A 115,343-nucleotide genomic window follows, 5' to 3' on the forward strand; every position below is an offset into this window, starting at 1 on the left:
GATCCCGGGACCTCCATCTTACCAAGATGGCGCTCTACCACTGAGCTATCGGGGCGTAGCGGTGGACGGGCTCGATCCGTCGACCTCACGATTATGAGTCGTGCGCTCTAACCAGCTGAGCTACACCGCCACATCATTAATACGTGCTCTTGCATGAATTAATGAGAGAGCCCCGACCGGGAATCGATCCCGGGACCTCCATCTTACCAAGATGGCGCTCTACCACTGAGCTATCGGGGCAACAGGTAAAACTATACAGGTCTTCAAGAATGCTCGCAAGCAGAGAAGCTATGGCATGCACCACATTTGATGTTTTCCTGTTCTCCGCACTGCCGCATGAGAGCCCAGCTTTGACCAGGAGCCCCAACGACTACCAGGCACCATCGCAACAGCTGATGCAAACACATATCAACACACAAATATATAAAGACCGGCAGGAGAGCTCATCGCTCCCCTGCCGGTCTTTGACTCATATGCGGATGACAAGGCTGCTAGCCGATAGCCTCAGCAAGCCTCTCCTACCGCAGATCCAGGCTTAGCCGGAATCTTAGTAGCGCTTGCCGCGGCCGCCGAAGTCACGGCCACCGTCGCGGTTACCGCGATAGCCGCCATCGCGGCGGTTATCACGGCCGCCGAAATCGCGACCGCCAAAGTCACGGCCACCCTCACGGCGGTTATCACGGCCGCCAAAGTCGCGACCACCGAAGTCACGGTCATTGCGCTTGCCCCCGAAATCGCGGCCGCCACGCTTGAAGTTGCGGTCACCGCCGAAGTCACGGTCACCGTCACGGTTGCCGCGGTAGCCGCCTTCACGACGGCCACCACCGAAGCTGCGGCCACCGCCGCCGCCCTTGGGACCGTTGTCCTTGCGGATGTTGATGAACTCGCCAGCAATCTTGGTGTCGCGCAGGCGATCGAAGAAGTCGCGGGGCAGGTCCTCGGGCAGGCCAACAATGGTGAAGTGCTGGCGAATGTCGATGGAGCCAATCTGGGAGCCCTTAATGCCACCCTCGTTAGCCAGTGCACCCACAATAGCGCCTGCAGTCACGCGGGAGGAACGGCCAACGTTCAGCTTGTAGTTGACCATACCCTCGTCGTTGTGCGCGCGCTTTGCCTTGCGGCCGCCGCGATCCGACTCCTCGTCAGAGAAGGGGCGGGACTTGCGGGCGATATCTTCGCTCTCATCGAGGAAGAAGGGTCGACCCTGCTGGGCGATAACAGCCAGTGCAGCTGCAATGTCCTCAGCGGTGGTGTCGTGCTCGTTCTCGTAGTCCTCGATAATCTCGCGGAAGAAGCTCAGGTCCTCAGACTCGATGGTCTCGGTAATCTGCTGTGCGAAGCGCTGCTTACGGGTCTCGTTCACTGCCTCTGCGGTGGGCATGTGCATCGGCTCGACCTTCTGGCGGGTTGCCTTCTCAATCTGACGCAGCATGTACTTCTCACGCGGGGTGACAAAGAGGATTGCGGCACCTTCACGACCTGCACGGCCGGTACGACCGATGCGGTGCACGTAGGACTCGGTGTCGTGGGGGATGTCGTAGTTGACAACCAGGGAAATGCGCTCAACGTCCAGACCGCGTGCCGCCACGTCGGTTGCCACGAGGATATCGATGCGGCCGTCACGCAGCGCGTCGACGGTGCGCTCACGCAGCTGCTGGGGGATGTCACCGTTAATCGCTGCTGCCGCGAAACCGCGCGCCTTCAGCTTGTCGGCAACTTCCTCGGTTTCCTTCTTGGTGCGCACGAAAACGATGATGCCGTCGTAGTTTTCGACCTCGAGTACGCGGGTCATTGCGTCCAGCTTGTGGGAGTGCATGACCTGCATGTAGCGCTGGGAGATGTTTGCGCTGGTGGTGGTCTTAGCCTTGACGCGAACTTCGGTGGGGTCGTTCAGGTACTGCTGAGCAATCTTACGGATCGAGTTGGGCATGGTTGCAGAGAAGAGCGCAACCTGCTTGCTGTCGGGGGTACCTGCGAGAATCTTTTCCACGTCTTCGGCGAAGCCCATGCGCAGCATTTCGTCTGCCTCGTCCAATACCAGGTACTGCAGGTTGGACAAATCCAGGGAGCCCTTCTCCAGGTGGTCGATCACACGGCCGGGGGTACCGACGACGACCTGCGCACCGCGGCGCAGACCAGCCAGCTGCGGGCCGTAGGGGGAGCCACCGTAGATGGGCAGGACGGTGAAGTCCTCCATGTGGGTTGCATAGGAGGAGAAGGCTTCTGCAACCTGCAGAGCCAGCTCGCGGGTGGGTGCCAGGACCAGAACCTGGGTGTCGCGGGAGATGCCATTGATGTCGGCGAGTTCAGCCATGCGGGACAGCGCCGGCAGTGCGAATGCTGCGGTCTTACCGGTACCGGTCTGTGCCAGACCGACTACGTCATGGCCGTCAAGCAGCAGGGGGATGGTCTGTTCCTGAATGGGGGACGGCTTCTCGTAACCGACCTCTTCCAGGGCTGCCAGGACGCGGGCGTCCAGGCCCAGGTCGGTGAAGCGTACGCCCTCTTCTTCTGCAGTGGTTTCTGCAGTAGCTTCTGCGGTGATTTCTTCTGCTTCTACAGCAGGGCTCTCAACGATGTTCTCGGTGATGTTCTCAGTGGTCATAACGGTCTCTGCCTCGGCGTTCAGTTCGGCCGGGGTAGCAGTATTCTCAGTCAATTTTTCCTCTATACGGTAGGGGTGGAAGCGCACGCTTTTCGGCGCTTACCGGGTGTCCCCTTCACGGCCCAGCCACACATCATCCCCTGGGGAGTAGAACGTCCAGGGGTCCTCCATTACCGGCGCATTCTGCAGAGGTGTTCTGCGGATGCTGCGGGTAGCGGCTTTTGCTGGGGGTGGTCTTGAATTTCTCGGCACATTATCCAAACGCCTGTTCGTACTCTACGCTTGGCGCACAGTAGTCCCTGTGGATCAGGGGGTGTACAGGGTGGGTAATGCTCACATGCAATGTCACGTATTTCTGGTGGTTCGCCTTCCCGCTTACACAGCGGTGGTGTGTCTGTTACAGCAGACGCAGCAAAGACGCTGGACCAGAGATCGTCAAAAGAAGCCCGCGTGTACGGTGTAAACCGCAAGTTTATGGGGCGTATCAATCGGTGATGGTGAGTACGGCGCACCTACAATTCCAGCACCACCTTGGGTGCCGGGTGCGCACAAGACCTTCATCGGGGGTTCCCGTGTTCTACCTAGTCTACCTTAGCGGCACCCTTTTAACCCCAAAAGGTGCTTAAAACCTCATCCCTTAACAGCGAGCGCCCACCCTCACAGCCGGAGGGCGGGCGCTTTTCAGGCACGTATCGTGCCTATGTAGTCCTCGGATTAATCTACGCGACGCACAATATCAATCGTGCCAACGGTCGCGTACTTAGCGTAGGAGCGGCCGTAACGGTCAGCTGCGTACTGCGCGGCGTTGGTCGGAGGGTTGCCGCCCCAGGAGTTGCTCATGCGGTCGATGACCACGTAATCGGGTGCGGGCTTGCCGGTGTGTCCAATCCAGTAGACGGTACGACCGGGAATTAGCTGGGTCAGAATCGACAGGTCAGATGCGACCGATGCCCCTTCGGGTACCTTCTGCAAGGCCTCCTGCTTCATCTGGTCAGTCGTAGTCAGCGCGGAGGCGGTGAACTGCGCATTACCCAGGGATGCGAGGGGCTGCTGGGGGCCGGGCACAAAAATCACGGACGTGACAAGGAAGAGCGCCGCGGCGGGTAGAGCCCATACGGGCATGCGGCGTGCCATGGCGGTGAGGCGGCCAGGCTCAGCCGCTGTATCGGTCTCCTGCACGGAGGCGCTATCGGCTACTCGCGCATCCAAACGCACCGGAATCGTGGCGGGAACCACGCCGTAACGTATCCGCATGACGGCGTCGAGCAGGGCGAGGAAGACGACGGGCATGAGCACGAGCGAGTAGTGCCATGTGCTTGCCCAGTAGGATTCCATGGTGGAGAGCAGACGCCATGCAAGGGTCGGCAGGGCAATTGCCGCGAGCGGAGAAATCACCCAGAGGACTGCTCCGGTAATGAGCAGCAGGCCGAGGGTTGCCAGCTTGGTGTTGTTGCTGAGCATCTGCAGTGCTGAGCCGAAGGGGTCGCCCAGGGCCGCGGAGAAGTTCACCTTGTCAGCGTAGTCGAAGTTTCCGCCGCTATTGAAGTAGGGCAGGATCACGTAGACGGCAACAACCGACCAGAACACACCCCACATCATGACCATGGTGGATTCAGCGACGGCGGGGGTGCGCGCCCAGGAAGAGTAGAGCTGATGCACGCGGACTCGCATGGCGGCGGGGGTGCCAGCGGAGAGGCGCGGCATCAGAATGTCTACGGCGGTGCTCAGCCAGCCGGTGCGGATAAAGATGATGAGGCCGATGGCTGCAACAGTAATACCCATATCTTCTTTGACGAAGGCAATGGGTAAAGCCCACCAGCAGGCGTAGGCGAGGTAGCGTGCGCGTTCGGTACCGCTCACTCGCGAGGCAAGCACCAGGTAGCCGAGGCTCATGGCGAGCAGCGGCACGGCGAAGGCTACTTCGTGGAATTGGGCGGCGATAGCTTGCTGAACGCCGAAGCTGAGGGCGAATCCGGCGCCGAGTAGCAGACCGGTGAGGGTCGGGATGACACTCTGCGCAGGTTCGTTCTTCTGCGCGTCCTCAGTTTTCTGTGCACCCTCAGTCTTCTGGGCGAGCGCGAAGGTACGCTGAGTGAAGCGCACAATGGCGAAGCTTGCGAAGGCGACCAGGGCGTTCTGCACGACCAGTAGCGTGGTCGGCGAGGGCAATAGCGCGTAGACGGGTCCCAGGAGCACCAGAATCGGGTGGAAATGGTCACCCCAGAGGTTAAAGTCGGGCCCCTTAATGGGCACGATGGGCACGGAGAAGTGCGAGTACGCCTGCGCCATCTGGGTGAAAATCGCCAGGTCCCAGGAGGGCGTAATCCAGTGCTTCACCTGCTGCAGCGAGTAGTAGGTGTACAACGCCATGACGGCGGCGGCAAGCAGCAAACCGGGTAGTAGTTCGAGGGGGCGGATACTCTTGACGCGCTCGGTGAGGGACTGACGCGGCTGTTTCTTGGAGTGCTGAGTACGGCCCGCACTGGCGGCGGCGCTGTTCTTCTGTTCAGGTGCGTCAGTATTCGAGGATGCTTCTTGTGCTTCCGCTGCCATAGGCGTCCTTCTCTCAGGGTGTGTCCGGGCTACATGCGCCCTTGTGAACGAGCGGAACGCATAGCCTGTGTTGTGCCGGTGGCGGAGTTTACGTTCGTTCTCGCTCTACCCTTTAGGGTATCGCATTAGTGGCGTGCCTGCCCTTCCTGCACTTTTTGTATCTTGGTCCGCAATTATCTGCCCCGGATACTACTGCCCGGTTCGGGCGCATAGACTGGTGTGGTGAGTACGTTTCCTTCCTCAACCCCCGGTGGTACGACCCCCAATGGTACGATCCCCGGTAGCCTCCCGGTAGCGGGTGTACGGCGCATCCGGCACCCTTTGGCGGCAGCTGGTGTACCCTATGCGCCGGCGCTTGCGGATGTTCTTCACGAACCGCGCGTTCAGGTTCGTACTCTCTCCCCCGCCGCTTCTCACCTTCCCGGTGCCCTGGCTCCCGAGGCGTGCGAGGTTGTGATTGAGCCGCATGTTCCGGTGCAGCTGGCACAGACTTTGGGGTCGTTGCGCCGCGGCGCTCAGGATCTTTCGTATCGTGCGCTGAACCGCGCGGATGGTGCCGAGAGAATCTGGTTGACGGCTCATACGCCGTTTCACGAGTTCCCGGTGGTGCTGTACGCCGAACGTTTGGCCCAGCCAGCCGAGCTTCCCGAGGCTCTCCCCTGCCTGCATCGCCTGCTGATGCGCCCGGTGCGTATTCGCATCTGGGTTTCTTATAGTGCCGCAGATCAGCAGATGCAGGCTCGAGCCGATCTTCAGGCACTGGCACAGGAAATGACATATTGGCTGGGTTTGCACGACCCCGCAGAGCAGTTCGGCGCTCTGCCTTCTTTTGAGTCTCTTCCGCCGCGTGTTCAGCAGGCGTGGCGACAGAATCCGGGGCTCCGTCTCAGCGCCTCGGGGCAGCTGGACCGGCAGATGCTCAACGCCATTGTGGAGCAGCGCATCACCCAGACCGAAGCGTTCAGAACCCTGGGCTGGGTTCTGCGAAAGTACGGCTCCCCCGCCCCATCGACCGGGTTGGGGCACCAGCCCGAAGGCATGCGCGTCTACCCAAGCGCCCGGACCCTGACGACGATTCCTACCTGGGATTGGCATCGGGCGGGCGTTGATAAAAGCCGCTACGATGCCGTGTACGCTTACGCTCGTTCCGCCGAGTCTCTGAAAAACATTGCAGCAGAAGGCGACGTGGCGCTACTGGCGCGGAGCCTACACACTGTGCGCGGCGTGGGCCCGTGGAGTATTTCCGAGGCACTGCAACGCGTGTGCGGGCACCCGGACGCCATCAGCGTGGGCGACTACCATCTGGCGCACGCAGTCGGTGAGCTGTTCACTGGTCAGCGCACCGATGATGTGGGAATGCTCGCCCTGCTGGCACCTTACAGCCCCCATCGGCAGCGCCTGGTGCGGCTCATGCACGCTTCAGGCTTTTCGAAGCAGCGCTACGGGACGCGCATGACCATTGAGGATCACCGCGGCCGCTAACGCTCCCTCACGAGGTTAAAAAGGAACGGGGCGCCCCAGCCGGTTGTACCGGCAGGTGCGCCCCGTTCAAGCTCTTTGGTGGTGGTGAGCTTACTTCTTCTCTGCAGAGCCCTCTGCTGCTGCGATTTCTGCACGGACCTTATCCATGTCAAGCTCGCGGATCGAACCGATCACGGTCTCCAGCTGGTCTTCGCGCAGTGCGCCAGCCTGCTGGTAAACCAGGATACCGCCACGGAAGCCCATGATGGTGGGGATGGAGGTGATGCCAGCTGCCTGAGCGAGCTGGCCCTGGTCCTCGGTGTCAACCTTGCCGAAAACGATGTCGCCGTGCTTCTCCGAAGCCGCCTCGTAGACGGGGGAGAACTGCTTGCAGGGACCGCACCAATCTGCCCAGAAGTCCAGGAAGACAATGTCATTGCTCTCGACGGTAGCAGTCAGGTTCTGCTGAGTAATTTCAATAGTAGCCATGAGATAAAGCTACACCCTCAAGACCCCAATCGCTAATTGTTCGCCCTGGGATTCAAACATTGTGAAAGATATGACAAATTGTGGTCATAGTAAATACTGTTTGCGGCTTTTTCAGCCGGTTCACGGGCGTGTCGCGAATACTCGGGCGAACACCCCTGCATCTGATTCTGGAGGCGCCCGACCCGGCAGGCGAAAGCCCCCGCATGGAGCTCTCCCTTCCCTCCCGCAGGAAAGCCCCTCGCGAGCATCAGGAAAATACGGGTGCAACCACGGAAGACCGCTGCGGGAGCCACCCTGAAACTGGTTTTAGATACACAAAAGCCCGGTTACTTTCGTAACCGGGCTATTTGTGGCAGGTGAGGGATTCGAACCCCCGTAGGCAGTGCCAGCTGATTTACAGTCAGCCCCCTTTGGCCGCTCGGGTAACCTGCCGCCTAGCTAGGTGCCAGTTGCTCGCTCAAGCGAACAGAGACTACTCTACAGCACTTTTAGGGACTTGTACACTTCACATAGGGTTTTGTGATGAAGGTTATATATCTGGTTATATTTATCGTCTTTTCGTCACATCAGAGCGTCGATGCACGCTCACCGCGCATCCATATCTATCGCGCATATCTATCGCAGCGCCCGCGCCCTCATCCTAATTGAATAAAACCCTCATGAATAAAGCCGTGAATAAAGCGAACGCCTGCAGCAGCCTTAGAAGGAGCGGGACGGAATGTCGCCATCCTGCTCAAGCAGAAGAACAATCTCCAGGTGCTCCAGATAGCGGCGCGCTTGCTCCACAGTACACATGTCACCGGCAATCTCACGCTCCAGGTCACGGCGAACGCCATGGAAACGTGCCACCAGCGAAGGCTCAGTCAGAGTAATACCAATGCCTTCAAAAGAAGAATGCATAGACTCTTCCGCATTCAGGTCAAGATAAATATCGTGGTGGTCAGACTCGTTGAGGCGCTCAGCCTCAGGAATACCTTCGGGCTCAGCCCCCAGAGAGGTATGCAAGTCAATGAAGAGCATGGTTTGCAGGTCGCGAGCTTCCTCGCTCGTGCGTGCATCCGTTGCAGACAGGTTATGAATAGTCATATCTCTATTGTCCTCTTTTTAGGTTAGTAACACCTGTAAAACAGGCCTGTATTTCTGTTAGTTAGCTGTGAACAAGAGCCCCAACCCGGTAGGCTAGTACTAACCGGTGCCAGTAGCACCTCATTCACGAAAGGAAAGCCCATGGCTAGCGAATCGTCATTCGACATTGTGTCCAAGGTGGACAAGCAGGAAGTTTCCAACGCACTGCACCAGGCGCAGAAGGAAATCTCCCAGCGTTACGACTTCCGCGGCGTTGGCGCAGAAATCGACTACTCCGGCGATAAGATCCTCATCAAGGCAAACGCCGAAGAGCGCGCACTGGCAGTGCTCGACGTTTTCCAGTCCAAGCTGGTCAAGCGCGGCATCTCCCTGAAGTCCCTGGACTCCGGCAAGCCCTACGCATCCGGCAAGGAAACCCGCATCGAGTGTTCCATCAAGGAAGGCATCGCGCAGGATCAGGCAAAGAAGATCTCCAAGATGATCCGCGAAGAGGGTCCCAAGGGCGTAAAGGCGAACATCCAGGGCGACGAGCTGCGCGTCTCCTCCAAGTCCCGCGATGACCTGCAGGAAGTCATTGCAATGCTCAAGTCCGCTGACCTTGAGATTGACCTGCAGTTCGTCAACTACCGCTAAGCCCATGCACCCCCACCCCTGATGGGCGAGGGGAGGCGACTATAAGCCGAAATGTAAAAATCCTCTACACAAAAATCCTCGGGGTTGGCTACTTCCACAGTAGCCACCCCGAGGATTTTTGTCTGCCAACCCGTCATCGCGGGTCACAATCGTCACGTCTGGTCATATTCGTACATCGTCATATTCGTACAGCGTCACATGCATACAGCGACACACTCGCGCTCGGATGATTCAGCGAAGAAAAAGACTTAGTACTGCCCCATCTCACGAGCCTGCTGCTGCAGACGCGCAATACGCTGATCCATCGGCGGGTGAGTAGAGAGCATGTTCTTCAGCGAGCCGAAGGGGTTCGCAATCATCATGGCGCTCGCCGCCTCCGTGTTGCGGTTATTCGGGTCCATCGGGTACATGGATACGCCGCTCTCCAGCTTGTGCAGTGCCGAAGCCAGAGCCAGCGGGTCGCCGGTCAGACGTGCACCATCCTCGTCGGCATCAAATTCACGGGTGCGGCTAATGGCCATCTGAATGACCTGCGTAGCAATGGGAGCCAGCATGGCAACCACAAACATGGCAAGGGGGTTGGAACGTTCACCATCGCGGTTGGAACCACCGAACATCGCACCAAACGAGAGGAACTGAGCGACAGTACCGATAATGGAGGCGATACCCGCCGCCACCGAAGAGGTGAGGATATCGCGGTTGTACACGTGCATCAGTTCGTGACCGAGCACGCCGCGCATCTCGCGCTCATCCAGCAACTGCAAAATACCCTCAGTACAGCACACCGCCGCATTCTGCGGGTTACGACCGGTCGCAAACGCGTTCGGAGTCATGGTCGGTGCCACGTAAAGGGCAGGCATGGGCTGACCCGCACGGAAGGAAAGCTCCTCCACGATGTCATAAAGCACCGGAACCTCTTCACGGCTGACCGGGTAGGCATTCATGGAGCGCAGGGCGAGCTTATCTGAGTTCCAGTAGGTGTACGCAACCGAAGCCAAACCGAACAAACCCATAATCCAGATGAAGATGGAGGAGCGGAAGCTCACCGAGAGCAGACCACCAATGAGCAACATCATGCCCACCATGGAGCCCATCAGCAGGGCAGTTTTAAATCCATTGTTATGACTGTGCATGGGTATCCTCCTAGACAAATAGGTCAGCGTGTACTTGACTCTATAGAATACGGGCAAGCACCCGCCAGCGCACCATATGGCGCTCGGATTCACCCAGAGCGTCACCGGCGCACTGAACTATGCGGGAGGGGTTAGGGAATAGCACCAGGGATATTCACTAGGGGCACTTGCTCCATCACCTGCGCCGTAGCAGTCGGGAAAATACCGAGTAGCAGAATCGTGCCATAAGCGCCCAGGAAAAGGGTGAAGAGCAGACCAAGCATCAACTGCCCCTCCAGATCAAAACCGGTGGTAGTACTGCGGTATTGACCGTAAATCACCGGAGTCACAATGGGTACGCCAAAGAGCAGAACCATCAGCAGAATGTAGATGGGGTTTGTAAAGTCGTACACCATGACCCTATCCTCCTTGATGGTGATCGCCGGTGCGGGTTACTCTAGGTTCTTTGATTGTACGGCATCTTTTCAGGCCCTCAGCAGGGGTGAGGAGAAGCGCCACAGAGTGGATGAAAAGGACGCTCCATCGGCTTATTATGAGTTTTTCATAAAATAATTATGAATTTCTCATAATAAGGTGTAGACTTATACCTATGACCGACGCAAAAACAACCCAAGAAGCAAAGACAACGCAGCTCCACGAGCATCAAAATAACAGCCCCGGATGCGCCCACACCATCGGCCTGCCCATGCTCTCCGCAATGAGTCCCGAACAGCTCGAAGAAGCATGGACCACCGGTCTGCGCACCAAGGGCCGCCGTGTCACCAAGCAGCGCCTCGCAGTACTCCACTCAGTGCAGGAGCACCCGCACTCCACCGCCGAGACCATCGTGCAGGCAGTCCGCGAGCGCATCCCCGCCATTACGGTTCAGTCGGTCTACGTCATCCTCACCGATCTGACCGATATCGACCTGCTACGCAAGTTTGAGCCGCCGGGAACCCCCGCACTCTACGAAACCCGCACGGGCGACAATCACCACCACGCCTTCTGCGTACGCTGCGGCAAGGTCGAAGACGTGGACTGCGCGGTCGGCTCCGCGCCCTGCCTCACCCCCAGCGATTTTCACGGCATGGCGCTCTTCAGCGCAGACGTGCTCTACCAGGGCGTGTGCGTAGACTGTCAAACTGAGGCAGAAGCAGAACTGGCGAACAGCCAGGTGCAAGCCGCAGCGAGCGTTCAGCACTAACGAACCACATTCCCACACCTTACTCCGGGCGTGAAACAGCGCCTTGGTGTTCGTTAGCTGCACCCTAAAACAGGAAGAATGCTCGTCGAAAACCACATAGCATCACCAAAAACACAAGGAGAAGCAAATATGTATCAGACCCCGCAGAACCCCATTCATCCCGGTTCTTACACCACCACGAGCACTGGCACGCCGGTAGCTTCAGATGATCATTCGCTCACCGTGGGCGCCGATGGTCCCATCGTTCTGCACGATGCTTACACTGTTGAAAAGCTCGCTCAGTTCAACCGTGAGCGTGTGCCCGAGCGTGTGGTGCACGCAAAGGGAACCGGCGCATACGGCTACTTTGAAACCACCGAAGATGTTTCGCAGTACACCCGTGCGGCGCTCTTTCAGCCGGGCGTTAAAACCGAGCTACTGATTCGTTTCTCGACCGTGGCTGGCGAATCCGGTTCCCCCGATACTTGGCGTGACCCGCGCGGTTTCGCGGTGAAATTTTACACCACCGAAGGCAACTACGACTTGGTAGGTAATAACACTCCTATCTTCTTCATTCGCGATGCCATCAAGTTCCCCGACTTTATCCACTCGCAGAAGCGTATGCCCGGTTCGGGTCTGCGCGATAACGACATGCAGTGGGATTTCTGGAGCCTCAATCCGGCATCGGCGCATCAGGTAACCTGGCTGATGGGCGACCGCGGCCTGCCCCGAACCCTGCGCCATATGGATGGCTTCGGCTCGCACACCTACCAGTGGATTAACTCCGAAGGCGAGCGCTTCTGGGTTAAATACCACTTCAAGACCGAGCAGGGCAACGAGTTCTTCACCCCGGCTCAGGCCGATGAAATGGCGGGCAAGGATGCTGACTTCCACCGCCGCGACTTGCGCGAGGCTATCGAGCGTGGCGACTACCCCGCCTGGACGCTCTACGTGCAGATTATGCCCTACGAGGACGCGAAGACCTACCGTATTAACCCCTTCGATCTGACGAAGATTTGGCCGCACTCGGATTACCCGCTGATCAAGGTGGGCCGCATGGTGCTGGATCGCAACCCGCAGAACTTCTTCGCCGAGATCGAGCAGGCGGCCTTCTCCCCCTCGAACTTTGTGCCCGGTATCGCGGCTTCACCCGATAAGATGCTGCTCGGTCGTATCTTCTCCTACCCGGATGCGCATCGCTACCGCATCGGCACCAACTTCGCGCAGCTGCCGGTGAACGCACCCCACGCGGCGCCGGTGAACAACTATTCACATGACGGTTCGATGCGCTACAACTTCAACGACCCCTCCGTTCCCACTTACGCACCAAACAGCCTGGGCGGTCCGCATGCGGATGCGGAGCGCGCTGGCGAAGGCAGCTGGGAGTCTGATGGCGAGTTGGTACGCACCGCCTACACCCTGCGTCCGGATGACGATGATTTCTCGCAGGCACGCACCCTCTACGAGGTAACCATGAACGACGAAGAACGTGAACGCCTGATCAGCAACATCTCCGGTCACGTAGGTGCTGTTCGTTCCGACGAGATTCGTGAACGCGCGTTCCAATACTGGGATAGCGTTCACCCTGAGCTCGGTTCTCGCGTTCGCGAGGCCGTAGCAGCCGCCGCATCTGGTTCGTAAGATACGGCAGCGTCTGTTCCCCTGTAGATTCAAGAACATGACGCACGGCTGCAGCATGGGGCCGGTGACTTTCAGTAAGGTGGAGTCACCGACCCCATATTTTTAACCCGTTTGCAGGATTACAACCCTCTCCAAACACAAAATCGCCCGGAAGAGATAACACCGTATGGGTGTTTCTTCCGGGCGATTTTAGCGTGACAGATTTTATGAACTATGCGGGTGCACTAGCACCAGCGGGAGAAGCGCCGAAGACCGCTTCCTGTTCACGCACAATCTCCAGCAGCTCACGAATCTGCGCCGCGCTCAGCACGGCGGAGGGGTTAATCGCGTTCACCTTCACGCTCGGTGCACCAATATCCAGGGCGTAACGCAGAATATCCAGGGCGTTCGCCAAACGCACCTCAATATGCGGGTCCAGTGCCGCAATTTCAATGGCGGAGGTGAACACCAGCAGGCTCTGCGGGTTGCCGTTCTCATCCGGGTCAAACACGAAGGAGGTACCGGACGGGTCGGCGGGGTCAACGCCCACCAGCAGCACGGACGCCGGGGACACCAGCGAGCCGAGCAGCATCTGCATGTTGTCCTGCACCAGCGCCATTTTCGCGCCATCATTGCGGGGAGAAGTGACAATCCACTGCACCTGAGCACGCTCAATGTAGCACTCGTGATCGGTGCCGGGGTCAACCACAATCAGGTCCAGCGCCTCATTGTTGAGGAAATCAATGAAGACTTTCATCGCCGGTTCGCGCAGAATCAGCTCGTCGCCCTCGGATTCCTGACGGACGTAGCTCTTACCAATGTGCTCGGAGGAGGAGAATACGCACAACGCCTGCATGCCGGTCTCAGGCATGCGAATGACCTGGTGGGCCAGCACGGATTCGGGGCCTATTGCATCCGTCTCGGAAGGAATCAGCAGGGAGCCGGTCGCATCGAGCAGAACGTCACCACCGAGCATCGTGCGGACCACGTTAATGAGGGTTCGCTCCTGCACATCGTTACGGAAGGTCTCCAAGGCAACAACCAGGTACGGGTTCGGAATCTCGTGCTCGCTCGAAGACAGTGACTCTGCGGCAGTATGGCGTGCACGGCCCTCCATACGCTCACGAGCCCACTGAGGTATACGTGAAGCATCGCGAGGGAACTCAGCCAGGTGCTCACGCACGTCAGTTGCGGTCAGGGTGCCTTCATTCTTCCAGCTGGCGGGCTGATCGTCACGGTTGTAGGAGGCACCCACGCTGAACTGCGGGTTGGGCCATCCAGTTGCCGCCACCACGATGGAGGCGGTAAACCAGGTGCCGCGGTTACCGTCGTAAGCGGCACGCTGCAACTTGCGGACCTCAGCAATGATGGGTGAACCGTCCTTGAGTGGGCCGATAGTGCCAATGAACTCTTCACCGTCACGGAATTCACGCACACGCACAAAAATCTGACCTGCCAAAGGCTTGACGTCCAGCACCATTTCGCTCCAGCCGGGGTCAACACTAACGACGTCCAGCAACCAGCTTCCAATGTTGTTCAACGCATCCTGGATGCGCGCGGCACGGCTACTAGTCTCGGCGAGGCGGGGTTCAGTCATAGTTCATACATCCTTGAGTGTGAATACGGCGCGGCTGGAAGCATCCGTGTTCGGTCGTAGTGTCGGCTTACAGGGTGCCGGAAGAAGCCGTCCCTTCGATTCTAACGAACACGGGCACTCCACGCAGATAGTTTACGCCGAAAGATATATGCTCCATCTCTCTTTCCAAGCTCTTGGACACAGCTCAATCAGGCACCTTAAAGCCCAATACGTCTAAAGCGCACGCTAAAACCGGGTATACACGGCATAGTGAACGCTAAAAGGTTGATAATCTTGAAGCATGACGAATTCTCTGCAGGACCTTATCGACGCATCAATCTTTATCTCCACCGAGTACCAGGCTCGACTCGCCGAGCTCGTGGGTACCTCCGAGTGGAACGTGGATTTCACCTCCCAGTCTCTGGATTTTGAGACCACTCCCCCGCTCTCGCTCAAGCCGCACCTGCTGGGCACCGAATCCGAGAACCGCGGTACTTGGATTTGGTCTTGGCAGCAGCTGGGCTACTTCCCCGACTCTGTTGTTTCTGCCGCTATTCAGGCGCGTGAAACCGGTGAGCGTGACGGCCTGGTTGAGCTGACCACCGACGAACTGCCCCTCTCCGAGTCTCTGGCACGCCGCCTGACCCTGGCAACCAAGACCATCAGCGGCCTGTACGCACACTACCCGTTGCCCGCAGGCGCTGGCGTGCGCGCATGGACCCTGTTGGAGGGTGCCGCACTAACCCTCGAGGCACCGACTTACAAGGGTATTGGCCGCGTCATTGCTAAGACCCTGCAGAGCGAAGAGGTACACAACCAGGTTCTGGCAGTGGACTCCTACGCTCAGCAGCGTGGCTTCCACATTGCCTGGGACACCGAGGCAACCGCCGTGCTGACCGCAACCGACGGTGCCCTGCGCCTGTGGTTCGACGAGGGCCGCATCAGCGGCATCGAGCAGGCTGAACCTCAGGTTGGCCCGGAGGTTCTGGAGCAGTGCGCAGCCGCGGCCGCACAGCGTCGCGAATCCCTCGCCGCACTGCGCACCGAGATTGAGCGCGTGGCAGCCGCAGAGGCAGCCGCTCAGAACGCACAGCGCGAGCAGGAGGCAGCAGAACGCGCCGCCGCACGCGCCGAGGCTGAGGCTGAGCGCGCCGCACAGCCCGAAGAGGCTCTGGCAGCTCAGGAGGCACCCGTTGAGGTTGCCGGCGTTGAGAGCACCGAGGACCTCTACCCCGCCGACGAGGCTCCCTTCGGTCAGGATCCGGCAGAGCACACAGAGCCCGGCCTGGTCACCGTGGATACCCTGCCCCGCGAGTACGAGGCAGAAGAGACCGATCAGGTTCGCGTCTACACCGACGACTCCATCGGTGCCGAGCAGCCCGAGTACGAGACCGTTGAGGCTTCCGCAGAATACGCTGAGGAGCCGGTCACCGCTGAGACTGCAGCTGAGCAGCCCGTCGAGGTTGAGCAGAAAGCAGCAGAGCAGGAAGTAGCAGAGCAGGAAGTAGCAGAGCAGGAAGCAGCAGAGCAGGAAGCAGCAGAGTACGAGGAGCAGCATGTGGAGCCCATCCGCAACGCTGGCGCAGCTCCCGACCTGCAGGCAGAGCACGAAGAGGCAGCCCGCCGCGAGCAGGAAGAAACTGCACGCCGCGAGGCAGAGCAGCCCAAGAAGAAGGGCTTCTTCTCCCGCTTCTTCGGCCTCTAAACCGAATACGCAAAATTCCTCAGGCGCGGTATCCTCGTGGTACCGCGCCTGAGGCGTGCCCGGCAGGTAGAGTCCTCGGTGCGCATCAATGCCCCTGCTGGCACATCCGGACGACTAGCATTAGAAGAACTTAACCGAAGAACTTAGCTCAGAAGAAGAAACTATGGCAGAAACACAGAAGCACACCACCCGCAACGGGTTTATCACCATCATCGGCACCTACATTATTTGGGGTCTGCTCCCCCTGTATTTTGTGGTGATGGCACCGGCAGGTTCTATTGAGATTGTCGTGGCGCGTGTGGTCTTCTCCCTCATCTTCTGCGCCCTGCTGCTGCCGATTTTGAGGGTGACTGCGGACTTCCGCCGCACGCTACGGGACCGCCGCATCATGCTGGTGCTAACGGCGGCATCATTCCTTATCTGCGCGAACTGGCTCATCTACGTGATGGCAACGACCAGCGGCCACACCATTGACGTGTCCCTGGGATATTTCATTAACCCGTTGGTCTCCGTGGTGCTGGGCGTCATCTTCCTGCAGGAGCGCCTACGCCCGGCGCAGTGGGTATCCGTGGCGATTTCCTGTATCGCGGTGCTGATGATGAGCCTCATCTACGGTCAGGTACCGTGGACGGGTCTGGGTGTAGCGTTCTCCTTCGGCATCTACGGTCTGCTGAAGGCACGCGTCGCCCACGATGTCAGCCCTATTATTTCGCTGTCTCTAGAGACTTTCATCCTGGCGCCTCTGGGCATAGCAGCGTTGCTTGTGCTGAACGCGCAGGGGCAGATGACTCTCTTCAGTGAGGGTCCCGGACATTTCTGGCTCCTCGCCTCCACCGGCGTGGTCACCGTTGTGCCGCTCATACTCTTTGCCGCGGCAACCAAGCTTCTTCCGCTATCCGTCATCGGCATGGTGCAGTACCTGGGTCCGACTATCCAATTTGTTCTGGCGCTGACCATTCTGCACGAGCAGATGAGCGCCGATAAGGTGCTGGGTCTGAGCCTCATCTGGGTCGCGCTCATCATTTTCACTGTGGATGCGGTGCGTTCCTCCCGCGCCTACCACGCCTCCGCGCTGTCCGACCCGGAAACCGGCATGATCCCGCTCGTGCAGGCTGAAGACGTACAGAGCAAGTAGCTCTCCACAACCCGGATAAAACACAGCCCCGCACAAAACAAAGTGATGCTCCGCAGACGTTAGCCTGCGGAGCATCACTTTATATCGCGTTCACACTCTAAAGCTCAGACCCCTGAGCTTCAGCAGCAGCATCGAGAGCATCCAGATCCGGATGACGGTGCAGGTTCAGCAGGGCCAAACCCAGGCCACCCCAAATGATCAGGATTGCCACAATGAGCATCACAATTGCGGAGATAGACATAAGGGCTCCTAACGGGTAATGGTCGAATCAACGTGGCCGTGCTCCACCTGACCGGCAATCACCGGAGGTGCCGGAGGCTCTTCAGCCGCACGAGACTTCTTCGACCAGGGCAGAAGAGAAACAATAATCGCACCAACCAGAAGCAGTGCGCTCATGCCCCAACCGAAAATAGCCAACATATCTGCCGGGTAACCCTCATAAGGGGTTGCCACAAGCTTAATGACGCTCTGAATCAGGGAGTAGCCCAGAACCAGCGGGGTCACAACAGCCAGCAGAATCATCCAAATCTTACCAGCCTTGATGGAGGAGTAACGGTTCAGGTGCTCAGCCAGAGCGGGCAGTGCACGCACCACGTAGGAGACCACGATGATAGCGCACAGACCAGCAGCCAGAATGCCGAAGAGGTTCACGAAGTTATCGAGAATATCCAGCACGTACAGACCGGTGGTGGTGGGCATCAGCAGCAGCGAAATCAGCGCCATGGGCACAACCACCAGGATGGTGGAGAAGACACGGGAAGTCGCGAACTTATCCTGAATACCGGCAATAATCACCTCAAGAATCGAAATGAGGGAGGTGAAACCAGCAAAGAGCAGGGAGCCGAAGAAGAGGATACCAATCAGCACGCCACCGGGAGCCTGAGAAATAATGGTCGGGAACGCGATGAACGCCAGACCAATACCGCTGGTCGCAACCTCGCTGACCTGGGTGCCAGCTACGTGAGCCATAAAGCCCAGAGCCGAGAAGACACCAATACCAGCAAGAAGCTCAAAACCGGAGTTCGCAAAACCAACCACAGCACCGGAACCGGTCAGGTCAGTCTTAGGCTTCAGGTAGGAGGAGTAGGTAATCATAATACCGAAGCCAATGGACAGGGAGTAGAAAATCTGACCGTAGGCCGCAACCCACACATTCGGGTTAGCCAGGGAGTCCCAGCTGGGGGTGAACAGAGCATTCAGGCCGTCCACAGCACCGGGCAGGGTCAGGGAGTAAATCACCAGACCAACGAACATGATGAGCAGAATCGGCATGAAGACAACGTTGGCGGCGCCCACACCCTTCTGAACACCCAGAGCCATCACAGCGAGCAGCACACCCCAGATTAGCACCATGGGGACCAGAACATCCATGTTGAAGTCCAGTGAGACACCGGGGGTCTCTGCAACCTTCAGGAACTCACCCTGGAAGAACGCCTTCGGGTTATCGCCCCACGCATTGGTGAAGGAGAAAACCATGTAACGCAGCGACCACGCCACAATAGCGGCGTAGTAAATAGCGATGACGAAGTTAATACCCATGTGCCACCAGCCGATGAACTCAGTCTTACGGTTCAGACGGCGGAAAGCCAGCGGGGACGACGCACGCGCACGGTGACCGATAGCGTAGTCAAAGAAGAGGAAGGTCAGACCGGCGGTCAGCAGGGCGACAATGTAGGGAATCATGAAGGCGCCGCCACCGTTATCAAATGCGATGTAGGGGAAACGCCAAATATTGCCCAGACCGACAGCAGAACCGATGGCGGCAAAGATAAAGACGCGACGGCTAGAGAAGCCTTCGCGCTTCGTGGGCGCCTTAGGGGTAGATGCTCCCATAGTTGTAAACCTCAAATGTGTGGGGACGCGGATGGTTGGTGCGAGAATAACCCGTCGGGGTGGTGGGCTCTGCTCGCGTCCAAAAATAGTAAACGGCTCTCCAACACGGGGTGAGTGTGGGAGCCGGCAAGCGTCGAAGGAGTGGATATACACCTCGACACGCCTATAAGGATTACCTTAAAGGTAGGGGCCGGTCAAGAAGACCCCAGCATGCGGAAGCTTTCGGAGGGTGAGGGCAACCCCAACCCACCCCAAAAACCGGCACTGACTAGCCATAATGCATAAAATCCCCGCCGAATCAAGGTAGATTCAGCGGGGGTTTTTGAAGTATGAGACACCCGGAAGTAGTTAGACTCGGGCACACGCTACACGGCGGGTTTTAGCCTTCGCGGTGAACCACAGCGTGAGCGAAGGACTCCAGCGCAGCCTTCGCGGTGGACTCGGGCAGCGGAGCAATCACGGCGATTGCGCGGTCCGCCCAGTCGTAGGCGATCTGCCATGCTTCCTGGGTGACCGGGTGGGCGGCGAGCGCCTCCACAGCGGTTTCCAGTGCCTCATCGGAGCTCAGGTCGGTATCCAGCAGGGCGCGAACAGCAATAGCGGATTCGTCGCCGGCGACTACCGCACGGTCCAGCAGGATGGTCGGCAGGGTCGGCACGCCCTCGCGCAGGTCGGTGCCGCGGGTCTTACCGCTCGTCTTACCATCGCTCACAATGTCAATCACGTCGTCAGCCAGCTGGAACGCCACGCCCACCAGCTCGCCGTACGCCTTGACCATGGAGATAACATCTTCAGAAGCGCCCGAAAGCAGAGAGCCGTACTCGCCAGCCGCTGCAATCAGGGAGCCGGTCTTGCCCTCAATGACGGCAATGTAGTGGTCGAGCAGATCCTGGCCCTCACGGGGGCCGGTGGTCTCAAAGAGCTGACCGAGCACCAGACGTTCGAAGGTCTGGGACTGAATCTTCATGGGGCGGGTACCCAGCTCAGAGACCAGCAGGGATGCGCGGGAGAAGATCAAGTCGCCGGTCAGAATTGCGACGGAGTTACCCCAAATCATCTGGGCGCTGTCCACGCCGCGGCGCTTGGGGGCGTCGTCCATCACATCGTCGTGGTAGAGGGTTGCCAGATGAGTCAGCTCAACGACCACGGCGGCTTCGATGACGTCATCGTTGATTTCGCCGTCTACAGCTGCGCAGAGCAGCGCCAGCAGGGGGCGCACGCGCTTGCCGCCCGCGGAGAGCAGGTGGCGGGATGCGACATCCGCCAGGTGGTCGGTCTGTGCGATGGCTTCTGCCAGACGCTCCTCAATACGTGCGAGGGAGGAGAGAATCTGCGGACCCAGCTTGGGGTCTGCGGCGATGAGTTCGAAGCCTGCGGGAAGCTTCAGGTCGAGGTCTCCCAGCAGGTCGGTTACGGCAATGGGCTGCTCTGCGTTGCTCACGGTGTCTTCTATCTTCTTGGTGTTGGTGTTTTCAGTCGTGTGTGAACGCGGTGTTTAGGCGTTGTGCGCTTCGGGCTTGAAACCGCGGTGGATCGCGACGATACCGCCGGTGAGGTTGCGGTACTGTACGGAGGTGAAGCCCGCCTCCTTGAACTTCTGCGCCAGTTCCTGCTGGTTGGGCCAGGTGATGATGGATTCGGCGAGGTATTCGTAGGATTCGGGGTTGGAGGAGATTGCGCGGGCAATCGGCGGGATTGCCTTCATGATGTAGTTCTTGTAAACCGCACCGAAGGGGGCGAAGGTCGGGGTGGAGAACTCGAGGATGACGATGCATCCGCCGGGCTTGAGTACGCGGTAGATTTCGCTCAGTGCCTTGGGATAGTTGGCAACGTTGCGCAGACCGTAGGACATGGTCACTGCGTCGAAGGTTTCGTCGTCGAAGGGTAGGGCGGTGACATCTGCCTGCACGAAGGTCATGTCGGGGCGACGGCGGCGGCCCACGTCGAGCATGCCTTCGGAGAGGTCCGCTGCGATGACATCCACGCCGGCGTCGGCGAAGGGTTCGGAGGAGACGCCGGTGCCTGCGGCTACGTCCAGCACTTTCTGGCCGGGGCGTGCGTCTACGGCGGCAACTGCCTGCTTACGCCAGTAGATATGCTGGCCGAGGGAGAGGATGCCGTTCATGAGGTCGTAGCGTTCGGCTACGGTATCGAACATGGCGGCGATGTCGCCGGTTTTCTTGTCTAGGGTTGCGCGGGTTGCGCGGGTGTTCTTCTCTGCGTTCACGCTCTCAATTGTGGCATGGAGGTTACTAGATTCGATAGTTGGGTAAACCGTAGTAGCGTCGCACGGTGCGTTAGGGTGCGTTCTGGAGTGGTTTTCGAGTTGCTAATTCGGGGTTTTATTCAGTTTTTAGGGGTATGAATTATGAATATTCAGCAAAAATTTATGAATATTTATGTATGTACTTGAATTTTTTAACATAGGCGCGCACAATAGACCGTAGATTTCATAGAGCACACCCTACACAGGAGCATCCCAATGAACACCGCATCCCTCAAGAAGGCATCCTTCAAGCCCCTCGCACTACTGGCAGTACTACCCCTGGCCCTGACCGGCTGCGTCTCCACCGCCAACGAGAACTCCGACGCCAACGGCAAGGTCAGCCTCGTCAAGTCCGGCACCCTCAGCGTCTGCACCAACACCCCCTACAAGCCCTTCGAATACGAAGAAAACGGCACCATCGTCGGCCTGGACGCAGACATCGCCAACGCTATCGCCTCCGACCTGGGTGTGAAGGCTCAGCTGACCTCCATCAGCTTCGAGGGCCTGGACTCCGGTACCGGCCTGGCCACCGGTCAGTGCGATATCGCCCTTGCCGGTATCGGCGTGACCAATGAACGTAAGAGCAAGATGGAATTCACCACCGTCTACTTCGACGACAACCTGGCAATCCTGGTTCCCAAGGGCTCCTCCATCACCTCCGCCGCAGATTTGAAGGGTGTCAGCGTTGGTGCGCAGCAGGCAACCAGCGGTGAAACCTACGCTAAGGAAAACGGTGCAGAGGTCATCCAGTACGAAGACACCTCCCTCATGTTCTCCGCCCTGAAGACTGGTCAGGTCAAGGCAATCGCGGCGAACCTCTCCGTGGTTTCCGAGGCGCTCACCAACGACCCGGACTCCTTCAAGATCGCATACCAGGATTCCGAGAACACCGAGCAGATTGCCGCAGCAGTTTCCTCCAACAACAAGGCGCTACTGGCCAAGGCAAACGCTACCATCGCCAAGCTCAAGGAAAACGGCGAGCTCGACAAGATGAAGGCCAAGTGGGTTGGTGCCGCTTCCTCCACCTCCGCGAGCGCCTCTTCCTCCGCTTCCTAAGCATCTAGCCGGTTAGCCTCTCCCCCAATTCAGGAGTACCCTTATTACTTTTGGGTTGGGGGATTCTCCGGCCTTTTACCCCTTGTGAGCGTGTAGAACGCTCTTGACCGAACAGCACCTGGATAAGAAAGCGCATGTCCTCTAAACTCTCACCCCGTCAGAAGCAGAAGCTCTTTCGCTACGCACAGTACGCCCTTCTGGCAGTTATCGCCCTGGCAGCCATTCTTTTGGCTGACTGGAAGACCCTCAGCCAGCAGGTATTCAACCTGGACGTTGCGGCTCAGCAGTTCCCCGACGTCATCACCGTGGCGTTGAAGAACACCCTGCTGTACACCACCTTGGGCTTCATCGTGGGCCTCTCCGGCGGTCTGTTGCTGGCACTCATGCGTATTTCCTCTATCGCCCCCTACCGTTGGATTGCGACCCTGTACGTGGAGCTTTTCCGCGGCATCCCGGCACTGTTGGTCTTCTTCGCGTTCGGTTACGGTATTCCTCTGGCGTTCAAGATTCGCTTCGTGGATAACCTGATTCCGGTGACCCTGTCCCTGGGTATGGTTTCGGCAGCTTACATTAGTGAGGTTCTGCGTGCGGGCCTGCAGGCGATCCCGAAGGGCCAGATGGAGGCGGCACGTTCCCTGGGCATGTCCCACACTCGCGCGATGATTTCAATCATTATTCCTCAGGCGTTCCGGGTGGTTCTGCCCCCGCTGACCAACGAGGTTATCCTGCTGACCAAGGACTCCTCCCTCGTGTACCTGCTGGGCATGACGGTTTCTCAGTACGAGCTGGCGAAGTTCGGTCGTGAGGGCCTGACCGCCGCTAACGCAGGCCTGACTCCCCTGGTGGTTGCGGGTTTGTGCTACCTGATTATCACTGTTCCGCTGGGCCAGCTCTCCACATACTTTGAGCGCCGCACCCAGCTTGCGGGCCGCAAGTAAGCGCAACGACAGATACGGATTACGGAAGATACTATGACTGCTTCAATTTCATCCATGGCCGCCTCCTCGGTGCGCATTTCTAACCTGCACAAGTCCTACGGCAAGGTTCAGGTTCTCAAGGGCATTGACATGCAGGTCGAGCCGGGCGAGGTCGTGTGCCTCATCGGCCCTTCGGGTTCCGGTAAGTCCACCTTGCTGCGTTGCGTGAACCTACTGGAGGAGCCGAACGACGGCACCATCATGGTGGGCGATACCGAGGTCACAGACCCGGACGTAGACATTAACCGCGTGCGTACCCACATGGGTATGGTGTTCCAGCAGTTCAACCTGTTCGGTCATCTGAACATTCTTGATAACTGCACGATTGCTCAGATTAAGGTTCTGGGCCGTTCCAAGGCTGAGGCGGAAGCGGTTGCCCTCGAGCAGCTCGCCAAGGTTGGTCTGGAAGGCAAGGAAGACCGCTTCCCGGCTCAGCTGTCCGGTGGTCAGCAGCAGCGTGTGGCTATTGCGCGTGCGCTGTCCATGAACCCAGACCTGATGCTCTTCGATGAGCCGACCAGTGCGCTCGACCCGGAGATGGTCGGCGAGGTTCTGAGCATTATGCGCAATCTTGCTGACGAGGGCATGACCATGATTGTGGTGACCCACGAGATGGCGTTCGCCCGCGAGGTCGCCGATAAGGTCGTCTTCATGGCCGACGGCGTGGTCGTGGAGGAGGGTCCCGCCGATCAGGTGATTGGCAACCCCCAGCACGAACGTACTCAGGCTTTCTTGGCGCGCGTGCTTGATCCGACCCACGCCGTAGTAGACTAGTACTAGCTCTTGAAAAACATAGCGGGTGGTGCTGTACGAAACATTCTGTTTCGCGCAGCACCACCCGCTTTTTAATGCTCTAGTTCGCCGCTATTTCGGTTCTAGAAGATACGGCGTGCCACCTTGTCAAAGAGACGGTCCGGCAGCACGGTATGCAGGAACACGGAGGGCTTAGCACCGAAACCTACCAGGTAGCGGGTCTTGGGGCGGCGCGCCTCCAGGGCTCGCAGAATAGCGTTAGAGATAATCTTGGGCTCTGAGAGGTTGGAGGACGGCGAGTAGAGCTTACGCATATTGGCCGCAACCCGCTGCGCCTGAGCCGCGTAGACACCGTTTCGGGAGGATTCCTCCAGGTGGTCTGCCGCGATGAGTCCCCAGGGGGTTTTGATGCCGCCGGGCTCGATAATGACCACGTCAATACCGAACTCTTCAACTTCCATGCGCAGTGCATCGCTGAACGCCTCGAGGGCGTACTTGGTGGCGTGGTACCAGGCGCCCAGGGGCGAGGTAATACGCCCCGCCATTGAGGAGATATTCAGGATGCGCCCGCTACCCCGTGCACGCATATGCGGTAGCACCAGCTGGGTGAGGCGCGCGAGGCCGAAGAGGTTCACCTGGAACTGGCGGCGCACCTCGTCGATGGGGACGTCTTCAATGGCGCCGTAGGATCCGTAGCCTGCATTGTTGATGAGCACGTCAATGCGGCCTTCTGCGTCAATAATCTGCTGTATGGCAGCTTCCATGGATGCTTCATCGGTAACGTCCAGGCTGAGCGCTTTCACGCCCTCGGAGGCGAGCTCTTCAATCTTCTCAACGCGGCGGGCGGCACCGTAGACGGTGTAGCCGTAGCGCACCAGTAGCGGCGCCACATCGTAGCCGATACCGGAGCTGGCGCCGGTGAGAAGAACGACGGGGCGTTGCAGTGACTTAGGCATTGCGTATCCTTTCGGGTTGCTCCCTGGAGTTGGAGTATTAGCGGGCGTGTACTTCTCAGGGTACGCTCGCGATGGGTCAACCGGCGCACCAAAAGCTCAGGGCGTAGCGTGAGGGCATTCTCGCCGGCATATGTGAGGGCAGGCAGACATGCAAAAGCTCGCCGCGGCATCCTGTACAGATGCGGCGGCGAGCTTTTTGTTTTAGGGTTAGGGGTTTTGGGGTCGGGGTTTAGACCTCTTCGACGTCAATATTGACCTTGGGTTCGGGGTGCGATTCGCCGGTCAGCATGGTCACCAGCAGGGTGGAGTCCTTCACGGCGCGCAGGGAGTGCAGCAGCTTAGCGGTCACGTGAATCGGCTTGCCGGGCACCAGGGTAATATCGCGGTCCTTCACGTGGAAAATCACCTCGCCCTTGAGCACCTGCACAAAGATGGGGTGCACGCTGTGGTGCTCGTGCCAGGACTGGCCTGCAGCCAGTTCCATGAGGGTCAGGTTGCCACCGTCGGCATCAACAATCTTGCGGGCCTGGGGCTTATCTTCAAAGGGGGTCAGCGCTTCGGTGAGCTGGGGGAATACGAGGACGCGGCCTTCATGGGTACCTGCCATGGTACGCACCTTTCTCTTTAGAGGTGAGTGAAAGGGGGCGCGCACCCCCTCCCTAATATTGGTATTAAAAATACTAAATTATTTATATTGTATTCCCCTCCCCGCAACAGGACAAGGCCTCAGCTCACACCGAGCCAATGCACCCCGAGCAGGGAGGGGAACAACATCTACTGATAACTCCACACCTTCGAATAGGCGGAGCGATTGCTATTACGCGGACGCAACAGGTTCACCATCAACGCCGTCGTACCAAAGCTCACCGCAATAATCATGCAGGTCGCCGCGGTAAACGCACCACCGGGAATCGGCGCAAAAATCGCAATCAGATACAGGATGACCGCGCAGAACGACAGGAACAACGTCGCAATCGTCATCAACGGCACCAACACCAAACCACCACGCGCCGGCACCGCAAAATCTGCCGGACGCACATAACGCAACACGCCCATACCCACAACCGTCCAGATGGCGGTGACCAGAATAGCGGTCACCACATCCGCCGGGCGGTGCCAACCGTTAATAATCGTGGAGGCACCCGTCAGGCAGGTCGCCAATGCCGCGCAGAGAGCTACCGTGGGCCGCAAGAAACGAGGCGCCGCCAGGAAGAGCGCCGCACCAGCCGCCGCCGCGAAGGTCGTGTGGCCACTGGGCGCCGAGTTGCTCAGCGCCTCCTGAACACCCAGGTCGGGCTTCATGATCAGATAGTGCTTAAGCAGATACGTACTCGTCACCGCTGCCGCCGCGGCCAGCACACCAATTAGCGAAGGCAGGAACCGGTGCTTCCAAATCAGCACCGCAACCATACCCAGCACGGCAATCACGCCGACAACCGCAGGAAGAGAATCCAGCGCCGTCAGGGTCGGACCGCGGTAACTCTTAAACTGGTTCGCGTACTCGGTGTACGCCTGCTCATCAACCTGCTGGCCGGTCGTCGTGTAAATGAAGAACACAAACGCACCGTAGAGAGACAGACCCAAGAACAGCAATGCCATCACGTGACGCATCAAAATACCGGTACTCGGAAGATGATGCCCCTGCTCTTCGCCGGGACGATTCACCGGGCGACCCGAAGCATCCACGGGAACCTGACCGGTCTGAACATAGGCACCGTTCGGGTAGGCAACGGCAGGATACGCCTCGGGAGGATAAGCCACCGGCTGCGGAGGTGCCTGCGGAGGCATCGCACACGTGAGAAGAGGCTGCTGCGCGCCCATCTGAGGCGCACCCATTGGGGAGGCACCCATCTGATTGTTCAGCGGGAAACCGCTCACCGGAGGCTTCGGCGGATCCAGACGGCGCGTAGCTTGCATCGGTTCATCCGCACTGTAGTTCCCCTGCGAGGCGCGCTCCTGCGGCAAGGGAATCGTCTCAGAAATCTTAATGGGGGCACGGTAAGCGCGAGGCAAAGGACGGGTCGCACCAATAACCTCTGAAAGTTCGGGATACGAAGAAATAACTTCGGTGTTCGCCGATTCAGCGTTCGCGGAACCTGGATTCGCGGGACCTACAGGCGCAGCTTCATGAGCGGGCGATGAACCGTAATCCGTCAAAACTTTCGTACGGTCATCACTGTGCGCAGCGGCATGGGTAGCCGTCTGGTAGGAGGCGAGCACCTGGGTAGCGTCCTGATAATCAGAGAGCACCGCAGTCTCATCAAAGGAAAACACCGTAGTGGGCGCGTTGTCAGCAGCGGCTGCATGCACATCAGCGGGGTGAAGCACACTGGTAGCATCGAGGTTTTCGGAGCTCTCCCAACCGGAGTTTCCCGAACCCGATGTATTTGCCGGTGTTTTCTTCTTCATAACCCTTCGTACCTTCTTGCCCTCATGCCTGTTGGCCATACCCGAGCCCGCCGATGCCAGCCCCTCAAAACGGTAGCCCCCAAGCTGCCGTTTTATGCGCAGCACCGTCCGAGTTCTCGGGCGAATAACTACCTACTATCCCAGGTTAAGCTATGAAAAACTAAAGTTTTTCCGACCACAACCTGAGAATTTCCAGAGAATGCGTGACAGGGTGCGAGCGCACCCGCCCGCCCCCAGAATGTTATGGTGAGCTCATAGCGCATCGAAGAAGGGCAGATACCTTGAACACCAGTATGAGCGTGCCGCCTCTCGGCTACGGTTTTCACCTCACGAACACTCCCCTGCCGCCCCTGCAGGAGGTTCTGGAGAACCTGTTCACGGTCGAAATTCCGATGACGGTCACCTTCCGCGGGGTCAATAGCCGCCAGAGCGCGCTGATTCGCGGCCCGCACGGCTGGGGCGAGTTCGCGCCCTTTCTCGAGTACGGCGCGCAGGAGTCTGCCGCGTGGCTTGCCTGCGCGCTGGAAGCGGCGTGGCTACCCACCCCGGAGCCGGTGCGTACGCGCATCCCGCTGAACGCGACCCTGCCCGCGGTACCGGCAGATCGTGTGCCGGAGGTACTCGCCAAGTACGAGGGTGAGATTCAGGAACTCAAAATCAAGGTGGCTGAGAAGGGGCAGAGTCTCACCGACGATATTGCCCGCGTGGCGGCTGCACGAGATGCCCTCCCGCATGCACGCCTGAAGGTGGACGCGAACATGGGCTACACCCTCGCCGGTGCCCTTGATGCGCTGCGCAAGCTCTGCGAGTACGGCATTATCTACGCCGAACAGCCCGTGGCATCCATTGAGGATATGGCTGCACTCCGCTTCGCCGTTGCCAAGGAGGGACTGCCCGCCCGCATTGCCGCAGACGAGTCGATTCGTAAAGCGGAAGACCCGCTGAAGGTGGCGCGCGCGAACGCCGCGGACCTCATGGTTATTAAGGCGGCGCCGCTGGGCGGTGTACGCCGTGCGCTCACACTGGTGGATCAGGCGCAGCTTCCGGCGGTGGTGTCTTCTGCGCTGGAGTCTTCGGTGGGCATTGCCACCGGTGCCTCTCTGGCGGCCTCCCTACCGACCCTAAAGTACGGGTGCGGTCTGGGCACGGTCTCCCTCATGGCTGAGGACGTCACCGACGAGCCGCTCATCGCCCGCGACGGGTTCATGGACCTGCGCACGATCACCCCCAGCCCGCAGCGCCTGGAGCGTCTTGCCTCCGATGAGCAGACCCGTCAGTGGTGGGTGGAGCGCGTCACCGCCTGCTACCGGGTCCTGGAACGCACCTGCGGATTGTGAAGACTGTAGTTATCAAGGTCGCGTCTGTGAAAGGGTAACCATAACTGAATGAAAAACCTTACGGCATTAGAATGGTACGGTGACTGAAAACCGCTCAACCCCCGCCATGCTCACCGCAGTATCCGTGCTCGATTCTCTGATTCGTGCCGGTATGCGGCATGTTGTCGTGTCTCCGGGATCCCGTAGCGCACCTCTTGCGTACGCTATTGCCGCCGCCGCTGAAGCCGGTGCCCTCATTGCGCACGTGCGCGTGGACGAGCGAAGTGCAGCCTTTACCGCCCTGGGTATTGCCAAGGCGTCCGGTCAGCCCGTGGGTCTGGTGTGTACCTCCGGTACGGCACTGGGCGAGTACATGCCCGCGGTCATGGAGGCGTACCACGCCGGCGTACCCCTGGCGGTGCTGAGCGCGGACCGCCCGGAGCCTCTGCGCGGTAGCGGTGTGAATCAGACGACCCGTCAGGCGAGTTTCTTCAATCATTTTGTGCGCGCTGAAGCCGATCTGACCTCCTACCCCGAGCAGGTGGAGGGCGAGCAGACTCAGGCCTTTGCTGCCTGCCTGAATGCGCTAACCGGTCGTAGCGCCGAACACTGGCGCAAACACTCTGCGGAGCCGATTGGCCCGGTGCACCTGAACATTTGTTTCGATACGCCGCTGACCCCCTCTGGCCGTTTTGCGCAGATGCTGCCGCAGTGGGCGCAGAGCCTGCTAGAGGATTACGACCCGCAGGCTGAGGGTCGCGCCCGCGCCGCTCGCGCTGAGGGTTCCGGGCTCTCCAGCGCCGAGCAGCGTTGGCTTCTGGATTCTTTGGAGGCGCAGGCGGACCTGGCGGAGTTCACTCCTGCGCACCGCACCGTGGTGGTTGCTGCTGACGGTGCCGGCGAGTTTGCGGCGGAGTTCGCGCGCGTGCTGAACCTGCCGCTGTTTGCGGAGCCTTCCTCCGAGGCGCGCCACGGCGCAACCTCCATTCCTCACTACCCGCAGCTGCTCGCTGATGATTCGTTCGCCCCCGCCGCCCAGATTGAGCGTGTGGTGCTCTTCGGCCACCCGACGCTCTCGCGCCCGATTACGGCGCTGCTGGAACGCGAAGATACTCAGTGCGCGTTCTATGCCCCGCGCCACGCCAGCTGGTATGAGCCGGGCGCCCGCTCCTTCGTGGAGCTGTCGACCCCGCACGAGCTCGCTGAGTTTGCGTGCGCATCCTCTGCTGCCGCTGATGAGCTGGTGGATGAGCTGAACTGGCTAGAACAGTGGGTTGATCCCGCCCGCAAGCGGCAGGATGAGTGCCTGCGCGCCATTGCCGTCTACGAACACCCCGGTGCTGAGAGCTCGGTTGACTACACCGATTACCGCAACCGCACCGCAGGCCGCTCCTACGCCCGCCGCGTCTGGCAGGATGCGGTGGCTCAGCGCCGCCTCATGATGCTGGGATCCTCAAACCTGGTGCGTGATTTGGATGCGGCAGCCCCCGCCCTGGGGGAGCCCGCCCCCGCGCGCGTGTTTGCTAATCGCGGTCTTGCCGGTATTGACGGCACGATTGCGACTGCTATTGGCGTGTCTCTGTCGGGCTACTACCCTGCCGGTGTGGATGAAAACTCCCGCCCAATCATTGGTGGTGCCGCTCTGCCGGTGACCCTGCTGTGTGGTGACTTGACCTTCCAGCACGATGTGTCGTCGCTGAACCTGCCGAATACTGAGCTTCTGCCCGAACTGCGCGTTGAGGTTTTTGATGATGCCGGCGGCGGTATTTTCACGACCCTTGAACACGGTGATATGGCTCGTCAGGAGCAGTTCACTGCCGCTGTGGATCGTTTCTTCACAGTGGCTGCCGCCCCGAACACTGATTTGGCGCGCATGGCTGCCGGTTTTGGGACCGAATCGGGTGTTGAGGTGCGCATTCACACACCCTAAAGCCGTTTTTAAAGGCTGCTGGCTAAGCCCCGTGCGCAGGGTTGAACGATATACTGAGAATTACCTGTGCCGTAGCCTTCCGTGGCTGAAAGCTAGCCGATCGTAGCGGTTTCATTCGCCGCTGCATTCGCGTTTTTCTGCGCGCCTGCTAACGCAAAGCGCCCTATCTATCATTTATTGACATTCACGCTCTCGCCGCCAATGCACACCGCCCGCGACCCGAGGTTTTACCCCGGCGAGCCCGGTACATGCGGCGGACGTCGCTCCCAAGGATTCTCATGAGCTCACTCGATATTATTGTTGCTGTCCCCTCCGGAGCCGGTTGGGTTCCCTTGCACGCCATGGCAGAGCTTCTCGCCCGCTACACCGGCGGTACCGTACACACCGTGGATGTGGGCGCATCCCTCAGCAAGGAAACGAAGCTTCTGGCGCGTCTGCCCCGCCTCAAGGGCGGCTCCAAGCGTTGCCTGGTGATTGCTTCTGATCCCGGTCAGCTTTACGCCATTTCGCAGCGTTCCTTCGCGTTCCGCCGCTACGGCGCAATCTACGGCTGGGTAATTGATAGCTTCTGGGATGACCGTATTCCCGCGGTAGCTAAGTCCTCCACCTACGACCGTATTTTTGTTGCGGACGTTGACGACGTTCAGCCTTGGACTGCCGCGGGCGTGAAGGCCCCCGGGGTTCTGCCCTGGGGTGCGGATGTTTGGGGTGCTTTCTCTGACCATCTGGATGCGCTGGGCTCGAAGAGCACCGACCTGCTGCGTGTGGGCCGTCAGCCCGCCGCCTACGAAGATGATGAGGCGACTGCCGTTCTCGCTGGCGAGCTGGGTCTGAGCTTTGAGGGCCGTCCGCCCTTCGGCGCAAGTGACCGTGAGTCGGCTCAGCACCTGCAGGATTCTCTGAACCGCGCGAAGTTCCTGCTGGCGTTTTCCACTTCGGTCAGCCCAGCACCGTACACTCACCCGACTAAGGAGTACATTACCGGCCGTTGGACTGATGCTCTAGCTTCGGGTGTGACCGTGGTCGGCAAGGTTCCAAATACCACCACCGTACGTGAAATCCTTTGGGACGGCGCGACCATCGACATTGATCACGCGGATGCACGCGCGGGCCTCGCGCAGGTTGCCGATGCGGTCTCCCGCTGGACCCCCGCACAGGGGGAGCAGCAGCTTCGTCAGGCACTGCAGCACCTGGATTGGCGTCACCGTTTCGTGAAGCTTTGCGAGGCAATGGGTGAAGTCCCGGCTTCTTTGACGGCTGATTGCGAGACTATGCGCGCCCAGTACGTTCAGCACTAAATACGTGCCCTAAGGTTATGGGTATATAAAAGGTGAGGGCTGGTTTCTAATCCTAGAAACCAGCCCTCACCTCTATTTATGCCCCATGAGGCATATTGCATACGGGTTTTTAGTACGAAGCCTGACCCAGAGTAATCGGACCCGTGAAACCACTGGTATCCGGGTGATCCGCTTCGAGATACGCCGCTACCGGCGCACCTTCAAGCTGAGCCAAACGATCCAGCAGGAAGCGAGTAGCACCCGGCGCATACGGTAGCTTATACATTGCCGCGGTCGTCGCCTCGTCATCACGATTTAAAGTGGAGGAACGAATCGACTCAATAGCGGTCACCATGGTGTTACGCTCACGCTCCACGAAGGTGCGGTCTACCGGCTCACCGTTACCGGGCACAAACACGCGGTAGCGATCAAATTCGAGCACGGCACCGAGAGTATCAATCCAACGGTCGGGAAAAGAATCCTCAAAGTAGGGGTCGGTACCCTCTTCAATCAGACCGCCCATGAACAGCACGTCCTCAACACCGACCATAATGTCACCGTCGGTGTGGCCGGGCCCCATGTACATGAGGGTTGCGCTACGCTCACCCAGGTCGATGGGGGTGAAAGTGATACCGTCGCCCCTATTGGCGACCAGGCGGTTGGGAACAACAATATTAGTGGCGGCACCCTGATTGTGTGCCATTTCCGGTTCCAGCGTCTCGACGTAGGGACGCTGCGCCTCACCGTATTTACGAATTGCGCGTGCGGCACGAGGATGCGCCCAGAATTCTTCGGCACCCATTGCCGCGAAAACATCGTTACCGAAGAAACGCTCATAGTGTCCATGAGTGTTTACAACGGTAATAGGAAGGCGCGTGAGACGGCGAACCTCATCGTAGATTTCGGTTGCCTGACGGGGACCTGCGCCGGTATCTACGACAAGTGCACGCTCCAGTCCGAGGACCAGCCCGGTGTTCAGTCGGTAGTTGTCGGTCGCAATGCGGTACACGCCGTCTGCGAGTTCAATAGTACGAGCCATAGATACAACCCTACTGTAATTTTTGGTACTTGCGGGGCTATTCGGGCTTCTGGAGAACATATTTTTGCACTATTGCACATCACTAAGGGCATAAAAGTGCATCATTCCACATAATTACGCCTCTACGGGTAGGTGGGCGTGAGGCTTGACAACCTCTGCAGATTGATAAGCCGGGTAGCACGTTCTCCCAGCTAGTTCAGCTCTGATTAGGGTCTGAGCAAGAACCAGAAATCGCGCCCTATAGGATAGGAGTATGACTTCTTCCCCAACCTCGTCTTCCATTCCTTCGAACATGTCTTTTCCCAGCGGCACCGGACGCTACGCCCCCTCTCCCTCGGGGGACTTGCATCTGGGTAATTTGCGTACCGCTATTTTGGCGTGGGCGATGGCTCGCCGCGGCGCGAAGCCCTTCTATCTGCGCGTGGAGGATTTGGATCGCGTACGCCCGGGTGCTGCGGAGCGTCAGATTGCCGATTTGGCGGCACTGGGTCTGGATTGGGATGTAAGCCCCGGCGCCCCGACAGAGCGTGTTGAGGGTAGCGAAAGCGCCGAAGGCAAGGAAGCAGGTGTGCTGTACCAGAGCACACGCCTTGACGCCTATGAGCAGGCGGTTGCGCAGCTGCGCGAGGCAAACCTCGTCTATGAGTGCTTCTGTACCCGCCGCGAAATTCAGGAGGCGTCAAGCGCCCCGCACGGTGCGCCGGGCGCATACCCGGGGACATGCCGTGAACTGAGCAAGGCGCAGCTGGAGGAGCGCCGTGCTCAGCGTCCACCGGCTCTGCGTCTGCGCGCCGAGTACACGAGCTACACGGTGCAGGATGATTTTTACGGCACCTACACCGGCCTGGCGGATGATTTTGTGCTGGTGCGCAATGATGGCACATACGCCTATAACCTGTCCTCGGTGGTGGACGATGCATTTGTGGGGGTTGAGCAGATTGTGCGCGGTGATGATCTGCTCCCTTCGGCGCCCCGCCAGTCGTATTTGGCGCAGCTTTTGGGTTTGACGCAGCCGCGTTACGCTCACGTGCCGCTGGCACTAAATGAGGAAGGTAAGCGTCTGGCGAAGCGTGACGGGGCGGTAACCCTGCCGCAGCTGCGTGAGGCGGGTGTCGAGATTCCGACGATTTTGGGTTGGATTGCCGCGTCTATTCCGGTGTATAACGCTGATGGTTCTGCCCATTCATCGGATGTTCCGGTGCCCAATGCAGCGGCGATTTTGGAGCGTTTTGATCCGGCTCGTATGGCTTCTGAGCCGTGGGTCGTGAGGGATCTCTAAGTCTCTGTGACATTGTTTTGTAACAGTTCAACACTCCGAACGGCTTTTAAATTTTTCGTTTAATTCGTTTTAGATGCATATGCCGTTGAGCGTTTGTGTTGCTTTTCAGCTACATATCTTTCACTCAAGTGCCCGAAACCTTGAAATCCAGAGATTTTTCGGGCACTTTTTCGCACACGCCCCCACAGCACCCCACTTGTACGACCACAAAATTTACACAGCAAATACATATTTATTCCACAGCTTCTCATCCCTAGACGTCAAATAGACTTTATTTTCAGCCCCTCAAAGCCTAGACTGTATCCTATGCCACTCATAAAGTTATGGGGTAGCGCATAAATACACACAACTGCACACTATCACCAGGAGAGAAGGAACATTATGGCCGCAAATACATACCAGGTCATCGCGCTGGCGATTTATTTTGTTGCTATGATCGCGATTGGCCTATGGGCAAATAGCAAAAACAACAGCCTCGACGACTACGTGCTGGGCGGGCGACAGCTCTCCCCCACCGTCGCCGCCCTCTCAGCGGGCGCCTCCGACATGTCCGGTTGGCTCCTCATGGGTCTGCCCGGCGCCGTCTACCTCAGCGGTCTCTCCCAGGCATGGCTCGCCGTCGGTCTGACCATCGGCGCATGGTGCAACTGGAAGTTCGTGGCACCTCGACTGCGTAGCTACACCGAAGTAGCAGGCGACGCCGTGACTGTCCCCGTCTTCCTGAGCAACCGCCTCCATGACACCAAGCGCGTGCTGCGCATCGTCTCCGGCGTCGTGATTCTGGTGTTCTTCACCTTCTATGTCTCCTCTGGCATGGTGTCCGGCGGTCTGTTCTTCAAGTCCTCCTTCGGACAGGAATACCACACCGGTATGCTCCTGCTGGCAGGCATCACCGTGTTCTATACCTTCTTCGGTGGCTTCATGGGCGCATCCTACACCGACATGGTTCAGGGCCTGCTCATGCTCGCAGCACTCATTGCCGTTCCCGTCGTCACCATTATTGACCTCGGCGGCGTGGGCCCCGTGGTTGAGTCCATCAGCCAGGTACGTCCCGACGCGCTGAGCATCTTCGCAGGCACCACCTTCGCCGGTATCGTTTCGTCCCTCGCGTGGGGTCTGGGCTACTTCGGCCAGCCGCACATTATCGTACGATTCATGGCGATGCGCACCCCCGCGGACGCTAAGTCCGGCCGCCGCATCGGCATCAGCTGGATGGTCCTGACCGTGTTCGGCGCACTGAGCGGCGCGTTCATGGGTATCGCATACTTTGCACGCCACCCCGAGGCCTCCCTCACCAACCCCGAAACCGCTGAGTCGGTCTTCCTGGACCTCTCCCAGATTCTGTTCCACCCCCTCGTTGCGGGCCTGATTCTGGCTGCAGTTCTGGCGGCAATTATGTCCACCCTCTCCTCGCAGCTGATCGTGTGCTCCTCCGCTCTGGTTGAGGACCTCTACGGCATCTTCTCCTCGAAGAAGCTCAGCGCATCCAAGTCCCTGTGGCTCGGCCGTGCAGGCGTGGCAATCGTGGCGCTGGTTGCAGGTGCCCTGGCGTGGAATCCCAACAGCTCCATTCTGCAGCTGGTCGCATTCGCTTGGGCTGGCTTCGGTTCGGCATTCGGCCCGACCGTTCTGCTCTCCCTCTACTGGCGTAAGCTAACCACCCAGGGTGCACTCGCCTCCATGATTACCGGTGCCGTTGTGGCATTCGCATGGGGCCAGAGCCCAATGAAGTCCGTGCTCTACGAAATGGTTCCCGGCTTCGCTTCGGCAATGCTGGTCGCAATCATCATCTCCCTGGTCACCTACAAGAAGAACCAGGTCATTGACGAAGAGTTCGACCGCGCGGTAGAGCTCGCAAAGGTCAAGTAACCCCTAGGTAACCAAGACTGGGTAAGCTTCCTTACCCAACTTCTAAGGCCCGGGCCGTACACACGCGGTCCGGGCCTTCTTATATGCTCGGCAACCTGGTTCACAGCCTTCACGTAGCGCCCGGGCAACGTAGAATAGGGTCTATGACTGCACAACTTCCCGAAAAGGTCTCGGACATCTTCAACCCCGCCGACTGGCGCGTCGTTGAAGGCTTCGAAGACTTCACCGACATCACCTACCACCGCCAGGTTAAGCGCAACGAAAACGGCGAAATCCTACGCGATCTGCCCACCGTACGCATCGCATTCGACCGCCCCGAGGTCCGCAACGCATTCCGCCCGCACACCGTGGACGAACTCTACCGCGCCCTCGACCACGCCCGCATGAGCTCCAACGTAGGCACCGTACTGCTCACCGGCAACGGCCCCTCCGCCAAGGACGGCGGCTGGGCATTCTGTTCCGGCGGCGACCAGCGTATCCGCGGCCGCGACGGCTACCACTACGCCAGCGGCGACACCGCAGAAAGCATCGACCCGGCACGCGCAGGCCGACTGCACATCCTGGAAGTGCAGCGCCTCATCCGCACCATGCCCAAGGTCGTTATCGCCCTCGTCTCCGGCTGGGCTGCAGGCGGCGGCCACTCACTGCACGTAGTAGCCGACCTGACCATCGCCTCCGAAGAATACGGCAAGTTCAAGCAGACCGACGCAACCGTCGGCTCCTTCGACGCAGGCTACGGTTCGGCGCTACTCGCACGCCAGGTGGGTCAGAAGTTCGCCCGCGAAATCTTCTTCCTCGCCAAGGAATACGACGCACAGCGCATGTACGAAATGGGCGCAGTCAACGACGTCGTCCCCCACGCAGAGCTCGAAAACAAGGGCCTGGAATACGCGGCGCACATTGCCCGCCAGTCCCCGCAGGCAATCCGCATGCTCAAGTACGCCTTCAACCTGCCCGACGACGGCATGCTCGGCCAGCAGGTCTTCGCCGGTGAGGCAACCCGCATGGCATACATGACCGACGAGGCGGTGGAGGGTCGCGACGCGTTCTTGCAGAAGCGTGACCCGGACTGGTCCAACTACCCCTACTACTTCTAAGAGATACTACTTCTAAGAGACGGCCCCTTCTACAGAAGTAGTTTCAGATGCATAGGCTCGGAGCCGGATTCAACCCTGATAACCTCAGCTAAGAATCCGGCTCCAGCGCATTTGATGCTGCCCCAGCATATGACACCGGCGCATAACAGCACGCAGCCGCTACAAACAGCTGCTAAGGATTTAGCCATGGTAAACACCCCCGTACCCGGGCTCATGCCCTCCCCCGCCCCGCAGGAGGCTGCCCTGCACCCGCAGGCGGTACAGGTTCGCGCCGATCAGCCCGCAGACCCTCACGCCATGTTGGGCGTCTTTGAGCAGCTGCTGGGCGGATACGCGGCGGGTGCCAATGCGGGTGCTGATGCGGCTGCGGAACCTATAGCCCTGGTGGTGAGCACCTCCGGATCCACCGGAACTCCCAAACGCACCGCACTGACCGTGCGAGCTCTTGCCGCCAGTGCGGCAGCCACCGAGCGATTCTTCGGCTCAAACTCCGATGCCGCCTCGCAGTGGCTCCTGGCTCTTCCTGCGCACTATATTGCCGGCGCGCAGGTACTCGCCCGCTCCGTGCTCGCAGGCACCGACCCGGTCATTGCCCGCTCCGTCATTGAACCCGTGCGCTTTAGCCCCGAAGTTTTCCTGCAGGCGGTTGAGCACATGAGCTCGGCACGCCAGTTTGTCTCCCTGGTGCCCACCCAGCTCCATAAGCTGCTCGAAAGCGCGGACACCGATCCGTACCTTGGCGCTGAAATTCACGAAGCGCTCGGCTCCTTCACCGGCATCCTGCTCGGAGGCGCCCCCGCCAGCGCCGACCTGCTCGCCGCCGCCACCGCCCTGGGGCTGAACACGGTGACCACCTACGGTAGCGCCGAAACCGCCGGCGGATGCGTCTACTCCGGCTCCATACTGCCCGGCGTGCGGGTAGAGCTCGTCCCCGAAGAAGGTATGCCCGCCGTACCGGATACCGGTGGGAAGCCCGCGCAGGTGGGCCGTATTTGGATCAGCGGCGCGCACCTCGCCAACGGCTACATTGGCGACACCGCCCGCACCGCCGAGCACTTCTTCACCGCCGCCGACGGCACCCGCTGGTACCGCACCGACGACTACGGGCTGCTGAGTCCTGCAGCAACTCCCAACAGCAACAAGAACTCTAGCGAGCAGCGCCTGCAGGTGCTCGGCCGTAGCGACGACGTACTCATCAGCGGAGGCGTAAAAATCTCCGCCCGTGCCGTGGCGACCGTCCTCGAAGAGCACCCCGCCGTACGCGAAGCCTGCGTAGTCGGCCTACCCGATGCCCGCTGGGGCACAGCCATTGCCGCTGCGGTCACGCTCGTACCTTCTGCCGGTGCCGCGGCTGCACTGGTACCTTCTGCCGGTGCCGCAGCTGCACCTACCGAGAATCGCCCCGCCCTGAACGAAGAACTCTGCGCCCTGCTGCGTGCCCGCTGCGCCGAAAAGCTCGGCGCCCCCGCCGCACCCAAGCAGCTGAGCATCCTGCCGGATTTCCCGCTCACCAGCACCGGCAAGCCGGACCGCGCAGAAATATACAGTATCCTGGACAGAGACTATCGTCAGGGCTAAAGCAGGCTTATCCGCGGGTTTTTCGCCCCGCACAAGCAGCCGCCCGCACGCCCTGACCGTCCCGCACAAAACCCACACATCATATGCATTTAGACCCGGAAGGAACCCCCGTGGCAACTGCCGCCCAATGGATTGAAGGCGCTCGCCTGCGCACCCTGCCGCTCGCCGTCGCCCCCATTATTGCCGGCTCAGCTGCCGCCTACGAGGTCAACGAATTCAAGCCGCTCTACGCGTTCTTGGCGTTCCTCGTCGCGTTCTTCCTGCAGGTCGGCGTGAACTACGCCAACGACTACTCCGACGGCATCAAGGGCACCGACGAAGACCGCGTGGGTCCGCTACGCCTCGTTGGTTCCGGCGTGGCAAGCCCCCGCTCCGTCAAGTACGCCGCCTTCGCCTGCTTCGGTCTTGCGATGCTTGCCGGTCTTGCCCTGGTGGCTCTGGCGAACCAGTGGTGGTTCCTGGCGATTGGCGCCTCCAGCGTCTTCGCGGCGTGGGGCTACACCGGTGGCAAGCACCCCTACGGCTACATGGGCCTGGGAGACGTATTCGTCTTCGTCTACTTTGGTCTGGTTGCGACCCTGGGCACCCTCTACACGCAGGCGCACACCCTGACCCTGCTCGGCTGGGTTGGTGCTATCGGCATTGGTCTGATTTCCTGTGCGCTGCTCATGGCGAATAACGTGCGTGACATTCCCACCGACATTGAGGCTGGCAAGCTGACCATGGCGGTCCGCCTGGGCGAACGCTGGTCGCGCATCACCTACATCGTGGAGATGGCGCTGGCACTGGGTCTGGGCGTACTCCTGCTCGATGAGAACCCCTGGTTCCTGCTGATCTTCCTGCTGGTCGGCCCGACCATCCACTCCTGCGTGACCGTGTGGACGCGCGGCGGCCGCGACCTGATACCCGTGCTCAAGCAGGCAGGTATTGTGGCGCTCGTGTACTCCGTGATTCTTGCCCTCGCCGTGTGGCTGGGCTCGTTGGACATTATTAGCCACGAGGTTCAGGTGTTCACCGGTTACTAAGACCGAATGCTAAGACTGGCTACTAAGCCCCCGTACAAATCTGTGCCGGATTGCCGCGCCATTACGCCGCTAGCGGGCACCCGGTTCATAGTTCCGCAATAACGCGGCGGTATGTCATAGTAGTGCTTATGATTCGAGCCATGCTGATTATTGGCGGCGCGCCCTCATCGTGGGGCTGACCCTCTACACCCTCTTGGACGCCGTCCGCACCCCCGCACACGAGGCGCGAACCCTGCCCAAGTGGCTGTGGGTTCTCGTCACCCTGCTCTTCCCCGTGGTGGGCCCGCTCATGTGGCTTATCTTGGGCCGTCCCAAGGCACAGCCTGCAGCAGGTGCTCCTCGTCGCGGCTTCGGGCAGCGACGCAACACCCCGGCACCCTCGGTGTCCTCCCCCGACGATGATGAAGAGTACCTGCGCTGGCTCAAAGCAAAAGCAGAACGCGAACGCCGCAGCCGCGAAGCAGAATCGACCAACAAGCAGGATTCCGAACGTAAGGATCCCGAGCTTAAGGACCCCGAGGAGGGCACTCCGGATCAGGGTAACGGGCAGAACTAGTCAGGACAGCTAGGTTGGCAGCTCGTGCGCCCCTCAAGGTTTACAGAAAGAGGCTGTGAGCGCATCCGTAACGGATGGGCTCACAGCCTCTTCTCTATGCTCAAAAACAGCTTCAGGAACTAGCTACCGGATGTTTTAGCTACCGGGCAGCTGAATCACGCCACCGTACAGCGGTGCAGCAGGCTCCGAATACCCCACAAAATGCGGCATCTCATGCTTAAAATCAGTGGTGCTAAATGCCAGAGTCGTAATCGACGCCAGGTTGCACTCACGGGCACGCGGGTCATGCTGCAACATGCGGCCCTCAACGCCCAGGCGAGTAATCCAAATCGGCAGCTGGTGCGACACAATAATCGCCTCCGCACCCTCGCCGCCGCGCTCGTAGGCGGTACGCGCCGCATCCTGAACAGCCGCAGCCATACGGCAAATCTGATTCAGGTACGACTCACCCCAGGAGGGGCGCGCCGGGTTGTACAGCTTAGTCCAGTGACGCGGATTCCTCAGCAGCTCCTGGGCGTTCACGTGCAGACCCTCAAAGTAGTTATCCGCCTCAATGACGCGCTCATCCGGCTGCGCGGTCAGACCCAGCAGCTCCTCAACCGGGGCGGCAGACTCACGGGTACGTTGCAGCGGCGAACAGACCAGATGCACGAAACGGGCACCTCGCTCAGCACGAGCCGCGAACTCCTCAGCGCTCAGACGCACCATCTGCTGGCCCTTATCGGACAGACGGTAGCCGGGCAGACGGCCGTACACGATACGCTCGGGGTTGTACACCTCGCCGTGACGCATGAGGTGAACTTTAATGGTGGAAGTTTCAGTCATGATCCCAGTCTCTCAGATAGCGTGCCGCACCCCAAACAGGTGACCCGCACATACCCTCTACAAAATACAAAACCCGGCCCGCAAAAACTGTAGGGACGCAAAAACCCCGCCTCTCCATACGGAGGGCGGGGCGAAAGAAGTCTATTTACTTCTTGTTGCGGCGCTGGTGGCGGGTCTTACGAAGCAGCTTGCGGTGCTTCTTCTTGGACATACGCTTGCGGCGCTTCTTGATAACGGAACCCATAGGATTTCCTCACTTTACTCGTACCCGGCCGAGCCATTCGACTCGGTAGCTACCCGGGGATATTCATACCGGTATAACCGATCCAAAACGCATTTTTGGGCACAGAAATACCCTTGCGTTTTAGAGCGCTACCTACCTAGAGTACTAGGTTTACCCCTATTTTCACCATTCGAGAGCGGCTTTTCAGGAGTTTTTCGCTGAATTTCCGCTTTTCTCACGGGTATATCGAGGATATCTCGGGGCGAAAACGGGGATTCGGTAGCCCTAACGGCGCTTCTTCTTCGACTTCTTCGAGCCCTTAGCGCGGCCATGAGACAGCACCGAACCAGAAGAAGCTACAGCAGCATCATGCGTGCTCTCCTCAGCCGAGGAGGCGGTCTCCACCGATTCCTCAGCCGATTCCTGCGCGGGATCAGAAGCCTCAGCGGGTTCTTCAAACGGCTCTTCTACCGAAACCTCTTCAACGGCGTTTTCCTCAGCCGCCTCTTCCTCAGCTATCTCTTCTTCAGCCGCCGTGTGCAACCCCTTCAGACGCTCAGCACGCTCAGCCTCGGCACGAGCCAGTGCCTCCTCAACAATGACGGGCTGGGGCTCAGGCTGGGATTCGGGCTTCGTTTCAGCCTTCAGAGCCTGCTCCTTCACAGCCTGATCCTTCTCAGGGCTCTCCTGCGCTTCGTCATGCTCAGGTTCGTACACATCCACACCGAAGAAACGCTTCATCTTCGAGAAGATGCCGCGGCGTTCCTGCACCGGCTCCTCATGCGGAAGCTTCTCGTAGGTATCGTGAATGGTCGCAGCCGCTTCAAGACGGGTAGGCTCAGCAGGTTCAGTAGCGGGCGCCTCCTGGCGTGCAGGGGCACGCAGAACCTTCTCAGCCGGCTCAGGCTCCGCAGGCGCCGCGGCAATCACAACAGTCGCAGGACGGGCGGTAGCGGCAGGCGTAGTCAGCACCTTACTGCGATCCACCGGCTTAATGATGGTCGCACGCACCGGAGAAATAATCTGACCGCTACGACGACGCGGAGCCGCCGTGGAGGCGCGCAGAACCTTCGCGGGGCCCTCAGCTTCTTCCTGCGTGTACGCGGCAGGAACGCTCTGTAGCTGACCGCTGGGAGTCTGGGAACTAAGCGTCTGGGAATTGAGGGCCTGAGAGCTGAGAGTCTGGGATGCTGACGACTGGACAGCAGATACCGGAGCCGCAGAAGCAGCGGGGGTTGCCTGCGCTACCGGGGTGCTGCGGCGCGGGGTGGCGAAGCTCAGCGGCACATCCGGGCTCACCGAATGAGCGGCAGGCTGAGCGGCAGCTACGGAAGCCGCAGTAGGTGCGGGCTGAGACGCAGCGGGAATGGAACGTTCCATCTTGTCAGAAGCAGAAACATTCGCACCAGTTGTAGTCTCAGCAGAGGTATCAGCCAGCTCGGAGGGAATATCAGACGCCGTCTCCTCAACGGGGGCAGCCTCAACGGGGGCAGCCTCGGATTCAGGCTGCTCATACTCCACGTCAGCAGACTGCGCAGGAACCGGAGCAGGCTCAGCAGGTGCCGCAACAGGAGCATCCGCGGCAGGAAGTGCCCCCACATCAGCGAAGGACAGGTCATCCTGCATCAAATCGTCAAAGTCATCAGCTTCAAAGTCATCAGCTTCAAAGTCATCAGCGGCAAACTCATCCACATCAACCGGCGCAAACTCAGAAGCAATCGGCTCACCCGGCAGACCATTCGCAGAGGTTGCCGCCTGCTCCAGGTCAATACCGGCATCAGAATACATGCCGCGCAGCTGACCAATCACCATGGCACGCGCAGTCGCGGCGTCACCGGCCTTCAGCGCCTCCGCAATAGCGCGACTCTCAGCACGCAGACGCTCCACAGCGCTACTCCACAGCGGCATGCGACTGACCAGCGACAGCATCGACTCAAAGCTAGGCTGACGCACCGATGCAAGCAGACCCACCAGCAGCTCGTTACCACCGCAACGCATCACCTGGTGGTGGAACGTCAACAGAAGCTCCAGGAAGTCACGAATCGACAGATCGAGATCTTCCATCTGCTCCAGGACCTCGTCCATCTCCGCGAAGGAGGCGGTCTTCGGGTCGATACGCGCAATCGCCCAGCTTTCCAGCAGAATACGAGTCTGCACCAGGTCACGAGTCGGATAACGCGAGCTGGACATGTGCAGACGCAGAGCAGTGCTGGCGGCAGCGGCAGGCTCATCGCTCAGGTGCACCAGCATTTCCTTGCCGCGACCGTTGTACAGCTGCACTAGATCCATATCTTCCAGGGTGCGCAGAGCCTCGCGGGTGCGGAAACGGCCCACACCAATAGCGCGCGCAATCTCGCTATCGCTGGGCAGATCCTGACCCAGCTGAATATTGCCTTCGAACAGTTCGTTCTCGAGCCAGCGCAGAATTTTACGATGAATAGCCACGTGAATGCATCTTTCGGTCAAAAAGTGAGTGAGAGTGTGTATTTTATACAGAGTTATGCCGGAGGTTGAACGGCAGAGAGTCAGGGGGGCCTTAGCGGCGGCGGCCACGCAGGAAGCCGAAGAGACCACCACGGTGGGCGTCCTTCGCCTCGGTGCTGGTCATCTCAGGGCTGGGGCGGTACACCGAATCGTAAGCGGGCATGGTCTGATACTCGGTCTCCTCAGAGGAAGTCTCAGACGTACCTTCAGCCTTGTCAGGCTCTTCTACAGCGGCCTTCTCGGGGGCAGATTCTTCAAATGCAGGCTTCTCAGCAACTACGGTTTCTTCACACGGGGGCTTCTCCTCAGCCTTTTCTGCAGGCTGTTCGTTGACAGTCTTCTCAGCCACCGCGAGCTCCTCAGCAGCAGGAGCTTCCGGGGTCACAGCAATAGGCTGGATCGAATCACCCACAACCGCAACCGGGTCAATACCGTAAGACACCGCAGCCGCAGACTGAGCGATTACCACCGGCTTTTCCTCTACGACAGGCTTCGCCTCAGCAGGTACCGCCGGGGTAGCGGGCTGAGCGGGGGTTGCCGACGCCGCGGGGGTCACCCCAGCATCGCAGCCGTACGATGCGGGTGTGAAGGGGCGCATCGGGGTGCTATCCGCTGCCTCTTCCTGCGAGGTGGACTCAACAGCGGTCTTCTCGATAGTCGATTCGGAGGCGGCGCTTTCAGCAGCATGCTCCGCCGGGCGCGAGTAGATGCGTACACTCGGGGTCAGGTACTGGGCGCGTGCGCGCTGAATGCGAGCCTGTTCGATTTCCTCAGCGGAGGGAGCCTCAACGGTAAGAGTCTCAGAGTCGGTCGCCTCGGTCTTTTCAGCGGTTGCACTCTTCTCGGATGCAGCAGGTGCAGTTACAGTCGGAGCCACTGCAGCGGGTGCAAGCTTCTGAGCGGGCTCTTCGACTTCTGGGTTCTGGGCGTTCTTCTCAGAGGTCTTCTCGACCGGCTTCTCCGCAGCCTTCTCGACTACATTCTCAGTTACCATCTTTTCAGCCGTCGCCTTATCCGAGGCAGATGCAGTCACGCCACCGGGCAGTAGTGCCACGGGTACATGCGCCTCATTGGACTGGCGCATAATCTGAACGGTCTCGTTGATCCACTCGGTCACGGTGGCGAATACATCCGGTTTCAGGGAGTAGAGGCGACGCTGCCCCTTCACGGTCACGGAGACCACATCTGCATCACGAAGGACTTTCAGGTGCTTCGAAATGGTTGGCTGGCTCATGCCCAGCTTTTCAACCACAGCACCCACCGTGTGGGTTTGCTCAGCGAGAATACGCACAATTCGGCGGCGAGTCGGATCCGCGATGACAGAAAAAACATCAGAATGCATATAGCGATTATGACATATAAAGTGACCCTTCAAGCTTAGAATGAGGCTGATACGAAAATTACCTTCAAAAATTCTGAAAGAAGCCTGAACACTAACTCAAGATGAAGCATTGAAGGGTATAAAAGCATGAAGTGTCCATCACACATGGCGCGGAGTTTATGTATCTCATCCCTGGCATATGACCACCCTTAACCCTCCTCAATACTTATATAACAAATACAGAATATATAGTTTTCGTGGCTCCACCCACAAAACCAACAATGCTTCTTCTCAAAGCCCACATATTTAGCTCCAAGCCACCGCAACTACAACCCCCTCCGCACACATTAGGCGCGATACACTAGAAGGCGTCAAAATAGGCACATATCCGCCGCCCAAAACACCAACCCAAGACACCCACTGAAGGAGGCGCATGGGACACATCATCCGCCGTACCCGGCGCCGACACCACCACCCCCAGGGCCAGCTCAACCGCCGCTGGGATACCCTCAGCGGTGTCACCTCCGAACCACAAAATCACCAGGTCCACCGTAGCCGACGCGACCGTCTCAAGGCCGAAAACCTGAGCATTCTCACCAGCGTGCCCGGCATTAAGCTCGACCGCATGCCCGCCCTGCGCGACCACACCCACGAGAGCCCTGATGCTCAACACAAACACAATCCGCTAGAGCTCAACCGGAAAACCCTCGAACGCTTCCGCGACTTCATCGACTCCTCCGTTCTGGCGTCACCCTCACGCACCGCAATCAGCGTCTTCATCCTGGTCATCGCTTTCTTCACTATCATGCTGTCCCTGCCGATTTCTTCGGCAGACGGACAGCGAATCGCGCTACACCATGCCGTCTTTACCTCTACCAGCGCGGTGACCGTGACCGGTCTGACCACCGTCTCCACGGCGGGTCAGTGGTCTACGTTTGGTCAGGCGATGATTCTTCTCGCCTGCCAGGTGGGTGGCCTGGGTACGCTGACCATCACCTCACTGTTGGCGCTGGCTATCGGCCGCAAAATGGGTCTGCGCACCAAACTCATTACGCAGGAAGACCTGAACATCAGCAGGCTCGGCGAGGTCGGTGGCATCGTCAAGGCCGTGGCGTACGCGTCCTTCTCGGTTGAAGCGCTCATCGCCCTGCTTCTCACCCCTCGCTTCCTTGCGCTCGGTGAAGCACCGCACGAGGCACTCTGGCACGGCATCTTCTACGCCGTTTCCGCCTTCAACAACGCCGGATTCACCCCTCACTCCGACGGCATCGTACCCTACGGTCACGATCTGTTCATCCTCGGCCCCATCTGCGCCGCCGTGTTCCTGGGCTCACTAGGCTTCCCCGTATTTATTGCGATTCAGCGCAACCCGTTCCACCCCTCCCGCTGGCAGCTGACCGCAAAGCTGACCGTGGTCACCACGACCTTCTTCTTCGGTTTTGGCGCGTTCTTCTGGGGTCTTTTCGAGTGGAATAACCCCGCAACCATCGGTTCCTATTCCTTAGGCGATAAGATTCTGAACGCCATCTTTGCCTCCGTAATGATGCGTTCAGGCGGTTTCAACCTAGTCGACATGGATACCATCACGCCCGTCTCCACCCTCCTCACCGACGGGCTCATGTTCATCGGTGGCGGCTCCGGCTCGACCGCGGGCGGCGTGAAGGTCACCACCATCGCCGTGATTACCCTGTCCATCCTCGCTGAGGCGCGAGGCGACCAGAAGGTCGTCGCGTTCAACCGCACGATCCCCGAGTCGTCCCTACGCATTGCTATCTCGGTGCTTGTTATGAGCGCTACCATGGTGTGTATCGGCGCGGCGACCCTGGTCATGATTAGCGGCGCAGACCTCAAGGAAGTTATGTTCGAGGTCATCTCCGCCTTCGGCACCTGCGGCCTGTCCAGCGGGCTCTCCTCAAGCCTGCCACCTGCAGGCGTGTACGTGCTCAGCGTGCTCATGCTCATCGGCCGTATCGGCACGACCACCGCCGCAACCGGCCTGGCAATGCGTTCACGCCGCCGCCTCTACAAGTTCCCCGAAGAAAGGCCCACCATTGGCTAGTGCACATAACGCCCCCGTCCTTGTGATTGGTTTGGGTCGCTTCGGTGCTGCTGTTGCCGCGCAGCTGCGCGTACAGAACAAAGAGGTTCTCGCCATCGAAAAGGACCCCGAACTGGTGCAGAAGTGGTCCGGCGTGCTGACCCACGTGGTCTCCGCCGATGCGACCGATATCGACACCCTGCACCAGTTGGGTGCGGACGAGTTCGGCTCCGCCGTGGTGGGTGTGGGCACCTCCGTGGAGGCATCCGTGCTGATTACCGCGAACCTCGTAGACATTGGTGTGGAGCGTATCTGGGCGAAGGCTATCACCCCCGCACACGGCAAGATTCTGGAGCGTATTGGCGCGCACCACGTGGTCTACCCGGAGGCGGATGCCGGCCGCCGCGCCGCGCACCTCGTCTCGGGTCGACTGCTGGACTACATTGAGTTTGATGACGACTTCGCGATTGCGAAGATGCGCCCGCCCAAGGAAACCTACGGCTTTACCCTCGCCGAGTCGGATATTCGCTCCAAGTACGGTGTGTCTGTGGTCGGTATTAAGTCCCCCGGTGAGGACTTCACCTACGCGGACGCGACCACCCGCATTCATTCGCGTGACATTCTGATTGTGTCCGGTCAGGTGGACCTGATTGAGCGTTTCGCAGCGCGGCCCTAAGCGCAGTTTTCCTCGCTGCCTTGAGCAACCCGCGCTTGAGTAGCCCGCGATTAGACATAGAAAAACAGCCTCTTCCCGTTCTGCCGGGAGGAGGCTGTTTTTCTGTATTTTTACCTAGTCAGAGGGACGCTACCGGGCGGTATTAGCCCCGCTGATTAGTCCCCGCTGGTTAGTCCTCGTCAGCGGTGTACAGCTGGCTCATTTCCGCCGAACGTGCCGCACAGGCGCGCATCGCGTCCTCGGTCAGCTGGAAGAGGCCACCGTCCACGAAGGTGTTCAGCGCACGCTCGGTGGTGCCGTTCGGGCTGGTCACGGCGCGGCGCAGGGCGGGCGCATCCGGGTTGGTGTCGAGCAGGAAGCCCGCACCGGCAACGGTTGCGCTGGCAAGCTTGAGGGCGGTGTCTGCGTCCAGGCCGAGCTTCTCACCGGCGGTTGCCATCGCCTCCGCAAGCAGGAACGCGTATGCCGGGCCGGAACCGGAGACGGCGGTGACCGCATCCATCTGGTCTTCGCGGACCTCAACAACCAGACCAACGGTGCCCAGGACCTCTTCGACGAGCTTCTTCTGCTCGTCCTTCACGGTGTCGGTAGCGGAGATGGCGAGCACGCCCTTGCCCACGGAGGAGGGGGTGTTCGGCATGCAGCGAACAATGGGCTGACCTGCGGGAAGGCACTCGGCGAGGGTTTCGAGGGTCACGCCAGCAGCAACGGACACCACAACAGCATTAGGCGCGAGGGCGGGTGCGATATCGCGGGCGAGCTCGACGATGCCGTAGGGCTTCACGCCGAGCAGCACGACGTCTGCGTGGGCGGTTGCCTTGTGGTTGCCGTCAGCTTCGCCGCCGGTGGTGATGATTTCTACCTTGTCGCCGAGGCGCTGGGCGAGGGCGGCGCGAGATTCTTCGCTACGCACGGTGGCGCGGATGTGGGCGGGGTCGTGGCCTGCAGCGAGCAGACCTGCGGCGATGGAACCGTTCATGGAGCCGGTGCCGAGAAAAGCAATAGTTGCGGTCATCGTTGATCCTTCCTAATGGGGTGCCTGCGCCGGGTGCCAGCAGGCGTGCCGCCGGTGTGTTCCGGGGGCTACTGTTCGGTGCGCGGCGGGCGCGTGGAGGTGTACCCTTCCAGCATAGCGGGTGTGGCTACGGGCATGTGACCTGGCTCGTGTTTCTCCCGCGTTTTCTGGGCGGCGGCTTCACCTCATGCTCCGCAACCCAATGCGCAGGGCTCCGCTTCTCACGTTCTGGCATGCCAGGGAGGGCGTAATTCTGCGGGCGTAGAATGAAAACAGCTTCACCCGCGGCAGTTTGTGCCGGGCATGAAGCCTCCAACACCGCACAGCACGCAACACACAAACCCCTTTTTCTATGTCTTCTCATACTGGTTCTTCCTCGAATTCTTCCCCGAATAGCCCGCAGAACCCTGCGGGTTTCCGTTCTTTTTCATTTCGCCTCCTGCTGGGGCTGACCCTTGCCGCGCTAGTCACGGGCGTGTTCAGCGGCTTGGGCGCGATTGCTCTGCATTATGTTCTGGATTTTATGCAGGAGCTAACTTTCGGTCAGGCTGAGGGGCACCACCCGATGGTGACTGACGGTGCCGATCCGGTGCGTCGTGCCCTGGTTTTGGCGGCGCTGGGCCCGTTTGTGGCGCTGGTCTGGTATTACCTGCAGTCCGGTGGGCGGCGTGTGGTCGGCGTGAAGTCGCAGATTGCCGGTGCTACCGAGGAGGCCCGTACCCCGTCGCTGTGGCGGCAGATCGCCCATTCGGTGATTCAGATTGTTGCGGTGGGTGCGGGCTCTCCTGTGGGTAAGGAGGTTGCGCCTCGTGAGCTGGGTGCTTTGGCGGCTGGCCGTACCTCGAATCTGCTGGAGCGTCTTGGTTTTGTGGGCGCTGATGGTGCCCCGCTGTTGGGTGTTCGTGAGCGTAGTCTGCTGGTGGCGGCGGGTGCGGCGTCTGGTTTGGCGGCGGTGTATCAGGTGCCAATTGGTGGCGTGGTGTACCTTGTGGAGGTGATGGCTGTTGGTCTGAGCTTGCGGTCGCTGTATGTGGGTGCGGTGACGGTGTGGACGGCGACGGTCACGGCGAATCTGGTGATTGTCAATGAACCGACGTACCCGGTGCCGCAGCTTCCGTTAGATGCGACGACGCTGACGGTGGCAGCGCTGACAGGTATGGTGTTGACTCCGTTGGCGTTGGGTTTTAGGGCGTTGTCGCAGCGTGCGGAGAAGTTGAAGGCGAAGGATCGTTCTCTTCTGTGGCGTATTCCTGTGGCGTTTGCGCTGGTCGCGGTGGTTTCGCTGTGGCTTCCGGAGATTCTGGGTAATGGTCGTCTGCTGACTCAGCACACGTTTAATGTGTCGTTGGATGCGGCGGCGGGCGGTTTGACCGCGGCGGCGGCTGTGTATGTGTTGGCGTTGGCTGTTGCGAAGGCTGCCGTGGTGGTGTTGAGTCTGCGTTTCGGTTCTTATGGCGGTACGTTGACGCCGGGTTTGGCGTTGGGTGCGGCGGCTGCGTTTTGTGTGGCTGCACTGGTGCTGTGGGCGTTCCCTGCTTTGTGCGGGGTGCCTGGTGGCGCGTCTATGGTGTTGTATGCGGCGGCGTTGACGGGTACGGCGGCGTTTTTGGGTGTGTCGATGAATGCTCCGCTGTCTGCGTTGACGTTGTTGATTGGGTTTACGGGTCAGGGTGCAAGTGCGTGGCTGCCGATGGCGGTTGCGGTGGGTACGGCGGTGCTGACCCGCTGGGCGTGGACGCGACTATTCGGCGCCAAGAAGTAGATTTCAGAAATAGGGGCGGCCCCGGATGCGTGTGTGTCCGAGGCTGCCTGCTTTTTAGACCGAGGTTTTCGATAGGTTAGTGCCTTCGCCGCGAGTCTTTAACCCGCAGTGAAGACACTAACCTATCGACGAAAAGGCATAACCCATAACCGGCTCCCGCCCACCTGGCACAGCCGGAGATTCGGTCATGGGTTAAGGATTTCTGTCATAGGTTAGTGTCTTTGGTCGTAGTTAAAAACCATGGTCGAAGACGCTAAACCGTGGCACAAATTCTGGAGGGGTCATAGCCCCCTAGCGAGAAGCCACATGTGTTTCCAGAAGCCACTTATGATGTGGCTGTTCGAAACACATGTGGCTTCTCGCTATTCAGCGAATCACATACTTATGAAATTTAAGAAACCTACAATATCATCAATACTATAAGAATTTCAAAATCATTCAAGGCTAGGGCATTCAAATAATATCAAATCTGATTTGAAAATTTTACAAATAAAGTCAGTCTTTAGCATCAGACCCAGATTCATATTCAGAATATATTTCACCACTATTTTTCACCAGGCAATATATGTATGCAACCAATACATAATCTACACTACCTTCGGGAAAGCTCCCCCCATCACCCCTTATGAGCATTTTCATCTCATTCGAATAATTATCAGAAATGAAGCTTTCAATAGCTAGAGCGAGACTCTTTCGAATCGTGTTATTTACATAATAAGTAATAAGACAAGCAATAATCAAACTAATCACAAAAAACACAAAGATTGCTAATCCACTATGAGATTCCCAGAAGATTTCTTGCCCCTCAATCAACTGAGATATCTCCACGACAAAAGCTTCGATTACATCAATAGATATCTGAGAAACTAGCACCCACACCGTTACACCCTCAAATATCCTAAAAAAGTAAAACCTAAAAAATTCAAAGATTTTTTGCTTACCCTTCCTAATATTAAGTACATTAAACTCATATATCTCCTTAAATAAGTAGGTTGCAGAACTGAGGCCAGCACATACGCAGAGAATGACAAGCAACGTAACAAAAAATATGAATATAAAACCGTGCTCCCTCGGCATAGTTTGCGCAAAGAGAAGCGAAGCCAACCAGGGTACAGTAATCTTTACCCATTCAACACCAGAAAAATAAATCCAAAAGGCGCCTTTGATGTCGAACCCAGTGTAACCCCTATTTCGAGAAACTATACGGTTAAATTCATAGACCGCTTCTCCACCAGACCTGGAAACGTCCAGCTTATTCACACTGACCCCTTGATTTACAAAGCCTAATTCACGCTTGCTACCTACACGTTCTTGATCAATAATTCTATAAGCCAACTCAACAGATGCACCTTGAAGCTCAGAAACATTTTTAACTCTCTGCAAAATTGATGCATACTTTATCAAAATATCATTTTCGTTATACGTTAACATCAAAGAAGATGACAGGGTAAACCATGCAAAAAATATTAATGTCCACAAAGGAATATCAGCATATCTTTCAAGTTTTATATCCGGTGGAACAACTTGCTTTCCCCAACCTGGACCATTAGCCCAATCACCAAAAAATTCAGGCGCGTAAGATACCCCTTGGAAATACCCAGCCAGAAGACCATGCCAAAAAACAATTACAAATACAGCAAAAACAATATAGCCCACAATTCTAGCAAACTGCCTATATGCTGCACGTCGGGCTTCACCATTAATACCGCCCGCACCATCCGCAAACTTCCCAACACTAACAAAAAGGCTCAGAAGCAAACTCGCAATTGATGTAATAATACCAATCCTCAAATCGAAAATATAATATGGGGAATTGAAAAATGCCCGAATTAATGCCCATAAAACACTATCTACCTTTTCCGGCGATTTAATGATAGTAGGAAGATTAACAATAAATGGAGAAAAATATATAATGGAAAATCCCAGAAATACTCGAAATGGAATTCTCAAAACATTCCCCCAGAATATTTTCTTTCGTTTCTCCTCATGGTTTTCTCCCCATATTTTATTTACTTTATCGATATTATAAGAAGCATTAACTTTGTCGATTATTTCTTGCTTTTTCATCGGTGATCGTTCCTTTCCTACATCGTTGTCAGCGGGTTATTTTCGTTATATGTGTTGACCCCGCAGGCCGGTGCCCATTACGCACCAGCCTGCGGGGTTCATCATCATGTTCTACTCACCCAGGAGGGTCTTCGGGTTGACCGGAGTACCCGTACCCTCCGCCAGGTGCTCAATACGCTTCAAGATCAGGCCCTCACGCAGCGCCCACGGGCACACGCGCATCGTCTCAACCCCGAACGCCTCCATCGCCGCCTCCGCAGCGATAGCGCCCGCCAGTATCTGCTCCGCACGCGCCTTCGAAACACCCGGCAAATCGCTACGCTCAGACACCGTCATCGCCTCCATGCGACGAGTCCACAGGCGCAAATCCTGCAAATGCATCTCACGCTTCACATGCGGGCCCGCCGAATACGGTGCCGCACCACAAATACGCGCCAACGAACGGAACGTCTTCGACGTACCCACCGTCATATCCGGCGCACCATAACGCAACAGATTCTCCGCCACCGGGGCAATCTGCTCACGCACATACTTACGCAGACGCTTCACCTGCTTCGGGCTCGGCGGTTGCTCATCAAAAAACTCACGCGTCAAACGGCCCGCACCCAACGGCACGCTCATCGCCGCATCCGGCAACGCATTCGTACCCGTCGAGAACTCAAACGAACCGCCACCAATATCAAAATCAAGGATGCGGCCCGCACCCCAGCCCTGCCAGCGGCGCACCGCAAAGTACGTAATCGCCGCCTCCTGATCACCCGAAATACCGTTCAGGCTCACGCCGGTCTGCTCACGCACCTGATGCAACACCGCCGCACCATTACCCGCCTCACGGATAGCGCTCGTGGAGAACGCCAGCAGGTCCTCCGCCTCATTCTCGATCGCGAAGTCGCGGGCGCTGGTCACGAAGCGGGTCAGCGCGTCTGCGCCCTCCTGCGAGATATTGCCCTCAGCGTCGAGGTACTGCACGAGCTGCAACGGAATCTTGTGCGATGCGTACGGTTCGGGGCGCGCTCCAGGGCGGCCGTCAATCAGTAGCAGGTGGACCGTATTCGACCCGACATCCAGAACTCCCAGGCGCACGATGCGCTCCCCTCCCCCACCGCCCGGCGGGATATCGTCTGCGTGCGGTACCGCAGGTGCGGCGCCTCTTCCAGTCTGTCAGAGGCGCGGCTCACTCCGCAAACAATCCGGGCGGATGCCCAGCATCAGCACAGCGCAAGCCTAAGAAACACAGCGCAAGCCTAAGAAACACAGCGCGGGCACAAAAATGTGCCGGACATGTACTCTTCCGGGTATGCAAAGCCCGAGCACGCAAAAGGCGCAGGAGGCGCCCCACCCCGCTAAGGGGTTCGGGACGCGTCCTGCGCCTTCAGGTAGAAGAGCTACTCGGCGGTCTTCTTCGCCGCGGTCTTACGAGTGGTCGTCTTCTTCGCGGTAGTAGTAGACTTCGCAGTCGTCTTCTTAGCCGTAGTCTTCTTAGCAGTGCTAGTTTTCTTAGCCGTAGTGGTCTTCTTCGCGGCGGTCTTACGCTTGACCGGGCCCTTCGCACGCTTGTCAGCAAGCAGCTGCACCGCACGCTCGTGGGTCAGCGACTCGACCGACTCCGCACGCGGAACCGTAATGTTCGTAATGCCGTCGGTAATGTACGGGCCAAAGCGGCCGTCCTTCACCACAATCTTCTTCTCACTGACCGGGTCCACGCCCAGCTCAGCCAGCGGAGGCTTAGCCGCCGCACGACCGCGCTGCTTCGGCTGGGAGTAAATCTCCAGCGCCTGCTCCAGCATAATCGTGAAAATCTCGTCCTCGCTGCCAATCGAGCGGGAGTCCGTGCCCTTCTTCAGGTACGGGCCAAAGCGGCCGTTCTGCACGGTAATCTCCACGCCCTCAGCGTCGGTACCGAGCACGCGCGGCAGGCTCATCAGCTGCAGCGCCTGTTCCAGGGTCACGGTCGCCAGGTCCATGGACTTGAACAGGGACGCGGTGCGCGGCTTGGCGGGCTTGGGCTTCTTCTTCGGCTTGGGCTTGCCGTTCTTGTAGTATTCGGTCGGCTGCGCGTCCAGGTACGCCTGAATCTGCTCCTCGGTCATCTCTTCGATGACTTCGGTGACGTAGGGGCCGTAGCGGCCGTCGCGTGCCACGATCTGGTTGCCGGAGACCGGGTCCACGCCGAGCACGCGGCCGTCGGATTTACCCTGTTCGAGCAGTTCGCGTGCCTTCGCTTCGGTCAGTTCGTCCGGTGCCAGGTCGGCGGGTACGTTCGCGCGGATCGGTTCGGTCAGTTCGCCGGTTTCGGTGTCAAGGGTGCCTTGGGCTTCCAGGTAGGGGCCGAACTTGCCCACACGCAGCACAATGCCGTCCGCGATCGGGATGGAGTTGATGCTGCGGGCATCAATCTCGCCGAGGTTGTCGACGATGGGCTTCAGACCGCGCTTGGAGCCGCCTCCGAAGTAGAACTCACCCAGCCATTCGACGCGGGATTCTTCGCCGCGTGCGATGCGGTCGAGGTCTTCTTCCATCTGCGCGGTGAACTCGTAGTTCACGTAGGGGCCGAAGCTGGATTCGAGCAGGCGCACCACGGAGAACGCGATCCAGGACGGGATCAACGAACCAGAACGAACGTTCACGTATCCGCGGTCCATGATGGTCGAAATAACCGCCGCGTAGGTGGACGGGCGGCCAATGCCCAGCTCGTCCAGGGTCTTCACTAGGGAGGCCTCGGTGTAGCGCGGAGGCGGCAGGGTCTCGTGGCCGGCGGGTTCAATCGCCTCGGCGGTCAGTGCCTCGCCGGTGGTCAGGTTCGGCAGGCGCTTCTCAGCGTCCTTCGCCTCACGCTCAGCCACGCGGGATGCGTCAACGCCCTCCTCGTAGGCGGCGAGGAAGCCGCGGAAGGTGATGACGGTACCGGATGCAGCGAACTCGGCGTCCTGGCCGTTAGATGCCACGGCGCCCAGGCGCACGGAGGCGGTGGAACCGGTCGCGTCAGCCATCTGGGAGGCGACGGTACGCTTCCAGATTAGCTCGTAGAGGCGGAACTCATCGTTGGACAGGGAGCCGCGCACAGCGTCCGGGGTGCGGAAGGTGTCACCGGCGGGGCGGATTGCTTCGTGGGCTTCCTGCGCGTTCTTGCTCTTGGAGGTGTACACGCGCGGTGCGGAGGGCACGAATTCTGCGCCGTACAGCTCGGATGCCTGGCGGCGTGCGGCGGAGATTGCCTGCTCGCTCAGTGCCACCGAGTCGGTACGCATGTAGGTGATGTAACCGTTTTCGTAGAGGCGCTGCGCCACCTGCATGGTCACGCGGGAGGAGAAACGCAGCTTACGTGCGGCTTCCTGCTGCAGGGTGGAGGTGGTGAACGGCGCTGCGGGGCGGCGCTTGTACGGCTTGGTCTCAACGGAGCGTACGGAGAACGCGGCGGACTGCAGGGCTGCGGCGAGCGCGCGGGCGGCTTCCTCGTTCAGGTGGGTGACCTTGGAGGTGTTGAGGGTGCCGTTGTCGGCGAAGTCCTTGCCGGTGGCGATGCGGTTGCCGTCTACGGCGACCAGCTTGGCGTCGAAGCCTTCGGAGGCTGCGGTCAGGAAGCGTCCGGTCAGGTCCCAGTAGTTGGCGGCGACGAATGCCATGCGTTCGCGTTCGCGTTCGACGACGAGGCGGGTTGCGACGGACTGCACGCGGCCTGCGGAGAGGCCGCGGCCAACCTTGCGCCAGAGTACAGGGGAAATTTCGTAACCGTAGATGCGGTCGAGGATGCGGCGGGTTTCCTGCGCGTCGACCAGGTGCAGGTCGATGTCACGCAGTTCGCCGAAGGCACGCTGAATGGCTTCCCGGGTGATTTCGGGGAAGGTCATGCGGTAGACGGGTACCTTGGGCTTGAGGACTTCCTTCAGGTGCCATGCGATGGCTTCACCTTCGCGGTCACCATCGGTTGCCAGGTAGAGCGCGTCTACTTCTTTGAGCTTGCGCTTGAGTTCGGCGACCTTTTTCTTTTTGTCGGGGTTGACCACGTAGTAGGGGTCGAAGTTCTCTTCAACGTTGACAGCGAACTTGCCGACGGGGCTCTTTTTGAGGTTTTCGGGTAGTTCGGAGGGCTGCGGAAGGTCGCGGATATGGCCCATGGACGAGTCGACAAGGTAGTCCTCGCCGAGGTAGCTGCTAATGGTTTTGACCTTGGAGGGAGACTCCACAATCAGCAGGGCTTTTCCGGTCTTTGCCTGAGCGGGCACGGCACTCCTCTATCTGTATGTTGAAAAGCTACGTATTCAACCATAACCTACGCTGGCGCTTGTGGGCGCCGGCGGGTTGTGGTGTACGTGAGGTGAGGTGATTGGTAGGGGTGTAGTTTATGTTGGGTTGATGTGGTGCGCTCGGTGCGTTTCATGCGGCGAGCACGCGGGGGACCGGCGCGAGGCGAGCTGGCCCGGTTCTGGTTGATGAGGACCGGGTTTGTTGAGCTTGCGTGAGTGCGCAGGGTACTCGGTACATCATACGGTACCGGAGCGGTGGTATGTGTACAGGGGTGTGTGTACAGGGCGGGTGTGCGGAACTCATGCAGGGTATAGCACTGGGATGCACCGCACCCGCTCACCTGCGTTTCTAGCTGGTGAGGGTATCCGAGTTGGGGTGGGTGCCGTCCAGGTATGCGGGTAGCAGCGGGTATTCGCGGCCGTACACGGTCTGCGGCGCGATGCGCACCCACTGCATTTCGTGGGTTTCGGAGTCGGGCAGGTCGAAGGTACGCACGATCTGCGGGGTCATTTCCGGCGGTAGCCAGTGGGCGATACCGACCACGATGACGGAGCGGATGCCATCTTCGAGGGTTTCGTCAATTTCGAAGGCGACGCGGCGGCTGACCACCACGGAGGAGAACTTGTTGCCGCGGGTGGTGCGGATGTAGATTTCCTGCTTGTCGTCTTGGCTGGCGACGGCGTAGAGCACGGGCAGCACATCGACGTGCTGTCCGTCAGTGAGGATGAGGCGGCCGAGAGTGTTTGCGTGCAGACGCTCCCAGCACTTGTCGACGCTGATACTTTCATCGGGGTACAGGTTACTCATGGTTTCAGTGTATGCGATGGGGTGGGCGCTCTTGCGCAGATGACAATTTTGGTCAGTGGGTGGGTCGGAGCTGTGTCATTGCGCTGCCATCTATATGCGGTGGGCGCGCCCGGGCAGATGCGGCGGGTGCGTAGAATGGTGTGCATGACTATTTCTGCCGCCTCTTTCGCTCCCGAGTACGCCGCCGTTGCAGATGCTCCCCGCAGCGATAATTACGCCCGCCTGACCCGCATCCGTGAACGCCTGCTGGCGTTGAACTACAGCTATGACGCTGTGCAGGAGCTGCTCGGTGTTGAGGCAGCTGAGGCGATGGCTCGCGACCAGGTGGTTCCGGGCTTGTGGCGTGTGGAGCATATTCTGTGCGGCGATTACAGCGCGGGTGAGAAAAACCTGGCGCGTCTGCTGGCGTTTTTCCTGCTGGCTCGCCCGCTCACTGAGGCTGAGGCAGCCGAGGTTTTCGGCAATGCCCTGGTTGACTTCGAGGATGCCGCGCTGATTGAGCGCGATGCCGCGGATTCTGCCCGCTGGTCCGCGAGCGTTGATTTGCGCCCGCACGCCGCCGATGACGGCACCGAAATCTTTGTTGCCGCCGACCTGGGCGCGCATCAGCGCCCCGGCGTGCTCCGTAAGGATCACGTGCTCGGCATTGGTCATGCCTCACTGACTCTGGCGCAGATTACCGAACGCACCCCCGTCAAGCGTGCCCTGGATGTGGGCACCGGCTGCGGTATTCAGACCTTCCACCTGCTCGCCCACGCTGAGCACGTGACCGCCACCGATATTTCGGAGCGTGCCCTGGCGTTCACCCGTTTTAACCTGCTGCTGAACGCGCAGGCACTCAATATTGATCCGCAGAACCCGCAGGCGCGCGTGAGCCTGCGTGAGGGTTCCCTGCTGGAGCCGGTTGCCGGTGAGCTTTTTGACCTGGTGGTGTCGAACCCGCCGTTCGTGATTACCCCGCGTGTTGCCGGTGAGAGCGCCGAGGAGCAGTTCACCTACCGCGACGGCGGCCTGCCCGGTGACGAAATTGTGAGCGCGATGGTGCGTCAGCTGCCGTCGGTGCTGGTGCCCGGTGGCCGCGCGCAGATGCTGGGCAACTGGGAAATTATTCGCGATTCTGCAGGCCCGGAAGCACTGAGCCCGTGGGATGAGCGTCCGCGTGCATGGGTTGCCGACGGCGGCGCGGAGGCGTGGTTTATTCAGCGTGAGGCGCTGACCCCCGCCTCCTACGCGGAGACCTGGTTGAAGGATGCGAGTGAGAACCGCGACCGCAGCCACTACGAGCAGACCTACGTGGCGTACCTGAACGACTTCGCTTCCCGGAACGTTCATTCTATTGGTTTCGGCATGATTTGGCTGCGCCGCCCGACAGTGGCGACCGCGGCAGGCATGACTGAACCCCTGCAGCGTTTCGAGGAGATCACCTACCCGATTCAGCATCCCATCGCCCGCGCCCTCACCGAGTCCGTGCGCCGCTATGACCGCCTCGCCGCCATGGACGATGAGGCGCTCCTTACCGCGCATCTGGAGGTCGCCGAGGACGTCACCGAGGAACGCCACGGCCGCCCCGGTGCCGAGCACCCCAGCGTCATTTTGTTGCGTGCAGGTTCGGGTCTGTGCCGCACCCAGTTGCTCTCCACTGAGACGGCGGGCTTTGCCTCGGCGAGCGATGGTGAGCTTGCCGTGGGTCAGATTGTGGCGGCTCTTGCCATGCTACTGTCATGGCCTGAATACGACGAGGCTGCCGCCGCGGCACGCGGTACGCAGGAGCAGCATCCGCGCGACACTCTGCTGCACGCGGTGCGTGAGCTGGTGCTCAAGAGCTTCCTGCACTTTAGCGACGAGCACGCGGGCGCAGAATCGGCTGGCGAAAATGCCGCTGAGGTATATGCGGCAGAAGTGCAGGGCTAGGCGTGCGTATTTGGTCCCTTCACCCCTGTCTGCTCGATCGGCGCGCCCTGGTCGCTTGTTGGCGTGAAACCCTGCTGGCGCAGAAGGTTCTGCGGGGTCTGACTCGCGGGTACACGAACCATCCGCAGCTGATTCGTTTTCGCGCGCATCCCCAGCCGCTAGAGGCGGTTGCCGCCTACCTGTCCGGACTGGCGGATGAGGCGGATGCCCGCGGCTACTCGTTCAACCGCGCACTGATTGGTGCGGGCGAACACGGTGCGGGCGAGAACGGTGCCGACAAGACAGAAAGCCCGTACGCTTCGGTCGCACTGATTCCCGTTCCTTTGGGTCAGTTGGAGTACGAGCTTGCCTTTCTGCAGCACAAGGTGGCGGGGCGCGACCCCGAGTGGGAGCACCGGTTGAACAAGCGCCTGGCGGCGCGCGGCGAGCTGGCGGCGTGTGCGCATCCGCTGTTTGAGGTGGTTCCGGGCGCTATTGAGCCCTGGGAAAAGACGAAGGACTTTTAGACAGAAGGATTTCTAAGAAGGTGAGCATAGTAATGCCCCGGCGGAACCCTTGCGGGTGCCGGCCGGGGCATCGCTGTATGTGTGGCTCAAGCTGTATGGAAACAAGCATCTCAGCGCATTACAGAGCGCTGGAAACAGCTTGGCACGGGGTCTACCTCAGGGTCTTTACCCCAGGACCTTCACCTCAGAGTCTTTACTTGGTGGTCAGCGCGGGCTTAATCTCCTTCACGATTGCGTCAAGCATCTTCAGGTTGAAGTCCACACCCAGCTGCAGTCGACCCGCCGCAATGAGATCGGCCATGGCGGCAAGTTCAGCCATGTAGAGCGGGTTTTCGTAGCGCATATCTGGGTTGCAGCACTGGCTCTTCATCGTCGGGTGACGGGTCAGTCGTCCTCGTCTTCGAGGTCCTCTAGCACTTCGAACGGCGACTCGACGTCGCCGCGCCAGGCCTCCAGGCCTTCGCGCACCGCGAGCACCGCCACGACCAGCGCCGCGACCGAGTCAGCCCACCACCAGCCGAACAGGCTGTCGAGGACGAGGCCGATGAACACTGCACCGGAGAGGTAGATGCACAGGATGAGCTGCTTGGCGTCGGCCATCACGCTCTTGGAGCCCAGCTCCCGCCCGGTGCGGACCTCAATCCACGCCAGCAGAGGCATGACGACCAGGCTCAGCGCGGTGATACCGAGACCCAGCGGGCTGTGGTCGGGGCCCTCCCGACCGACCAGGGCCAGCACCGCGTCGATCGAGACGTAGGCCGCCAGCGTGAAGAACGCGATGCCGATGGCCTTGACGGTGACCGTTTCCCACCGCTCAGGGTCCTTGCGGGTGAACTGCCAGGTGACGGCCGCGGCCGAGAGTACCTCGACAACCGAGTCGAGCCCGAAGCCAATGAGCGCCGCGGACGAGGCGAGGACGCCTGCCCAGACTGCGACGATTGCCTCGATTACGTTGTACGTGATCGTGAAGCCGACGATGAAGCGGACGCGCCGGTGCAGCATCGCGCGGCGTGCGGTGGTCAGGGTCTCGCTCATGCTCCCGCCGCCGTTCCACAGCAGCCCGACACCGAGCATGCCGGGTCGATGCACGGCGCGGCCTCGTCCACCGCGAGCGTGACGTCGATCAGGGACGTCAGTGCCGCAGCGAGGTGCGGGTTGGCGATCTCGTAGCGCGTCTGGCGGCCCTCGGGCTCGGCGACGACGATTCCGCAATCGCGCAGGCAGGTCAGGTGGTTGGACACGTTCGAGCGGGTCAGCTCCAGCTCGCGCGAGAGCACGGCTGGATAGCTCGGGCCGCCGAGGAGGGTCATCAGAATCCGGGAACGTGTCGGGTCGGCCATGGCGCGGCCGAGCCGGTTCATGACATCAAGGCGTGAAGCAATAGTCAGCATACGATAACTATACAGTGATGACTGACCAATCGTCCACTTGTGCGGGCTGCCGCACGCGCTCCGCGCCCTTGCCCTCGGGAGGCGGCAGAGTTCGCGTTCATCAGCAACCACCGCCCATCACGGAAGCGACGGCGGCGAGCTGGCGGCGTGTGCGCATCCGCTTTTTGAGGCGGTTCCGGGCGCTATTGAGCTCTGGGAAAAGACGAAAGATTTTTAGACAGAGGGATTCTAGAACTTCTGCATCTGAAAACACTTGCGCCTGAAAACCTCTGCGAAAGCTTTTAACGCGCGGTAAAGCCCCACTCCCATACTATGGGAGCGGGGCTTTACTGATGTGGCCGAGGGCTGTCTTCTACACCGGGTAGCGCCGTGGTAAGTCGCATAGTGCGCGCGATTTATCCCGGATCCTATCGGCTGAGTTGAAGGTTACGGGACCTGAAAACCATCACGTTTGCGCATGATCTGACAGATCCTGAAGGTGCATAATGAGGCCGGAGCGAGGTTTATTCTTCCTTTAGCTTCCGCATCCCCATTTCATTCAGGGTGTCAACATTCGGGGCACCAAACACCGTCTGCTTGCTTTGATATGCTCCGTGCGGTCACTCTCATCCACCGGGTGCAACCTCTGCAAGCGCGATGTGGATACCGTCATCCGCGTCGCACTCAGTTTACTGTCTACGCCGAACGTCGGCTCCAACAGAATCCCTGTTTTCTTCCTCTCAGCTCCCTAATGTAGAAGATGTCTGCATTAGCACTTACGAATAGTAGAGGTGGCCTGCAGCTCGTTATTCAGCTTAAGGTTCGGCACCTCAGCACCCGAGTAGTTGATGGTAGCCGAGTCTACCTGAGAGGTCAGGGTGAAGCTCTTAAAACCGTATCCCCCGAAAACTTCAATCACACCGGGCAGAATAACGACCTGGGCGTAGTACTTAGTACCGGACTGGGTCAGGGTGTAGTCCTTGCTGGTGGTGTAGGTAATGGTGCCGGTAAAGGTTGCGGTACCGTCGCCGTTATTCTTGATGGTCGGCTTAGAAGCATTCCACGTGCCAGCCACATTCTCGGTGGCCAGGTACGGAGCGGTAGCATTCAAATCTTGCAGGCGGCCGGTGAGAGGCTTAGTCCAGTTCTGATTAGCTCGCGCAAGGGCAATATGTTCGAGAGTATACTTCCAGTTGGAGGTGGTCGGGACAACTACGGTCACCTTGGTGCTAAAGCGTGCGCCTGCCTTCAGAACCGCCTTAGAACCGGGCACGTAACCGGTGCCAGTCTTTACTGCGGTGGTGGGTACGGAGAACCAGAAACCGGTCGAGCTAACATAACCGCCGTTAGCACCGGTACCAGAGTTGGTCACAGGAGTGTAGCTACCCACACCAACCTTCGCCATGCCACCGGTGACGCAACCTTCAGAAGTAACGCTCATAGTCGGGGTGTAGGTACCACCGTTAGCCCAGTATGCCTGGGGGCTGGTGGGGCCATCAAAAGGACCGCTATCACTCTGGGTATAACCGATAAAACCACCATTACAAATGGTGGTCACGAAGAGACCGTATTCACTACCGGCAGTGTTACCGGTGCTGGCTGCGTATGCCGGAACTGCGGCGGATGCAGCAATAACGGGGGTTGCCCAAGCTGCACCGGTGGCCAGCTGGCGGCGGGTCAAACCGGGCTGCTGAGCCTCGGTGGACGACTTTTCAATAGTCATGAGGACTAGTCCTTATCTTATATATTGAACGATAATTCACGATGCGCTACCGAAGATACTCCAAAGGGTTGCATCCGGAAGAAATGCCCACCTAAAAGAACGTCTTGTTCCTTGAGCGAACCACTGGCTTACCCTATCTGCGATGCTTAATCATTATTGGAAAATCTCGGTCAGGGTGTTAAGTATAGTGAGAACCCCAAGATATTGAAAATGCATTATGGTGCATTAAGATGCATTAATAAAAATAGTTTATGATACGCCCCTTGAGTGATTTGTTTTCAACGGAGGAAGACTCGTGGTTTTAATATGTCGTACAATGAATAATACCCTCTGACCAGGAGCTTAAACCCAAGAAGAGCCACAAAAACCATGTCCCAGCGCTCCAAAAACCAACATCAACCTCTAGAGAAAGAAGGAACCCACCCCTACTTCTATGATGTTTATCACATTACCACTTATTGAGGTCACATATCATTTGATAACCCTGTCTTGCCTCACTCAATCACCAAGCCAGAGAACTTTGCAGAGCAAACTTACTCCCCCGTCTTTGAAGGATTCAGGACTACACAAGAACACGCAAGCCGCCCCCGGCAGTACGGCTCCGAGGGCGGCTTTCATTAAGAAAAATTCACTCAGGATACAAATTGTAAATCTGCATCAGACAGCAAATGATATTCCATGCAGCTTATTTCTTTTCATACCATTCTGCACTCGAGTTTACTTACCAGTGAATTTTCTAAAGTTATTTATAAGCCCAATTCAATAAATCCGACATATTACTTAGTAATCAGCGTGGGCTTGATTTCCTTCACGATTGCGTCAAGCATCTTCAGATTGAAGTCCACACCCAGCTGGTTCGGGATGGTCAGCAGCACGGTGTCTGCCGCCTTAACCGCCTCGTCACGGGCGAGCTCTTCGGCAATATCCGCCGGATCACCAATGTAGCTACGACCAAAACGGGAGAAGCTGTTGTCAATAATTCCGGTGTAATCCTGCGAGTCCTCCGAAGCACGGCGACCGAAGTAGCGCGCCGAGGTTTCATCAATAATGGGCAGCACCGAGCGGGACACCGAAACACGCGGAACACCCGAATTGCCCGCTTTCACCCATTCGGAGCGGAAAAGGCGAATCTGTTGCGCCTGCTGCTGATCGAACGGAATGCCCTTATCCTCCAGCATCAGGGTTGAAGACATGAGGTTCAGACCCTTCTGAGCGGTCCACACGGCGGTGCTATCAGTGCCTGCACCCCACCAGATGCGCTCACGCAGACCCGGCGACTGCGGCTGGACGGGGGCATACTTGCCCGCCACGCGAGCGCTGGGCGCCATACCCTCACCCTCAATTGCTTTGAGGAAAATGTCGAGGTGGCGGCGCGCCATATCGCCCTCGTTTTCGCCTTCTGCCGGGTAGTAGCCGAAGCTCTCAAAGCCGCGAATAACGGATTCGGGCGAGCCTCGGGAGACACCCAGCTGCAGTCGACCAGCGGCAATAAGGTCTGCCATGGCGGCAAGTTCAGCCATGTAGAGCGGGTTTTCGTAGCGCATGTCAATCACGCCGGTGCCGACCTCGATGCGTTCAGTCTTGGCGGCGATTGCGGAGAGTAGCGGGTAGGGGGTTGCCTGCTGCTGGTCGAAGTGGTGTACGCGGAAGAACGCGCCGTCCAGCCCAATGTCTTCGGCACCTACGGCGAGGTCGATTGCCTGGTGTAGAGATTCTGCAGCGGAGGGTACGCGGGAGCCGGGGACCTCAGCCCAGTGGCCGAAGGAGAGGAAGCCGAGCTTCTTCTCGTCGCCGCGCTTGGGTTCGAGATGGCTGATGCGGATGGATTGGTCGCGCTGCGGCTCGAATTGCGGAGTGCCGGGGTTAGTGGGGCTAGTGGGGTTAGTGGGGTTAGTGGGGGTGCTCATGGTTTTTTCCTTAGCAAGTTGCGCTCGGGTTCGTGTAACGCCGGGCTGGTGGTTTAAATCTAAACCCATATACTTTACATGTCAAGTATTTTCTTTTGGAGTATTACACACAGAGCACCGCTCCCCTTTCGCCGCACGCATCACCCGCCCGGCGCACGCATACTGCCACAAAATGCTGGCGCAAAATATAGCCGAAAAAGGGCACAGAAAAGCCCGGCGGCACAAACACATCGCACCACCGGGCCCTTCTATTTGACAGCTAAAAATGCAACTAAAACGACAGAAACGAACTGCCCTAGGAACGCTTCGCCAGCGGAACCCACAGCTCCATACGGTAATCAGCCGCCTGCATATCGCCGCGACCGTACACCTCAAGACCACCCACCGGGCGGTACTGCGGATTCTTCTCGAAGAACGCCTCCTCAAAGCTCGCAAAGCCAGCCGGAATGGACTCCGAAATCGGGCCGGTCACCTCAACCACCGCATAGGTGCTCGCAGGCAACTCCAGCACACCCAAATCAAGCTTCGCCGCGCTCGCCGACTCCGAAACCAGGAAACCCGCCGTGTAGCGGACCTGACCCTTCGGGTTCGGCTGAGTACACACGCCCAGGTACTGGGTCACGTTCAGAACATCCAGCATCGCCGGGGATGCCTTCTGATTCAGCTCATCCCACAGCGAGGAGAAGTCGCCATCCAGGGGGAACACCTGCGAAACGCCAGCAACAACCATCGCCGGGTGCTCCTCAACGCGAGGTTCAGAAATCTGAACCGCGCCGCCCTTAGCGGCTGCCATTAGGCGTTCGCCTCAGCTGCTTCGCGGTCCACCGAGCACTCGGGCACGCAGTGGCGCTTCGCGTCATCAGCTGCGCACTCGGGGCAGAGCAGAACCAGCTCACGACAAGAATCATTAGAGCAATTCTCGAACTTGTTCGAGGGGGCGCCGCACTGTTCGCACTCGCCGATGGTGACGGTGTCCGGGGTGAACTTCATGTGCATGCGCTTATCGAAGACGTAGAGCGATCCTTCCCACAGTTCCTTATCGCCGTACTTCTCGCCGTAACGCACGATGCCGCCGTCAATCTGGTAGATCTCCTTGAAGCCGCGATTCTTCATGAGCGCGGAGAGAATCTCACAGCGAATACCGCCGGTGCAGTAGGTGACAACCGGCTTGTCCTTAATGTGATCGTACTTGCCGGACTCGATCTCGCGGATGAAGTCGTGGGTGGTGCGCACATCAGGAACGATAGCGTTCTTGAATTTGCCAATCTTCGCCTCGAACGCGTTACGGCCGTCGAAGAAGACCACCTCGTCACCGCGCTCTTCAACAAGCTTGTTGACCTCTTCAGGCTTCAGGTGTACGCCGCCACCAACGACGCCGTTCTCGTCCACCTGCAGCTCGTCGGGAGCACCGAAAGCCACAATCTCGTCGCGTGCCTTCACGGACAGGCGGGGGAAGTCCTCCGCGCCGCCCTCGGACCACTTGAACTCCATGTTCTTGAAACCGGGGTACTTGCGGGTTTCCTTGGCGTACGCCTTGACCGCGTTGATTTCGCCACCGAGGGTACCGTTAATGCCGTGCTTGGAAATGAGGATGCGCCCGCGCAGGCCGAGCTTCTCACAGAGGGCACGCTGCCAGAGCATGACCGCCTGCGGGTCGGCGATGGGGGCGAACTGGTAATACAGAATAATCTTATTTTGAGCCACGAAACTATTTTATCGTCATATACGTCTAAAGCATGCAAATTTTTTGATATGTGCGCGCTGACTACGGGGTCGACAGCACAGAAGCGGTACCGGGTCGGTTCTGGGACAGGATTAGGGTGGGGTTAGATTCAGGGTCAGACTCGGGGTCGGGGGCAGGGTTCGAGCGGGTTTGGAGCCGGGTTTGGAGCCGGGTTTGGAGCCGGCGCTCAGGGTAGCGCGTAACCGGCGGCAGGTCGGGTTTTAGCCCACCGTTCTACAATGGAACCCATGCCCCACAGCACCTCCTCGCAGAACCCCAACCAGCACCCCGAACAGCAGCCCACACACCAGTCTGTACACCAGCCCGAACAGCCGCAGGGGCAGCCTGCGGTGCGCCCAAAAACGCTACGCTACCGCGAGCTACCCGCGAGCGCACAGCAGGTGCTGGCATCCCTGTTACCGGAGGTAGAACGCACCGGAACCCTTCCCGAGCAGGTGACCCATATTCACACCATTGCCTCTAGGGAGGCGAGCTACGCGCCGTGGCCGCAGTGGTTGCATCCGCGCGTGGTGGAGGCCTTCGACTCGCTCGGCATTGCCGCACCCTACGCCCACCAGGTGCAGGCGGCAGACGCCGCCCACGCGGGTCTTGATGCGGCGCTGGCGGCGAGTGCGGCGCGCTACGGCTGGCAGGCGGGGCGCATTGAGGCTGGGCGCATTGAAGCGCCGGTTCCCGCGCACGCCGAAGATGCGAAGAGCACCGGCAGCGGCGGGCACGTGATTGTGGCGACGGGCACCGCCTCGGGCAAGACTCTGAGTTACCTGATGCCCACCCTGGACGCTATTTATCGTGCATCCTGTGGCGAGCCGGTGAGCTCAACTTCCGCGTATTCCGTGGCAGAAAACCTCAATAATAGAGCGAACGTTCTCTATATTTCACCGGCGAAGGCGCTCTCCGCCGACCAGCTCACCGCCCTCACCTCCTACAACCTGCCAGGGCTCCACGCGGCAAGCTACGACGGCGACACCCCCACCGGCGAACGCCGCTGGATCCGCGAACACGCCAACTTCATCCTCACCACCCCGGACATGCTCAACTACTCAATCCTGAGCAACCACCGGCAGTGGGCATCCTTCCTGCGCGGGCTGCGCTACGTGGTGCTCGATGAGGCGCACAGCTACCGCGGCGTTTTCGGCGCGCACATCGCCAACCTGCTGCGCCGCCTGCGCCGCGTCTGCGCACTCTACCGCACCGTACCCGTGTTCTACGGCGCCTCCGCAACCAGCTCCAACCCGGTCGAGTCTTTCTCCAAGCTCATCGGCGTGCCGCAGCAGGCGGTCACCGCCATTACCGAATCCACCTCCGCACGCGGGGAAACCACCGTAGCGCTCTGGGAGCCCGAATTCATGTCGCCCAAGGCGCACGATCAGCTCGCCAAGGGCGCCCGCAGCACCCAGCAGCAGGCAGTCCAGTCGAAGGCTGAGCAGGAGGCCCCGCGCCGTGTCTCCCCCGTGGAGCAGGGCGCACAAATGCTCACCGACCTGGTGCTTTCCCGCACCCGCTCCCTGGTTTTCGCCGGTTCGCGCCGCAGTGTTGAAATCCTCTCACAGAAGACCCAACGCTACCTCAACGAGGTGGAGGCGGGCCTCTCCCACCGCGTCGCCGCATACCGCGCCGGATACACCCCCGAAGAGCGCCGCGAACTCGAACGCAAACTCCGCAACGGCGAACTGCTCGGCCTGGCGAGCACCTCCGCGCTGGAACTGGGCATCGACATCTCCGGGCTGGACGCCGTACTCGTGGCGGGCTGGCCGGGTACCCGCGCCTCCTTCATGCAGCGCGTGGGCCGCGCGGGTCGAAGCGGTCAGAACGCGCTCGCCGTGCTCATTGCCGACGACAACCCGCTCGATACCTACCTGGCGCACCACCCGGAGGCGATTTTCGGGCAGGAGGTTGAGGCGACTGTATTCGACCCGACAAACCCGTACGTTCTCTCACCGCAGCTGTGCGCCGCCGCGCAGGAAGCACCCATCCGCGCCGAAGAGTTGAGCCTCTTTGGACCGCATACCGCCGCTCTGCTGGATCGGATGGTGCAGCAGGGGTACCTGCGTCGCCGCCCGGACGGCTGGTACTGGACGCACGCCGAATCAGCCGCCAACCTGGTCGATATCCGCGGCACCGGCGGCGGCCCCTACCAGCTCATCGACGCCGAAGACGGCACCTTGGTTGGCACCATGGACGCCGCACACGCCATGAGCCAGGGGCACCCGGGCGCAATCTACATTCACCAGAACGCGCAGTACGTGGTCGAGTCCCTCAGCGAGGGTGAGCGCGTGATCCTGCTCAGCCGCGTCTACCCGGACTACTACACGCGCGCCATTGAGAGCACCGAGGTACGTATTCTGGCGGAGCGTGCGCGGGTTAGTTACGGTGCACAAAACATCATGGGGGAAGAAGGCCCCGGCGAGGCTGCTCCTGGAGCGTCTGTTCCCACCGAGCCTGTTCCCGGCGAACCGCAGCTCGCCCCGCTCACCATGCACCGCGGGCAGGTTCAGGTCACCGACCAGGTCACCGGCTACCGGCGCTTCTCCGTCTACGGCGGCGAATACCTGGGCGAAGAGGCGCAACCCATGCCGCCGGAAGTGCTCATGACCGAGGCGGTCTGGTTCACCTTCGAGCCCAGCTACCTATTCGGCGCGGGCGTGACCGAAGAGGACGGCCCCGGCACCCTGCACGCCGCCGAGCACGCCGCCATCGGGCTACTGCCGCTCATCGCCACCAGCGACCGCTGGGACTTGGGCGGACTCTCCACGCTGCTCCACGTAGACACCGGCAAGCCCACCATTTTCGTCTACGACGCAGCCCCCGGCGGCGCGGGCATTAGCGAGCGCGGTTTCAACGCGGTTACGCAGTGGCTGAGCGCCACCCTCGAAGCCATCGAAAGCTGCGGATGCGACAACGGTTGCCCCTCCTGCGTACACTCCCCCAAGTGCGGCAACCGCAACGAGCCGCTCAGCAAGCATGGCGCCCGGGCGCTACTGCAAGCAATGTTGTGGAGCATGGCGGAGGCGTAGAACGCGCTAGGGTGTAGGGCGAGTTGGGGGCGTAGGGCGAGTTGGGATGGCAACTCCCGGTGAGTGCCAATAGCCTAGTCGGCTGGGTTTTCCGGCTCGTGAGGTTCGGGTACCGAGTCCTGCCCAGATTCCAGCTCCTCCTCCAGCTCGGCGACCTCATCGGGGCTCAGTTCCTCCGCATTGCCCGTCACGAGGTGCTCTTCTTCAGGGTGCTCAGCCCCGGCGCGGGCACGCACCCTCGCAGGGCCCAGCATCCCCATGGGCCCTGCGACCGGGACCGCAACCGTCACCTCCACCGTTTCAGGGCGATCCGGAAACGCGCAGGATTCCAGGCGCGCACCGTGGCGTTCGGCAAGATTAGCCGCCACCGCGCACGGGTCGCCCTCAGTGAGCCCACGGTAGGCATCCGCCGCCGCGAGTGCGCTCAAATCGGCGGCTGCAGACGCCCTGCGGTTCGCGGACACCACCCCAATGAGCCCGGCAATCACCACGGTCACCACCAGCAGCGCGGCAATAATGGCGAGGGCAAGGACGGTGCCGCTACCCTCCTCCGGGCGTTGGTTCTTGGAGGCCGCCTTCGGGGCGGGGCACATAGCGGCTCTATTCACCCTCATGCCCCGCACCATTTTCAGCATCCTTTTCGCCGCCGCCTTCAACGCGGGCGTGGGCGTCCGCCCGCAGCACCCAGCCGGTTGCCGAGCCGATTACACCGGGGGCAGGGCGACTCACCCGCACGCGCACTTCCCGGGCGCGCCCCGCATCCGCGGCGACCGCACCATCAGAAGCGACCGCATCAGGAGAAACGGAAATCTGCACGTTCTGCGCCGGGTCGATGCGGCTGACGGCGGAGCGAATCTGTGCCTCGGAATCTCCGCGGGCTGCGGCTCGTGCGGCCGTTCGCGCAGACTCCTCCACCTTGAGCTGTGCAACCCCCGTGGAGGCGGCACCCAGGCAGAGGGCGAGCACCACCGTCACGGCGGGCAGGGCTACCGCAAATTCGGCGGTAATCACGCCCTCTTCTGCTGGGCTCTTGGACGGGGTCGAGGGTGCCGGTCCCGCCCCGACTTTTCCTGCGGGACGAGTGAGCCGTAAAGCACCCAAATTCACATGAGCGTTCATTCTTTATTCCTCCTTTCTAGCCTGACTTTCCAGGGCTCCTAAAACCTAGAGCCAAACCCTACGGCGGGTTTTACCAAACGTTCTAGAGCAGCCCCGTATTGCCCGCAATCGACAGGGCGTTACGGACAATATCCAGGAGCATGGAACGCACCTCATCCGACTTGAGAATCAGCACCAGCAGGCCCGCGAAACCGACCGCCGCGAGCATCACAATGCCGTACTCCGCGGTGGAGGCGCCTTCCTCAGGGTCACCCGCCGGGGCGTACTCTTCGAGCACCTTTTCGTCGCCTTCAGCAGGTACATATTCGGCGCAGTCGGGCGCGTGCTCACCCAAGCTGCGGCAGGTGGCGCCACATTCGTCCAGGGTGCAGCCCTCGGCGAGCGCGCGGGCAATGGTCAGCGCCTGCTCGGGGTTCAGACGGTCCGTGTTCATATCAATCTCCATTTCGTTAGGGTCAATCCTGGGGCTGGCATGCTTATGCTCAGCACCGAGAGAAAGTTCATCGTCACTGAAAAGCCCGGCATCAGTGAAAAGCCCGGTATCACTGAAGAGCTCAGGGCATTCTTCACGCAGCTGCTTCATGGTGGTTGCGATGGCAACGGACAGCGGCACGGGGCCCAGAATGGTCTGCGTTTCAGCGCCCTGCACGGCACCGAGCGCGGCGGGCTGAATTTCACGCGGAGCCCCGGCCGGGGCGTTGACCAGAGCATCGACAGTGTGCAGGTCGTGGCGGATTGCTTCGCAGAGGGTGTTCGTCATTGGTTTTCCTTTCGTTGTGCCCTGAACGTTCAGGGCGGGGTGGGTGCTCATCCGCGTTCGCTGCAGATGGGCGAAGGTCTATAGCGAAGATCTAAACTCTTCAGCATTTCGGCTAGTCGACAGTGCTTATGGGCTTGGTTCTTTAGCCGGTCAGCGTGGGTAGTAGCGAGATGAGGATGGGTACAATGCCCAGGCAGATAAAGGCGGGCAGCGAGCACAACCCGAGGGGTACCACGAGCGCCACGGAGAGCTTTCCGGCGGCGCGTTCTGCCGCGCGGCGTTCGCTGAGGCGGTGCGCGTCGGCGAGAGAGAGCAGTAGTGCCGTGCTGGGTGCGCCGCCCGTGTAGGCGGGGGCGAGTGCATCCCGCAGCTCACCGAAGGTTCCCGCCGCGGACCCCGACCAGGCGCTCCCCCAATTGCTACCCATCTGTAGGCGCTGGCAGACCGCGTGCAACGCTCGGCTGTTGAGCGCCTCGGCGAGAGTGCCCAGTGCAGCGAGCGGTGCGAGCCCGGCTCTCAACTGCGCGGCGAGTAGTTCCAGCACGAGGGCGGTATCAACGGGCGCAGCATCTGTTGGCGAGGCAGACTTTTCCGTCTCAGATTCAGCATTCCCCACCCTGGTGCTCGGCCTTGTGCTCTCCACCTCCGCCCGATGCACGAGCGAGGCGGTCCAGCGGCGCCCCGCGAAGGCAAGCCCCAGCCCGAGTAAACCGGTGAGCGCTCCGAGAACAGACCCGGTCAACACGCCCACGGGGTCGCTTCCCATGAGCATCCCCAAGCCGAGGCCGAGTAGCGGCAGCCAGGAGAGGATTCTGCCGGTGGCGCGCGGTGCGGCGAGGGCGCTCTGCCTACCTAGGAGCGCGTCAATGCGTTCTTCGGCGTGTTCGGCGGCGCGTTCCAGGCTCGTGGCAAGCGGCGCACCGGCGCTCTCGCTCATACGCAGGCTCAGCTGCAGGTCGTGCAGGCGCTCGCGGCTGTGCGGGCGTAGCCGGGCGCTGTTTTCGAGCAGTTGGGCGCAGGCGAGGTGCGCGGGGGCACCCCAGGAGGTAACCGTGGCGAGAGTCTGCATGAAGCGGCGGATATCTTCGGCGCACCGCTTGCGCCCGTAGTCTTCGGAAAGAGGCGAGAGGCCTCGTACACGTAGAGCCCGGGCGCTTCTCTTTGCGCACGGTTTCCCCGTACCCGGCCCCAGCTCGCCCTGCCCGAACTGCCCGAACTGCGCGGACTCCCCGGGCTGCCCGGAGCTCGGGTCGGTGTACACCGCCTCCTGCAGGGGAATGCCGGCGCGTAGGTTCAGGGCGAGGGTGCGTAGCGTGAGCGGCCACATGCGCATTTCCTCGGCACTGACTGCTCCGGCGATGCGCCCAGCTAGGCGCTCAGTCCAGCATTCAGTCCAGCACGTAGCCCAGCGTTCGCGAAGGCTTCCGTTGCTCTTCTCCTTCTGCTTCATTGCTTCCTCCTTTCACGTTTTCTGCTTCCCCCCATTTCGGGGCTAGTACCCAACTTCAGAGCCAGTAGAAATACGCCTGACCTGCAGGTGCTCTTCACTCCCCTGTGTGGCGGGTTGCAGGCTGTAGATACCCTCGATGCGGCGGCGACCGTCCCGATGTTCCAAGTGGATAATGCGTTCAAAAGCCGTCGCCGTATGTAGAGCGACCGTTCTGCTATCCAGTCCGGCGAGCGCACCCAGGGCACACAAACGCAGGGGCACCGCCTGCGCGCTATTGGCGTGCAGGGTCGTTCCGGCACCGCGATGACCGGTGTTCATGGCGGTCAGCAGGTGCACCACCTCCGCGCCGCGGCACTCACCGACCACGAGCCGATCCGGCCCCATGCGTAGCGCCTGCACAATCAGCTCACCCAGCCCGATTTCGCCGGCGCCTTCGGAGTTGGCGGCACGGGTTTTGAGGGAGATAACCTGCTCATGCTGCGGCGCCAACTCCGGGGTGTCTTCAAGCAAAATGAGGCGCTCCTGCGGCGTACACAGCCCCAGCAGTGCGTTGAGCAGGGTGGTTTTGCCGGTGCCGGTGCCCCCGCTAATGAGGAATCCGCGGCGTTCGGCAATCATGCGGCGCAGGTAAGCGGCGGTCGCCTCATCACACAGCCCGGCGGCCTGCAGCTGCGCCAGGGTGGGGCGTTCTCGGGCGGGTAGGCGCACGGAGAGCCGGGTGCGTTCGCTCAGCGGCGGGATAATCGCGTGGATGCGCCTGCCGTGCTCGTCGCTGATGTCAGCCGCCGGATGCGCGGCATCCAGCTGCCCGCCGTGCCTACGGATGAGCCGCTCGGCGAGGTCACGCACGCGCCGCTCATTGCCGAGGCTCAGCGCCACGGGGCGGGTGGTTCCGTTGATGCCCACCCAGATATCGCAGGGCGAGTTCACGTAAATATCGGTGATGGTTCCGGCGCGTTGCCCCTCGTCAAGGAGCAGATCGAGGGCGCCGAGGCCGTAGAGTTCCGCGGCGAGGTAGCGCAGCACGGTCTGCCGGTTGACGGGCACGTATTCCACACTGGGGTAGCTCCAGGAGGCGGGCGTGGGCGGGGCAGTTTTGGCACGGAATTTTCGGGGCTTCGTCACATTAGTTCCGTCTGGGCCCGTTCCTTCTCCGTTCGTATTCCCTAGGTGTCCACCGTCGATGGTGCAGATTGCCTCGTCCACTGCGTTTTCGAGAATCTCGCGGAGGGGCTGGGCTTCTTGGAGTAACCCACCGCCCCCGGCTCTCGCAGTGTTTGCGCCGCCCGCGGCGACTACACTCTCTGCGGGCGGCTGCTCCCCTGTCTTCTCGACCCCGGCGCTGAATCCGTTACTGAATCCGTTACTGGGTCCGCCACTGAACCCGCCGCTAAAACCGCCCAGGGCAATAGCGCTCATCTGCGGCGAGCGCAAGATCAGTTCGCGGGCATGCAGGGCGACGGCGCGGGCGCGATAGTCTTCGGGAATGAGCAGGGCGGGTAGCGAGTGCGCGCCGGTGTTCTGGACACCCGTATTCTGTGCGCCCGGCTGATTCACGCCCTGTGCGGCACGCGGCGAGCAACCGTTGGGGTTGCCGGGATTGTTGGCAGGGTGCCCGGCGGGATTGCTGGAGGGATTCATGGCGGGGTTCATGGCTCTAGGAGAGCATTGCGCCCGCCTCGATTTTTAAAAGAATGAGCGTTCTGTGGATAACCCCTCGCGTACCCCGAAATATCCACGATGCACGCACCTCAAACGAACAAAACGCACGCATCCGGCGCTTTTATGACAAACCGCGACGCGTTCACCCCTCCCCTTCCCGTCGTACTTTTCGCATGTACCCCGAGCCCGTCCCTTCCATAAACTGCCCGCCCGCGACCACAAACCGCGCGCCTTCGCACCCGGTCACCGATAATGGAAGAATGTACGTTCTGCTCAGTCCTGCCACCGGCGCGGGTATTACCGCCCAGACCGGCACCCCCGCGCACCCGGTCACGTCGGCTATTGCCGCGGGTGCGTCCCCGCGCGGTGCTCAGCCGGTGACCTCGTGGGGTGCTTTTCATTTTTCGGCGCCGACCGCTGAGCAGTTGCAGGATCCGACCTTTATTCCGCGGATTACGCGGGCGGATCGGGTGAGTGCGGCGAATCTTCCGGCGTATGTGCGAGAGGTGGAGCGGCGGGCGGCAGATTCGGCGCAGGCGCGTTTCCCCCGCTGGATTTGGGCTGATACCCGACATGTTGACCCGATGCTTCTGCGCCGCGGGGTGCGGGTGCATCTGTGCCATGACTTGCGTCTGGTGCAGCGAATTTTGGCGACTGCCGCTACGCATCCGAGCGGTTTTGTGGAGTACAACCCGGTGCTGGATCTTTCTGATGTGCGTGAGGCGGCTGAGCCTCAGGGGTATCTGCCGGTGGCGCGGCAGATTCAGGGTCAGGAGGAGCTGTTCGGCGCTGATTTTTTGACTGCACCCGCTACCTCTTCCGCCGCACCCGCCGGTTCTCCTGCTGATTCCTCCCCGGATTTTCTGGAGGCGGCGCCTCATGAGCCTTTTGCCCCGCAGTTGGCGGCGGGCCCGGTGACTCTGCTGCCGGAGCATCCGGTGGTGCGTGTGTTGATGCGTGAGTGGCTTGCGCAGGCGCGCGCTATTAGCGAGTCGAGGCACCCGGAGCGGCTGCGTCTTTTGGCGGCGGCTGAGTCTGCCGGTGCGTTGGTGGCGGCTGAGATTGGTTATTACGGCATCCCGTTTAATGTGCAGGCGCATCATGAGCATCTGTGCGAGTTGTTAGGGCCGCGTCCGGTGCTTGGGGAGCGTCCGCAGAAGATGCAGGAGTTGGTGGAGCAGATTCAGCGCATGCTGTTTATGCCGTCGTTGAACCCGGATTCGCCGCAGGATCTTTTGCGTGCTTTGCAGTCTGCGGGGGTTTCGGTGAAGTCTACGCGTTCGTGGGAGTTGAAGAGTTGGGCGGAGGCGATTCCGACTCAGCGGCAGAAGCGCTGGGCGCTGGTTGACCCGATTCTGCGCTATAAGAAGCTGTACCGTATTTGGACTGCTAACGGCTGGACATGGGCTGATACTTGGGTTTCTGAGGGTGCGTTCCGCCCGCATCTTGAGGTGGGTGGAGCTGCGACCGGGCGTTGGGGCGCTTCCGGCGGTGGTGCGTTGCAGCTTCCGGCTGAGATTCGTCAGGCGGTGCAGGCACCGGAGGGTCAGGTGCTGACGGTGACGGATGGCTCGCAGATTGAGCCGCGTATTTTGGCGGCGTTGAGCCATGATGAGGCGCTCGCTTCGGCGGGTCGTGGCGCTGACCTGTATGCAGGTATTGCCGAGCTGGCGCGCATGAAGGGTGTGGGTTTGACGGAGCGTTCCCACGCGAAGGTGGGCATGCTGGCGATTATGTATGGCGGCCGTAGCGGTGAGATTGGTGCCCTGTTGCCGCATGTGGCGGCGCTTTTTCCGCAGGCAATGGACTTTACGGAGCATGCCGCGCGCATTGGTGAGGCGGGCGGGCAGGTGACGACTTTTTTGGGTCGTACGTCCCCGCCGGTGGATGAGCGTTTCCGTGAGGTTGTGGCTGATCGGTCTTCGCCGGCGGCTGAGTCGCGTGCGGTGTCGACTGCGCGTGCGCACGGGCGCATGACCCGCAATTTTATTGTGCAGGGTACGGCGGCTGAATGGGCTCTGTGTTGGATGGGCGCGGTGCGTTCTCGTCTGTTGTCGGAGCGGATTTTTGGTATGCCGATGCGCACCCGGATTGTGTATTTTTTGCACGATGAGCTTCTGCTGTGCGGTCCCGAGCTGGAGGCGGATCGCGTGAAGCGTATTGTGCGTGAGGGCGCTGCGGAGGCGGCGCGTCTGCTGTTCGGTCGAGTGCCGGTTGATTTTCCGGTGTCGGTGGCGCGGGTGCGCAACTACGCAGACGGTAAATAATCAGCGATGAATAATCTGCGGGTGGATTAAGACAAAAATAGGGGCGGCGGGTAGATTCAATAAAGCTACCCGCCGCCCCTATTTGCACCCTATATCCACTGGTCAAGCGTTTATTCTGCGAAGAGCTTTACTCCTCATAGCCGGGTGCCGGGCGCATCTTTTTCTGATCCCAGGGCACGGTCCAGCCGAGCGATTCGAAGATTCGGTCCAGCAGAATTGCGGTGAATCCCCAGACGGTGAATTCTTTGCCGCCGGGCATGCGCACCTCGAAGGCGGGGGTGCGGTGTGAGGTGCGGCCGCGTTTGACGTAGGCGGTGTGCCGGTTGGCGGGGTTGAGCAGGTCGCGCACGGGCACGCGGGCGATGAGCGCGGACTCGTTGTGGTCGACAACTTCGACGGGCACGGGGCTGTTCCACCAGCCGATGACGGGGGTGACCATGAAGTTGCTGATGGGTAGCGGCAGGGTATGTAGCTGGCCGAGGATCTGCACGCCGGCGGGGTCGAGCCCGGTTTCTTCGACCGCCTCGCGCAGGGCGGCGATGTGGGCGACGGGTTCGCCGGTGGTTTCGGCGAGCGCGTAGTCTTCGGGGTCGATTTTGCCGCCGGGGAAGGCGGGCTGACCGGCGTGTGAGCGCAGGGTTGCGGCACGTACCAGAAGCAGTACATCCAGGTCGGCGCTGACGTTTTCGGGGCAGCCGTCAAATTCGCCGGTGGATGGCGAGTTGTCGAGCACACCAAAGAGAATCAGCACGGCGGCTTCTTTGCTGAGGGGGCTGGCGGGTGCGCTGCGCAGCAGGGCTTGGATGTCGAATTCCACGCCGCCCTCTGCGAGAGCCGCCAGTGCCTGCTGGGCGGGGTGCTGCGCGTCCTGCCCCGCCGGTTCGGGTTGCACCTGTTCGGATTGCGCCGGTTCGGATTGTACCGACTGCTCGAATGCGCTCATCTCTGTATCTCTCTTCTACGCGGCTGCGTTCCAGTTCGGCTCAGTCGCCGTTAGGCGCTGAGCGGGTAGCCTTCTGCAATGAGTTCGCGGCGGGTTGCACCCTGCAGAAATCGCAGGTGCAGGTCTTCTCGGCCGGGTGCCATTTCGTATTTCATGAGTTTACGTGCTACTTGTTCGTTCGTCTCCCCGGCGCCATAGGACGGGCAGAGGTCGGCGACGGGGCATACGCCGCAGGCGGGCTTTTTGGCGTGGCAGATGCGGCGGCCGTGGTAGACCATGCAGTGCGAGAAGAGCGTCCAGTCTTTGCGTTCGATAAGTTCGGCGACGTCTTTTTCGACCGTCTCGGGGGCGTCTGCGGTGGTGAATCCCATGCGTCGGGCGAGGCGGCCGAAGTGGGTGTCTACGGTCAGTCCGGGCACGTCGAAGGCGTTTCCGAGGACCACGTTCGCGGTTTTGCGGCCGACTCCGGCAAGTTCTACGAGCTCTTCGATGGTTGAGGGAACCTGCCCGTTGTGGCGTTCTACGAGCTGCTGGGAGAGGGTGACGATGGAGCGTGCCTTGGCGCGGTAGAAGCCGAGGGACTGAATGTAGGGTTCGACCTCTTCGGTGTGTGCGGAGGCGAGCGCGGCGGCATCCGGGTAGCGTGCGAAGAGTGTACCGGTGACGGAGTTGACGCGCACGTCTGTGGTTTGTGCCGAGAGCACGGTGGCGATGAGCAGTTCGAAGGGGTTGTCGAAGTCGAGTTCTGCGACGGCGTAGGGGTAGGTTTCACCGAGGATACGGTTGATTTTGCGGGCGCGGCGCACGGTGGCGAGGTGGCTTACGGGTGCGCGTGCGTTGAGGCGGCGTGCGGCGGCTGCGGCTTTGAATTCGGGAATGAATCGGATTTGCAGGAGCGATTCGGTTTTCTCAGCCGCGTTATTTTCTGCCGCGGTGTTCTCTACTTTGGTGCGGGTGGCGTTCTCGGTCATAGCGCGAGGGTACCGGGCTTGGGTGTGTGGGCGGTAGCGAGGTTCACCGTACTTGGCCCGTTTCTCATCATTTTCTGGGCAGTTCGCGCCGGCTAGCGCTCAGCAGGCGCCTGCTGTGCCACACTGGTTTTATGTCAGATACGATTTTTGTGCTTAATGGACCGAATTTGAACCTGCTTGGGCAGCGCCGCCCCGAGGTGTACGGCTACACCACTCTGCACGATATTGAGCGTATGGTGCGTGAGCGCGCGGCGGATCATGGTTTTGATGTTGAGTTTATGCAGTCGAATCATGAGGGTGCTCTGGTGGATGAGATTCAGCGTGCTCGTACTCGTGGCGCGGCGATTATTATCAATCCGGCGGCGTACACGCACACTTCGGTGGCGCTGCACGATGCGCTGGAGGCGGCTGAGCTTCCGGTGGTTGAGGTGCATCTGTCGAATGTGCATCGTCGTGAGCAGTTCCGTCATCATTCGTATGTGTCGCCGCAGGCTACCGCGGTGATTGCCGGTGCGGGTGCGTACGGCTATGTCATGGCGGTTGATTTTCTGGCACAGCATCTCGCCGAATAGCCCAGCGCAGCACCTGGCGGAATAACCCAGCACTTCGCGGAAGAGCCCAGCACGCCGATTCCTTTTGTTAAATAGTTCAGGCTCCCGTTCCTCGTGTGAGGGTGGGAGCCTGAACTATTATCGCTATTTAGCCGCTAGTTACTTGCGGCAGGTGCCGGTGGAAACTGCGGCGGTGTTGTCGCCACCTTCGGCCAGTGCCTGTTTGAGGGTGCTTGCGGTGATGGCGTAGCCGGTCTGGCCGGTGGTTGCCCTACCGAAGATCACGCCGACCACGTTGCCGTTTTCGTCGAGGACGGGGCCGCCGGAGTTGCCGTGCTGCACGTCGGCTGCCAGCTGGTAGACCTGGCGCATGGCGTTGGCGCGGCCGGTGTGGGCGTCGATGGTTTGGGCGTTGCCGATGCCCTGCACGGTGGCGGGCAGTGCCTTGAATGGGCCGCCCTTGGGGTAGCCCATGAAGGTTACGAGGCTACCTGCGGTGGCGTTGGTGCCGATGGTCAGAGGTTCGAGCGGTAGCTTGGGAACGCGGATGAAGGCAAGATCCTGTTCGGTGTCCATGTAGACGATGGTGCCGGGCCAGGTGCGGCCGCGGGAGTCCTGTACGACCGGGGAGGTCACGCCGGCGACCACGTGGGCATTGGTGACGACCAGGCCGTTGTCCGCCACGAAGCCGGAGCCGGTGGAGGTATAGCCGCACTGTTCTGCGGCGCCCAGAATCTCAACGACGGAGGCTGCTGCCTGGTCCAGTGCCGCGGCTTCTACGGTCTCGGTGGGGGCGCTGGTTTCGGGGGCGATGAGCTGGCTGACTTCCGGAATGGTTCCGAAGGCGAGCATGTTATTGCGTACCGTGTTGATGCGGTCCTTGACGACCTCGGGGGTGGAGGCGACCATCCAGGAGAGGGTCTTGGAGTTGCTGAGCGCAGTGTTGAGCTGCGGGATGGGTACGGTGCGCATGGAGATGGTCAGCACGACCATGACCAGGGCGCAGGCGGCGAGGTTCAGCACGCCGCCGAAGAAGCGTTCTACGCCCTTAAGCGGGGTGATGTCGGTGACGCGGCGGATGGTGCGTCCAGCAATGAGGCCAAGCCACTGTCCGATGGTCAGGCAGATGATGAGCACGCCGACGGCGGTAATGAGGCTCCACTGGGATCCCACGGATGCCACGGCGAGGGGCACGAGCCAGGCTGCGGCGCAGACGCCCAAGCCCAGGCCGAGGCAGGTTCCGAGGGTGGTGAAGAATCCGCTGCGGACTCCGGCGAGGAAGTAGAGCAGCAGAGTGATGGGGATAGCAATATCAAGCAGGTTGATGCCAGTCGTCACGACTAATTGCCTCCTTGGTGGGTAGAAGTGGTCACGGTGTGCCCATTGTGGTTGGTGCGGGCTGTGCCCGGTGAGTGTGACGGCGCATTAACACCCAGTGGTGGGTGCGGCGGGCTTGTGTTCCCGGGGGGGGGTTTGGGCTCGGGTTTCTGCCTCGTCGCATCGTACCGTGTATGGAGGCGGTGCGCCTCCTGGTCATGAGGGTGCCTGCGTGCTTAGTACCGAAAAAGTACACACCTGAATGCCTGATATTAGGTGCTGAACCTGTGGGTAAGCTTTGAATTTTCTCGGAAGAAATAACTTTTGTTGTAAAGCTCGCCCTATCGGAATGCATAAACAGCTTTTTTAGGGTACGCTCATATCAGTTGAATATGTCACACTAGCTTGAGCCTTCTCACATTTCAGATGTTGAGATGTATGGCACCGGTTCGGGCTCACTCACTGAAACATTTACGAGTTTCGGCTCATCACCTCATATCTAGGAGAACTTTATGGATCTCGAGATCCTCCGTCGTACCCCTCTCTTTGCTAACCTCGACGACGCAGCTTTCGCTCTGCTGACCGATGACATTCAGGAGATTGACCTCTCCCGCAACGCTGTCCTTTTCTACGAGGGTGACCAGGACGACCAGCTCTTCGCTGTACTCTCCGGTAAGGTCAAGCTGGGCCGCACCGCCGCTGACGGCCGCGAGAACATGGTCGCGATTATGGGTCCCGGTGATGTTTTCGGCGAGATGGCTCTCTTCGACCCCTCGCCCCGTTCGACCAACGCTGTCGCTGTTTCTGAGACCCGCTTGGCTGCCATCAAGCACGAGTCCTTCAAGCGCGCGCAGCAGCTGGATCCCTCGATTTCCGATCAGGTTATTAAGACTCTGGCTCGCCGCCTGCGCCACGCTAACGAGGCACTGGCTGACCTGGTCTTCTCCGACGTTCCCGGCCGCCTCGCTAAGGCGCTGCTGGACCTGGCTGACCGCTTCGGCCGCCCCGCAACCGAGGGCGTGCTCGTTGCTCACGAGCTGACTCAGGAAGAGCTGGCACAGCTGGTTGGCGCATCCCGCGAAACCGTGAACAAGGCTCTTGCCGAGTTCGTTTCTCGCGGCTGGATTCGCCTGGAGGCACGCGCAGTTGTCATTCTGGATCTGCCCCGCCTGCGCCAGCGTTCCCGCTAAGGTTTCTTTGAGTTAGGGCATTCTAGGACGCCCTCGCTGAAGACGCACAGCTTAAATAGATTAGGAGCCGTTTCCCTCTGCATGGGGAAACGGCTCCTGATTTCTTTAACGCTTCATCCTACGAGCGAGCGGATGCAATACCCTGTTAGAGCACGCCCGTTGCGCCGGTATACATGGAACCGGTGGTAGCCGGACCCACCTCGGTGAAGGAGAGCATGCACGCACCGTTGTGGGTAACGAGCACGGGCTTCTTCACCTCAATCTTGTGGCGCTTAGACAGCCAGGCCACGGAAGTCTGGGCCTTTGCCAGGGATTCGAGTAGGCACATCACGCCGGGGGTGATGAGCTGGTCGAGGGTACGCCCCACCGTATTGGGCTGGCCGATACGGTCGCCCAGTTCACTGGTGTCCTTGGCTTCAAGCAGTTCACGCACGTTCAGCCAGTCACCCCACACGCCCTTACCGAGCAGCAGCTTCGGGTCCTGACCTACAGGCAGAGCCGTGCTGAAGTAGGCGATGTCGTAGCGCTTGAGGAAGAAATCCGGCGACTGCCAACGCGCCACGGGACGCAATAGGTCGGCGCGCACACTCAAGCCGCTGGAAGTCAAGAAGTGCGAGAAGCTCTTATCCTGCGATGCGACAGCCTCGCGCCACGCCATGAACTCGGGGGTACTGGAGCGTTCCACCACATCCTGGTCGTCCTCACCAGCAAGCAGAATGCCGGTCTCTTCGAAGGATTCACGCACGGCAGCCATGACGCTGCGGCGTGCCTGAGCGATATCGGAGAAGTGGAACTGCTCTTCCCAGTATTCGGCACCGGGGCCGACCCAGGATGCAGACTCATCATCACCGGAAAGAGCCGTGCCGCCGGGGAACGCGACCACACCCAGCGGAGAGGTGCCGGGGCGGTAGGTCAGAATCGTTTCGAGACCGTTGTCGCCGTCACGCACAAAAATAACGGATGCCGCCTGGCGCATCGTGCAGCCGGTCGTGCCTTCGTTGCCGCATTCGCGCCAACTTTCGGCGGCGGTGTGCATAAACTCGGGAATCGTGTAGAGACGCTGGATGCAGGAGGTTCGCGGGTTAGCCGCAGGCTGGCGGCCGGCAAACATGCGGGGGCGTTCCATGCCTTCAGCCGGGGTGGGGGTACCGAAGCGGCGTTCCTGCACCGGCAGGGGCAGAGTCTTAATATCCTGCGATTCGCTGGATCCGTGACCGTCTATACCGTTCACCGTCTTTTGGGCGCCACTCTGTGCTGCCCGCTGAGCCTGGGCAGCACGAATAGCAGACAGCGGCAGCGCGCCGGTGTACAGATTAGACATACTCAACGATGATCTCGACCTCTACGGGCGAGTCCAGGGGAAGAACGGGAACACCGACGGCGGAGCGGGCATGCTGGCCTGCCTCGCCGAAGATTTCGCCGAGCAGTTCGGAGGCACCGTTAATAACGGCGGGCTGAGCGGTGAAGTTCACCTCGGATGCCACGAAACCGACAACCTTCACGACGCGCTGCACGCGGTCGAGGTCGCCAATGACGGACTTGACCGCTGCCAGGGCGTTGAGCAGGCAGATACCCGCGTACTTCTTTGCATCCTCGGGGATCACGAAGCCTTCAGCGCCGGAGTCGGACACCTTACCGGTTTCGGGCAGAGCGCCGTCAACGAAGGGCAGCTGACCGGAGGTGTACACGTAGGAGCCGGAAGTAACAGCCGGAACGTAGGCTGCAACGGGGGCGGGTGCAACGGGCAGTTCGTAACCGAGTTCGCGGATACGTGCTTCAATACGGGATTCAGTCATGATTACTCCAGAAGGATGGCGGGTGCTTGCACACAAACGGTGATACGGGAAATGCCGTAAATCTAAACGCTACTGATATTCAGGTAGCTGTTAAACGGCTAACCGGCGGCCCTCCTCATCTATTCCCACGCTCCCCTAGTTATAGGAGGGCCGGGATAGCGAGGTGGCCGCCGGGTACGCTGCTCTTAGTCAGCCTTCTCGCGCTTAAAGTAGGCGATGGGGTTGCCCTGAGTCGGAGCGACCATGTTCGACGCGGGGGTTGCGCCAGCAGGTGCAGATGCGCCGGGGAGAACGGTTACGAGCTCCCAGCCGTCTTCACCCCAGTTGTCGAGGATTGCCTTGGTCGTGTGGATCATCAGCGGTACAGTTGCGTATTCCCATTTCTTCATACCTTCTAGACTAGCTTTCAGGGTCGAATAAGTAAAAGGGATTTACTATGGTTTCGGTCAATGTCCGGCGCGTTTGGGAGCTTTATTCTCAGGGCTGAGGCACCCGCGTCCCTATGGGGTGGCGAGACGGGCCTTCTCTCACAGCTTCATGGGATAAACTGAGTGAATGGCTTCATCTAAGAAAACCCGTTCGCGTCGCCGTCCGGGAGATTTTTTGCAGTTCCTCGCGTTCAGCGTGATTGCCGGTTTCCTCGCGGCAATTGTTGTCGTACCCCCTGCCGTGAGCTTGGGTATGGTCACGAACGCGTCGATGTCATGGTTCCAGGACCTTCCTGACGACATTGCCGATGGCATTTCCTCCCGTCCTTCTACTATTTACGCTGCTGACGGCAAGACCGAAATCGCGACCTTCTTCGAAGAGAACCGCGAACCGGTCAAGCTGGATCAGATTTCTCAGCATATGAAGGACGCTATCGTCTCGGTGGAGGACCGTGACTTCTACAACCACGGCGCTGTCTCCGCTATCGGTATCGGTCGTGCGTTTTTGAACAACATCGTTAACTCCAACAGCGGCCGCCGCCAGGGTGCATCTACGCTGACCCAGCAGTACGTTAACAACCTCATTGTTGACTCCGCTGTGGCTCATGGTGAGGATGCTACCGCAACCCTGAACGGTAACAAGACCTACGCTGCAAAGATTCGCGAGATGAAGCTTGCGATTTCTATGGAGCAGAGCAAGTCCAAGGACGAAATCCTTGAAGGCTACCTGAACATCGTGAACCTTGGTGGTTCTAACTACGGTGTTGAGGCTGCTGCACAGTACTACTGGGGTATTTCCGCTAAGGACCTGAACGTGGCACAGTCCGCGCTTCTTGCCGGTCTGGTGCAGGCACCGAACGTGTACGACCCGACCGTGAACCCCGAGCTGGCCCGTGAACGCCGCGACATCGTTCTGGGCACCATGCTGCGTGACGGCAAGATTACCGATAAGGAATACAGCGACGCTATCGCCAGCGACATTAATCTCAACGTCAAGCCCAAGTCCCAGGGTTGCTCCCTGGCAGGCGATAAGGCGTTCTTCTGCCGCTACGTGGTCAACTACCTGCTGCAGGATGAGTCCCTCGGCGCAACCGCTGAGCTGCGTAACGCGGCAATTAAGCGTGGCGGTCTGAAGGTGATTACCACCCTGAACCCCGAGGCTCAGACCGTAGCAAAGCAGGCTGTGGACTCCACCCAGCCGGCTGCAACCAACTGGAACGACGTCAACTCCGCACTGACCAGTGTTGAGCCCGGCACCGGCCGCGTCATCGCCATGGCGCAGAACACCGAGCTCGGTAGCCCCGCTGATGCCAACGACCACTCCAAGACCGAGTACAACTACAACGTTGATGTAGCGTACGGTGGTACCCCCGGCTTTCAGCCCGGTTCGACGTTCAAGCCGATTATTCTGGCTCAGTGGCTCATCAGTGGCCGCGGCGCTAACGCTACCGTGAACGGTACCCAGCTGTTCTGGCCCACCAGCTTCGGTTGGAACGCCAAGTGCTACGAGGGCGGTAAGTACTACTACACCGGTCAGCCGAACGGCTGGTCCTACAAGAACGCGTTCAACGGTGGCTTAGGCTACAATACCGCGGCGTACGGTATTCGCCAGTCGTTGAACTCGTACCTATACGGCATGCTCTCCCAGCTTGACCTGTGCGATGTGCACGACCTGTCAATCAAGATGCACGCTCTGGACGGTACCGGCGAACCGCTGCACAGCATCCCCAATCTGGGTACCAACATTGGTGGTACCACATACGGTATCTCCCCGCTGACCAGCGCATCCATGTACGCTATCTTCGCTTCCGAGGGTAAGTACTGCACCCCGCGCCCGATTGAGAAGATCACCAAGACCAACGGTGAAACCATGAAGGAATACCAGAACCAGTGCGAGCAGGTCCTGGATCCGGACGTTGCAAACGGTGTCAGCTGGGTTCTGAAGGGCGTTATCCAGCCCGGCGGTTCCGCTTTTCAGCGCGGTATTGGTCTGCCGAACGGTTCGGCTGCGAAGACCGGTACGAACGATAACTCCTCCCAGACCTGGCAGGTTGGTTACACTCGTGGCCTGTCCACCTCGTCTTGGGTTGGTTCGAATAACCTCGGCAACCGCTCCCTGAACGGTGTGGGTATCAACGGTCGAGTCCTCGGATACGTCGATGGTGCAACCTACGCGGGTGCACAGTGGCAATCGTTCATGAAGACGATAGCGCCGAAGTACAACATGAAGGACTTCACCGCCCCCAGCGATAAGATTCTGTCGTACAGCTAGAATCACAGCTCATCAGCTGAAGCCTGAAAGGCGATTGATAATGTGTGAAAACGCAGTCAACGCCCGCGTCCCCGTGGCGGTCCCCGGCGCCCGCGGCTCCTCCCAGCTCCTGAAGAAGGTAGCGGGGACGGTAGCCGCCACTGCAGCCTTGGGGGCCGCCACGGCGGCGTATGGGCACTTTATTGAGCTGAACAATTTTCAGCTCCGCACCGAGTCCCTGCCGGTGCTGCCCGCCGGGAGCCCCGACTTTAGGATTCTGCATATTTCCGATATGCACATGATTCCGGGCCAGCAGAAGAAGATTAACTTCATGCACTCGCTCGCTGCCTTAGAGCCGGATTTGGTGATGAACACGGGCGATAACCTCTCCCACGTGGACGGTATGGGCCCGCTGCTGGAGGCACTCGACCCGCTCATGGACTTCCCCGGCGTGTTTGTTCCCGGCTCGAATTGCTATTTCGCGCCGGTTTTCAAGAACCCGGCACGTTACCTCTGGCAGCCGCGCACCCCGCAGATGATTGAGGAAGGCTCGCGTGTAGCCCTGCCCATTGAGCGGATGCACGACGCCTTCGAGTCGCGCGGCTGGACGGGCCTGATTAACCGCTACGACACGCTGAACCTCAAGGGTCTGCGCCTGGAGTTCTCGGGTGTGGATGACCCGCACCTGCGTTACGATGAGCACCCCGGATTCGCTCCCGGCGCCTTCGATGAGGGGGACGAGCCGAGCATCCGTATCGGTGTGGCGCACGCCCCTTATATGCGTACCCTGCACCGCTTCGTGCAGGACGGTGCGCAGGCTATTTTTGTCGGCCACACACACGGCGGTCAGGTCTGCCTACCCGGCGGTCATGCCCTGGTCAGCAACTGCGATTTGCCGCCTTCGCGTGCGAAGGGTGTCAGTGAGCAGTCCGGTATTCCGGTTCAGGTTTCTGCAGGTTTGGGCACCTCTCGTTTTGCGCCGGTCCGTCTGTTCTGCCCGCCGGAGGCAATCCTGGTGACCCTCACGGCTCGCGATCAGGGTGAAGCCGACGCTTCAGAAAGTGGCCACCGCTAATGTCTGAGGATTCTACAGCACGCACGGCTAAGCGCCGCCGTAACCCTTTCCTGGAGACGGCGAGCGAACCGACCCCTGACCCGATCAACTACGCGCGCGGTCAGCGTGCCCCGCGGACCCTCGCCGCATATGCGCGTCCGATTCGTGTGCGCTGGGGCGTGGGTCTACTCCTGGCGTTCGGTGCCGGTGCCCTTGAGATTTCCATCCCGCAGGTACTGCAGATTATTGTGGATCATCTCTCGCAGAGCACCACCGAGAGCGCCATCTGGATTGCCGGCAGTCTGGTGCTTCTGCTGGGTATTGCGCACGCCTCCTTCATGTATTGGAGGCGCTGGCTGATTGTGGACCCGACCTCCACGATTGAGCTGTCCATGCGCATGAACTTCTTTGATCGCCTGCTCAGTGCCCCGCTTTCTCTGCTGAATCGTTGGCCCTCCGGTCAGTTACTGACCCGTTCCATGAGCGATTTGAGTACGATTCGCCGTTGGTTGTCTTTCGGTATTGTGCAACTGCTGACTGTTGCGGTGATGTTCCTGGTCGGTGGCTTCTTCATGCTGCGTTCTTCGCCGTCGCTGGCGCTGGTGTTCGTGGTGAGCGTGCCGATTCTGGTGCTGTCGCTGGTGAACTTCACCCGCAAGTACTACCGCGCTTCACATGAGATTCAGCAGATAACGGGCGACCTCTCCACCCGTATTGAGGAGTCGGTGCGCGGCATCCGCGTGATTAAGGCGCTGGGCCGCTCCCCCGAGCAGATTCAGGAATATTCCGAGTCGGTGGACGCTCTGCAGGTGCGCGAGTACGGCAGGTCGATGCTGGTGGCTCGTGTTGCCCTGTACCAGGGCCTGATTGTGGGTGTCTCTACGGCGGTGGCGCTGGCTGTGGGCGCTTCGCAGGTTGCGGCGGGCACCTTGAGCCTGGGCGCGATGACCGCCTACTTTGCGGTGCAGACGACCGTGCTCAGCCACGTGACGCGCTCGACCGCGCTGATGTCTGCCTATTTAAGCTATAAGGTGGCGTTGGAACGCCACAACGAGGTTATGGGCGAGCCCGGCTTTGAGGCAGTACCGTTGCTTCGTGGCTCCGCGGCTGTGTCTGGGCCCGAGCATCCGCAGGGTGCTTCTGATTCGTCAACAGTAGCTGGAGTGTCTGCCGAGGGCGGCTCCGGGAAGGAAACTATGCAGTACCCCAGCGGTGGCGCAGTATCTGTCACTTTCGATCACGTTCAGTTCAGCTACGATGCTGCCAAGGCGCCAGCTGAGGCTACCACTGAGGCAAAATCTGAAGCTACTTCTGAGACGAAGGCACCCGCAGTTTCCGTGCTGAAGGACGTAAACTTCAAGGTCTTCCCGGGTGAGATTCTGGCGCTGGTTGGTGCAACCGGTAGCGGCAAGTCGACCGTGCTGTCGCTGGTTCCGCGTTTCTACGAGCCGGCCTCCGGTTCCCTGCGTTTTGGCACCCGAGACACCGCCGACATGTCTATTGAGGAGGTGCGCGCCCAGACCGCGTTCGTCTTTGAGGAGGCGGTGCTCTTCTCCGGCACGGTTCGCGAGAACGTGCTGATGGGCGTTGCCGAGCAGTACGTGCACGGCACCGTGGATGAGGACTACCCCGCCGCAGAAGAGCTGGAGGCAACCCTCCAGACCGCGCTGCAGCTGGCTGCGTGCGATTTCGTGGCGGAGCTTCCGCAGGGTCTGGATACCGTCATTGGTGAGGAGGGTCTGAGCCTTTCGGGTGGTCAGCGTCAGCGTCTGTCATTGGCGCGCGCTTTGGCGAAGCGCCCCTCCGTGCTGCTGCTGGATGACCCGTTCTCGGCGTTGGATGTGAACACCGAGGAGAGTATTATTACCGGCCTGCGCGAGGGTCTGGAGGGACTGGGCGGCGCTACTACCCTGTTGACGGCGCACCGCCCCTCTACCGTCGCGTTGGCGGACCGTGTGCTGCTGATGGTTAATGGTTCTGTGGTCGCTGAGGGCACTCACGCTGAGCTGATGGACTCTTCGGAGCAGTACCGGCAGCTGATGACGATGGAGGAGGAGGGCTAATGGCCCATCATCGTCCGGCGGAGCCGCGGGAGCAGATGAGCCCGCAGGAGCGCGCGGAGACCCGTGAACGCTCGATGGCGCTGCTACGCCAGATGCTGCACCCGCATCGTGGGGCGTTAGCTCTGTCGATTATTTCGGTGCTTTTGGTCTCGGGTTCCTCGGCGATTGCACCGATTCTGATTGCCCGCGTTTTGGATAGTTCCATTGAACCGCTCAAGCAGGGGGACACCTCTCCCCTGCTGACCCTGCTGGCGTTCTTTGTGGCGGCTACCGCGGTGACCGCGATTTTTTCGTGGGTCAACGTGGCGTACACGGTACGTGTGTCGCTGGGCGTGGTGGTGTACCTGCGTAAGCGGGTGTTCTGTCACGCGCAGTCGCTGAGCGTGTCGTTCCATGAGCGGTACACCTCGGGCAAGGTCATTTCGCGTTTGACCAGCGATATTGATACGGTCCGCAGCTTCTTGGACAGCGGCATCAGCCAGTTGGCGATTACCTTGCTTTCCATGGTGATTTCTGCGGTCGCTATTTTCCTTCTGGATTGGCGTATTGGTCTGTTCATGCTGGTCATGGGCGTGCCGATTTATTTCTTGACGCGCTGGTTCCAGCAGGCTGCGGTGCCGGTTTTCCGTACGATGCGTACCGAGTCTGCGCATTTGACGAGCCGTTTTGTGGAGACTTTTACGGGTATCCGTGCGGTGAAGGCGTTTGGTGCGGAGGCGCAGATGCGTTATGAGTACGCTCAGGCGTCGGAGCGTTACCGCCTTGCGGTGATGGATTCAATTAAGATTTTTGGCATTTACTCGCCTGTGCTGATGCTTTTGGGCAATGTGTTTATTGCCGGTGCACTGGTGTTGGGTGGTTATGCGGTGCTGGGCGGCACCATGCAGATTGGTACCCTGCTGGCGCTGGTGATTTACGCGAACCGCGTGTTTGAGCCGGTGATGCAGCTTTCTGAGTTCTACAACTTGTTCCAGTCGGCGATGTCTGCGCTGGAGAAGCTGTCGTCGTTCTTGGCTGAGGAGCCGGAAGTTGCTGAGCCGGAGCATCCGTATGAGCACGCTGTAGAGTCTGCCTCTGAGTCTAGCGCTACTGAGGGCGCGTCCGGCGCGGTTCACGGTGCCCTGGTGGAGCTGGATTCGGCGGTCTTTGGATACACGTCGGATCGTCACGCGTTGAAGGAGACAACCCTGCGCATTGAGCCGGGTACGACCGTGGCGCTGGTGGGTGCTACGGGTGCCGGTAAGTCGACGATCGCTAAGCTCGTGGCTCGTTTCTACGATGTTTCAGCCGGTCAGGTGCGTATTGACGGCGTGGATGTTCGCCGGCTGGCGGATGCGCAGCTGCGCCGTGAGGTGCTCATGCTGACCCAGGAGGTGTTCCTGTTCTCCACATCGATTCTGGAGAATATCCGCATGGGTAACCCGCAGGCCTCCGATGAGCAGGTGAAGGCTGCCGCGAAGGCGGTGGGCGCTGATGCGTTCATTAAGCGTCTGCGTGAGGGCTACCAATCACAGCTGGGTCGCGGCGGTATTACACTGTCGGCGGGTCAGCGTCAGCTGGTGTCCTTTGCTCGCGTGTTCTTGGCGAATCCGCGGGTACTGATTCTGGATGAGGCGACAGCTTCGCTGGATATTCCGAGTGAGCGTGCGGTACAGGCGACGCTGCGAACCGTGTTGGCGGGGCGTACGGCGCTGGTGATTGCGCATCGCCTCTCGACGGTTCTGGGTGCTAATCGTGTGCTGGTGATTCATGAGGGCTCCGTGGTGGAGGATGGCTCCCCGCAGCAGCTGATGGCCTCCGGTGGTCGTTTTACGGCGATGTACGCCTCCTGGGATGAGCTGAATCAGGTTCAGGAGGCTGAAGCCTAGAAACTTTATTTGCCTCTCCCTGACCGGTGCTGTGCCGCTGTGTTGCGTTCTGATTTTTTTTGGGTTATCCTGGGTGAGTTGCCTGCAGTATTCGCTGATAGGTCAACATCGGGATGTGGCGCAGCTTGGTAGCGCGCGTCGTTCGGGACGACGAGGTCGCAGGTTCAAATCCTGTCATCCCGACTGCTAGCCCCGGTCCACTGGACCGGGGCTTTGTCGTACCCGTAGTATTTCTGTTGCAGATTCCTAGGCAAACTCTGGCGCAGATTCTGTTGCAGATCTTGAGTATATAGAAGCGACCCCCGACCCGCGCAGGAACGCAGGGAGGGGTCGCTTTCGTATCGAGTTCAGATTGGGCTAGCCGCGCCCGGAGATGAGGGCAAGAATCGCCTCCAAGGGGCCGCGTCCGGCTATGGAGCGCGCCATACGCGACCAGAGGGCGCAGAAGCCCAGGGCGATTGCGGCGCCGAGCAGCAGGAAGGCGTTCCAGTACACGGCGGTGCCCCAGCCTCCGGTGGCGATGTAGTGCTCGCCCGCGGTGAGAGCTTTGACGGTGGGGCCGGCGTAAATAATGATTCCGCTCAGCACGATGGAGGCACTCAGCGACATCTGGCCCAGGCGTGCGATGGGGGTGAGCATTCCCGCCTGCACGGAGAGCAGGCGCGCGCATTCAGCCCAGAAGTATAGGGTTGCCGCCAGGTTCAGGGTCAGCAGCACCTGCGGGCTGTTGATGAAGCCCAGCTCGGTGTAGGGGTTGAAGGTGCGGTAGACGGCGAGCACCAGCACAGCGAGTACTACGGGGATTGCGAGCTTTGCCTGCAGGTTATCGTAGAGGCGCACGAGCACGATTCCCAGGCACATGACCCAGATGAGCTGCGCGCTCTGCGCGTGGTTGACGCCGTGGTTTGCGAGGAACGGCAGCTGCCCGGCGGTCCACTGATCGGCTTGGGCTGCTACGTCCATGAGGAGGGTGTAGGTCCAGGTGATGAAGGGACTGGTGACCACCGCCAGCACGGCGACTGCCCACAGGGGCAGGTACACGATGAATAGGGTTAGCAGGGTGAGCAGCGCCAGGTGCACGAGCATGTCGAAGGGCAGGGAGTATGCGAAGCCCTGCGCCTGTACGGTCACGCCGGCTTGAGGCAGGTAGGTGATACCCTGCATGAGTGCCACGCCCAGCAGAAGCAGCGCCAGGAATCGCACTATGGTTCCGGCGAAGAGTTGCGGGAAGTTCGCGGTGCGGGCGTAACGCCAGGCGGCTGCGCCCAGGATTGCGGCGAAGAGCGGCTCTGCCGGTACGAGGGTCTGCGGGATCCAGAACTTCCAGGACACCGGGATCAGTTGCAGCCAGTATCCGAAGGGGATGAGCAGGCTGAGCACGGCGAAGGCGCGGGCGAAGTCGAGCCCGAGGTCGCGTCGGGTACCTCCGAGGGGGGCGACGCGTGCCCCGCTGCTGACGGTGGGGATCGGTTGAGTGCACCCTGCTGCCATGTCCTCGCTCCTTGTAGTGCCGTATTTGAGAGTCTGTGTGCCCGCGCCAGGGGCATGTTCCTTGCCAGGGTATCTGCCGCATCCGGTGGTGTGTGTCGGATGCGCTGGCATAGGTGTTAAGTGTAACGGTGGAAGCTGTGTCTGCTCGGGTGGCGGCGCAGAGGTTTTGCTCTCATACCGTTTCTCTGTCGGCTGCGGGCTGAAGCTTCTTGCCCTGTTGGTGAGTGTTGTTGTGTGGGGTTGGGTGTGTACCATTGGTACGTTCTTAAAGGTGGGGTCATCCGGCGGGCGCTTTGCCCCGGTTACTTTCCTGTACGTGCCCCATCCTGTGCATACACCACGTTGAGGTTTTATGTTTTCGACTTTTTCCCCGCTTTTCGTGACGGATTTGGGGGCTTCTGATGCTCTTCTTGCTTCGGGTACGACTCTGCCGGAAGGGTCGAGCCATGATAGCGGCCAGTTTGTATCCATTTTCTGGATTACGTTGGTTGCGTTGCTGTCGCCGATTCTTTCGCGGCTGACGGGTAAGAAGATCCCTGATGTGGTTTTCCTGCTCATTTTTGGTCTGCTTATTGGCCCGAATATGCTCAACCTTGCCAGCAGTGAGGGCGGTATCCCGCTGCTGAAGGAGCTGGGCTTGGGTATGCTCTTTTTGATTGCGGGCTTTGAGATTAACGTGTCGTCGTTGCGTAGCCGTCAGGGTTATAGCGCTATTGCCACGTGGGTGGTGTGCTTTGCTTTGGGTATGACGGGTGCGGCGGTTATTACGTCGTTCTCACATGAGCTGAATACGTATATTGCGGTGGGCGTGGCGTTGAGTTCCACGGCGTTGGGCACGCTGTTGCCAATGTTGAAGTCTCACGGTGCTGCCGGTACGCCGGTGGGTAATGCGGTGCTGGTGCACGGTGCTGTGGGTGAGCTTCTGCCGATTTTCGCTATTTCGTTGTTGCTGTCTTCTCGTTCGCCGGGCATGGCGTTTGTGGTGTTGCTGGCGTTTATGGTGGTTGCGGTGATTGTGGCGTTGATTCCGCACCGTCTGTTTGCGCATGTGCCGGGTCTGCGTCAGATTATGGCTGCGGAGGCGAATACGACCGGTCAGACGGTTCTGCGTCTTGCGATGTTCCTGCTGGCGACCTTGATCATGTGCACTGCCCTCTTTGATTTGGATGCGGTGCTCGGCGCCTTTGCGGCGGGCCTGATTTTGCGTACTCTGACCCCTCCGGCGGCTTTGCATATGATGACTCGCCGCCTTGAGGTGGTTGGTTTTACGTTCATGATTCCGTTATTCTTTGTGGTCAGCGGTATGGGCATTGATGTTTCTGCTGTGGTGGCTAAGCCTTTGGGGCTGCTTGCCGTAGTGGTGGGTATTCTGCTGTGCCGCGGCGTTCCGGTTCTTTTGGCGGAGCATTTCTTCGATACCCGTTCGGGGTTGACTACTCACTCACAGAAGGCGCAGTTGGCGTTGTATTCGGCTGCGGGTCTGCCGATTATTGTCGCGGTGACGGAGGTTGCAACCAGTTCGGGTCTTGTGGAGGAGTCCACGGCGTCACTGCTGGTTGCCGGCGGCGCGCTGACGGTTTTGCTGTTCCCGCTGTGGGCATTGGGTATTTGTCAGGCGTTTAGTTCTGGCCAGCCGATTCAGCAGGAGCCGAGCCGTAAGGAGCAGATGAATGCGTTGAAGGCTCAGCGTAATGCTCAGACGAAGCTTGCCACGGGCATGATTCCGGTGGTTCGTTTGAAATCGCAGCCTGGCTCCGAGATCCAGCCCGAATCTGAATCCCCGGCTGATGATTAGCCCGGCTCTGCCGAGGCTACGGGCGCTTCCGCTGGTTCTAGCGTTGCGTCTCGAGCAGCCTCTCGGGCTGGGGCAAAGAATCGTAAGGGTTCTGCGGAAAATACGGGTTCTGTAGAGATCTAGCAGCAGCTACGGTACGGTTGCGTTCGGCGTTTCAAGGGCGGGTTACGAACCGGTTTGAGTGAGAATCTCGCTTACAGTCGCCGTAACCTTATGCAGGATTAATTTTCCAAAACCACACAATACCAGGGAGTTAAAGCCCTGCAAACCAACATTTATCCCACATATAGGATTAAAACCCACCGCCTCCTCTCTTGAGGCTGCGGTATGTTTTTGCACCCGAATGACCCTATAAACCCCGGGAAGATAAGAATTTTCCTTAAATTCGGATTTTTTATGCAAATATTACAGAACATGACGTGTCTTAGCTTTCTCGACTGACACTTTGTCATATAAAATTGAAAGCGGACAGGGAATTTCCCTAAAACACACATAAACCAACATACATACACAGAGTCGCTTCCGCCCCAGCGGGAGCTGGAGCACCTCCCCTCTCACACACGGGAGGCGCCCCTTTCGGGAGTATCCGCGACGATACCCCCGGCGGCTCTCAACCACGGAGGAGGATTATATGGGTCAGAAAGGTAATTATTTCTAACCTCGCATCTCAAGGCCTCGCACTGAATCCTAAAGATTGTCTGCACACACAGTCATTTCGCAAGGAAATATCATGCACCAACTACTCCTCACCGCGAGCACTGGTGGCGTAGAGCTGGACTTCCCGGCTTGGCTCCGAATTACGCACTTCATCAACTTCATTATGATGGGCTTCCTGATTCGTTCAGGTTGGGAAGTCCTCGCCTCTCACCCCCGCCTGTACTGGAACAACCACTGTACCCCAGGTTCCGAGTGGCTCAAGTTCACCAAGGACAAGGTCTCTACCACCCCCGGTGAATTTACGGCGCGCGATGACCAGCGCACCCTGTCTCCCCTGATTTCTCTGCCCGGTAATGCCCAGATTGGTCTGGGTCGCGCATGGCACGCTCTGGTCACCGTCATCTGGATTGCTAACGGTCTGATTTATGTCTCCCTGCTATTCCTGACCGGTCAGTGGCGCCGCATCGTCCCGACCAGCTGGGACATCATCCCGCAGGCGTGGGAATCCATCCAGATTTACGCTGGCTTCCAGATTCCCTCGATTGAGCACTTCCAGCCGTACGACGCTCTGCAGCAGATTATGTACTTCACCGTGGTGTTCATCGTGGCACCGCTGATGATTGCAACCGGCCCGATTATGAGCCCGGCATTCTGCGGCCGCTTCCCCGGCTACGTGCGCCTCTTCCGTAACCGCCAGACCGCGCGTTCCATCCACTTCCTGGGCATGGCGTTCTACTGTGTCTTCACCGTCATTCACGTGGCGCTGGTGTTCGTGGTTCACCCCCAGTACAACATTGCCCACATGATGCTGAACAAGCCGTATAACGAGGTGGACGCAGCACAGTTCGCTCAGGCAGTCACCATGCTCATTGGCGGCATTGTCTTCGCTGTGGCGCTGTGGCTCTTCGCTTCGTACTGGTCCCTGCGCGACCTGCGATTCACTCAGACCTTCATTTGGGGTCTGACCCAGCCGATTCGTAACGTCCTGCTGGACCGTATCACCTCCCGTCAGGTGCAGAAGAAGACCTTCACCGATGCCGATATTTCGCCCTTCCACTGGGTCAACACTCGCCCGCCGACCGAGCGTGAAAGCACCGAGTGGAACCGCCTGAAGGAGCACGAGTTCGTTGACTACCGCCTGGAGCTGGGCGGTCTGGTGAAGGAATCCAAGTCCCTGAGTATTGACGAGCTCAAGCAGCTGGGCAAGGAAGTCAACATCACCATGCACACCTGCATGCAGGGCTGGACCGGCATCGCCAAGTGGGAGGGCGTGCGCCTGCGCGACGTTCTCGCACTGGTCGAGAAGACCGACGAGGCTCGCTACGTTATGGTGACCTCCTTCGGCCACGTGGGCCACACCTACGACGGCCGCCCGACCGAACCCTACTACGAGTGCCTGGACATCTCCATGGCGATGGAAGATGAGACCATCCTGGCGTGGGGCATGAACGACAAGCCTCTACCCGATGTGTACGGCGGCCCGCTCCGTCTGCGTGCGGACTCCATGCACGGCTACAAGATGGTCAAGTGGGTTCAGAAGATCGAGTGGATCAAGGATTACCACGATGTTGGCGATGGCCAAGGTGGTAGCCGCGAGGACTCCGGTCTGCAGCACTTCGACGCACGCGCCTAAGCACCCGCACGGAGGCACCACTGCGGCATCACTGTGGTAGAGCCTTCAGCGGCTCCGCTAGGGTAGCGCGTCGATAGAACAAGCGCATAAAGCACCGAACGGTGGCGGGAAACATGAGCCCGCCACCGTTCGCTTATCTTCTCCACCGCTCTTACAGATCTGAAAAGTTTAGAAGCCAAGGGCATAAAGAAACCGCCCGGGAGCCATAGCTCTCGGGCGGTTTCTTTAGAGGTTTGCCTTCTGGCGCTTTACCTTAGGCGTCGTAGATGATGACGTCCAGGGTACGGGGGCCGTGCACGCCCTCCACGCGGATCAGCTCAATATCACTGGTTGCCGACGGACCAGAAATCATGGTCACGGGGCGGGTATAGGTGATACGCTCAATCGATTCGGGAACCAGCTCCACCACGGTGGAACGGGGCACCACGCAGATGTGGTGGTCGGGCACCAGGCTGATGGCGCGGCGACCCTCATCGGGATTGGTGTTCAAGAAGATCGTGCCGGTCTCTGCGCAGGAGACGGTCGAACCGGTCACCACAGCGTCAACTGCGTCCAGTTCTTCCAGGCTCAGGCAGCCGGGCTTGAGGGTGCTACCGGAGTCGGTGACGCGCTTGCGGTCAGCGGTGTCAGCCGGCAGCCACTCCATGTTCAGGCCCTCGGGAACCACGTAAGTGGACTTTTCACCCAGGCGCTCTGCGATGACCTCGGAGATGTTCTCCTTGTTCGCGTGGAACACGTTTGCCTTGTAGTCAATGAGGCGGTCGACGAGCATCTCAATGGTCTGCTCTTCGTTCAGCTCGCTGACGCGGCGGTAGTTACGTACGGGCTCGGGGGCGACGGGTGCGTCAGCCAGGGACGAGCGGATACGTGCGAGGATATCTTCCTTAGCAGAGGACATTAGTTGTTCTCCTTAGCTTCACGGGCTTCCTGAGCAGCCTTAGCGTTTGCAGCCGCTTCAGCTGCCTTACCCTTGTTAGCCTCGATGAGGGCCTGAATGTCAACGCGCTCAGCGTTATCGCGTGCCGGAGCCTGATCCTTCTCCTTCTTCCACCAGTTACGGAAGGATTCCTTGGGGGGCTCGGGGATGTCACGGTAAGCGGTCCAGCCGCCGACGATACCGGGAACAGCGGTGATCCTGTGCTTGCGGCCAGTAATAAGGCGGGACATGGGCAGACCACGCTCTGCAATGGACATCATCTTGCCGGAGGTGAAGAGCTTCTTCGCGCCTAGCATCATGCCGTCCATCTGCGAGAAGGGAGCCTTCTTGTTGCCCTCGAACTCGCGGACAGCGTGCTTGGACTCGACATCCTTAGCGCGCAGGTGCACGAGGACCTCGGGGAAGTTAATCTTCACGGGGCAGACCTCGTAGCATGCGCCACAGAGGGAGGATGCGTACGGCAGGGAGTTGTTCTCTGCAGCCTCGATACCGGAGAGCTGCGGGGACAGAATCGCACCGATGGGGCCCGGGTAAGTGGAGCCGTAGGCGTGACCGCCTGCGCGCTCGTACACGGGGCACACGTTCATGCAAGCGGAGCAACGGATACAACGCAGTGCCTGGCGACCCAGCTCATCAGCCAGAACGGCGGTACGGCCGTTGTCGATGAGGATGACGTGCAGATTCTGCGGGCCGTCACCGGGGGTTACACCGGTCCACATGGAGGTGTAGGGGTTCATGCGCTCACCGGTAGAGGAGCGGGGCAGCAGCTGCAGGAATGCCTCGTAGTCCTGGAAGGTGGGCAGAATCTTCTCAATACCCATGAAGGTAATGAGGGTGTCGGGCAGGGTCAGGCACATACGGCCGTTACCTTCGGACTCCACGATGGTCAGGGTACCGGTCTCTGCGATACCAAAGTTGGTACCGGAAACTGCAACCTTGGTGCTCAGGAATTTCTGGCGCAGGCGGTTACGGGATGCCTCTGCCAGTTCTGCCGGCTCATCGGTGATGTCCGGGTTAATCCCCTCAATTTCACGCAGGAAGATGTCGCGGATTTCGCGGCGGTTGCGGTGAATTGCGGGCACCAGAATGTGGGAGGGGCGGTCGTGGCCGAGCTGGACGATTTCTTCCGCGAGGTCGGTCTCGATAGCGTTGATGCCGTTTTCTTCGAGGAATTCGTTCAGGCCGGTCTCTGCGGTTGCCATGGACTTAATCTTGATGATTTCGTCCACGCCCTGCTCACGGATCAGGTCCAGAGCAATCTGGTTTGCCTCGGTGGCGTTGCGTGCCCAGTGCACGTGGCCGCCTGCGGCGGTGAAGTTACGCTCGAACTGTTCGAGCAGCTCGGGCAGGTTCGCCAGAACGTAGTTCTTGACGGACTCACCGGTGTTACGCAGTTCCTGCCAGTCGGGCAGTTCGCTGGTGACGTTGGCGCGCTTGTTACGGATCGCGTGGGTCACGAAGCGCAGGTTGGCGCGCAGCTGCTCGTTCTTGAGCTCTTCCTTCGCGTACTTGGGGAAGGGGGTTTCTTCGAAAATATTGCCCTCGCCGTAGTGAACGACCTTGGGCATACCAAGCTGAATAGCAGTCATGAGGTCTTATCTTTCCTTAGGCGATCGAGAGCTCAACGCGCTCAGAGGTGATCTTGAGCGGGTTTTCCTTGGTGGATGCGAGAATCTCTGCGAAGTGGATGGTCTGTACGTTCGAGCCGCGACGCATCAGCGCACCGCCGATGTTCATCAGGCAGGAGCAGTCGCCGCCGGTGCAGACGGATGCACCGGTTGCTTCAACGCTGTCTGCCTTGTCGTTGACCATTGCGCCGGAGACGTCAGCGTTCTTGAAGGAGAAGGTACCGCCGAAGCCGCAGCACTGGTCCATGCCCTCAATCTGGGTGTACTTGATACCCTCAACGGTGCGGACCAGGTCCTGCTGGCGGGTGCCCAGGCCGAGCATACGCATACCGTGGCAGGAGCTGTGATAGGTGACGTGCTCGGGGAAGTAGGAGCCGAGCTGCTCAGCGGCGTTGGTGATGCCGAGAATATCAATCAGTAGCTGGGAGAGCTCGAAGGTGCGGGAAGCAATCTGCTCTGCCTTCAGAGCCAGTGCCTCGTCGCCGCGGCTACGGGCAACCATTGCCTGCTGGTGGCGCAGGGAGCCGACGCAGGAGCCGGAGGGTGCAACAGCAACGTCCCAGTCCCAGGAGTCGAATGCTTCGACGTGGTTCTTGATGACTTCGTAGCCGTCATCGAAGTAGCCGGAGTTGACGTGCATCTGGGAGCAGCAGGTCTGGTTCGGGGGGAAGACAACCTCGTGGCCCAGGCGCTCAAGAATTTCGACGGTGGCGCGTGCTACGCGGGGGTACATGCCGTCAACAATGCACGTGGAGAAGAGTGCAATGCGCATGACTTTCCGTCCTTTCCTCTGTGTTTCAGAGTTTCTCGGTCTCACCGCCTGCGTCTGGGGCAGGCGGGGCACAGTCCGAACAAGTTCGGTCTTCCGTATACTGCGGTTCAAAGAGGTGAACCGGGGAAGCTGGGCCGGTAGGTTCCGGCTGGTGTGCGCGCCCCAAGTGGAGGTGGGATGCGGTGGGATCAGAAACCGTGGTGATGTCTTTTATCTTCCTTGTCATTTAACACCGTTGTGAGGCTTTTCTCTAGTCGAAATAGCGCATACTTTCCTTGTTAAATAATAGGTTAGGTCACCCTGACCTTAAGGTACGCTCCCCTACCTTTCGGCACATATGACCTCGTCTAGTTTTTACCCTCGCCCCACCCCCTATGCCCCTTTAACTATTGAACATTTATCAAACGCACATCTTCGGCAGCTAACCCCCCTAGAAATCCGCCTTTCTGAAGCATTAATGATTGTTTTGTGGGGCGAATCCTCTTTAACGCAACATTCTTTTCAAGAACGTGCCCGCAGTTGAAGGTTCCCTAATAGATAAAGCGGTCACTCATGCACCCAATTCTTTGCGCCCATAGAAATATCCGAGTTTCAGAAGCTGGCATTAACTGTCAGAGTCGCAATATTTCGGTAAATTCACAGGGTACAAGCCCACCAAACACCCCTTAGTCACGAAAATGAGTCAGGTCACTTTTGGTGAAACACCCCACTATCCGGTACTCTTCTAAACATGCGATCAATGGTCTGACCACATCCCCTCATGGGAAACAACGACTCGTTCCCCCAACGGAATTATCTATGGTCTGACCACACACAAAACACACCCTGAACCAAAGGAGTTCCAGTGGAAACTTATACCGCTGTAACCAATGCAGTGGGAGGTAGCCTCGGCCTCAGCGCGCTCGTGGCAACCATTCCCCTCCTCACCTTCTTTGTGATGCTACTGGGCGTTAAGGCACGCGCTCACTGGTCCGCACTCGTGGCACTGGCAGCATCCATCCTCGTAGCAGCGCTGGGCTTCCACATGCCCGCTGACCTCGCCGGCCTGAGCGCCGTCCGCGGCGCCATCTACGGCCTGGTCATCTGCTGGGTGATTCTGGGCGCCATCTGGTTCTACCAGATCACCGTTCTCTCCGGTCGATTCGAAGACCTGCGCCGCGTCTTCGACCGCCTCGGCGGCGGCGACCTGCGCATCCAGGCTATCCTCATCGCATTCTGCTTCGGTGGTCTGCTCGAGGCACTGGCTGGCTTCGGCGCTCCCGTTGCAATTACCGCAACCATGATTCTGGCACTGGGCGTCAAGCCCCTCAAGGCTGCTATCACCGTTCTGCTCGCTAACACCGCACCCGTGGCATTCGGCGCGGTTGCTGTCCCGATTACCACCGCAGGTGAAGTCGGCGGCAAGGACCCACACGTTATCGCAACCATCGTTGGTCACCAGGCTCCGTTCCTGGCAATGCTCGTTCCGCTCATCCTGCTCGTCATCCTCGACGGCATGAAGGGCCTGAAGGACGCTTGGCTGCCCGCACTGGTCATCGGCGTTTCCTTCGCTATCGCACAGTGGGTCACCGCCGCTACCCCCGCATACAACCTGACCGACGTTGTTGCCTGCATCGTCTCCATGGGCGTTGCCGTGATCTTCCTGCAGTTCTGGAAGCCGCGCGGCGTCGCAGGCGTTCGTGAACGCTACGGCCTGCCCGCACAGGCTGAAGAGAAGGAAGCTCTGCCCGCCGTTCGCGTCTGGATGGCACTGCTGCCCTACGTCATCGTCGTTGCAATCTTCGGTGTTGCTAACCTGCACGCTGGCCTGAAGGCATGGCTGAAGAGCTTCGTCATCAAGATTGATATCCAGGCTCTGAGCTCCCGCCTCGTCACCGCTGACGGCAAGCCCGTCAAGGACGCTGTCTACAACTTCGCGTGGATGTCCAACCCCGGCACCCTGCTGATCATCTCCGGTCTGGTTGTTGCTGTCGTCTACTTCTTCTTCAACGAGAAGGGCCGCTACGCATTCAAGTTCCCGGCAATCTTCACCGAGTTCGGTTCCGTTGTCTACCGCATGCGCTGGTCCATCCTGACCATTGCTTCGGTTCTGGCACTGGCATACGTCATGAACTTCTCCGGTCAGACCATTGCCATGGGTACCTTCCTGGCAGGCCTGGGCACCGTCTACGCGTTCCTCGCACCGGCTCTGGGCTGGATCGGTACCGCTGTGACCGGTTCGGACACCAGCGCCAACGCACTGTTCTCCAAGCTGCAGGTGTCTGCCGCTGAGAACCTGCAGCACGCAGGTATCCACGGCGCAACCCCCGAGCTCATGCTGGCTGCTAACACCACCGGTGGTGTGGTCGGTAAGATGATCTCCCCGCAGTCGCTGGCTATTGCTGCTACCTCCGTGGATATGGAAGGCAAGGAATCCGACATCCTCAAGGCTGTCCTCCCCTGGTCCTTCGCTATGCTCCTGTTCGTCTGCATCCTGGTCTTCCTGCAGACCAACGTTCTGTCCTTCATGATTCCCTAATCTGAGGCTCACCCCTTAGAAAGTTCTTGAGGTGAAAACCTCAAGGACCATAGGACATTCGCCCCGGTATTTTCCGGAGGCCACGGCGGGGCGGCGAACCTTCTCGGTTCCGCCGCCCCGCTTTTTATGCCCTGACCACCCAATATGCCCTGACCACTCAACGAATAGCCCGAAATATCTCTGATTTAGCTCAAACACAGGGTATTTCTTTTCGTTATCAGCCTCGTTATCAGGAGAGACTATGCCTCGTTCTCATGACGACACCCAGCCTGCTGAGGCGCCCCCTGCGGTTGACCGCCAGCCGATTCTGGCGGACCGCAGCTACAGCATCATCCTGGAGAACTTTGAGCGGCGCCTGCGCCTGGGTGAGCTGCGTGTGGGCGATAAGCTCCCCTCCGAGCGTGAGCTGGCGGCGCGGCACGGTATTTCCCGCCCTTCGGTGCGTGAGGGCCTGCGCGTTCTGAACGCGCTGGGTCTGATTCGTTCCAGTACCGGTTCGGGCCCGAAGTCGGGTGCGATTATCATTTCGGAGCCGTCGGATGCGCTCAGCTGGGCGTTGCGCATGCATATTGCGACCCGTAGCCTGCCGGTGAAGGATGTTGTCTCAACCCGCCTGCTGTTGGAGGGCCCCGCCGCCCGTGCGGCGGCAGCGGCCCCCGACACTCCGGAGCGTGAAGCAGCGTTGGAGCGGGCACGCGTGCATCTGGCAGAGATGGATGAGCAGATCAGCGATGAGCGTTTCCATTTCTGCGATACGCGTTTTCACTATGAGCTGTCGAAGCTTGGCGGCAATATTGTGCTTGATACGGTGATTGACTCTTTGCACATGGCGACGATGAGTTATGTGCAGGAGGCGGTTCCTTTCTTGAAGGATTGGGAGGAGGTCAAGCGCACGTTGCAGCAGCAACATTACGGCATTATTGAGGCAGTTGCCTCTCACGATGAGCAGGCAGCCTATGAGCGGGTGTGCGAGCACATTACGTGGTTTTATTCGCTGTCTGACCGTGCTGCGGAGGAGCGGGCGCGGCAGCATCCGGCGCGGGATATTCTGCACGAGGATTTGTGCCACGAGAACGTACATGATGAAGACGTTCACGCCGGCTAGGCTTCGCCCCTCAATCGCATAAACCCACATAGCTAAAGGGTGGTGCCCCGGAAGAATGACCTTCCGGGGCACCGCCCTTATGCGCCGAGCAGTTATTTCAGCGGGGCAGTTATTGCAGGAGCTCAAGCGGCTGAACTTTTGTTGCCGCGTAGGCGGGCAATGCACCCGCAACGATGCCCACAACCAAGCCGAGGAAAGGAAGCCCTAGGATAAGGGGCGGCAGAGATAGTGCCCATCCGTTGAGAAGGCACACGACCCAGGAACCGAGAATACCGAGGATGAAGCCTCCAAGAGCGCCTAGCGCCCCGAGGAGAGCCGCCTCCGCCAGGAAGCTGACCGCCACATCTCGCCGTCCCAACCCCAATGCACGGTTAATGCCGATTTCCCGGCGGCGTTCCCAGACCGAAATCTGCATGGTCATCACAATACCGAAGCTTGTCGAGACGATAAGAACCACCAGAATAATGGTCGTAAGAGCTCGGCTATCCTTCGTCAAGGAAGCACGAAGAGTCACCGGTGAAGGCGGAATCTCAACGTTTGTATCAACGGGGGCGCGCTGCGGATCGAGTACCTGCTTGAGCTGTTCCGCGACCGTATCTGCACTTCCTGGATTCACGATGACGTCCATACCGCGTTGCAGGGTGTGGGCTTGCGGCAAGAAAGTGGAGGTGGTCGGCAGAATAAGAGCGCTACTGAGGGCAGCGTTTTTGCCGCCGTCACGGATAATGCCAAGCACGTAGGCTCGCATTCCGTTGATCTCAATCATGTTCCGCCCGGGCTCAGCGCCGACCCCCAGCTCCTTCGCGAGGGCAACACCCAGATAGACGGTAGGCTCACCGGGGCGTTCACGGGCAGGCTCCGAAAAGTGCCCTTCGACAATGTGCGCACCTCGTGCTTTCAAACCTGCTTCTGAAACAATTGCGAGGGGTGTCTGTTGGCTCTCATGCCCAGGCCTGTTGACCTGCGGACGCGTTGTCTGCGTATCGATGGTGACTGTACCGGCAGCTTTGACCTCTGGAACTTGGTTAACGCGCCAAAGTAGTTCATCCTCCGGTATATCCCAGGTTTGCGGCTGGAGGCGCACACCGAGCCGGGTGGAATCGTAGCTGGCCAGCTGCGAGCTCGTATTGAGCGCCGATGACTCGCTGACGCCCACCAGCATGATGATGGTGGTTGTTCCCGCGAGCATCGCCAGTACCGTGAGCAGGTTGCGGCGCCAACGGCGAACAACTGCAAGGAGAGCGTAGTGAAGGTTGTTCCTTAGCATCTATCCTCCCCTGATAACGGGTTCTTTGAGCGATTGATGGGCCGATTCTTCGGGACGAGTGAGTTCGGGGCTAACGAGCATCCCATCGACCATGTGTAGCTGCCGGTCGCAGCGAGCCGCGATATCGGGTTCATGGGTGATGATGACCAGGCTTTGCTTCTCCGCGCGGCCGGCGAGGAGCAGATCCAACACCTTGTGAGAGTTTTCAGTGTCGAGGTTTCCTGTAGGCTCATCGCATAGCAGGATGCGCGGGGCGCAGGCTAACGCGCGCGCAACCGCGACTCGTTGCTGTTCACCACCGGACATGTTGCGTGGAAGAACCTCCAGACGATGCCCCAAACCCACCTGTTCGAGTGCCTGCAACGCACGCTGATGTGCCTGACGGCCCGGTACGCCGCGCATCCGGAGGGTGTGGGCAATGTTCTCGGTGGCGTTCAGATGAGCAATGAGATGGTACGCCTGAAAGACAAAAGCGATGTGCTCACGGCGTGCCACAGTTCGCTCGGCGTCGCTGGCGGTGCCCATATTTTGGCCCAATATTTTCAGCTCACCTTCAGAGGGCTGATCGAGTAGCCCGATGATAGAGAGGAGCGTAGATTTTCCGCTTCCGGAGGCGCCGGTAATGGCCACAGATTCGCCTTCATGAATGCTGAGGGTCGCGTTTTTGAGCGCCCAGGTGGAGGGCGGGAAGAAACGCGCAATATTGTGGCACTCGATATTAGGTTTTGTGGCGGTAGCGCTCGTGGGGAGGGCACGTTCTGTCTCGTGATGAGGCATTTTAGCGCTCCTTCAGCTTCACGACGGTACCTGCCTTGAGTTCTGCAGCGGGGTTGACGAGCTCGCAGATTCCGGCGGAGCACACGCCAAGGGTGACGGGGACGCTCTGACCGTTATCCAGGGTGATGGAGTGCGTTCCGTTTTCTTCGGTTTTGACGGCTGCTTCGAGCACCGCGAGGGCGTTTTCAGCGCCTCGGTTGAGAGTGACGGTTGCTTGAAAACGTGTTGATGCCGTCGTGTTTTCCGGCACGTCGATTGTGATGGGGTAGCGTTTCCGTGCGGTAGCTCCCTGCGTGGAAGTATCGCTGTTAGGTCGCGCGCTGTTCTGCCCACCGTTGGGGGTACCTACATTAGCGGCGGCGCCGTCAGCGTTAGTTGAGCCTTCGGGTGTGAGGGCCGCGCCTAGGGTACCTTCGAGCGGGCTTCCGTTATCGGTAAGAATCTGGACTTTCTGTCCCTCAGCGAGTTCATTGCTGAGAGCGCTACCGTCCGCGGAGAGTACCAGACGATACCCACCCGCGGATAGGGTACACAGCGCCGGAGTTGAGGTTTGGCCTTTGGTGCCGCAGCTGTTGTCTACGGTGTATTCGTTACCTTCAGCGAAGAGGTATTCAGAAAGCGGCAGGGCGGTGCTGTAGCGTCCTTCTTCGGTTCGGTCAGTATCCCCGGGAGGGTAGTAACCACGATCCAGGTAGAAACGGTAGACAGCGTTGGCGGTTGCTTCGCCGTAGTTTCCTTCCTCATCCCAGATACTGTAGCCGAGCGATTCTAGAGCTTCTTGGAGCTGTTTAACGTCATCGCCGCGAGCGCCTACGGCAAGGTCGCGGTAGGCGGGGATACTACCCTTGAACGCAATGATGGGACGCTCGTTGATAGTGGTGATAATTGAGCCGTTACTCATCTGGGTACCCGCCTTGGCGCCGTCCCTGGTCACCACTCCTTGAGGGGTTCCTACGGTGTAGCTTCGGGCGGGTGACACGCTGACTTCTCCCGAGTAGGTGCGGGTAACAGTCTGCGTGCTGATTCGGGTTGTTAGTTGCGCGGCGCGGGACGGCTGCGCATTGGATTCAACATTGGTGCGTAGCCCCGTGTTGAGTGCGTAGATGGAGAACCCCCCGGTGATGACGAGCAGAATGACGAGCACCGGAACCAGGTAGGCGCGTATGGCTGCCGTCGTGGCGGCGCGGCGGGGGTTTTCTGAACTCTGCTGCGTGTTCATGGGTTCACCTTTCTACGGTGAAATATGGGGCGGGACTAGGGGTAATTGCTGAGGGTAACAACGTGGCGGGGGCTGAATAAAGGGGTGTATCCTCTGCTCTAATCCGCGGGTGAAAGCGGTTGAGAGCAGAGGATCGGTAGAAAAATCTCGCTAGAAAATGTCCAACGAGGAATCAGCGTTTACTATTTGCCGTCGGCTAGTTGCCCTTGGCTAGTTGCCGTTGAGTAGAGCTGCGGCGCGCTCCTGGGCCTGGCGCTCGATATCGCGTACTTCAAGGATGAGCGGTTCATGCTCATTGAGCCAGGTCGCGGCCTTTTCGTAGTAGATATTCTGTGCCTTAGTCAGGATTCCAGTGGACTTTTGGCAGTTGTAGTCGGCGTGAGCTAGGGACTGCTCTTCCGCATTGGCGGCTACATTGGCTGCCTTGTACTTACCCCAGGTTTTCTCTGCGTAGCTGGGAGCATCTCCGAAGTGCTGGATATCGGTGTATCCGCTTTCTTTCATGCATGCACCGTAGGTGGTGTCATTACGGTAGTATTTCCCCATTTCTTCTACCGCGTTGTTTTTGGATCCGCCCGTGTTGAGTTCGGTAACGAAGTTGGTGTATTTGAGGTAGTTTTCTGCTGAGCCGAAGACAGCTTCTGCCGCACGTCCGAGGCATGAATCTGTTGTCATGCCGACCTGGGCGCCGTTACTCATCGTGATGGTGACACTTTTGCTGTCTGGGGCTTGGGGGTCGCCTTGGAACGCCTTCAGATATGCCGGGTTTTCCATCGCGGGTGCATTGCTGGAGCTAGCGTTGCCCTGCCGGGTGGACGAGTATCCTTGGGCGACCGCTTCTTCGTTGGCGAAGTGGGCGCCACTCATCGCAAGTTCATGAACGGAGGAACCGTCAATAATGTTCTGGCTACCGGAGTAGGTGAAGGACTTCTCGCTCATGCACTTTTTGACTTCGTTGACGAGGGCCACGTTAATGTCCGGGGAGGGATTCTCGTAGCTTGCCAGGACATTACGAATGTCTTGCTTAACTTCAACGGTGGTGGAGCAACTCGATACGCCCAGGCAACAGGCAATACCGATAAGGGCGAGGGATGTGAAGGGCTTCTTTGCCATGGACTTCATCTTTCTCAAGCATCATTGATGGGCGAGAATCGGCAGTGATACGAGCGTATCGTGAGGGCTACCTACATACCTGCTATATGGTGTGAACCTGCGTTTTGCGGAGTAGAAGCATCATGAGCCGATTACTAAGTATGATAGAGGACAACTCCCCCCCCCATACAATAGACATACAAGATATATTTATGATGTATAGCACCTATAAGAATGCATGTAAAAGAGCTTATGAATTAAAGGGCGGTGCCCCGGAAGAATGACCTTCCGGGGCACCGCCCTTTAGCTATCTCAAAGACTTATTCAGCCCGAAATATTGAGTTTAGAACTTCGTGCCGGTCAGACGCTCATACGCCTCAACGTAACGGGCACGAGTCTTCTCCACAACCTCCTCAGGCAGGTGCGGCACGTTATCCGAACCGTCCCAACCCGCCTCCGGGGAACGCAGCCAGTCACGCACATACTGCTTATCAAAGCTCGGCTGCGCACGACCCGGCTCATACTGCTGAGCGTCCCAGAAACGCGAAGAATCCGGGGTCAGCACCTCATCACCCAGGGTGATCTCACCGCGGTACGAATCAGTACCGAACTCCATCTTGGTATCCGCCAGAATAATGCCCTGCTCGCGAGCAATCTTCTCCGCAGTGGTGTACAAGCTCAGGCTCAGCTCCTCCAGGCGCTCACCCACCGGCTGACCAACCTCAGCGTACAGCTCCTCACGAGTCACCAGCTCATCATGCTCACCCACCTCAGCCTTACCGGTCGGAGTGAAAATCGGGGTGTCCAGGCGGGAACCATCCACCAGACCCGCAGGCAGCTTCACACCAGCAATCTCACCGGTCTGGTTATACACCTCCAGGCCCGAACCGGTCAGGTAACCGCGCACAATGCACTCCACCGGGAACATGTTCAGGGAGCGGCAAATCATCGCGCGACCAGCCACAACATCCGGAACGTCAGTGGACAGCACGTGGTTCGGAACCTGCTTAAGCTGCTCAAACCACCACAGGGACATCTGAGTCAAAATCTTGCCCTTATCCGGGATCTCGGTGGGCAGAATACGGTCAAAAGCGCTAATACGGTCCGAGGCAACAACCATGACCGAACCGGCACGCAGCTCAGCGTCATCATTGACGGTCAAGCCGGTAGCATCAAAACGTTCCTCATTCGGAACGTACAGGTCGCGGACCTTGCCGGAATAAATGTGAGTCCAGCCCGGGATTTCCACGGGGTTAGAACGAGAAGTCATGAGAATTTCTCCTGATGAGGTGGTGTGATGTGGATGCAAAAAGTCTGTGTAATTACAATACCGCGACAGGCACGGCTCCCGATAGTGCCATCAGTCATCAATACGGCACAATCTTGAGAGCCCAACCTACCCCGGTCGCCGCCGACAACACCCCGAGCTGAGGAAATGAACCGGGGAAAAGCTGAGGCGGCGAGGAATAAAGAAGCGAGTGGCAAAGAAGCGACCGGCTTCCCCACCCTCAAGCGGGGAAGCCGGTCACCTTAAGTTTTAGCCGCGCGGAGCGGGAATGTGGATGCGGTTCTCCACAGCCTTCAGCGCGATATCGGTGCGGTACTGCGCGCCAGCCCAGGAGATAGCGCGAACGCCCTCGTAGGCGGCGTTACGGGCGGCGCCCAGGTTCTCACCGAGCGCCACGACGGCCAGCACGCGGCCGCCGGCAGTCAGCACACCCTCCTCAGATGCGACGGTGCCCGCGTGAATCACGTGCACGCCCTCCAGGGCGTTCGCCTCATCCAGACCGGAGATGACGTCACCCTTGCGGGGAGTGTCCGGGTAGTTCTCGGCAGCCATGACCACGTCAACTGCGGTGCGGGGATCCCAATCCAGCTCGGTACCCTCAGAAATTTCACCGCGTGCAGCCGCGCGCAGCAGCTGACCCAGCGGGGTGCGCAGACGCGCCAGAACCGCCTGGGTTTCCGGGTCGCCAAAGCGTGCGTTGAACTCGATAACGCGCACGCCGCGGCTGGTGACCGCCAGACCGCAGAAGAGCACGCCTACGAACGGGGTGCCGCGCTCAGCCATACGAGCCACGGTCGGGCGGGCAACCTTCTCCACAACCTCCTGCACGAAGCCCTCGGGCAGCCAGGGAAGCGGGGTGTAGGCGCCCATACCGCCGGTGTTCGGGCCCTCGTCGTTGTCGAAAATGCGCTTGAAGTCCTGAGCCGGGGACAGCGGCAGAACGTTCTTACCGTCAGAGATGACGAAGAGGGACACCTCGGGGCCGTCCAGGAACTCTTCGATAACCACGGTGCCGCCAGCGTTGAAGCAAGCCTGAGCGTGCTCCAGTGCCGCGGCACGGTCCTCGGTCACCACAACGCCCTTACCCGCAGCCAGGCCGTCGTCCTTCACCACGTAGGGTGCACCGAACTCGTCCAGTGCCGCCTGCGCCTCAGCGACATTCGATGCCACGTAGGCGCGGGCGGTCGGTACGGAAGCCTCTTCCATGACCTGCTTAGCGAAAGCCTTGGAGCCCTCCAGCTGTGCGGCAGCTGCGGAGGGGCCGAAAACATCAAAGCCCGCCTCACACAGCGCGTCAGAAACACCGGCGACCAGGGGCGCCTCCGGGCCGATAACGACCAGGTCGGCGTTCAGTTCGCGTGCCAGGGCGGTTGCCTGGGCGGGGTCATTCGCATCAATTGCGTGGACGGGAACATCCTGAGCAATGCCGGCGTTGCCGGGGGCGCTGTGCACCTCAGTTACCTCAGGGTCGCGCAGAAGCGCTCGAATAATTGCGTGTTCGCGGCCGCCGGGGCCCAGTACCAAAACCTTCATGCTATTCAGGGTACCCGCTATCACACTAAAAATGTGAGCTGAGCACACTAAAAATGCGGCTCTTCTTCTCATGTAGCGGCACAGTCGCAAGAATACACGCTAGAGAAGAGCCACACAGCGCGGTAACCGAAGCTACCGAATCAAGCTAAACCTTAGATGAGGGCGGTAATAGCAGCCAGGCTGCCGAAGACAATACCGGGAGCGTTCGCGATGATAATCGGGATGTCCTTCTTGGGGCGCCACAGACCGTACAGCAACCAGAGAGTGCAGTTCATGGCGGCTACCAGAGGCTGGATCCAGTCACCCTTGTGACCGTTCAGGTTACCGATAATCTGCGGGAAGTAGAAGACGTACATGAGCACGGCAGCAATCGAAGCGGCTCGCGCGAGAATGGGGAAAAACTTGGCGTGAAATTCAGAATCCACGCCCACGCCGCCCTTAGAGGAAGTGTTCTGTGCCGAGGTGTTGTTCTGCTCTGCCATGGATGTATTCCTTTACATGGTTTGCCGCTCACTAATCAAGAGTGAGTTGAGGGGTAAGGGGCATTAAGCGATGCATACTCTTACCGGGTCACGTCTAACTAGTTTCGCATAAATATAGGGGTCCCTGGGCTGCAGCAATTTCCTACCGGATGCATTACGCCCGTTCTCAGACTGCATATCGGGGCATGCCAGCCTCACGCTCACCTCCGCGCCGCTGAACATGAATAGGGTCAAGCCGCACACCCCGTTTAAACTAGAAGAATGACCAACAGCACCACCCCACAGGCAACAACTCACACCACCGACCACAGCAGCGCCTTCGACGTAGAACTCGCGCAGCTCACCCGCAACAACTTCATTGAGGCACGCCACCGCGGCCGCCTCATCCTTCTGGGCCCCGACGGCGATGTACAGCTTGCCCTCGGCGACATTCACGAGCCCTTCTACCTGCGCTCTGCCGCCAAACCGCTGCAGGCCATCGGATCCATGAAGGCGGGCGCGCCCCTGCGCGGCTCCCAGGTCGCCATCGCCTGCGGCTCGCACCGCGGCACCTTCGAGCAGATGCGCGCCGTGCAGGACGTACTCACCCAGGGCAGCACCGAAACCAACCCGCTCACCCCGGCAACAAACCTGGCGCTCAAGCCCACGCTCCCCTCCGACAAGCAGGCACGCCAGGCAATGGTCCAGGCGAACCTTGCCGCTACTGCCCTGGCGCATCCCTGCTCCGGCAAGCACGCCGCATTCCTGTGGGCCTGCACCGCCAAGCTCGAGCGCGGCGACCTCGAAGAGGGATCACAGAACTGGACTCTGCACAACTACCTCGACCCCGCCCACCCGCTGCAGCAGGTCATCACCGAAGAAATTGAGGCGTTCACCGGCGAGCCCGTAGCGGCAATCGGCGTTGACGGCTGCGGTGCGCCCGTGCACGCCGTCTCCCTAGCCGGTGCCGCACGCGCCTACTCGACCCTCGGCTCGGCAATCCGCAACCTCGGGGCGGATGCGCGCGCCTCCACGGTTGCGACCGCCATGGTGGATTACCCCGAGCTGATTCAGGCGCCCGAATCCCCCGACACCGTGCTCAGCGAAGAACTGGACGCGATCGTTAAAGGCGGTGCGGAGGGCGTGCTCTGCATTGGTCTGCGTTCGGGTGCGTCCGTGGTGGTGAAGATGAGCGACGGTTCGCACCGCGCCATGTACGCCGTGGCTCTGCGCGCTCTCGCCGCTGGCGGCTACCTGAGCACCGAGGAATGCGAGCGCCTACTCGCGCTTGTGGTACACCCGGTGACCGGCGGCTACGTGGACGGCAAGCCGGTTGAGGTGGGCGAGCTGCGCGTACATGAGGAGCTTTTCACCCGCAAGGATCTGGTTCCCGGCGCCCCGGAAAAGGACTAGTCGTGGCAATTCGACGTAAAACCTCCGAAGCAGACGGCATGGCGGCGGTACGCGAAGTGCGTGCTTTCTTTGAGGAACAGCATGTGGCAGCCGGTGAGCCTGCGGATTCGCACGCCCGAGGCGAGTACCTGCTGAACAGCCCCGAGGTGGAGCAGGCGTTTGCCGCGCTCCCCCGTTCGGTGCGTGCGACCTTCGTTCGCTTCACACTTGAAGAGCTTGCGACCCTCGCCCCCGGCAATAGTGTGGAAGTGCGTGTGCCCCCGCTGGGTGTGACCCAGTGCGTGGCGGGTCCTCGCCATACGCGCGGCACCCCGCCGTCCGTGGTGGAGGCGCGGCCGCTCGTGTGGGCGGCGCTGGTGCTGGGTGCGTGTTCGTGGGAGCAGGCGGTGGGTGCCGGTGCGCTTGATGCGTCCGGTGAGCGCAGTAATTTGTCGGCGTTGCTTCCGCTCTTCTAGGTCTCTTTCGTCTTCTTCTTAGCCGCCGTGCGGAGTGCGTCTGCAAACATGTTCCACATCATGAACTAACGTGCATATCCGCGGTTTATTGTCGATTTATTATTGAGAACCCCCAATATTCCCCGTATTCACCGAGAATCTGGGGGTATCCGGCGACCCCTCACCGGCATTGCGGGCTTCCGACTGAGGATACTGAGGGTATCCTCCACCACGACCAGGACTAAAACCGTTACACTTTAAAGGTCTGGTGTATGCTCTAGCACACACAGGCTGGTGTGAGTGCGGCAACACGCCCCAATCTTGCGCCTGCGCAGACGCATCCGCAGTCCCAACGTCGAAAAGACAGTGAATTGATTCGCCCCGACGGAAAACTCACTCACGACCTCGATCCGATTGACCACGGCCCCAAGGACGCCTGCGGCGTCTTCGGCGTCTGGGCACCCGGCGAGGACGTGGCAAAGCTAACCTACTACGGCCTGTACGCACTCCAGCACCGCGGCCAGGAATCAGCAGGTATCGCAACCAGTAACGGCAAACGTATCCACGTGTACAAAGATATGGGACTCGTCTCCCAGGTCTTTGACGAAGCCACCCTCAGCTCCATGCCCGGCGACCACGCTATCGGCCACGCCCGATACTCCACCACCGGCGCATCCCACTGGGCTAACGCACAACCCACCCTCGGTACCACCCCGCACGGCACGCTCTGCCTGGCGCACAACGGTAACCTCACCAACTCGGCTGATCTCTACGACCGAGTCATCGCCAAGAATGGCGGCAAGCCCCCCAAGCACGGCGAACTCGCCCAGGGCAACACCACCGACACCGCACTCGTCACCGCCCTGCTGGCGGAGCACGACTTCGATTCCCTCGAAGAAGCAGCACTCGACCTGCTGCCGACCCTGCGTGGTGCCTTCTGCCTCACTTTCATGGATGAGAACACCCTCTACGCCGCACGCGACCCGCAGGGTGTACGCCCCCTCGTACTCGGTCGCCTGGAGCGCGGCTGGGTTGTCGCATCCGAAACCGCGGCACTTGATATTGTCGGCGCGTCCTTCGTGCGTGAAGTTGAGCCCGGCGAATTCCTCACCATTGACGAGAACGGCCTGCGTTCCCAGCGCTTCGCTGAGGCTAAGCCCGCCGGTTGTGTCTTCGAGTACGTTTACCTCGCTCGCCCGGACACCACCATCTCCGGCCGTAGCGTCTACGAATCCCGCGTAGAAATGGGCCGTCAGCTCGCCCGCGAACACGCCGTCGAAGCTGACCTGGTCATGCCCACCCCCGAATCCGGTGTTCCGGCTGCTATCGGCTACGCCGAAGAGTCCGGCATTCCTTACGGTAACGGTCTGGTCAAGAACGCTTACGTGGGTCGAACCTTCATTCAGCCCTCGCAGACCATCCGCCAGCTCGGTATCCGTCTGAAGCTGAACCCACTCAAGTCTGTGGTTGCTGGCAAGCGCCTTGTCGTTATTGACGACTCCATCGTTCGCGGTAACACCCAGCGCGCCCTCGTGCGTATGCTCCGCGAAGCCGGCGCAAAGGAAGTACACGTGCGCATCTCCTCCCCGCCCGTAAAGTGGCCCTGCTTCTACGGTATTGA

At 59.7% G+C, this 115,343-nt stretch carries 90 protein-coding genes, 5 tRNA genes and 1 pseudogene (2 of these 96 only partly in view); 39 read left to right on the forward strand and 57 right to left on the reverse strand.

Annotated elements, in window-relative coordinates; all coding sequences use genetic code 11:
• The 5 genes from NML54_RS02890 to NML54_RS02910 all read right to left on the reverse strand — a co-directional run.
• Positions 1 to 55 (reverse strand) — tRNA-Thr (locus NML54_RS02890) (it extends 117 nt beyond the left edge of the window).
• A gap of 1 nt (position 56) precedes the next feature.
• Positions 57 to 130: transfer RNA gene (locus tag NML54_RS02895), tRNA-Met, on the reverse strand.
• 38 nt (positions 131 to 168) lie between these two features.
• A tRNA-Thr gene (locus tag NML54_RS02900) sits at positions 169 to 240 on the reverse strand.
• Between the two features lie 307 nt (positions 241 to 547).
• Positions 548 to 2,659, reverse strand: coding sequence for a DEAD/DEAH box helicase (locus NML54_RS02905; RefSeq protein WP_254755829.1), 2,112 nt, complete (start codon positions 2,657 to 2,659; stop codon positions 548 to 550).
• A 660-nt stretch (positions 2,660 to 3,319) separates the two neighbouring features.
• Positions 3,320 to 5,158, reverse strand: a complete 1,839-nt coding sequence (locus NML54_RS02910; protein ID WP_254755830.1) for a DUF2079 domain-containing protein — start codon at positions 5,156 to 5,158, stop codon at positions 3,320 to 3,322.
• A 222-nt stretch (positions 5,159 to 5,380) separates the two neighbouring features.
• On the opposite strand from NML54_RS02910, the gene NML54_RS02915 reads away from it, so the two are divergent.
• Positions 5,381 to 6,640 carry a DNA-3-methyladenine glycosylase family protein gene (locus tag NML54_RS02915; protein ID WP_254755831.1) on the forward strand — a complete coding sequence of 420 codons (1,260 nt, stop codon included), beginning with the start codon at positions 5,381 to 5,383 and terminating at the stop codon, positions 6,638 to 6,640.
• A gap of 90 nt (positions 6,641 to 6,730) precedes the next feature.
• On the opposite strand, the gene NML54_RS02920 is transcribed toward NML54_RS02915, so the two are convergent.
• The 3 genes from NML54_RS02920 to NML54_RS02930 form a co-directional block, all read right to left on the reverse strand.
• A complete protein-coding gene (locus tag NML54_RS02920) occupies positions 6,731 to 7,108 on the reverse strand; it encodes a thioredoxin family protein (protein ID WP_254755832.1) in 378 nt (125 codons plus the stop codon).
• Positions 7,109 to 7,458: 350 nt separating this feature from the next.
• Positions 7,459 to 7,540 (reverse strand) — tRNA-Tyr (locus NML54_RS02925).
• 267 nt (positions 7,541 to 7,807) lie between these two features.
• Positions 7,808 to 8,194, reverse strand: coding sequence for a hypothetical protein (locus tag NML54_RS02930; RefSeq protein ID WP_254755833.1), 387 nt, complete (start codon positions 8,192 to 8,194; stop codon positions 7,808 to 7,810).
• Between the two features lie 141 nt (positions 8,195 to 8,335).
• On the opposite strand from NML54_RS02930, the gene NML54_RS02935 reads away from it, so the two are divergent.
• Complete coding sequence (locus NML54_RS02935; RefSeq protein ID WP_005504808.1) at positions 8,336 to 8,827, forward strand: YajQ family cyclic di-GMP-binding protein; 492 nt, start codon at positions 8,336 to 8,338, stop codon at positions 8,825 to 8,827.
• A gap of 248 nt (positions 8,828 to 9,075) precedes the next feature.
• On the opposite strand, the gene htpX is transcribed toward NML54_RS02935, so the two are convergent.
• Both htpX and NML54_RS02945 read right to left on the reverse strand, forming a co-directional pair.
• Positions 9,076 to 9,960 carry a zinc metalloprotease HtpX gene (gene htpX, locus NML54_RS02940; protein ID WP_254755834.1) on the reverse strand — a complete coding sequence of 295 codons (885 nt, stop codon included), beginning with the start codon at positions 9,958 to 9,960 and terminating at the stop codon, positions 9,076 to 9,078.
• A 131-nt stretch (positions 9,961 to 10,091) separates the two neighbouring features.
• On the reverse strand, positions 10,092 to 10,355 hold the full coding sequence (locus NML54_RS02945; protein ID WP_070685756.1) for a hypothetical protein: 264 nt from the start codon (positions 10,353 to 10,355) through the stop codon (positions 10,092 to 10,094).
• A 194-nt stretch (positions 10,356 to 10,549) separates the two neighbouring features.
• Between NML54_RS02945 and NML54_RS02950 the strand changes: the two genes are divergently transcribed.
• On the forward strand, positions 10,550 to 11,143 hold the full coding sequence (locus NML54_RS02950; RefSeq protein WP_305882352.1) for a Fur family transcriptional regulator: 594 nt from the start codon (positions 10,550 to 10,552) through the stop codon (positions 11,141 to 11,143).
• Between the two features lie 129 nt (positions 11,144 to 11,272).
• Positions 11,273 to 12,763, forward strand: coding sequence for a catalase (locus tag NML54_RS02955; RefSeq protein ID WP_254755835.1), 1,491 nt, complete (start codon positions 11,273 to 11,275; stop codon positions 12,761 to 12,763).
• A gap of 211 nt (positions 12,764 to 12,974) precedes the next feature.
• Here NML54_RS02955 and NML54_RS02960 read toward each other — a convergent pair whose 3' ends face one another.
• Positions 12,975 to 14,339, reverse strand: coding sequence for an SseB family protein (locus NML54_RS02960; RefSeq protein ID WP_254755836.1), 1,365 nt, complete (start codon positions 14,337 to 14,339; stop codon positions 12,975 to 12,977).
• Between the two features lie 280 nt (positions 14,340 to 14,619).
• On the opposite strand from NML54_RS02960, the gene NML54_RS02965 reads away from it, so the two are divergent.
• Together NML54_RS02965 and rarD are read left to right on the forward strand one after the other, a co-directional pair.
• On the forward strand, positions 14,620 to 16,023 hold the full coding sequence (locus NML54_RS02965) for a DUF6882 domain-containing protein (RefSeq protein ID WP_254755837.1): 1,404 nt from the start codon (positions 14,620 to 14,622) through the stop codon (positions 16,021 to 16,023).
• A 163-nt stretch (positions 16,024 to 16,186) separates the two neighbouring features.
• Positions 16,187 to 17,158: an EamA family transporter RarD gene (gene rarD / locus NML54_RS02970; protein ID WP_254755838.1), complete on the forward strand. Its 972-nt coding sequence runs from the start codon at positions 16,187 to 16,189 to the stop codon at positions 17,156 to 17,158.
• A 97-nt stretch (positions 17,159 to 17,255) separates the two neighbouring features.
• Here the strand turns inward: rarD and NML54_RS02975 are convergent, their stop codons facing one another.
• The 4 genes from NML54_RS02975 to NML54_RS02990 form a co-directional block, all read right to left on the reverse strand.
• Positions 17,256 to 17,399 carry a methionine/alanine import family NSS transporter small subunit gene (locus NML54_RS02975; protein WP_005508316.1) on the reverse strand — a complete coding sequence of 48 codons (144 nt, stop codon included), beginning with the start codon at positions 17,397 to 17,399 and terminating at the stop codon, positions 17,256 to 17,258.
• An 8-nt stretch (positions 17,400 to 17,407) separates the two neighbouring features.
• Complete coding sequence (locus NML54_RS02980; protein WP_254755839.1) at positions 17,408 to 18,991, reverse strand: sodium-dependent transporter; 1,584 nt, start codon at positions 18,989 to 18,991, stop codon at positions 17,408 to 17,410.
• 379 nt (positions 18,992 to 19,370) lie between these two features.
• Positions 19,371 to 20,432, reverse strand: a complete 1,062-nt coding sequence (locus tag NML54_RS02985; protein ID WP_254755840.1) for a polyprenyl synthetase family protein — start codon at positions 20,430 to 20,432, stop codon at positions 19,371 to 19,373.
• A gap of 54 nt (positions 20,433 to 20,486) precedes the next feature.
• Positions 20,487 to 21,218 (reverse strand): demethylmenaquinone methyltransferase, encoded by a 732-nt coding sequence (locus NML54_RS02990; RefSeq protein WP_254755841.1) that lies wholly within the window; start codon positions 21,216 to 21,218, stop codon positions 20,487 to 20,489.
• Positions 21,219 to 21,473: 255 nt separating this feature from the next.
• Between NML54_RS02990 and NML54_RS02995 the strand changes: the two genes are divergently transcribed.
• The 3 genes from NML54_RS02995 to NML54_RS03005 all read left to right on the forward strand — a co-directional run bounded on the left by NML54_RS02995 (position 21,474) and on the right by NML54_RS03005 (position 24,064).
• Complete coding sequence (locus tag NML54_RS02995; protein ID WP_254755842.1) at positions 21,474 to 22,313, forward strand: ABC transporter substrate-binding protein; 840 nt, start codon at positions 21,474 to 21,476, stop codon at positions 22,311 to 22,313.
• Between the two features lie 134 nt (positions 22,314 to 22,447).
• Positions 22,448 to 23,251 (forward strand): amino acid ABC transporter permease, encoded by an 804-nt coding sequence (locus NML54_RS03000; RefSeq protein WP_254755843.1) that lies wholly within the window; start codon positions 22,448 to 22,450, stop codon positions 23,249 to 23,251.
• A gap of 33 nt (positions 23,252 to 23,284) precedes the next feature.
• Positions 23,285 to 24,064 carry an amino acid ABC transporter ATP-binding protein gene (locus NML54_RS03005; RefSeq protein ID WP_049338041.1) on the forward strand — a complete coding sequence of 260 codons (780 nt, stop codon included), beginning with the start codon at positions 23,285 to 23,287 and terminating at the stop codon, positions 24,062 to 24,064.
• 101 nt (positions 24,065 to 24,165) lie between these two features.
• On the opposite strand, the gene NML54_RS03010 is transcribed toward NML54_RS03005, so the two are convergent.
• From NML54_RS03010 to NML54_RS03020, 3 genes are all read right to left on the reverse strand, one after another.
• Positions 24,166 to 24,999: an oxidoreductase gene (locus tag NML54_RS03010; protein ID WP_254755844.1), complete on the reverse strand. Its 834-nt coding sequence runs from the start codon at positions 24,997 to 24,999 to the stop codon at positions 24,166 to 24,168.
• Positions 25,000 to 25,228: 229 nt separating this feature from the next.
• Positions 25,229 to 25,606 (reverse strand): cupin domain-containing protein, encoded by a 378-nt coding sequence (locus NML54_RS03015; RefSeq protein WP_049327511.1) that lies wholly within the window; start codon positions 25,604 to 25,606, stop codon positions 25,229 to 25,231.
• 167 nt (positions 25,607 to 25,773) lie between these two features.
• On the reverse strand, positions 25,774 to 27,408 hold the full coding sequence (locus NML54_RS03020; protein ID WP_254755845.1) for a phosphatase PAP2 family protein: 1,635 nt from the start codon (positions 27,406 to 27,408) through the stop codon (positions 25,774 to 25,776).
• A 293-nt stretch (positions 27,409 to 27,701) separates the two neighbouring features.
• Between NML54_RS03020 and NML54_RS03025 the strand changes: the two genes are divergently transcribed.
• From NML54_RS03025 to NML54_RS03035, 3 genes are all read left to right on the forward strand, one after another.
• Entirely contained in the window at positions 27,702 to 28,745 is a 1,044-nt protein-coding gene (locus tag NML54_RS03025) for an o-succinylbenzoate synthase (protein ID WP_254755846.1), read from the forward strand.
• A gap of 79 nt (positions 28,746 to 28,824) precedes the next feature.
• On the forward strand, positions 28,825 to 30,654 hold the full coding sequence (gene menD, locus NML54_RS03030) for a 2-succinyl-5-enolpyruvyl-6-hydroxy-3-cyclohexene-1-carboxylic-acid synthase (protein WP_254755847.1): 1,830 nt from the start codon (positions 28,825 to 28,827) through the stop codon (positions 30,652 to 30,654).
• A gap of 278 nt (positions 30,655 to 30,932) precedes the next feature.
• On the forward strand, positions 30,933 to 31,952 hold the full coding sequence (locus NML54_RS03035; RefSeq protein WP_254755848.1) for a glycosyltransferase: 1,020 nt from the start codon (positions 30,933 to 30,935) through the stop codon (positions 31,950 to 31,952).
• 109 nt (positions 31,953 to 32,061) lie between these two features.
• On the opposite strand, the gene NML54_RS03040 is transcribed toward NML54_RS03035, so the two are convergent.
• Positions 32,062 to 32,970, reverse strand: coding sequence for an MBL fold metallo-hydrolase (locus NML54_RS03040; RefSeq protein WP_254755849.1), 909 nt, complete (start codon positions 32,968 to 32,970; stop codon positions 32,062 to 32,064).
• Positions 32,971 to 33,223: 253 nt separating this feature from the next.
• Here NML54_RS03040 and gluQRS point away from each other — a divergent pair, with 253 nt between their 5' ends.
• The 6 genes from gluQRS (at position 33,224) to NML54_RS03070 (ending at position 40,374) form a co-directional block, all read left to right on the forward strand.
• The gene (gene gluQRS, locus NML54_RS03045) at positions 33,224 to 34,249 is read left to right on the forward strand and encodes a tRNA glutamyl-Q(34) synthetase GluQRS (protein ID WP_254755850.1); all 1,026 of its coding nucleotides are present in this window, start codon (positions 33,224 to 33,226) and stop codon (positions 34,247 to 34,249) included.
• Between the two features lie 381 nt (positions 34,250 to 34,630).
• A complete protein-coding gene (gene putP, locus NML54_RS03050; protein WP_254755851.1) occupies positions 34,631 to 36,118 on the forward strand; it encodes a sodium/proline symporter PutP in 1,488 nt (495 codons plus the stop codon).
• Positions 36,119 to 36,261: 143 nt separating this feature from the next.
• Complete coding sequence (locus tag NML54_RS03055; protein ID WP_254755852.1) at positions 36,262 to 37,215, forward strand: 1,4-dihydroxy-2-naphthoyl-CoA synthase; 954 nt, start codon at positions 36,262 to 36,264, stop codon at positions 37,213 to 37,215.
• Between the two features lie 186 nt (positions 37,216 to 37,401).
• Positions 37,402 to 38,793 carry an AMP-binding protein gene (locus NML54_RS03060; protein ID WP_254755853.1) on the forward strand — a complete coding sequence of 464 codons (1,392 nt, stop codon included), beginning with the start codon at positions 37,402 to 37,404 and terminating at the stop codon, positions 38,791 to 38,793.
• 110 nt (positions 38,794 to 38,903) lie between these two features.
• Positions 38,904 to 39,818, forward strand: a complete 915-nt coding sequence (locus tag NML54_RS03065; protein WP_005508295.1) for a 1,4-dihydroxy-2-naphthoate polyprenyltransferase — start codon at positions 38,904 to 38,906, stop codon at positions 39,816 to 39,818.
• Between the two features lie 169 nt (positions 39,819 to 39,987).
• Positions 39,988 to 40,374 (forward strand): PLD nuclease N-terminal domain-containing protein, encoded by a 387-nt coding sequence (locus NML54_RS03070; RefSeq protein WP_254755854.1) that lies wholly within the window; start codon positions 39,988 to 39,990, stop codon positions 40,372 to 40,374.
• A gap of 135 nt (positions 40,375 to 40,509) precedes the next feature.
• Here the strand turns inward: NML54_RS03070 and NML54_RS03075 are convergent, their stop codons facing one another.
• The 4 genes from NML54_RS03075 to NML54_RS03090 form a co-directional block, all read right to left on the reverse strand.
• Positions 40,510 to 41,199, reverse strand: coding sequence for a histidine phosphatase family protein (locus tag NML54_RS03075; RefSeq protein WP_254755855.1), 690 nt, complete (start codon positions 41,197 to 41,199; stop codon positions 40,510 to 40,512).
• Between the two features lie 145 nt (positions 41,200 to 41,344).
• On the reverse strand, positions 41,345 to 41,443 hold the full coding sequence (locus tag NML54_RS03080) for a 30S ribosomal protein bS22 (protein WP_005504750.1): 99 nt from the start codon (positions 41,441 to 41,443) through the stop codon (positions 41,345 to 41,347).
• Positions 41,444 to 41,707: 264 nt separating this feature from the next.
• Positions 41,708 to 43,867 carry a FadR/GntR family transcriptional regulator gene (locus NML54_RS03085; RefSeq protein ID WP_254755856.1) on the reverse strand — a complete coding sequence of 720 codons (2,160 nt, stop codon included), beginning with the start codon at positions 43,865 to 43,867 and terminating at the stop codon, positions 41,708 to 41,710.
• Positions 43,868 to 43,958: 91 nt separating this feature from the next.
• Complete coding sequence (locus tag NML54_RS03090) at positions 43,959 to 45,248, reverse strand: ArsR/SmtB family transcription factor (protein ID WP_254755857.1); 1,290 nt, start codon at positions 45,246 to 45,248, stop codon at positions 43,959 to 43,961.
• 412 nt (positions 45,249 to 45,660) lie between these two features.
• Between NML54_RS03090 and NML54_RS03095 the strand changes: the two genes are divergently transcribed.
• Together NML54_RS03095 and NML54_RS03100 are read left to right on the forward strand one after the other, a co-directional pair.
• Complete coding sequence (locus tag NML54_RS03095) at positions 45,661 to 47,286, forward strand: TrkH family potassium uptake protein (protein WP_254755858.1); 1,626 nt, start codon at positions 45,661 to 45,663, stop codon at positions 47,284 to 47,286.
• Complete coding sequence (locus NML54_RS03100; protein WP_254755859.1) at positions 47,279 to 47,941, forward strand: potassium channel family protein; 663 nt, start codon at positions 47,279 to 47,281, stop codon at positions 47,939 to 47,941. Before NML54_RS03095 ends, NML54_RS03100 begins: the two co-directional genes overlap by 8 nt.
• Positions 47,942 to 48,110: 169 nt before the next feature.
• Here the strand turns inward: NML54_RS03100 and proC are convergent, their stop codons facing one another.
• Complete coding sequence (gene proC, locus NML54_RS03105) at positions 48,111 to 48,956, reverse strand: pyrroline-5-carboxylate reductase (protein ID WP_254755860.1); 846 nt, start codon at positions 48,954 to 48,956, stop codon at positions 48,111 to 48,113.
• A 352-nt stretch (positions 48,957 to 49,308) separates the two neighbouring features.
• On the opposite strand from proC, the gene NML54_RS03110 reads away from it, so the two are divergent.
• Entirely contained in the window at positions 49,309 to 50,718 is a 1,410-nt protein-coding gene (locus NML54_RS03110; protein WP_254755861.1) for a chloride channel protein, read from the forward strand.
• 495 nt (positions 50,719 to 51,213) lie between these two features.
• On the opposite strand, the gene NML54_RS03115 is transcribed toward NML54_RS03110, so the two are convergent.
• From NML54_RS03115 to NML54_RS03130, 4 genes are all read right to left on the reverse strand, one after another.
• Positions 51,214 to 52,785 carry a hypothetical protein gene (locus NML54_RS03115; RefSeq protein ID WP_254755862.1) on the reverse strand — a complete coding sequence of 524 codons (1,572 nt, stop codon included), beginning with the start codon at positions 52,783 to 52,785 and terminating at the stop codon, positions 51,214 to 51,216.
• Between the two features lie 111 nt (positions 52,786 to 52,896).
• Positions 52,897 to 53,868, reverse strand: coding sequence for a Ppx/GppA family phosphatase (locus tag NML54_RS03120; protein ID WP_254755863.1), 972 nt, complete (start codon positions 53,866 to 53,868; stop codon positions 52,897 to 52,899).
• Between the two features lie 302 nt (positions 53,869 to 54,170).
• On the reverse strand, positions 54,171 to 57,008 hold the full coding sequence (gene topA / locus NML54_RS03125) for a type I DNA topoisomerase (RefSeq protein WP_254755864.1): 2,838 nt from the start codon (positions 57,006 to 57,008) through the stop codon (positions 54,171 to 54,173).
• A gap of 370 nt (positions 57,009 to 57,378) precedes the next feature.
• On the reverse strand, positions 57,379 to 57,837 hold the full coding sequence (locus NML54_RS03130) for a pyridoxamine 5'-phosphate oxidase family protein (RefSeq protein WP_005508281.1): 459 nt from the start codon (positions 57,835 to 57,837) through the stop codon (positions 57,379 to 57,381).
• 144 nt (positions 57,838 to 57,981) lie between these two features.
• On the opposite strand from NML54_RS03130, the gene NML54_RS03135 reads away from it, so the two are divergent.
• A complete protein-coding gene (locus NML54_RS03135) occupies positions 57,982 to 59,748 on the forward strand; it encodes a DUF7059 domain-containing protein (protein ID WP_254755865.1) in 1,767 nt (588 codons plus the stop codon).
• A gap of 2 nt (positions 59,749 to 59,750) precedes the next feature.
• Positions 59,751 to 60,254 (forward strand): pyrimidine dimer DNA glycosylase/endonuclease V, encoded by a 504-nt coding sequence (locus NML54_RS03140; protein ID WP_254755866.1) that lies wholly within the window; start codon positions 59,751 to 59,753, stop codon positions 60,252 to 60,254.
• A gap of 259 nt (positions 60,255 to 60,513) precedes the next feature.
• On the opposite strand, the pseudogene NML54_RS08970 reads toward NML54_RS03140, so the two are convergent.
• From NML54_RS08970 to trhO, 7 genes and pseudogenes are all read right to left on the reverse strand, one after another.
• Positions 60,514 to 60,600: pseudogene (locus tag NML54_RS08970) on the reverse strand (luciferase); the annotation flags it as partial.
• A gap of 38 nt (positions 60,601 to 60,638) precedes the next feature.
• Positions 60,639 to 61,289, reverse strand: coding sequence for a cation diffusion facilitator family transporter (locus NML54_RS03150; protein ID WP_254755867.1), 651 nt, complete (start codon positions 61,287 to 61,289; stop codon positions 60,639 to 60,641).
• Positions 61,286 to 61,645 carry a Cd(II)/Pb(II)-sensing metalloregulatory transcriptional regulator CmtR gene (gene cmtR / locus NML54_RS03155; RefSeq protein ID WP_254755868.1) on the reverse strand — a complete coding sequence of 120 codons (360 nt, stop codon included), beginning with the start codon at positions 61,643 to 61,645 and terminating at the stop codon, positions 61,286 to 61,288. Before cmtR ends, NML54_RS03150 begins: the two co-directional genes overlap by 4 nt.
• Positions 61,646 to 62,393: 748 nt before the next feature.
• A complete protein-coding gene (locus NML54_RS03160; RefSeq protein WP_254755869.1) occupies positions 62,394 to 63,347 on the reverse strand; it encodes an amino acid oxidase in 954 nt (317 codons plus the stop codon).
• Between the two features lie 776 nt (positions 63,348 to 64,123).
• Positions 64,124 to 65,254, reverse strand: a complete 1,131-nt coding sequence (locus tag NML54_RS03165) for an LLM class flavin-dependent oxidoreductase (protein WP_254755870.1) — start codon at positions 65,252 to 65,254, stop codon at positions 64,124 to 64,126.
• A 295-nt stretch (positions 65,255 to 65,549) separates the two neighbouring features.
• Positions 65,550 to 66,047, reverse strand: coding sequence for a GyrI-like domain-containing protein (locus NML54_RS03170; RefSeq protein ID WP_254755871.1), 498 nt, complete (start codon positions 66,045 to 66,047; stop codon positions 65,550 to 65,552).
• Positions 66,047 to 66,958, reverse strand: a complete 912-nt coding sequence (trhO, locus tag NML54_RS03175; RefSeq protein ID WP_254755872.1) for an oxygen-dependent tRNA uridine(34) hydroxylase TrhO — start codon at positions 66,956 to 66,958, stop codon at positions 66,047 to 66,049. Before trhO ends, NML54_RS03170 begins: the two co-directional genes overlap by 1 nt.
• A gap of 258 nt (positions 66,959 to 67,216) precedes the next feature.
• Here trhO and NML54_RS03180 point away from each other — a divergent pair, with 258 nt between their 5' ends.
• Positions 67,217 to 70,012 carry a DEAD/DEAH box helicase gene (locus NML54_RS03180; protein WP_371925783.1) on the forward strand — a complete coding sequence of 932 codons (2,796 nt, stop codon included), beginning with the start codon at positions 67,217 to 67,219 and terminating at the stop codon, positions 70,010 to 70,012.
• 74 nt (positions 70,013 to 70,086) lie between these two features.
• Here NML54_RS03180 and NML54_RS03185 read toward each other — a convergent pair whose 3' ends face one another.
• From NML54_RS03185 to NML54_RS03205, 5 genes are all read right to left on the reverse strand, one after another.
• Entirely contained in the window at positions 70,087 to 70,605 is a 519-nt protein-coding gene (locus tag NML54_RS03185; protein WP_254755874.1) for an Rv3654c family TadE-like protein, read from the reverse strand.
• Between the two features lie 7 nt (positions 70,606 to 70,612).
• Positions 70,613 to 71,131, reverse strand: a complete 519-nt coding sequence (locus tag NML54_RS03190) for a TadE family type IV pilus minor pilin (protein ID WP_254755875.1) — start codon at positions 71,129 to 71,131, stop codon at positions 70,613 to 70,615.
• An 82-nt stretch (positions 71,132 to 71,213) separates the two neighbouring features.
• The gene (locus NML54_RS03195; protein WP_254755876.1) at positions 71,214 to 71,891 is read right to left on the reverse strand and encodes a DUF4244 domain-containing protein; all 678 of its coding nucleotides are present in this window, start codon (positions 71,889 to 71,891) and stop codon (positions 71,214 to 71,216) included.
• Positions 71,892 to 72,033: 142 nt separating this feature from the next.
• Entirely contained in the window at positions 72,034 to 73,341 is a 1,308-nt protein-coding gene (locus NML54_RS03200; RefSeq protein WP_254755877.1) for a type II secretion system F family protein, read from the reverse strand.
• 42 nt (positions 73,342 to 73,383) lie between these two features.
• On the reverse strand, positions 73,384 to 74,994 hold the full coding sequence (locus NML54_RS03205) for a TadA family conjugal transfer-associated ATPase (RefSeq protein WP_254755878.1): 1,611 nt from the start codon (positions 74,992 to 74,994) through the stop codon (positions 73,384 to 73,386).
• A 269-nt stretch (positions 74,995 to 75,263) separates the two neighbouring features.
• Between NML54_RS03205 and NML54_RS03210 the strand changes: the two genes are divergently transcribed.
• On the forward strand, positions 75,264 to 77,270 hold the full coding sequence (locus NML54_RS03210; RefSeq protein ID WP_254755879.1) for a bifunctional 3'-5' exonuclease/DNA polymerase: 2,007 nt from the start codon (positions 75,264 to 75,266) through the stop codon (positions 77,268 to 77,270).
• Positions 77,271 to 77,397: 127 nt separating this feature from the next.
• On the opposite strand, the gene NML54_RS03215 is transcribed toward NML54_RS03210, so the two are convergent.
• Positions 77,398 to 78,213, reverse strand: a complete 816-nt coding sequence (locus NML54_RS03215; protein ID WP_254755880.1) for an NUDIX hydrolase — start codon at positions 78,211 to 78,213, stop codon at positions 77,398 to 77,400.
• Between the two features lie 50 nt (positions 78,214 to 78,263).
• The gene (gene nth, locus NML54_RS03220; protein ID WP_254755881.1) at positions 78,264 to 79,184 is read right to left on the reverse strand and encodes an endonuclease III; all 921 of its coding nucleotides are present in this window, start codon (positions 79,182 to 79,184) and stop codon (positions 78,264 to 78,266) included.
• 131 nt (positions 79,185 to 79,315) lie between these two features.
• Between nth and aroQ the strand changes: the two genes are divergently transcribed.
• Positions 79,316 to 79,756: a type II 3-dehydroquinate dehydratase gene (gene aroQ, locus NML54_RS03225; RefSeq protein WP_254755882.1), complete on the forward strand. Its 441-nt coding sequence runs from the start codon at positions 79,316 to 79,318 to the stop codon at positions 79,754 to 79,756.
• Between the two features lie 138 nt (positions 79,757 to 79,894).
• On the opposite strand, the gene NML54_RS03230 is transcribed toward aroQ, so the two are convergent.
• On the reverse strand, positions 79,895 to 81,073 hold the full coding sequence (locus NML54_RS03230; protein WP_254755883.1) for a MarP family serine protease: 1,179 nt from the start codon (positions 81,071 to 81,073) through the stop codon (positions 79,895 to 79,897).
• Positions 81,074 to 81,564: 491 nt separating this feature from the next.
• On the opposite strand from NML54_RS03230, the gene NML54_RS03235 reads away from it, so the two are divergent.
• On the forward strand, positions 81,565 to 82,242 hold the full coding sequence (locus NML54_RS03235) for a Crp/Fnr family transcriptional regulator (protein ID WP_254755884.1): 678 nt from the start codon (positions 81,565 to 81,567) through the stop codon (positions 82,240 to 82,242).
• 145 nt (positions 82,243 to 82,387) lie between these two features.
• Here the strand turns inward: NML54_RS03235 and NML54_RS03240 are convergent, their stop codons facing one another.
• The 3 genes from NML54_RS03240 to NML54_RS03250 form a co-directional block, all read right to left on the reverse strand.
• The gene (locus tag NML54_RS03240) at positions 82,388 to 83,563 is read right to left on the reverse strand and encodes an NUDIX hydrolase (RefSeq protein ID WP_254755885.1); all 1,176 of its coding nucleotides are present in this window, start codon (positions 83,561 to 83,563) and stop codon (positions 82,388 to 82,390) included.
• Positions 83,556 to 84,038 carry a RidA family protein gene (locus tag NML54_RS03245; protein WP_254755886.1) on the reverse strand — a complete coding sequence of 161 codons (483 nt, stop codon included), beginning with the start codon at positions 84,036 to 84,038 and terminating at the stop codon, positions 83,556 to 83,558. Before NML54_RS03245 ends, NML54_RS03240 begins: the two co-directional genes overlap by 8 nt.
• Positions 84,039 to 84,223: 185 nt before the next feature.
• Positions 84,224 to 84,427, reverse strand: a complete 204-nt coding sequence (locus NML54_RS03250) for a DUF4177 domain-containing protein (RefSeq protein WP_005504647.1) — start codon at positions 84,425 to 84,427, stop codon at positions 84,224 to 84,226.
• Positions 84,428 to 84,593: 166 nt separating this feature from the next.
• Here NML54_RS03250 and NML54_RS03255 point away from each other — a divergent pair, with 166 nt between their 5' ends.
• The 5 genes from NML54_RS03255 (at position 84,594) to NML54_RS03275 (ending at position 91,885) form a co-directional block, all read left to right on the forward strand.
• A complete protein-coding gene (locus NML54_RS03255; protein WP_254755887.1) occupies positions 84,594 to 86,738 on the forward strand; it encodes a transglycosylase domain-containing protein in 2,145 nt (714 codons plus the stop codon).
• Positions 86,739 to 86,778: 40 nt separating this feature from the next.
• Entirely contained in the window at positions 86,779 to 87,792 is a 1,014-nt protein-coding gene (locus NML54_RS03260) for a metallophosphoesterase (RefSeq protein WP_254755888.1), read from the forward strand.
• Positions 87,792 to 89,834, forward strand: coding sequence for an ABC transporter ATP-binding protein (locus NML54_RS03265; protein WP_254755889.1), 2,043 nt, complete (start codon positions 87,792 to 87,794; stop codon positions 89,832 to 89,834). Before NML54_RS03260 ends, NML54_RS03265 begins: the two co-directional genes overlap by 1 nt.
• Entirely contained in the window at positions 89,834 to 91,702 is a 1,869-nt protein-coding gene (locus NML54_RS03270) for an ABC transporter ATP-binding protein (RefSeq protein ID WP_254755890.1), read from the forward strand. Before NML54_RS03265 ends, NML54_RS03270 begins: the two co-directional genes overlap by 1 nt.
• A 109-nt stretch (positions 91,703 to 91,811) precedes the next feature.
• Positions 91,812 to 91,885 (forward strand) — tRNA-Pro (locus NML54_RS03275).
• 174 nt (positions 91,886 to 92,059) lie between these two features.
• Here the strand turns inward: NML54_RS03275 and NML54_RS03280 are convergent.
• Positions 92,060 to 93,193 carry a hypothetical protein gene (locus NML54_RS03280; RefSeq protein ID WP_254755891.1) on the reverse strand — a complete coding sequence of 378 codons (1,134 nt, stop codon included), beginning with the start codon at positions 93,191 to 93,193 and terminating at the stop codon, positions 92,060 to 92,062.
• A 352-nt stretch (positions 93,194 to 93,545) separates the two neighbouring features.
• Here NML54_RS03280 and NML54_RS03285 point away from each other — a divergent pair, with 352 nt between their 5' ends.
• Together NML54_RS03285 and NML54_RS03290 are read left to right on the forward strand one after the other, a co-directional pair.
• Positions 93,546 to 94,988, forward strand: coding sequence for a cation:proton antiporter (locus NML54_RS03285; protein WP_254755892.1), 1,443 nt, complete (start codon positions 93,546 to 93,548; stop codon positions 94,986 to 94,988).
• A 730-nt stretch (positions 94,989 to 95,718) separates the two neighbouring features.
• Positions 95,719 to 97,278: a molybdopterin-dependent oxidoreductase gene (locus NML54_RS03290; protein WP_254755893.1), complete on the forward strand. Its 1,560-nt coding sequence runs from the start codon at positions 95,719 to 95,721 to the stop codon at positions 97,276 to 97,278.
• Between the two features lie 253 nt (positions 97,279 to 97,531).
• On the opposite strand, the gene NML54_RS03295 is transcribed toward NML54_RS03290, so the two are convergent.
• From NML54_RS03295 to NML54_RS03305, 3 genes are read right to left on the reverse strand one after another with little or no spacing between them, the layout of a single operon-like run.
• The gene (locus tag NML54_RS03295; protein ID WP_254755894.1) at positions 97,532 to 98,176 is read right to left on the reverse strand and encodes a LutC/YkgG family protein; all 645 of its coding nucleotides are present in this window, start codon (positions 98,174 to 98,176) and stop codon (positions 97,532 to 97,534) included.
• Positions 98,176 to 99,804, reverse strand: a complete 1,629-nt coding sequence (locus tag NML54_RS03300) for a LutB/LldF family L-lactate oxidation iron-sulfur protein (RefSeq protein ID WP_254755895.1) — start codon at positions 99,802 to 99,804, stop codon at positions 98,176 to 98,178. Before NML54_RS03300 ends, NML54_RS03295 begins: the two co-directional genes overlap by 1 nt.
• A 16-nt stretch (positions 99,805 to 99,820) precedes the next feature.
• Entirely contained in the window at positions 99,821 to 100,615 is a 795-nt protein-coding gene (locus tag NML54_RS03305; RefSeq protein WP_254755896.1) for a (Fe-S)-binding protein, read from the reverse strand.
• An 844-nt stretch (positions 100,616 to 101,459) separates the two neighbouring features.
• Between NML54_RS03305 and NML54_RS03310 the strand changes: the two genes are divergently transcribed.
• Positions 101,460 to 103,133, forward strand: a complete 1,674-nt coding sequence (locus tag NML54_RS03310) for an L-lactate permease (protein ID WP_254755897.1) — start codon at positions 101,460 to 101,462, stop codon at positions 103,131 to 103,133.
• A 241-nt stretch (positions 103,134 to 103,374) separates the two neighbouring features.
• Entirely contained in the window at positions 103,375 to 104,238 is an 864-nt protein-coding gene (locus tag NML54_RS03315) for a FadR/GntR family transcriptional regulator (RefSeq protein WP_254755898.1), read from the forward strand.
• A 109-nt stretch (positions 104,239 to 104,347) separates the two neighbouring features.
• Here the strand turns inward: NML54_RS03315 and NML54_RS03320 are convergent, their stop codons facing one another.
• From NML54_RS03320 to NML54_RS03350, 7 genes are all read right to left on the reverse strand, one after another.
• Entirely contained in the window at positions 104,348 to 105,505 is a 1,158-nt protein-coding gene (locus NML54_RS03320; protein ID WP_254755899.1) for an ABC transporter permease, read from the reverse strand.
• Positions 105,506 to 106,282 (reverse strand): ABC transporter ATP-binding protein, encoded by a 777-nt coding sequence (locus NML54_RS03325; protein WP_254755900.1) that lies wholly within the window; start codon positions 106,280 to 106,282, stop codon positions 105,506 to 105,508.
• 1 nt (position 106,283) lies between these two features.
• Complete coding sequence (locus NML54_RS03330) at positions 106,284 to 107,501, reverse strand: peptidoglycan-binding domain-containing protein (RefSeq protein WP_254755901.1); 1,218 nt, start codon at positions 107,499 to 107,501, stop codon at positions 106,284 to 106,286.
• Between the two features lie 210 nt (positions 107,502 to 107,711).
• A complete protein-coding gene (locus NML54_RS03335) occupies positions 107,712 to 108,614 on the reverse strand; it encodes an adenylate cyclase (protein WP_254755902.1) in 903 nt (300 codons plus the stop codon).
• 322 nt (positions 108,615 to 108,936) lie between these two features.
• The gene (locus NML54_RS03340) at positions 108,937 to 109,863 is read right to left on the reverse strand and encodes a phosphoribosylaminoimidazolesuccinocarboxamide synthase (protein ID WP_254755903.1); all 927 of its coding nucleotides are present in this window, start codon (positions 109,861 to 109,863) and stop codon (positions 108,937 to 108,939) included.
• 267 nt (positions 109,864 to 110,130) lie between these two features.
• Positions 110,131 to 111,414, reverse strand: coding sequence for a phosphoribosylamine--glycine ligase (purD, locus tag NML54_RS03345; RefSeq protein ID WP_254755904.1), 1,284 nt, complete (start codon positions 111,412 to 111,414; stop codon positions 110,131 to 110,133).
• A gap of 152 nt (positions 111,415 to 111,566) precedes the next feature.
• Positions 111,567 to 111,896: a PQ-loop repeat-containing protein gene (locus NML54_RS03350; RefSeq protein WP_254755905.1), complete on the reverse strand. Its 330-nt coding sequence runs from the start codon at positions 111,894 to 111,896 to the stop codon at positions 111,567 to 111,569.
• A gap of 261 nt (positions 111,897 to 112,157) precedes the next feature.
• Between NML54_RS03350 and NML54_RS03355 the strand changes: the two genes are divergently transcribed.
• From NML54_RS03355 to purF, 3 genes are all read left to right on the forward strand, one after another.
• Entirely contained in the window at positions 112,158 to 113,288 is a 1,131-nt protein-coding gene (locus NML54_RS03355) for an asparaginase (protein ID WP_254755906.1), read from the forward strand.
• A gap of 2 nt (positions 113,289 to 113,290) precedes the next feature.
• Positions 113,291 to 113,743, forward strand: coding sequence for a sterol carrier family protein (locus NML54_RS03360; protein WP_254755907.1), 453 nt, complete (start codon positions 113,291 to 113,293; stop codon positions 113,741 to 113,743).
• A 350-nt stretch (positions 113,744 to 114,093) separates the two neighbouring features.
• Positions 114,094 to 115,343 carry the 5' portion of an amidophosphoribosyltransferase gene (purF, locus tag NML54_RS03365; protein ID WP_254755908.1) on the forward strand. Its footprint extends 502 nt past the window's final position, so only the first 1,250 of its 1,752 coding nucleotides appear in the window; its start codon is at positions 114,094 to 114,096; the stop codon falls past the right edge of the window.

Origin of the sequence: Rothia gullae (assembly GCF_024294905.1) — a bacterium.
GTDB lineage: Bacteria > Actinomycetota > Actinomycetes > Actinomycetales > Micrococcaceae > Rothia.

Coding starts and splice junctions, on each gene's coding strand:
- NML54_RS02910 (WP_254755830.1), bottom strand. CDS start 5,158: ATGGCAGCGGAAGCACAAGAAGCATCCTCGAATACTGACGCACCTGAA.
- NML54_RS02920 (WP_254755832.1), bottom strand. CDS start 7,108: ATGGCTACTATTGAAATTACTCAGCAGAACCTGACTGCTACCGTCGAG.
- NML54_RS02930 (WP_254755833.1), bottom strand. CDS start 8,194: ATGACTATTCATAACCTGTCTGCAACGGATGCACGCACGAGCGAGGAA.
- NML54_RS02935 (WP_005504808.1), top strand. CDS start 8,336: ATGGCTAGCGAATCGTCATTCGACATTGTGTCCAAGGTGGACAAGCAG.
- htpX (WP_254755834.1), bottom strand. CDS start 9,960: ATGCACAGTCATAACAATGGATTTAAAACTGCCCTGCTGATGGGCTCC.
- NML54_RS02945 (WP_070685756.1), bottom strand. CDS start 10,355: ATGGTGTACGACTTTACAAACCCCATCTACATTCTGCTGATGGTTCTG.
- NML54_RS02950 (WP_305882352.1), top strand. CDS start 10,550: ATGACCGACGCAAAAACAACCCAAGAAGCAAAGACAACGCAGCTCCAC.
- NML54_RS02955 (WP_254755835.1), top strand. CDS start 11,273: ATGTATCAGACCCCGCAGAACCCCATTCATCCCGGTTCTTACACCACC.
- NML54_RS02960 (WP_254755836.1), bottom strand. CDS start 14,339: ATGACTGAACCCCGCCTCGCCGAGACTAGTAGCCGTGCCGCGCGCATC.
- NML54_RS02965 (WP_254755837.1), top strand. CDS start 14,620: ATGACGAATTCTCTGCAGGACCTTATCGACGCATCAATCTTTATCTCC.
- rarD (WP_254755838.1), top strand. CDS start 16,187: ATGGCAGAAACACAGAAGCACACCACCCGCAACGGGTTTATCACCATC.
- NML54_RS02975 (WP_005508316.1), bottom strand. CDS start 17,399: ATGTCTATCTCCGCAATTGTGATGCTCATTGTGGCAATCCTGATCATT.
- NML54_RS02980 (WP_254755839.1), bottom strand. CDS start 18,991: ATGGGAGCATCTACCCCTAAGGCGCCCACGAAGCGCGAAGGCTTCTCT.
- NML54_RS02995 (WP_254755842.1), top strand. CDS start 21,474: ATGAACACCGCATCCCTCAAGAAGGCATCCTTCAAGCCCCTCGCACTA.
- NML54_RS03000 (WP_254755843.1), top strand. CDS start 22,448: ATGTCCTCTAAACTCTCACCCCGTCAGAAGCAGAAGCTCTTTCGCTAC.
- NML54_RS03005 (WP_049338041.1), top strand. CDS start 23,285: ATGACTGCTTCAATTTCATCCATGGCCGCCTCCTCGGTGCGCATTTCT.
- NML54_RS03010 (WP_254755844.1), bottom strand. CDS start 24,999: ATGCCTAAGTCACTGCAACGCCCCGTCGTTCTTCTCACCGGCGCCAGC.
- NML54_RS03015 (WP_049327511.1), bottom strand. CDS start 25,606: ATGGCAGGTACCCATGAAGGCCGCGTCCTCGTATTCCCCCAGCTCACC.
- NML54_RS03020 (WP_254755845.1), bottom strand. CDS start 27,408: ATGAAGAAGAAAACACCGGCAAATACATCGGGTTCGGGAAACTCCGGT.
- NML54_RS03025 (WP_254755846.1), top strand. CDS start 27,702: ATGAGCGTGCCGCCTCTCGGCTACGGTTTTCACCTCACGAACACTCCC.
- NML54_RS03035 (WP_254755848.1), top strand. CDS start 30,933: ATGAGCTCACTCGATATTATTGTTGCTGTCCCCTCCGGAGCCGGTTGG.
- NML54_RS03040 (WP_254755849.1), bottom strand. CDS start 32,970: ATGGCTCGTACTATTGAACTCGCAGACGGCGTGTACCGCATTGCGACC.
- gluQRS (WP_254755850.1), top strand. CDS start 33,224: ATGACTTCTTCCCCAACCTCGTCTTCCATTCCTTCGAACATGTCTTTT.
- putP (WP_254755851.1), top strand. CDS start 34,631: ATGGCCGCAAATACATACCAGGTCATCGCGCTGGCGATTTATTTTGTT.
- NML54_RS03055 (WP_254755852.1), top strand. CDS start 36,262: ATGACTGCACAACTTCCCGAAAAGGTCTCGGACATCTTCAACCCCGCC.
- NML54_RS03060 (WP_254755853.1), top strand. CDS start 37,402: ATGGTAAACACCCCCGTACCCGGGCTCATGCCCTCCCCCGCCCCGCAG.
- NML54_RS03075 (WP_254755855.1), bottom strand. CDS start 41,199: ATGACTGAAACTTCCACCATTAAAGTTCACCTCATGCGTCACGGCGAG.
- NML54_RS03080 (WP_005504750.1), bottom strand. CDS start 41,443: ATGGGTTCCGTTATCAAGAAGCGCCGCAAGCGTATGTCCAAGAAGAAG.
- NML54_RS03090 (WP_254755857.1), bottom strand. CDS start 45,248: ATGCATTCTGATGTTTTTTCTGTCATCGCGGATCCGACTCGCCGCCGA.
- NML54_RS03095 (WP_254755858.1), top strand. CDS start 45,661: ATGGGACACATCATCCGCCGTACCCGGCGCCGACACCACCACCCCCAG.
- proC (WP_254755860.1), bottom strand. CDS start 48,956: ATGACCGCAACTATTGCTTTTCTCGGCACCGGCTCCATGAACGGTTCC.
- NML54_RS03110 (WP_254755861.1), top strand. CDS start 49,309: ATGTCTTCTCATACTGGTTCTTCCTCGAATTCTTCCCCGAATAGCCCG.
- NML54_RS03115 (WP_254755862.1), bottom strand. CDS start 52,785: ATGAAAAAGCAAGAAATAATCGACAAAGTTAATGCTTCTTATAATATC.
- NML54_RS03130 (WP_005508281.1), bottom strand. CDS start 57,837: ATGAGTAACCTGTACCCCGATGAAAGTATCAGCGTCGACAAGTGCTGG.
- NML54_RS03135 (WP_254755865.1), top strand. CDS start 57,982: ATGACTATTTCTGCCGCCTCTTTCGCTCCCGAGTACGCCGCCGTTGCA.
- NML54_RS03150 (WP_254755867.1), bottom strand. CDS start 61,289: ATGAGCGAGACCCTGACCACCGCACGCCGCGCGATGCTGCACCGGCGC.
- cmtR (WP_254755868.1), bottom strand. CDS start 61,645: ATGCTGACTATTGCTTCACGCCTTGATGTCATGAACCGGCTCGGCCGC.
- NML54_RS03160 (WP_254755869.1), bottom strand. CDS start 63,347: ATGACTATTGAAAAGTCGTCCACCGAGGCTCAGCAGCCCGGTTTGACC.
- NML54_RS03165 (WP_254755870.1), bottom strand. CDS start 65,254: ATGAGCACCCCCACTAACCCCACTAACCCCACTAGCCCCACTAACCCC.
- NML54_RS03170 (WP_254755871.1), bottom strand. CDS start 66,047: ATGGCAGCCGCTAAGGGCGGCGCGGTTCAGATTTCTGAACCTCGCGTT.
- NML54_RS03180 (WP_371925783.1), top strand. CDS start 67,217: ATGGAACCCATGCCCCACAGCACCTCCTCGCAGAACCCCAACCAGCAC.
- NML54_RS03185 (WP_254755874.1), bottom strand. CDS start 70,605: ATGTGCCCCGCCCCGAAGGCGGCCTCCAAGAACCAACGCCCGGAGGAG.
- NML54_RS03190 (WP_254755875.1), bottom strand. CDS start 71,131: ATGAACGCTCATGTGAATTTGGGTGCTTTACGGCTCACTCGTCCCGCA.
- NML54_RS03195 (WP_254755876.1), bottom strand. CDS start 71,891: ATGACGAACACCCTCTGCGAAGCAATCCGCCACGACCTGCACACTGTC.
- NML54_RS03200 (WP_254755877.1), bottom strand. CDS start 73,341: ATGAAGCAGAAGGAGAAGAGCAACGGAAGCCTTCGCGAACGCTGGGCT.
- NML54_RS03205 (WP_254755878.1), bottom strand. CDS start 74,994: ATGAACCCCGCCATGAATCCCTCCAGCAATCCCGCCGGGCACCCTGCC.
- NML54_RS03210 (WP_254755879.1), top strand. CDS start 75,264: ATGTACGTTCTGCTCAGTCCTGCCACCGGCGCGGGTATTACCGCCCAG.
- NML54_RS03215 (WP_254755880.1), bottom strand. CDS start 78,213: ATGAGCGCATTCGAGCAGTCGGTACAATCCGAACCGGCGCAATCCGAA.
- nth (WP_254755881.1), bottom strand. CDS start 79,184: ATGACCGAGAACGCCACCCGCACCAAAGTAGAGAACACCGCGGCAGAA.
- aroQ (WP_254755882.1), top strand. CDS start 79,316: ATGTCAGATACGATTTTTGTGCTTAATGGACCGAATTTGAACCTGCTT.
- NML54_RS03235 (WP_254755884.1), top strand. CDS start 81,565: ATGGATCTCGAGATCCTCCGTCGTACCCCTCTCTTTGCTAACCTCGAC.
- NML54_RS03240 (WP_254755885.1), bottom strand. CDS start 83,563: ATGTCTAATCTGTACACCGGCGCGCTGCCGCTGTCTGCTATTCGTGCT.
- NML54_RS03245 (WP_254755886.1), bottom strand. CDS start 84,038: ATGACTGAATCCCGTATTGAAGCACGTATCCGCGAACTCGGTTACGAA.
- NML54_RS03250 (WP_005504647.1), bottom strand. CDS start 84,427: ATGAAGAAATGGGAATACGCAACTGTACCGCTGATGATCCACACGACC.
- NML54_RS03255 (WP_254755887.1), top strand. CDS start 84,594: ATGGCTTCATCTAAGAAAACCCGTTCGCGTCGCCGTCCGGGAGATTTT.
- NML54_RS03260 (WP_254755888.1), top strand. CDS start 86,779: ATGTGTGAAAACGCAGTCAACGCCCGCGTCCCCGTGGCGGTCCCCGGC.
- NML54_RS03265 (WP_254755889.1), top strand. CDS start 87,792: ATGTCTGAGGATTCTACAGCACGCACGGCTAAGCGCCGCCGTAACCCT.
- NML54_RS03270 (WP_254755890.1), top strand. CDS start 89,834: ATGGCCCATCATCGTCCGGCGGAGCCGCGGGAGCAGATGAGCCCGCAG.
- NML54_RS03280 (WP_254755891.1), bottom strand. CDS start 93,193: ATGGCAGCAGGGTGCACTCAACCGATCCCCACCGTCAGCAGCGGGGCA.
- NML54_RS03285 (WP_254755892.1), top strand. CDS start 93,546: ATGTTTTCGACTTTTTCCCCGCTTTTCGTGACGGATTTGGGGGCTTCT.
- NML54_RS03290 (WP_254755893.1), top strand. CDS start 95,719: ATGCACCAACTACTCCTCACCGCGAGCACTGGTGGCGTAGAGCTGGAC.
- NML54_RS03295 (WP_254755894.1), bottom strand. CDS start 98,176: ATGTCCTCTGCTAAGGAAGATATCCTCGCACGTATCCGCTCGTCCCTG.
- NML54_RS03300 (WP_254755895.1), bottom strand. CDS start 99,804: ATGACTGCTATTCAGCTTGGTATGCCCAAGGTCGTTCACTACGGCGAG.
- NML54_RS03305 (WP_254755896.1), bottom strand. CDS start 100,615: ATGCGCATTGCACTCTTCTCCACGTGCATTGTTGACGGCATGTACCCC.
- NML54_RS03315 (WP_254755898.1), top strand. CDS start 103,375: ATGCCTCGTTCTCATGACGACACCCAGCCTGCTGAGGCGCCCCCTGCG.
- NML54_RS03320 (WP_254755899.1), bottom strand. CDS start 105,505: ATGCTAAGGAACAACCTTCACTACGCTCTCCTTGCAGTTGTTCGCCGT.
- NML54_RS03325 (WP_254755900.1), bottom strand. CDS start 106,282: ATGCCTCATCACGAGACAGAACGTGCCCTCCCCACGAGCGCTACCGCC.
- NML54_RS03330 (WP_254755901.1), bottom strand. CDS start 107,501: ATGAACACGCAGCAGAGTTCAGAAAACCCCCGCCGCGCCGCCACGACG.
- NML54_RS03335 (WP_254755902.1), bottom strand. CDS start 108,614: ATGGCAAAGAAGCCCTTCACATCCCTCGCCCTTATCGGTATTGCCTGT.
- NML54_RS03340 (WP_254755903.1), bottom strand. CDS start 109,863: ATGACTTCTCGTTCTAACCCCGTGGAAATCCCGGGCTGGACTCACATT.
- purD (WP_254755904.1), bottom strand. CDS start 111,414: ATGAAGGTTTTGGTACTGGGCCCCGGCGGCCGCGAACACGCAATTATT.
- NML54_RS03350 (WP_254755905.1), bottom strand. CDS start 111,896: ATGGCAGAGCAGAACAACACCTCGGCACAGAACACTTCCTCTAAGGGC.
- NML54_RS03355 (WP_254755906.1), top strand. CDS start 112,158: ATGACCAACAGCACCACCCCACAGGCAACAACTCACACCACCGACCAC.